This is a genomic window from Gordonia sp. CPCC 205515 (assembly GCF_048537925.1).
GTDB lineage: Bacteria > Actinomycetota > Actinomycetes > Mycobacteriales > Mycobacteriaceae > Gordonia.
Genome location: NZ_JBCLVJ010000010.1, coordinates 229,437 through 344,779, shown reverse-complemented (window position 1 = coordinate 344,779; position 115,343 = coordinate 229,437). Strand labels below are relative to the sequence as shown.

The window sequence follows — 115,343 nt, the reverse complement described above, 5'->3', positions numbered from 1 at the left end:
GACCTTCGCGGCTTGGCCCGCCCCGGCGCCACCACAGTGAATCACCTTGCCCGCCATCGGTTCCAGCGTGGAACGTGCGGCGGCGAACGCTTCCTCGTCTCCGCCGACCATGAACGCGAGCGTGCCGGCGACCGCGCCCTTGACGCCACCGGAGACGGGAGCGTCGATCTGCGCGAAGCCGTGCTCGGTGGCCTGCGCGTGGATTGCGCGGGCGTCTTCGACGGAGATGGTGGAGCTGTCGATGAACAGCGCGCCGGTCGGGGTGGCGGGCAGGATCTCGGCGTACAGGTTCTTCACGATGCCGCCGTTGGGCAGCATGCTGATCACGACCTCGGCGGCGGACACCGCCTCCACCGCGGTCGGGAAGGTGTCGACGCCGTTCTCCTGCGCGGTCTTGACCGCTTCGGGCACCGGGTCGAAGCCGTGGACGGTGTGGCCGGCTTTCACCAGGTTCGCGGCCATCGGGCCACCCATGTTGCCCAGCCCCAGAAAGGCGATCGTCGTCATTGTCGAATCTCCTGTTGTCTCATCGCTAGTTCTCGCGGTGACGGGCGGCGATGGATCTGCCGAGCACCACCCGCATGATCTCGTTGGTCCCCTCCAGGATGCGGTGCACCCGGAGGTCGCGCACGATTTTCTCGATTCCGTACTCGGACAGATACCCATAGCCGCCGTGCAGCTGCAGCGCCTGGTCGGCGACGGTGTAGCAGCCGTCGGTGACGTACCGCTTGGCCATGGCGCACAGCTCCACCTTGTCCGGCGCGTCGGCGTCGAGGGCGGACGCCGCATGCCAGAGCATCAGCCGCGAGGTCTGCAGCGCGGTGGCCATGTCGGCGAGGGTGAAGCGAATCGTCGACTCGTCGATCAGGGCCGCACCGAACGCCTTCCGCGATGCGACGTAGCTCGCCGCCTTGTCGAACGCGGCCTGGGCACCGCCCAGCGACGACGCCGCGATGTTTATACGGCCGCCGTTGAGGCCGTTCATCGCGATCCCGAACCCGATACCCTCTTGCGCACCGAGCAGACTCGTCGCCGGCACCCGCACCTCGTCGAGGATGACCTGTGCGGTCGGCTGGGCGTGCCAGCCCATCTTGTGTTCCTGCGCGCCGAACGACAGTCCGGGTGAATCCTTTTCGACGAGAAATGTCGAGATGCCCTTGGGTCCCGAGCCGCCGGTGCGCGCCATGATCACGTACAGGTCGCTGGAGCCGGCACCGGAGATGAACTGCTTGACCCCGGTGAGGACGTAGTCGTCGCCGACGCGTTCGGCGCGGGTCGACAGCGCCGCCGCATCCGAGCCGGCACCCGGCTCGGTGAGGCAGTAACTCGCGATCGTCTCCATGCTCGCCAGCCGTGGAATCCACTGGGCGCGTTGCTCATCGGTGCCGTACTTGTCGACCATCCAGGCGCACATGTTGTGGATCGACAGGAACGCGGCGACAGCCGGATCGGCGTAGGCGAGCTGCTCGAAGATCCGCACCCCGTCCAATCGCCGCAGACCGGTGCCACCAGCATCCTCCGAGCAGTAGATGGCGCCCATCCCCAACTCGGCCGCCTCACGCAGTTCGTCGACGGGGAAGTGGTTCGACTCATCCCATTCGAGGGCGAATGGCGCGAGTCGTTTCGCGGCGAAACTCGCTGCGGTCTCGACGATCACCTTCTCGTCACCGTCGAGACCGCTATCTGCGAACGTGGTCATACGTCCCACTCAGTCCATCGTCGGGATGACGAACTCGGCGCCATCCTTGATGCCCGACGGCCACCGCGAGGTGATCGTCTTGGTCTTGGTGTAGAACTGGATCGACGCTGGGCCGTGCTGGTTGAGGTCACCGAATCCGGAGCGCTTCCACCCACCAAAGGTGTAGTAGGCCACCGGAACCGGGATCGGCACGTTCACGCCGACCATGCCGACGTTGACGCGGGCGGTGAAGTCGCGGGCGGCGTCGCCGTCCTGGGTGAAGATCGCGACACCGTTGCCGTACTGGTGATCCGACGCCAGGGCGAGGGCCTCCTCGTAGTCGTGCGCGCGCACGATCTGCAGGACCGGGCCGAAGATCTCGTCGGTGTAGGACGTCATGTTCTTGGTGACATGGTCGAAAAGGGTTGGGCCGATGAAGAATCCCTTCGACAGGTCCTCATCGCCGAAGGTCTGCTCGTCGCTGGTGCGTTCGCGGCCGTCGATGACCAGCTCGGCACCTTCCTCGACGCCCTTGCCGATGTAGCCCTTGACCCGCTCGAGCGCGGCGGCGGTGACCAGCGGACCGTAGTCGGCCTTGGGGTCCAGGCTGTGGCCCACTCGCAGCGCATTGACCTTGTCGACGAGCTTGGCGCGCAACCGTTCTGCGGTCTGCTCCCCCACCGGCACGGCCACCGAGATGGCCATGCAGCGTTCGCCGGCACTGCCGTAGCCGGCGCCGATCAGCGCATCGACGGCCTGATCCAGGTTGGCGTCGGGCATGATGATCATGTGGTTCTTGGCGCCGCCGAAGCACTGCGAGCGCTTCCCGTTGGCCGCGGCCGTCGAATAGATGTACTGCGCGATGTCGGAACTGCCGACGAAACCGAGTGCCATCACATCCGGGTTGTTGAGCAGCGCGTCGACCGATTCCTTGTCGCCGTGCACGACCTGGAACACGCCGTCGGGCAGCCCGGCCTCGGTGAACAGTTCGGCGAGGCGCACCGGCACCGAGGGATCGCGCTCGCTGGGCTTGAGGATGAAGGCGTTGCCGCACGCGAGGGCGGGGCCGGCCTTCCACAGCGGGATCATCGCCGGGAAATTGAACGGGGTGATGCCGGCGACCACGCCGAGCGGCTGACGCACCGAGTGCACGTCGATGCCGCTGCCGGCACCTTCGGTGAACTCGCCCTTGAGCAGGTGCGGGATGCCGATGGCGAACTCGATGACCTCGATGCCGCGCTGGATGTCGCCCTTGGCGTCGGGATGGGTCTTGCCGTGCTCGAGGGAGAGCAGGGTGGCCAGTTCGTCGGCGTTCTGGTTGACGAGATCGACGAACCGCATGAGCACGCGGGCGCGGCGCTGCGGATTCCAGGCCGCCCACTCCTTCTGCGCTTCGACAGCGGTGGCGACCGCGGCGTCGACCTCGGCAGTGGTGGCCAGGGGCACCTTGGCAGCGACCTGGCCGGTGCTCGGGTTGAACACGTCGGCAAAGCGGCCGTCGGTGGCGGTCACGGCTGCGCCGTTGAGGTAGTGCTGGATGGACCGGACGTCAGAAGCAGACACGAGAGATCACCTGTTTTCGAGAGAGTCGGGGATATGGCCTCTGCACCAATAGTAGGACATCCAAGTAATTTTGCCCACCCCTCTTGACCTGCAGGTTTCTCTCGATTGGATGTAGGTGGACCGACTAGAGTACCCTCTCTCACCGAGTTGTATGGGTCGTGATACTCCAACGCGCGGCCACGAGAGGAGTCCTGTCATGTCGGTCGTCATCCTGTACGGCACGGAAACCGGAAACTGCGAGCTGGTCGCGGATGCCATCTCCGATGTGCTGGCGGTCGATCACGATCCGTCGATCTATGACATGAGCGAGTTCGCCGTCGAGGATCTCGATCCGGCCGACTTCCTGGTGGTCGTCTGCTCGACCTACGGCGAGGGTGAACTGCCGACCGGCGCCGAGCCGTTCGCCGAGGAACTCGATTCGGTCGACCCCGACCTGACCGGACTGCGCTTCGCCGTCTTCGGCCTCGGCGACTCCGTCTACGGCGAAACCTTCAACCGCGGTGGCGAGATCATGGCCGAGATGCTGACCAAGCGCGGCGCGACCCAGGTCGGCGAGCACGCCCGCCACGACAATTCGTCCACGGTCAAGCCGGCCAAGCAGGCATCCGAGTGGGCGCAGACGCTGGCCCCGATCATCGAACCGCTCACCACCAACTGATCCTCTCGCCCGGACCGGACCCGCTCACTCGCTGATCGGGTCCGGCGGCCCGTCGGGCCACACGATGTGCTCGGCGCGTTCGCCCGCGTGTTTGGCGAGTTCGAGCACTGCGCGCACCACCGCGCCCAGCACGACGCCGAGGAACAGCGCGGTCGGCACCGACACACTGATGTTCTCGCCGAGTAGTGCGATACCCAGCGCCATCGACGCGACCAACTCGGTGACCGTCAACGCCGGGAACGAGGTCTGGAGTTCACCCGCGCCGAAGCCGCGCTGCTGCGCGACGACGGCAAAGGTCGCGACCACACCGAACAGGTAGAGATCCGGCTGGACGAAGGTGCGCAGACCGCCCTCGACGAATTGGTTGACCACGGTCTTGACGAGCATCGCCGACATCCCGAAGAGGGTGCCGCCGACCACCCCGTAGAGCAGTGCCTTGTAGTGCCGGTTCGCGCGTTCGGCGATGATCACGCAGCACAGCAGGACCGCGACCACCGTGCCCACGATGATCAGCGTCAGCAGATTGTTCGGTCGCCGCGACGACGGTTCGGGTTGCGCGATGGACAGGAACAGCGTCACGCACACCACCAGCACCGCACCCCAGATCCATTCGATGCGCATGGGTCGGCGATGGTCGGCCCACGCCTCCAGCGGCAGCGCGAACAGCACCGCGAACGTCACCAGCGGCTGCACCAGCAGCAACGGCCCCAGCCCGAGCGCGGCCACCTGAAACGCGAAGCCGCACAATGCGACCACCGCACCCAGCCACCAGCCCTGACGGATCGCGCCGGACGCGTGCGAGGCGCGTTGCCGCATCACCGACCCGGTGGCGATCAGCAATGCCGCGATGAGCGCGAGCATTGCGGGGACCCAGGTGTGCACGCGGTCCAGGCTATCGACTGTCCGGGTCGTCGCCGATCAGACCGTGGTCAGTCGGTCAGCATGTCGCGCAATCCGGCGAGATTGGCGCGCATCCCGTTCTCCCACTCGGCCAGCCGCCGCGCGATGATCCGGCCTTCCTTCTCCGGCATGCGTTCGATGGCCGGCGTCAGGCCCGACGGCCCCGGTCCCATGCGGGCCCACTGCCGGACGGTGGCGCCCCCATCCTTGTCCGGGTCGACCTCGAAGCCCCATGTCGCGAACGGTTCGTCGAAGGCCACCTCGTAGACCCAGCGGGTGGGCGGCTCGCACTCGATGACCCGGCACTCGGTCTGCCAGTCGCCCAGCGCCGGGTGGTGGTTGTGGCCGCGGAATCGGGCGCCGACCTCGACGTGATCGGCGTCGTTGAGCCACTCGACCCGCTGCAACTCCGGCGAGAACCGGGTCGGCAGCGTGATGTCGGTGATCAGCGCCCAGATCGCTGCAGGATCGGCGGCGAACTTCTCGGACACCTCGACGGTCGGATGGTCGCGGTAACGCACATGGCCCCCTGGTGTTTGCGTGACGTTGCGGCGATGCACGTCACCGCCCGGATACGACTATGCCATCCTGCATAGGACTGGCGGTCGAGGTAGGGAGAACACGGTATGCAGATCGGTGCAATGGTCGAACCTCGACAGCCCGGGGCGGTCGAGTTCGCGCAGGAGGCCGAGCGGCTCGGCGTGTCGGCGCTGTGGGTGCCTGAGGTGTGGGGCTACGACGCGCTGACGGGCCTCGCCTATCTCGCCGCCCGCACCGAACGCATCGGTCTCGGCACGTTCGTGGTGCAGCTCGGGTCGCGGTCCCCGGCGCTGCTCGGCACCTCGGCGCTGAGCCTGCAGCAACTGTCGGGTGGTCGCTTCACCCTCGGCGTGGGGGTGTCCGGGCCGCGTGTGATGGAGGGTTTCCACGGCGTGCGGTTCCGCAAGCCGGTGCAGACCACGCGGGAGACCATCGAGATCATCCGCATCCTCGAGCGCGGCGACCGGCTCGACCATCCGGGCGAGATCTATCCCCTGCCGCTGCCCGACAGCGCCGGTGCCGCGCTGACCCCGCTGGTCGCGCCGGCGCGTGTGCCGGTGTACATCGCGGCGATGGGTCCGGCGAATCTGCGGTTGACCGGCGAGGTCGCCGACGGTTGGCTGGGCAACGCGTTCATTCCGGAGGCGGCCGACGTGTACTTCGCACCGATTCGCGAGGGGGCTGCCGCTGCGGGGCGCACGATGTCGGAGCTGACGCTCGTCGCACCTGTCGCGGTCGAGTTCACCGACGACCCCGACGAGGCCGCCCGCAGGCACGCCGACGGTTACGCCTTCACCATCGGCGCGATGGGGACCGGCGGACGCAACTTCTACAACGACGCCTTCACTCGGCTCGGATTCGGCGAGCAGGTGGCGCGGGTCGCCGAACTGTGGCAATCCGGCGACCGCGATGCCGCCCGTCAGGCGGTGCCGCTGGAACTGGGCAGTCACACCAACCTGCTGGGCACCGACGAGATGATCGTCGAGCGCCTGCGCCGCTACCGGGACGCAGGCATCACCCAGATGCTGGCCAAGGTCGACGGCTCCCTCGACGACCAGTTGGCGACGCTGGGAGCCCTGATGGCGGCGGTCGGACGGATGTGATCCGGCCGATGGATGACCCCGTGTTCGGTGTGGTGCCACGGGGCTGTCGGTGTGCCGTCGTACCGTGAGGTCATGTCCTACCGCGCGGAACTCGAACGGCTCGCCACTCTCGACGCCGACACCATCGACCGGGTGTGTGCCGCACCGCCATTGGCGGCCGACCTGATCGAAGGTGCCGTCGACGACTGCATCGACTTCGACGAGCGCGCCGACGAATACCTGCTCAGCGGTGACGCCGGTGCCGCCGCGTTCTGCCGGCAGGAGGCCGCCGCGTGGCGCGCCACCGTGGTGGTACTGCGGGCGATCGCCGCGGCACCGTCGGACGTCGTCGTGCGTGTCGAGGGTGTCGCGTGAGCCGCACCCTGGTCCTGTTGCGGCACGGCAAGTCGGGCTATCCGCCGGGGGTGAGCGACCATGAGCGGCCACTCGCCGACCGCGGCCGCCGCGAGGCCGCCCTGGCCGGCAGCTGGATGGCCGACGAGGGACTGACCATCGACGCGGTGCTCTGCTCGTCGGCGACCCGCACCCGAGAAACCCTCGAACGCACCGGCATCGACGCCCCCACCACTGTCCTCGACGAGATCTACGGCGGCTCGCCGTTCGAGATCCTCGAGGCGGTCCGCGTGTACGCGCCCGCCGACGCGGCGACCGTACTGGTGGTCGGGCACGAGCCCGGCATGCCGTCGACGGCGCTGACCCTCGACCCGGACGGGGAGATCGACCGCTTCCCCACCTCCGCCTACGCCGTGGTGCGGGTCGGGGTGGCGTGGGATCGAATCGGCCTCGACGACGACCCCGACACGCGGTTGGTGGGAGTACGGGTGCCGCGGGCCTGAGGGCGAGTAGCGCCGACGGGCCCTTCGAGGCTCGTCGCTAACGCTCCTCACACCTCAGGGAGCGAAGAGCTCGTCGCTAACGCTCCTCACACCTCAGGGAACGAAGGGCTCGTCGCTGACGCCCCCTTCGTGACCCGCGCTCGTTCCTCGCGAGCTCCTCAGGGCGGCGCCTCGGGGATCTACGTTTCCCGCCGGCTGAGGAGCGACGTGCGAGCCCGACGCGTCTCGAAGCCCCTCGTGACCGTCAGGAGTCCGCGGGAAAGTTGGCGTGGCGAACGACACTTGGCGTCACGGACGACTTCGGCTATCTTATGGATTGAGCTAATGCTCAATCCATCAATCCATATCGTGGGGGTGACAGTGGCAAGGACAACGAGAGTGCCGAACAGCACGGTGGGGGGCGCCGAGCGGCCGCTCTACGAGATCAAGGCCAACCTGTTCAAGGCACTGGCTCATCCCGCCCGGATTCGGGTGCTCGAAGTGCTCAGCGCCAACGGCGATCCGACCGCGGTCAGCGAACTACTGACCATCACCGAACTGGAGCCGACGCTCCTGTCCCAGCATCTCGCGGTGCTCAAGCGCCACCACGTGGTACGCAGCGAGCGGATCGGCAACGCGGTGTTCTACGAGCTCGCACACCCGAAGATCTCCGAACTCTTGGTGATCGCACGGACGTTTCTCATCGACACGCTGGGTGCGCAACGCGATCAGCTCGAGGTGATCGCGTCACTACCGCCGGTGACGAAGGCGTGAATGGGCCTGCGCCCCAACAGGTCGACACGTCCGGAGCGGGAGCCTACAGCGGCCTGATGGCGCGCGTGGCACGGCTGGTGCCGCGCCGCTCCGACTATGCGGGACTTGCCCATTCGTGGCGCGGCGACGTGTTGGCCGGCATCACCGTCGGTGTGGTGGCCCTGCCGCTGGCCCTTGCATTCGGCATCAGCTCCGGCGTCGGCGCAGCCGCCGGCCTGATCACCGCCGTCGTCGCCGGCCTGGTGGCGGCCATCTTCGGCGGCTCACATGTGCAGGTGTCCGGACCGACCGGTGCGATGGCGGTGATCCTGGCACCGATCGTCGCCGCGCATGGCCTCGGCAGCGTCGCCCTCGTCTCGGTGCTGGCCGGCCTGATCGTGGTGGTTGCAGGTGTCCTCGGGCTCGGTCGGGCGGTGACGTTCATCCCGTGGCCGGTCATCGAGGGCTTCACCCTCGGCATCGCCGTCATCATCTTCCTGCAGCAGGTACCCGCCGCGTTCGGCGCCGCCGCCCCCAAGGGCGAACGTACCCTGCCGGCCGCGATCCACGTTGTCACGCATGCCGATTGGTCGGTGGCGCTGCGGACGCTCGCCGTGGTGGCACTCGTCGCGGTCCTCATGGTGGGACTGCCCCGGATCAATCGCGCCATCCCCGAGTCGCTGACCGCCGTCGTCGTGGCCACTCTTGTCGTGCAATTCAGTCACCTGTCGGTGGCGCGGATCGGAGAACTGCCGTCGCACCTGCCGGCGCCGGTTCTGCCGCATGCGGATATGGCCGCGGTGCAGTCGCTGCTCGGTGCGGCGGTCGCCATCGCCGCGCTCGCCGCCATCGAATCGCTACTGTCGGCGCGGGTGGCCGCGACGATGTCGCCGACCGGCCCGTACGACCCGGATCGGGAACTGACCGGTCAGGGGCTCGCCTCGGTGGCGTCCGGACTATTCGGCGGCATGCCGGCCACCGGCGCGATCGCCCGCACTGCCGTCAATGTGCGCTCCGGCGCCCGTACTCGTGTGTCGGCAATCGTGCATGCGGTCTTCCTGCTGGCCGTCGTCTATCTCGCGACCGGCCCGGTGGCCCGAATCCCGTTGGCCGCGTTGGCCGGCGTGCTGATGGTGACCTGCTTCCGGATGATCTCGGCGTCGACGATCCGTAAGATCATGCGCTCCACCCGATCCGATGCGGTGATCTTCGTCATCACCGCGGCGATCACCGTCTGCTTCGACCTCGTCGAGGCAGTGCAGATCGGCATCGTGGTGGCTGCGTTCTTCGCGCTGCGGCAGGTGGCCGGCCGGTCGAGCGTGACCCGCGAGGAGCTGCCCGGCCCCGCACAACCCGGCGACGAGTACATCGCTCTGCTCCGGCTCGACGGCGCGATGTTCTTCGGTGCGGCCGAACGCATTTCGACGGCGATCGCGGCCGACGCCCACCATTCCGCGGCGTCGGTGGTGATCATCCGTATGTCGCATCTCGGCATGCTCGACGCCACCGGCGCGCATTCGCTCGCCGAGATCGTCACCGACCTCGAATCCCGTGGGGTCACAGTGATCATCAAGGGCGTGCAGGACGAACACACCAAACTCCTGTCCGGTGTGGGGGTCTTCGACTCGCTCCGGCACGAGAACCACCTGCTGAGCAGCCTCGACGATGCGATCGCGCACGCACGGAAACACGTTGCGCGCGAACCGCACTGACCCGCGCATTGATCCCGCTGCACTAACCCCTGAGGCGACTCAGCTCGGCCCGGGGTTCATGGCGTAGGCGCCGTCGAGGCCGACCACCATCTGCCACACCGCCTCGGCGCGCTCGGCATCGGCGACCGCGGGACGCACGAGGCCCAGAGCGAGGCGGCGCTGCGCATCGGTCGTCGCGACCCTGTTGTGCAACTCGACGGCCTGCACCGAGAAGTCGCGGACCAGGACGTCGAAGATCTGGTCCACCAGCGCCGGCTCGGTGGACTCGATCGCCGCCTGCTCGAGAATGAGCTGGGCGTAGACGACTCCGGTGAAGAGCTCCCCCAGCGACAGTTGGAAATCGGTGTCCTGCTGCTGTTCTGCCGTCGGCGGTGCGGTGCGGAGCAGCTCTGCCAGACCGTCGGCCAACTCGCAGAACAATGCCACGTTGGCGACGTCGCCGAACGGCTCGAAGGCGGCGTGCCAGTCGGCGAAGGTGATCGCGGAGAGCCCGCGGGTCGGGCCCTGGCGAAACAGGAACTCGTCGTCGGCCGGATCGTGGCGGACCGGGATCTCGGGGCGGTCCTGTGGCGAAAAGAGGTAGTTGGGCAGGAATTTCAGAATCAATGCGAGGTTGACGTGGACGGTGCCCTCGAGTTTGGCAGGCGCCGTGATGTCCTTGCCGACTTGGTTGAAGTAGGTGTCCTTCTCGAATCCGCGGGCGGCGATGACATCCCAGACATCGGCGACGACCTTCTCGGCCTCGGTGGTGACCTTCATCTTGGTGACCGGGTTGAACAGGAGGTAGCGGCGGTCGTCGGTGCTTGCCGAGCGGAAGTAGTCGATGGCCCGCGAGGAGAAGAGCTTCATGGCGCGCAGGCGGGCGTACGCGTCGGTGAGTGCCCTACGGACGTGCGGGAATTCGGTGACGCGTTTGCCGTAGAGGATGCGGTTGTGCGCGTGGGTGACCGCCTCGAACATGGCGTGCTCACACATGCCGAGGGAGGCGAAGCCGATGTTGAACTTGCCGATGTTGACGGTGTTGAGGGCCGCTTCAAAGGCCGACTGCCCGGTGTGCAGGATGTCCTCGGCGCGGACCGGGAAGTCCTCGAGCCGGAACTCGCTGACGTACATCTGCATGTTGACGGTGTTCTTGACCAGGTGGTAGGCAGAGTGGCCGCTGTCGGCGGCGAAGAAGACGTAGCCGTCGGGACCGTCGACGTCCGTGCGTCGGCCGAAGACCGACACCATGCCGGCGACATTGCCGTTGCCGATGTAGTACTTGCTGCCCGACGCGGTGAATCCGCCGGATCCGTCGGGGGTCAACAGCATGTCGGTGGAGTAGATGTCGGCGCCGTGCGTCTGCTCGGACAGACCGAAGGCGAAGACCCCGCCGTCGTCGAGCAGTTGTGCGGCACGGCGGCGGGCGGCGGCGTTGTCGCTCTGCCAGATCGGCCCGAGCCCGAGGATGGTGACCTGGAGCATGTACCAGTAGCTCAGGCCGTAGAAGGCGGTGATCTCGCTGAACGCGGCGATTCGGCTGGTGTCCCAGCGCTTGTCCGGATCACCCTCGGCGTCGGCGGTCGGGGTGAGGAGCGTCGCGAACAGCTTCTCGGTGCCGACGAACTCGAGGAAGTCCGCGCCCCAGGCGGCGGTGTTGTACTGCTCGAGGAGGGTGGTCTTGCCGCGTCGTTCGAACCAGTCGATGGTGGCGGTCAGCAGTCGCTGGGTCGCCGGATCGAACTGGGACAGGTCGGGATTGTTCGGGTTGAACAGACCCGTCGAGGTCGTGGCTTGTCCGCTCATTGAGCAACTCCTGTCGTGACGAATTGTGGCTGCACCCATGGGTCCGTGCGACCACGTTCCACTGTCTCATGGACGTTGAGAGCGCAGGACTGCATTCGACGATCCGCGGGTCAGGCGCCGGTGACGGGTGGCACCGCGACGCAGGGCACCGGTCGGCGGTGGTCGGGGTCGAGGGCGTTGAGGACCAGTGCGGCCGAACGGCGATTGGCGACGATCGACAGGTGGTCCGAGTGATCGATTGAACAGCCTTGCTGGACAACAATATTGGTGACCTGGGTGCCGGGTGGACCGGGCAACAGCCCGCTTGAGTAGGGCGTGACGATCTCGTCGTCGCGGGTGGTGATGTTGGTGTAGCGCACCCCCGGCAGGTACGGCGTGGGGGTGCGGACGGCGCGGTTGAAGTCGAGATCGACTGGCGGCGAGACGCAGTCGGCACACCGCGACGGTGTGAGCGGCGCGATACCCAGACGACGCTGCACCAGCGCGACCAGATCGCTGCGGGTGTCGTCCTCGTCGGGTCCCTGCCGCCAGTAGGGCGCGAGGGAGACATAGTGCGCGACCTTGCCACGTCCGCCGAGGTATTTCAGCCAGTACGTGGGGATTTCGGTGCCGAGCGAGTGCCCGACGATGTCGACCTGGGAGGCACCGGTGGCCACGAGGACCCGGTCGACGAACATCTTGATCTGCCAGGCGCCGTCCCGCTTGACACTCAGACCGCCCAGCGCGGACGCCGGCCAGATCGTCGACAGCGCCCCGTAGGTGGGCGCGTAGACGCAGTAGCCGGCGTTGGCCAGCACCGGCGCCAGTGTGGCCCAATTGGTTTGGCGACCACCACCACTGCCGTGCACCAGCACGACCGGGCGTGGATGCGCGGCCGAGGGCCGGCACCCGAAGTCGTTGGTACCCGGCAGCGAACCGCCGGGATTGCGCAACTCGGCGTCGATGCCGGCAAGGAAGTCATATGTCACCGGGTATCGGGTCGGTGGCTGCGCCAAGGCCGGCACGCCCACCGACAGGATCGCCACGACGATCATCGTGAGCAGCGCCGTCCATCCGCGGACCCGCGCCGTCATGAGTCCACCCCCACCGACTCCGGTTCGTCCTCGGTGACGAGATCCAAGCGGACCCCCAGTAACCGGACCGGACGGTCGAGTTCGAAGTCGTCGAGCAGGGCCGCGACGACGGGCGCGATCTCGTCGTAGGTGGTGGTGGGTGCGGCGAGTTTGCGCGACTTGGTGCGCGTGAAGAAGGTCGTGGTGCGGACGGTGACCGCCACCCGAAACACCACGCGTTGTTCGTCGAGAACCTGGTCGAGACCTTCGTGAGTGAGTTCCGCTGCTGCTGAATGCATCTCGTCGTGAGTGGTGAGGTCGACGGGAAAGGTTCGGGATTTGGAGTGCGATTTCGCCAGCCACGGTTCCTCGGTGATCGACGAGTCACCACCACCACGGCACAGGACGTAGAGCCAATTGCCTTGGTGCGGACCGAACCTGGTGATCAAGGTGTCGCGAGGGGTGGCGATCAGTTCGTTGACCGTGGCGATACCCAACTCCTCGAGTTTGCCTGCGGTCTTGGGTCCGACGCTCCACAGGTCGCGGCACGGTCGATCCCCCATCAACTCCAGCCAGTTGCGGCCATCGAGCCGAAAGACCTTGTCGCCGGTCGACTTCTTGGCGAATCCGGTCGCCATCTTGGCGCGCTGTTTGTTGTCGCTGATGCCGATCGAGCACGACAGGCCGTTACGGTCGGCGATGGCGGCCCGGATGTCGTGGGCGGCAGCGACAGCGGTCGCATCATCGACGGAACCTTCATCGGTGCCGGACAGCACTCCGATCCCCAGGTACGCCTCGTCCCATCCCCACACCTCGACCGGAAATCCGAAGCTGCGCAACACGGCCATCACCTCGCCGGAGGCGACGTCGTAGGCGGGCACGTCGAGCGGCAGATAGATCGCGTCGGGCAGTTTGCGGTACGCGGCGCGCAGCGGCATGCCCGCGCGCACCCCGACGTCGCGTGCCTCATAGGACGCGCAGGTCACCACCTTGCGCGCCTCGGTCGGGTCGCCGTTGCCGCCGACGATGACCGCGACGCCGTTCAGTTCGGGACTGCGCAGCCGTTCGACCGAGACCTGGAATTGGTCCAGGTCGACGTGCAGCAGCCACCGATATCGCTGGGGTTCGGCCACAAACCCCAGCGTACTGCGCAACCTGGGCTGTTCGGGCGCGGTGCTACGCGGGTCGGGTCGATCCGTGGTGGATCGACCCGACCCGACCCCGCACGACGCCCTCCCCCGGCGTCGGTGTCTGGGTGCGGCTCAGCGGACGGCCGAGCGGGCCGCGATCCGCACCGCGCGCGGATCCCAGCCGATGGCCCGGCAGGCCTCGCGCAGCGCATCGGGGTTGTAGTCGAGCAGCGTCGAAGGCGCTGCCTCGGCCGCCCCGAAAGCCGGCTGCGGTTCGTCGCGCACCGCGAAGAACGCGCTCGCCTTGCTGATGTAGAGCCGCAGCTGGTCGGCCACGACGCTATCCATGCCGGCGAGCGCACCGGCGAGGACGCTGCGCAGCAACGCGCGGTCGTCGTGGAGCGGGCGGGGCCGCAGGGTCAGCGAACGGGATGCGGTGCCACAGTCCGTGGGGTCGGTGAGCGCATGCACGGCGACGAAGGCGAAGGCGACCTGTACCGCGATTCGCCCGCTCGGGTCCGTCCGCCACCGGTCGTCGTCGACGATGTACTGCAGCGCGCGGACCGGCAGGCAGATCGGGATGTGCCGCAGTGATGTCGGCGCATAGGGAGTCTCGTCGAACTCCTCGACGATCATGCGTTTCATGACCCCCACCCGGTGCGCGTGTTTGCGCAGCAGCCCGGACAGGGCGATGGATGCGTCGAAGCGAAGTGAGAACTCGCCTGGGGCGTCGAGTAAGGCGTCGACGCCCGGGATGACGATCAGTTCGTCGACCTCGATCGCTTCGAGCAGCGCCAGGGGTCGACGAAATCTGTTGTCGTCCAGTCTGGTCAATCGTCGGATGGTGAGTGTGTCGGTCATCGGGCCCCCTCGTGTGCTCTCCTGGTGACCGTCATGCCCCCGCCCCGACACGGCGTATGACGTCAGGTGCGGCCGTCGGTGTGCACCGTCGGCCGCGGCAAAACCTAACTGCGAGATGAAACTGCTTGTCGGAGTGCCGTCTTCACACCGATCGGCGCGACGACGCCGATCGGTGGAGCCGATCCCGACCCCCTGTGCGAGGGTTACCGTGGAGTAACCTGCGCTTACGCTACCGTAAGGTATCGGCAGCGGCGTGTCCAGAGTTTTCTCAATACAAATCCGGTCGACGGTCCGCGAGGTACGGGTTACCCAGGCGCGAAACCTCAAGTAGCGCACGGTCAAGATCGACGACGAGAATCTCCGGTGCACGATCAGCAATCGCGAGGATCTCGCCGGTGGGCGCGACGACCTCACTGAGCCCACCGTAGGTCAACTCCCCCTCGACGCCGCAGTAATTGGCGTAGGCCACGAACACCTGGCTCTCCACCGCCCGAGCAGGCAGCAGAATACGTTGTACCGCATCGAACTCCACCATGTTAGCGGTCGGCACACAGATCACGTCGGCGTCGCGCACCGCCAGCGACCGCACGACCTCGGGGAACTCCACTTCGTAGCAGGTGGCCAACCCGAGGCGCCACCCGTCGAGGTCGACAACCGGCGGCGCGATGTCACCGGCCGCCACCATCGACCGGTCGAGGTCGCCGTAGAGGTGCGTCTTGTGGTGGGTCGCCACCGTCTCACCGGTGGCGTCGACGAGGCGGATCGCGTTGTAGACCACCCCGGAATCGTCGATTTCCGGACAGCCGTACAGGATCGCGAGGCGGTGCTCACGCGCGATGGCGGCGAGCCGCTGCGCGATGGGTCCGTCGACCGGGTCGGCGAGCCGGTGCGCACCGTCGGCGCCGATGTTGTACCCCGACACCATCATCTCCGGCGTGATCAGCAGCCGCGCCCCGAGTTCCGCGATCGACGCCGCGGCCGCCGCCAGTCGGGTCAGGTTGCCGGCCACATCATCGGGTTGGGATATGCACTGCATCAACGCAATTCGCAGTTTACTCAGGTCAGCGGTCATCGGATCACAGCCCGATGTCGAGGGGACCGAGGTCGGCGAAGCGGTCGCCGGGACCGGGGTTGCCGTCTGGACAGCGACCACCGAAGTGATGCAGGACGCCCCACACCGCGTTCAGCGCGGTCTGCACCGCGCCCTCCACCCAGGCGGGCATGAACGAGACGTCGTCCCCGGCGATGAAGATGCCGCGTTCGGAGTCGGGCAGTCGGTCCTGGCCGTGAAAGTGGCCGTACATCCGGGTGTTGTAACGATAGTGGCCGGGCAGTGCACCCTTGAACGCGCCGAGGAAGTGCGGCTCGGCCTCCCAGGAGACGGTCAGCGGGCGGCCGACGATGTGCTCGGCGATGTCCACGTCGGGATAGATCTTGCCCAATGCGGCCAGCGACAACGCAACTCGCTTCTCCACGGGGTGCGGCAACACCTTGAGCGCGTCGCTCATCCAGGTGTAGCTCAGGCAGATCACGCCGGGCCGGTCGTGTCCGTTGTCGAACAGGTAGGTGCCGCGGGTGAGTCGGTCGGTGAGCGTCATACTCATCACGTCGCGGCCGGTCACCGGGTCGCGGTCGGTCCAGAACGGGCGGTCGACCATGACGAAGGTCTTCGACGACTGCATGTAGCGGGTACGGTCGAGCGCCATCCACAGATCCTGACTGAACAGCGCTTCGTCGCAATCTATTTCGGTGGACAGCAGCCACGCCTGACAGGTGGCGACGACCGCGGGGAACTCCCGGGTGTCGCCCCACCGGTCCACCACCTCGATGCGGTTGGGACCCAGCCGGCGGACCGCCGCCACCCCGGCACGCGGCACCCCGCTGTGCAATGACGACAAGCTCGTACCCACCGGCCAGTGCCGAATCGTCGCGGGACTGTCTGACCAGAGGCGACGCGGAACCTGTTCGGCGCCACCGACAATCAGGTGCTGCTCGGTGTCGCAGTTGGTGACGACCACCCGCAAAATCTCCAGCATCGAATTGGCGAAGTCGGAATCCCAACCGCCGGTGCCGAATCCGACCTGACCGAAGAGTTCACGATGCCGGAACGAGAGCGAGCCGAACTCGTCGGAGGTGGCCAGGAAGTCGTAGAAGCTGCGGTCGTCCCAGTCGACCACGAGCTTGTTCCACAATTCCTTGAGCCGCACGGTGTCTCGGTCACGGATAGCGTCCTGCAGTCCGGAGAACCCGAACACCCGCTCCAGTGCGGTGTCCCAGGCGACGGCGATCTCCCGATAGATCGGCGGCAGGTCGTCGAGCGTTCGGGCGTAATGGGTTTCGCCGCCGAGATCGATGACGGTACTGCCGGACGCCTCGGTCAGCGGGTTCGGGAACGGCTGCGACCGCAGGCCGAAGGTGTCGACGTAGTGGAAGAAGGTCGACGACGACACCGGGAACCGCATCCCGCCGAGTTCGGCGACCTCCGGCTCGCCGGGCACAAAGTGCTCCGACCGCAGCCGTCCACCGATCCGCTCGGGCTCGTACACCACCGGCCGCAGCCCGATCTTCATCAGCTCGTAGGCGGCGACCATGCCGGCCATGCCGCCGCCGATGATCGCCACCTCGGCGCCGAGCGCGTCGTCGGGGAGACGTCCGATCCCGGCCGGGTGGGTGACCCAGTCGTCGTAGGCGAACGGGAAATCGGGTCCGTAGATCGTCACCGGGCGGTCGGTCTGCACAGTCAGAGCGTATTGCACCCCCGCCGGTCGAGTAGGCCGCGACGAAGGAGCGACCGTATCGAGACCCAACCGCCAGACGATCTCGATGCAGTCGCAAGCTCCTTTACTCAATCAACAGGGAAAACGATCGCGGACCGAAATCGTCCGTAATACCTACGATGCTCAATCACGTCAGACTTACACGAACAAACGAGAGGTGCACATCATGGACTGGACACTCGAGGTCGCGTTTCTGCCCGTCACCGACATCGACCGGGCTAAGGACTTCTACACCCGGGTCGGGTTCAATCCTGACCACGACTCGTCGCCCACCGACGACATCCGCTTCGTCCAGATGACCCCGCCCGGCTCGGGCTGCTCGATCGCGTTCGGGAAGGGCATCGTCGACGGCAGCACCCCGCCGAACGTCGGGACACTGATGCTCTGCGTCTCCGACATCCACGCCGCACGCCAACACCTCGTCGACGCGGGCATCGAGGTCAGCGACGTCGACATCCAGCAGTGGGGACACTTCGTCTACTTCGACGACCCGGACGGCAACCACTGGAACGTCCAGTATCTGCCCTATCGCGACGCGAAATGATCAGTGCGCGTTGACGCGCACGCTGTTGAGGATTTTGAGCATGGTGTCCCGGTACTCGGGGTCACCGGTCATCACCGCGAACGCGATCACCGTGGGTTCCCCGGCCCCTCCGGGGGCGTAGACGTGCCGCATGCCGACGCGGGTCTGGGTCTCGTCGCCGATCTCACCGGTCCGCTCGGCGAAGGTGGTCGATGCCTCGATGTCGCGCCAGTCGTCCGGCAGGATCCGCATCTGCTTGCCCACCTCGTCGATGTCAGCCGGCGTGCAGACCGCGCCGCAATGCTGGAAGCCGACGCGCCCGCCCGCGTGACTCTCCTTCGTGACGATGGTTCCCCCGCTGGTGTCGAGGGAGCTCTCCATACACGTGTAGCCGCCCGTGGTCTGCACCGTCGAGGTCGTGGAGAACATGCAGTCCCAGCCGTCGGGGAACGCGAATGCGAAGGGCATCCGTGTGGGGCCGATCTTGTACGGGTTGTCGGCGACACTGAAGTTGTTGCCCGCCACCGGGCCCGGCCCACCGTCGATTCCCGCGACGTTCGGCTCGGGCTCGGACGTCTCGGCGGGGACCGACTGCCGGGCCGAGGATGGTGAGGACTCGGCGACGCTCTGAGTGGGGATCAGATCCGACGCGGACTGCGTCATGGACGAGCCGGACCGGACGAGTAGCGCGACGATCCCGACGATCAGCAACACCACGACGGTGACGCCGACACCCAGGACGAGCAGCGCCGGCCGCGATCCACCCGACTCGCGACGATCCCATGCCGGCGGGCCGGCCGACCCCGGAACGGGCACGAAGTCATCGTGGTACTCACGTTTGTCGGCCACGGCTCCCCCTCTGCCACCAAACCACGACCGTACGACAGCGGCCCCCACGTCGTAAAACGTGGGGGCCGTGGGTCGTTCGGATGGCCGATGGTCAGTGCGCTTCTTCGGTTTCGTGCGAGTCGGTGAGCGTCAGCGCGCCCCACCCGGCGACGAGTCCGACGATGACGGCGAGCACCGCGTAGGTGATCGTCTCGCCGTGGAAGAACGACGACACCAGGTCCGAACTCCAGACGCCGGTCGGCAGGCTCACCGTCACCAGCGCGGCGATGAAGGTGCCGACGACGGCGGTGCCGATGCTCGTCCCGACCTCCTGCGCGGTGTCGTTGAGGGCGGTGCCGATCGAGGTGCGGTTCTCCGGCATCGCCGCGACCAGCGCGACCGCGCAGATGGTCATGACCGTCCGCAGGCCGATCGTCATGACGACCATGCACACCGCGATCGCCAGGTAGCCGTGGTTGACGCCCCAGGCGAGGCCGGCCAGCGAGCCGGCGAGCAGCACGGCACCGACGAGGCAGGCGATCCGGTGCCCGTACTTGCGGGCCAGGCCTTCCGACAGTGGGGTCGCCGCGATCATCGTGATGATCATCGGCAGGTTCGCGAGTCCGGCCTTCATCGGGCTCCAGCCGTAGGCGTACTGGAAGTGCAGGATGAGTCCGAACATCACGCCGGCCATCGCGATCGAGGTACCGATCTGGGCGACCGCGGCGCCGCGCACGGTGCCGGAGGTGAAGATCTTGAGATCCAGCATCGGCTGGGCAGCGCGGCGCTCGTGCCAGACAAAGGCGATCAGTGCGAGTACCGCACCCAGTGCGCATCCGACGGTCGCGATGGAGACCCAACCGTGCTCGATGCCACTGGTCAGCGTGTAGCACGCGAGACCGATGGTGGCGATGGACAGCACCGCACCGGGCAGGTCGAGGCGATCACCGGTCAGGTCCTCGGGGCGGTCGGCGGCGACGCCCATCCGCACGCCGATCCACGCGATGAGCGCGATCGGCGCGTTGACCACCAGCAGCCATTCCCAGCTGACGTGCGCCAGCGCGGTGCCGCCGAGCAGCGGTCCCAGGATGAAGCCGCTCATGCCGACGACGATCATGATCGTCATCGCCCGCATGCGGAGTTGCTCCGACTCGAAGAGACGGAAGACCAGCGAGTTGGTGATCGGGGCCATTGCGGCGGCCGCGATACCGAGTGTGGCGCGCAGGGCGATGAGCTCCCCGGCCGAGTGGACGAACACGACCAGCAGGCTGATCAGCCCGAATGCGGCGAGGCCCCAGAGCAGCACCCGACGGCGACCGAGGCGGTCGGCGGCCGAGCCCGCGGTGAGGAGCAGACCACCGAAGGTCAGTGAGTAGGCACCGGTCACCCATTGCAGGGCGGTGGTGCCGCTGCCCAGGTCGCGGCCGATGGTCGGCAGCGCGATGGTGAGCAGCGTGTTGTCGACCATCTCCACAAAGAAGGCCAGACACAGGGCAGCGAGCGGGATCCAGGCGGCCCGGAGCGACCCGTAGGTCCGGCTCGGGGCCGAGTCAATTGCCGAGTTCATCGCTGCACCTCCTTTCATAGAACGACGTTCGATTATCGAACATGGTTCGATACTAGAACGTCGTTCGATATGGCGCAATAGCTCGTCGGTGGAGTGTGATGGGATAGACGCATGGCACCACCCCGACGACGCGGCCCAGCCGCTCCGACCAAGCCTCAGGCGCCCGTCGAGCGGCCGGCCCGTGGTTCACGACGACGCGTCTCGCACTCCCTCGAGGCCGTCGTCGAAACGGCGGTGGCGATCCTCGACGAATCCGGCGAATCCGCGCTGACCTTCCGTGCCCTGGCCGCCCGACTCGGCGGCGGCGTCGGCAGCATCTACTGGTACGTGTCGAACAAGGACGAGTTGCTCAACCGGGCGACCGACTACGTGCTCGTGGATGTGCTCACCGATATCGAGAAGCTGGGCGACGACGCCGACCCGATCGACAACATCCGCGACATCGCCGAGGCACTGTTCGGAGCCATCGTCGAACGACCTTGGCTCGCAGCCTATTTCCTGCGCAACACAACCATCCAATCCAACGGACTGGTCTTCTACGAGCGCCTCGGTGAGCAGGTGATGCGACTGAACCTCTCCCCTCGCCGCACCTTCCACGCCGTGTCGGCGGTCCTCGGCTACGTCATCGGCGTCGCCGCGGACCTGGGCCAGGAACCGCCCGAAGAGGTCGTCGACGGTAGCGTCGCGGCCGCCGATTATCTGGGTGCGATCGCCGACGAGTGGCGGTCGCTGGATCCGACGGAGTTCCCGTTCATGCACTACATCGTCGAGGAGTTCGACGGGCACGAGGACATCGACCAGTTCCGGGCCGGGCTCGAGTTGCTGCTCGACGGCATCCGGCTCGAGGCGGGCGACAACGAAGAGGTGAGGTCGCATGCGACCTCACCTCGAAAACGCGACCTCAACTGAGTACGCGGGACCGAAATGAGGTCGCATGCGACCTCATTTCGGCGTCGACGGGCGCAACCAGCCGGGACAGTAAGACGAAACAACCCCCACACCCGAAGGCGTGGGGGTTGTTTGCTGTTCAGCGGGAGTGACTACCGGTAGTCGTTGGAGAACCCGTAGTCGTCCAGCGGCACCGCAGCACCGGCGGGGGCACCGAAGGTGCCGTCCGGGCTGTAGTAGGTGTCGTCGTAGGACGGCACGGCGTAGGCCGCGGCCCGCGCCTCTTCGGTCGGCTGAACCTGGATGTTGCGGTACCGGTTGATGCCGGTACCGGCCGGGATCAGCTTACCGATGATCACGTTCTCCTTGAGACCGATCAGCTTGTCGCTGCGGCTGTTGATGGCCGCATCGGTGAGCACGCGGGTGGTCTCCTGGAAGGAGGCCGCCGACAGCCACGACTCGGTCGCGAGCGATGCCTTGGTGATACCCATGAGCACCGGACGTCCGGCCGCGGGCTCGCCACCCTCGGCGACGACGCGACGGTTGGCGTTCTCGAACTCGGCACGCTCGGTGAGCGAACCGGGCAGGAACTCGGTGGCACCGGAGTCGATGATCGTCACGCGACGCAGCATCTGACGCACGATGGTCTCGATGTGCTTGTCGTGGATCGACACACCCTGGCTGCGGTAGACCTCCTGGACCTCGTTGACCAGGTGGACCTGGACCTGACGGGGACCCATCACGCGGAGCACCTCGTGCGGGTTGGCCGAGCCCTCCATGAGCTGCTGGCCGACCTCGACGTGGTCGTTGTCCGCGAGGAGACGCTCGCTGCCGTCGTCGTGCTTGAACACGCGCAGCCGCTGACGCTTCGAGATCTTGTCGTAGACAACCTCTTCGGAGCCATCGTCGGGGACGATGGTGATCTTGTAGAAGCGGTCGTCGTCCTCGAGACGCACCCGTCCGGAGACCTCCGCGATCGGCGCGACGCCCTTGGGCACACGCGCTTCGAAGAGCTCCTGGACACGCGGCAGACCACCGGTGATGTCGTCGCCGACACCACCCTGGTGGAACGTACGCATGGTCAGCTGGGTACCGGGCTCACCGATCGACTGGGCCGCGATGATACCGACGGCCTCGCCGATGTCGACGAGCTTGCCGGTCGCCATCGAGCGGCCGTAGCACATCGCGCACACACCGGTGCCGGTCGCGCAGGTCAGCACCGAACGCACCTTGACCTGCGTGATGCCGGCGGCGAGCAGTGCCTCGATCGCGGGGTCACCGAGATCGTGGCCGCGCTCGACGATGACGTTGCCGTTCTCGTCGAGGGCGTCGGTCGCCAGGGTGCGGGCGTAGGTGGAGGTCTCCACATGCGCGTCGCGGATCAGCGTGCCGTCGGACATCTTCTCGGCGATCGTGGTGGTGATGCCACGCTCGGTCGCGCAGTCGGTCTCGCGGACGATGACGTCCTGCGACACGTCGACCAGACGACGGGTCAGGTAACCCGAGTCAGCGGTACGAAGTGCGGTGTCCGCCAGGCCCTTTCGAGCACCGTGGGTGTTGATGAAGTACTCCGCCACGGTCAGGCCCTCACGGAAAGAGGACTTGATCGGACGCGGGATGAACTCACCCTTCGGGTTGGTCACCAGACCCTTCATGCCCGCCAGCGAACGGATCTGGGTCATGTTGCCCGCCGCACCCGACTTGACGATCATCGGGATCGGATTCTCATCCGGGTAGTGGGCTTCCATGGCCTGGCCGACCTCTTCGGTGGCCTGCTTCCAGATCTCGACCAGCGCATCGCGGCGCTCGTCCGGGGTGAGGGCACCACGCTGGAACTTGCGCTCCAGGCCGTCGGCCCGCTCCTCGTACTTGTCGAGGATCTCGGCCTTGGCCGGCGGCACCAGCACGTCGGCCATCGAGATGGTCACACCCGAACGGGTGGCCCAGTAGAAGCCGACGTCCTTGAGCTTGTCGACGGTCTGCGCGACCACGATCATCGGGTACCGCTCGGCGAGGTCGTTGATGATGACGGCCTGACGCTTCTTCGGCATCTGCTCGTTGACGAACGGATACTCGATCGGCAGCAGCTCGTTGAACATCACGCGACCCAGGGTGGTCTCCGCATCCCACGCCTGGCCGTACTTCCAGCCCTCGGGGAACTCGGCGGCCTCGATCTCGGCCGGCGGACGCTGATCGGTCAGCCGCACCTTGATCTTCGACTGCACGGTCAGTGCCCCACGGTCGACGGCCATGATGGCCTCGGCCGGCGTGGAGTAGACACCGCGCTCGACGTCATCGCCGGTGGCCGGGCTGTACTCGCCGACCGCGCCGTCCTTCAGCGTGGTCAGGTAGAACAGGCCGGTCACCATGTCCAGACGCGGCATGGCCAGCGGACGACCCGACGCGGGCGACAGGATGTTGTTCGACGACAGCATCAGGATGCGTGCCTCGGCCTGCGCCTCCGCACTCAGCGGGAGGTGCACGGCCATCTGGTCACCGTCGAAGTCGGCGTTGAACGCCTCACACACGAGCGGGTGCAGCTGGATGGCCTTGCCCTCGACGAGCTGCGGCTCGAATGCCTGGATACCCAAGCGGTGCAGCGTCGGAGCACGGTTGAGCAGCACCGGGTGCTCGGCGATGACCTCTTCGAGGACGTCCCACACGGCCGGGCGCTGACGCTCGACCATGCGCTTGGCGGACTTGATGTTCTGCGCCTGGTTCAGGTCGACCAGTCGCTTCATCACGAACGGCTTGAACAGTTCGAGCGCCATCAGCTTGGGCAGACCGCACTGGTGCAGCTTGAGCTGCGGGCCGACGACGATGACCGAACGGCCCGAGTAGTCGACGCGCTTGCCGAGCAGGTTCTGACGGAAACGACCCTGCTTGCCCTTGAGCAGATCGCTCAGCGACTTAAGCGGGCGGTTACCCGGTCCGGTGACCGGACGGCCGCGACGACCGTTGTCGAACAGGGCGTCGACCGACTCCTGCAGCATCCGCTTCTCGTTGTTGACGATGATCTCGGGGGCACCGAGGTCGATCAGTCGCTTGAGGCGGTTGTTGCGGTTGATGACACGACGGTAGAGGTCGTTGAGGTCGGAGGTCGCGAAGCGGCCACCGTCGAGCTGCACCATCGGACGCAGCTCCGGCGGGATCACCGGCACGGCGTCGAGCACCATGCCCAGCGGCGAGTTGCCGGACTGCTGGAACGCCGCGACGACCTTGAGTCGCTTGAGCGCACGCAGCTTCTTCTGGCCCTTGCCGCTGCGGATGGTCTCGCGCAGCGAGTCGGCCTCGGCGTCGATGTCGAAGTTCTCCAGGAGCTTCTTGATCGCCTCGGCACCCATCGCGCCGGTGAAGTACTCGCCGTAGCGCTCGTCGATCTGCCGGTAGAGCTTCTCGTCGATGATGAGTTCACCCGGCGACAGCTTGACGAACTTGTCCCAGATCTCTTCGAGCTCGTCGAGCGCACGCTGCGCGTGATCGCGCATACGACGCAGCTCACGGTCGGCACCGTCGCGCACCTTGCGGCGCACATCGGCCTTGGCACCCTCGGCCTCGAGCTCGGCGAGATCGGCCTCGAGCTTCTGCTGACGCTCGTTCAGGTCGACGTCGCGCTGGTCGGCGACGGTCTTCTTCTCGCGCTCCATCTCGGCCTCGAGGGTCGAGAGCTCGTTGTGGCGCAGCTCGTCGTCGACCGAGGTGATGACGTAGGCGGCGAAGTAGATGATCTTCTCGAGATCCTTCGGCGCCAGGTCGAGCAGGTAGCCGAGCCGGCTCGGCACACCCTTGAAGTACCAGATGTGGGTGACCGGGGCGGCCAGCTCGATGTGGCCCATCCGCTCACGACGCACCTTGGCGCGAGTGACCTCGACACCGCAGCGTTCGCAGATGATGCCCTTGAAGCGGACACGCTTGTACTTACCGCAGTAGCACTCCCAGTCGCGAGTAGGTCCGAAGATCTTCTCGCAGAACAGGCCGTCCTTCTCGGGCTTGAGCGTGCGGTAGTTGATGGTCTCCGGCTTCTTGACCTCACCGAATGACCACCGGTGGATATCGTCGGCGGTGGCTAGGCCGATCTTGAGTTCATCGAAGTAATTGACGTCGAGCACTTGTTACCTTTCGAGCTCTCTTGTCGTGGGCGCCGGAAGCGGTAGCGAGCGGGGCCCAGTCTTCTGGTGTCTGGTCGGTGAGGGTCAGTTGGCGAGGTCGTCGACCGTGGCCGACTCGTTGCGCGACAGGTTGATACCCAGGTTCGCGGCAGCCCGCTCGAGGTCCTCGTCGTCGGTGTCGCGCATCTCGATGGCAGCACCGTCGGACGACAGCACCTCCACGTTGAGGCACAGCGACTGGAGTTCCTTGAGGAGCACCTTGAACGACTCGGGGATACCCGGCTCCGGGATGTTCTCGCCCTTGACGATCGCCTCGTAGACCTTCACGCGGCCGACCACGTCGTCCGACTTGATGGTCAGCAGCTCCTGCAGGGTGTAGGCGGCGCCGTAGGCCTGCATGGCCCAGCACTCCATCTCACCGAAGCGCTGTCCACCGAACTGCGCCTTACCGCCGAGCGGCTGCTGTGTGATCATCGAGTACGGACCGGTCGAACGCGCGTGGATCTTGTCGTCGACCAGGTGGTGCAGCTTGATGATGTACATGTAGCCGACCGAGACCGGGTACGGGAACGGCTCGCCGGAACGACCGTCGAACAAGGTCGCCTTGCCGTCGCCATTGACCATGACCTCGCCGTCGCGGTTGGGCAGCGTCGAGGACAGCAGTCCGGTCAGCTCCTCTTCCCGCGCGCCGTCGAAGACCGGGGTCGCCGTGTTGGTGTCGGGCTCCGCCGAGTACATGTCCTCGGGCAGCTTCGACGCCCAGTCCGGGACACCGCTGGCCACGTTGATGTTCCAGCCGGTCTTGGCGATCCACCCGAGGTGGGTCTCCAGGATCTGGCCGATGTTCATACGACGCGGCACACCGTGGGTGTTCAGGATGATGTCGACCGGGGTGCCGTCCGGCAGGAACGGCATGTCCTCGGCAGGCAGGATCTTGCCGATGACGCCCTTGTTGCCGTGGCGGCCGGCCAGCTTGTCGCCGTCCTGGATCTTGCGCTTCTGGGCCACGTAGACGCGGACCAGCTCGTTGACACCGGGGGCGAGATCGTCGTCGTCGTCGCGGCTGAAGACGCGGACGCCGATGACCTTGCCGGTCTCACCGTGGGGCACCTTGAGGGAGGTGTCGCGAACTTCGCGGGCCTTCTCACCGAAGATCGCGCGGAGCAGACGCTCTTCCGGGGTCAGCTCGGTCTCGCCCTTCGGGGTGACCTTGCCGACCAGGATGTCGCCGTCGCGGACCTCGGCACCGATGCGGACGATGCCGCGCTCGTCGAGATCGGCGAGCACCTCGTCGGAGACGTTCGGGATGTCCCGGGTGATCTCCTCGGCACCGAGCTTGGTGTCGCGGGCGTCGATCTCGTGCTCCTCGATGTGGATCGAGGTGAGCACGTCCTCCTCCACGAGCCGCTGGCTCAAGATGATCGCGTCCTCGTAGTTGTGGCCCTCCCACGGCATGATCGCGACCAGGAGGTTCTTGCCGAGCGCCATCTCACCGTTCTCGGTGCAGGGGCCGTCGGCGAGGACCTGGCCGGTCTCCACGCGCTGACCCTCGTCCACGATGGGACGTTGGTTGGCGCAGGTGCCGTGGTTGGAACGCGCGAACTTGCGCATCCGGTAGGTATCGCGGGTGCCGTCGTCGGCCATCACGGTGATGTAGTCGGCGGACACTTCCTCGACCACACCGGTCTTGCCGGAGACGACCACGTCACCGGCGTCGACGGCGGCACGCAGCTCCATGCCGGTACCGACCAGCGGCGACTCGTTGCGCACCAGCGGCACGGCCTGACGCTGCATGTTCGCACCCATCAGGGCGCGGTTGGCGTCGTCGTGCTCGAGGAACGGGATCATCGCGGTCGCGACCGACACCATCTGACGCGGCGAGACGTCGAGGTACTCGACCTCGTTGGCGCCGACGAACTCGACCTCCGAGCCCTTCTTCCGGACCAGGACGCGGGTATCGGTGATGTGACCGGCACCGTCGTAGTTGGTGTTGGCCTGGCCGATGAGGTAGCGATCCTCCTCGTCGGCGGTCAGGTACTTGATGTCGTCGGTGACGACACCGTCGGTGACCTTGCGGTACGGGGTCTCGATGAAGCCGAACGGGTTGACCCGCGCGTACACCGAGAGCGAACCGATCAGACCGATGTTCGGACCCTCAGGGGTCTCGATCGGGCACATGCGGCCGTAGTGCGACGGGTGGACGTCACGGACCTCGAGGCCGGCGCGCTCACGCGACAGACCACCCGGGCCCAGCGCCGACAGACGACGCTTGTGGGTCAGACCCGACAGCGGGTTGTTCTGGTCCATGAACTGCGAGAGCTGCGACGTTCCGAAGAACTCCTTGATCGCCGCCACGACGGGACGGATGTTGATCAGGGTCTGCGGGGTGATCGCCTCGACGTCCTGGGTGGTCATGCGCTCACGCACGACACGCTCCATACGCGAGAGACCGACGCGGATCTGGTTCTGGATCAGCTCGCCGACGGTCCGCAGGCGACGGTTGCCGAAGTGGTCGATGTCGTCGACCTCGACGGGCACCTCGACGCCACCGGGGACGGTCATGTAGGTGATGGTGTGCGGGTCGGCCTCGTGCAGACGCACCAGGTACTCGACGGTCGCGACGATGTCTTCCCGGGTGAGGGTCGACTCACCGACCATCGGGTTGGCGGTCAGGCCGAGCTTCTTGTTGACCTTGTAGCGGCCGACGCGGGCCAGGTCGTAGCGCTTGTCCTTGAAGAACAGGTTCTCCAGGAGGTTCTCCGCGGACTCCTTGGTCGGCGGCTCACCCGGACGCAGCTTGCGGTAGACCTCGAGCAGCGCCTCGTCCTGGTTGGCGGTGGTGTCCTTCTCCAGGGTCGACATCATGATCTCGGAGAAGCCGAAACGCTCGGTGATCTCCTCGCCGGTCATGCCGAGCGCCTTGAGCAGCACGGTGACCGACTGGCGACGCTTGCGGTCGATGCGCACGCCGACGGTGTCGCGCTTGTCGACGTCGAACTCCAGCCATGCGCCACGACCCGGGATGACCTTGACGGTGTGCAGGGTCTTCTCGGTGGTCTTGTCGATGTTGGAGTCGAAGTAGACGCCGGGGCTACGGACCAGCTGGCTCACCACGACACGCTCGGTGCCGTTGATGATGAAGCTGCCCTTGTCGGTCATGATCGGGAAGTCGCCCATGAAAACGGTCTGCGACTTGATCTCACCGGTGTTGTTGTTGATGAACTCCGCGGTGACGAACAACGGCGCCGCGTAGGTCATGTCCTTGTCCTTGCACTCATCGACGGAGGCCTTGACCTCGTCGAAGTGCGGATCAGAGAACGAGAGCGACATCGAACCGGAGAAGTCCTCAATGGGGGACAGTTCGTGGAGGATGTCCTCGAGGCCGCCGGTCGGGTTGTCGTCACCGCGGGCGATGGCCTTGGCTCGCCACTCGGGAGACCCGACGAGCCACTCGAATGAATCGAGTTGCAGATCGAGGAGGCCTGGGACCTCCAGCGGCTCGCTGATCTTTGCAAAAGACGCGCGATGAGGCGCGCCCGGAATGGTTGAGGTGGACTGGCGGTCGAGTGCCAAGATGCGTCCTTCCAACACGAAGTGTTCTACCTAGCTCGGTGTGGCTTGATGGGCCGTTCGCTGGTGACACCTGAATCCGGAGATCACCCACGAGCACACACAAAGCAAAGGTGGCTTGAGGAAGGATCGGAAGATGGACAGGAGGCAGCCAGCGCAACGTCCAACTGTAGCAGAAAGTAGACGCACTTTGTCAAGTCACGTCTGAAACGATTTCGCGCTGGTGGCTGCCTTCGCGTCGATCGTTGGTCACAGACTGGCCCGCCGAGGCGGTTTCGTCAAGCGCTACGCGCGATTTTCTCTGATATTCGCGGTGCTGATGAAACCAAGTGGTCGGCCGGCCCGATTTATCGAGGTAGTTGGGCCCGCGAGGGCGTCAGAGGTCGAGGACCTCGGCGATGAGCCACTGATCCCCGTGCTTGACCATGTTCACCTGATAGCGCGGCGAGATCGACTGGGTGGCGATGCCGTTCTGCGAGCCCGACACGATCATCGTCGCGACGAGCTGGGCGGTCGCGCCGTCGTCGGAGCCCGACATGTTCTGCACCCCGAGCGCATCCATCCTGCAGTCGTTCTTCGCCTTGGCCTGCGTCAGCGCATCCTTCTGCGCCTTGATCAGCTCGTTGAACTGTTCGAGGGCCTTGCCGGTCAGCACGGTCTTGGTCTTGCCCGACCACGCGTCGAAGTTCTGCTCGGTGGTGGCGTCCGCGGAGTTGGCCTGACACAGCTTCGTCGACGCCTGCGACGTCAACTCGGTGGTGCCCGCCTGATCGATGAACGCCTTGTTCGGCCCGATCTTGGCACCCGGATGCAGGCCCGCGATCAGCGCGAACAGCGCCAGGACCGCGGCCACGCCGCCGAGCACGTAGAGCGTCGTGTTGCCGAAGCCGGACCAGGAACGGCCGGGTTTGCCGGCCGTGTCGATCTTCGACGCTCCCCCCGCAGCGGACTGGGCTGGCGCCTCGTTGCCCGGCCGCAGTGTCGACACCCGCGCCACCGGGCGTGTCTTGCCCGTCGGCTTCGTCATGTCGACGGCTGTCTCGCCCGTCTCAACCGTGTCCGTCTCAACCACATCGGTCTGGACCACGTCGGTCTCAACCGGATCGGTCTGGACGTCCGGCTGGATCACGTCCGTCGAGTGGGCATCGTTTCCAGTCGACTGGGCGCTATCGACAGAATCTCGGGCGCCGTCGACGGGATCGGGGGCGCTGTCGACGCGATCCTGGGCGCCGTCAACGCGATCGGGGGCGCTGTCAACGCGATCGGGGGCGCTGTCAACGCGATCCTGGGCGCTGTCGACGGGATCTTGGGCGCTGTCGACGGGATCGGGGGCGCCGTCGACGGGATCGGGGGCGCCGTCGACGGGGGCGCCGGGGTGGGGACGCCCCGCGACGCGGCGGGTGACGGGACGCGAGGATTTCCGACGCGGCGGTCGAGCGTTGGCGGCCATCAGTTCCCTCCCCCGGCGCTCGGCGCAGTGGACGACTCGGCGACCGACTGGTCGAAGCTCATCGCGTCGAGCGGTGCGATGTCCTCGGCCTTCCAGTCGTCGCCGACCTTGGTCATCGATACCGAGAAGCCCATCGTGCGGGTGACGCCGGCCTCGTTCTCCCGCTTCGACGTCGCGGCGACGAACACGAGCACCTTGGCCTTCTCGTCGTCGGCGTTGACCTCGGTCGGTGCGCTGCGCACGAGTCGTGAGGTCAGCGACGCGGCCTGCGGTCCGGCCTCGGTGATCATCGAGTTGAGGTTGGTAACGTCCTGCTGGCTGATCTGGTCCTTCGCCTTGCCGGTCAGCGATGCGTCGACGCGGCGCTTCCAGTCGGCGGTGTTCTTCGGGTCGACCGTGGTGACGTTGATGATCGCCTGCTCGGCCCCGGCGACCGCGCCATCGCGCGTCGACTGGATCGGCTTGTCCACGAAGTACGCCTGATACCCGCGGTAGCCGAACCAGACCGCGCACACCGCGGCCACGATCACGGCGAGAACCGCGAGCACGCTGGCAACCACGCGGCCGGTGGAACTGGCTGCGGAAGTGTTACTACTCGTCATCGGCCGTCACTGTATCGGTCGCCACTGAGAAGAACCCAAATCGTCAGATCACTCGAGATCACTTAGGACGCACTCCCAACAGGAAGGCCATCTGACGTGCGAGGGGATTCAGGTTCAACTTGTCCGGGTCCTTTTTCGGGGTGTTGTCCCACGGCTGCGGGTATGCCGGGTTCGCGAGTTCCGCGCGTTTCGCACCGCGCACACTCGTCGGGTTACCCACCGGCACCGTGCACTGCGCCTGCGTGTTGAACGGGAAGTCGTCGTAGTTGATGTCGAAGCTGGGGTTCTCCCGCTTCATCTTGCGGATCATCTCGTTCGTCGACTCGTAGCCGCGGGTACAGGCAGGCGGGTTGTTGGTCTCGAGCACGATGCCGAAGTGGATCTGTCCATCCCCCGGTGCCGGCGAAGCACTACCTGCCGAGAGCGCCGACAGCATCGCGAACGTCGCAGACGTGGCATATCCGGCCGGCTGGATGGTGCGCGCCACCTCGGCGAGTTGCCCGACGACCTTCGAGATGTCGCCGCCACTCTGATCAAGTAACGCCGAGATCTGGGTGGCCGACGCGGTACCGGTGGTCAGGAGCCGACGCAGATCCGGGTCCGACGACGCCAGCGTCGCGGTCACCACGTCCAGATTCCGCGACCAGGTCAGGATCTCGTCGGACTGCTCGGCCTGCGTGGAGAGCACGACGTCGGAGTTCTGCAGCAGCGAGATCGTCTGGCCGAGATTGTCGTACCCGGCTCGCGACAGCTTCGACAGCGAGTCGATCAGTCGGGTGAGGTTGTCGGCCTGTCCGTTGAACGCCTTACCCAGTTCGGTGACCACCGTGTTCAGGTCGTCGATCGGGATCGACGAGGTGAAGTCGATCGCCGACGACACCACGTCCTCCAGCGGCGGCGGCACCGATGTCTTGGTGATGACCGACCCGTTCGACAGGTACGGGCCCGCCGACGACGTCGGCTGCAGATCGACGAACTGCTCGCCGATCGCCGACCGGTTGGCGACCACCGCGGTGGCCGACGACGGGATCTGCGGCCCCGACGAGTTGAGGTCGAGCGCCACGTCGACGCCGGTCTTGGTCAGCGTCATCTTGCCGACCCGACCCACCGGCACACCCTGATAGGTGACCTCGGCGTTGGTGAAGATGCCGCCCGACGTGTCGTCGAACTGTGCGGTCACCGTGTACTGGTTCAAGCCGAACAGTTTGTCGAGGCGGGCGTACTTCGCGCCGACGTACACGATGGCGAGCACCCCGACGATGATGAACACGATCAGCTGGATACGCGCGGTCTTCGTCAACATCAGCGCGCTCCGATCATGCTCATGGGTCCGTCCAGGAACGTCTGCCCCGGCTTGGGCGGCGGCATCAGCGTGTACTGGCCTTGCTCGGGTTTGGTCGCCGAGGGTTTGGCCGTCGCCGACGCCGGTGCCCTGGTGCTGCCGGCGGCCGGATTCATCGGATATGTGCCACCCGACGGCGGCGTATTCGGCCCCGGCCGCGAGTTCGGCGCCGGCGGCAGCAGGGTGATGGTCGGCCAGCCGTAGCGCGGACCGTTGCTGCCGATGTACGGGTTCTGCGGGTCGACGGGCACGTATTTACGGGCCGGCGGCGAGTACCGCGGTGTCCCCTGCCCGACGCCGAGCGCCTCGAGCTGGTTGAGCACCCGCAGGTCCAGCGTCATGAACAGGTTCGTCGAATCACCATGCACCGCAGGCAGAATCCAGTCCGGGAACGGGATCGTCAGCATCAGCGGCGCGGCCGTGATCAGGTCCGGGGTGGCCTTGGCCAGCTGTGCCAGCACCGGACGCAGCGCCTTGAGGTCGGTGATCAGCGCGTCGCGGGACTTGGTGAGCACGTCGGTGCCGACCTGTCCCAGCGTGTCGAGCTTGGTCAGCAGGTCGACGAATTGCGGTCGCTGCTCTTCGAGCACCGCCACACCGGCCGGCAACTCCTTCAGGATGCGTTCGATCTGCGTCTTCTGATCCGCGGCGCGAGTGGACAACTTCGCCAGCCCGTCGATCGCGTTGATGATGTCGTCGCGCTGCCGGTTGAGCTGGGTGATCAGCTGCGACGAGTTCTCGAGCAGGCTCCGGACCACCGGGCAGTCGGTGCCCTTCGGCGCCACCTCGCATGGCTCGTCGGTCGATCCGGCGAGCGCCTTGTTCAACTCGGTGACGATCGGCTGGAGCTGGTTGAGTCCGCCGCCGTTGAGCAGCATCGACAGTGCGCCGAGGACCTGCTCGATGTCGGTGGCGGTGCGGGTGCGCGAGACCGGGATCGGTTCGGCTGGGTTCTGCCGCGGCAGGGACTGACTGTTCGGCGGTTCGGTCAGTGCGACGAACTTCTCGCCGAGCAGCGAGGTCTGCTGCACCGCGGCACCGGCCTTGTCGGACAGGTCGATCTCGTTCTGCACCTTGATCTTGACCTGCGCGAACCACTGCCCCTGCGGCACCTCGACCGACTCGACGCGGCCGACCGGGATGCCGTCCTTCTTGACCATCGACTGCGGCACCAGATCGAGGACGTCCTCGAACTGAATCTGGTACGTGCGTGCATTATCGCCGGTGTCGACGCCGCCGGGCAGCGGGATCGACTGGATGCCGTTGCTGCCACACCCGGCGACCGCCAGCACCGCGGCCACCATGCCACCCGCAAGCAAGACTCGAATCGACCTGCGGGACAGGAAGTTACCCATCGTCAGTTACCACCCGTCGGCGGTTGGGAGGGTTTCGGCGTCGGCGTCGGACCGACCTGCAGGTTCGGATCCGGGTTGCCCGGGTTGGTGCCCGGCGCCGGATACTTCTGCAGCTTGTTGTTGCTCATGATGCCGAACGGCAGCACCGGCAACACCGGTTCGAGCACACCCTGCTGGATCTGCTGGCCGATGTCCTCGCAACGGGTGATCAGCGGACTCAGCGTGGTGCTGAACTGCTTGGCCGCCGGATTACCCGGCAGCAACTTCCCGAGATCGAGCAGACGACACTGCGCACCGATCAGATCCTGCAGATCGGGGATCGTCAGGTGCATCGCGAGCGTGCCCGACTCCGCGTCGTAGGCGTTGATCAGGTTGTTGATGGTCACCGGCAGGACGGTCAGGATCTCCTTGAGGTGATTCTTGTTGTCCAGCAACGCCTGGGTCGTCGGCTGCAGGTCCTTGACGGTCTGCCCGATCTGGTCGCGGTTGTCCTCGACGAAGGTCGCGACGTCACCGAGCGCGAACGACAGTTTGTTCAGCGCGGTCGCCAGCTGGGTGCGTTCACCTGCCAAGAACTGGTTGAACGACGCCATCTGGGTGTTGAACTGCCGCACCTGCGCGTCGTTCTCCCGTAGTGCGCCGACGAACACGTTGAGGTTCTTGATGGTGTCGACGAGGTTACCGCGGGAGTCCGACAGGGTCGTCGCAGCCTTGGAGAGCTGCTCGATCGTCGTGCCGAGCTTCGCCCCGTTGCCGCGGAGGTTGTCAGCGCCGGTGGTGATGACATCGCTGACCGCGCCGTCGGCGTTGGCGCCCTCGGGTCCGAGTGCCGTCGACAGCTTCTGCACGCTCGCGTAGATCTGGTCGACCTCGACCGGAACCATCGTCTGGTCCTTCGAGAGCGTGATGTCGCGCGGCGCCTTGGGTCCACCGGAGTAAGCCGGGGTCAGCTGAACGTACCGGTCGGCGACGACGGACGGGATGATCTGCACGGCCCGCACGTCGGCGGGCAGGTCGATACCCCGGTCGACGGTCATCGTCACCTTGACGTTCTCGCCCTGCGGGGTGATCGAGTCGACCTTGCCGACCGCCACCCCGAGGACCCGCACGTCGGAGCCTTCGTAGATGCCGACGCTGCGCGCGAAGGTCGCAGTGATCTTGGTGGTGCCGACGAAGGAGAAGGCCCACCAGAGGGCTGCGGCCAGGATCAGCGCGAGGATCAGGCCGATCACCAGCAGCACGATGTGCCGCGGCGTGAACCAGCGGCCGGGGCCGGAGGTCTGGGTGAGGTCGGGTGCGGTGGTCATCCGCCGGCCTCCGTTCCGCCGATGTTGAGTTGCTTCTTCATGTTGGGCGGCCGAGTGGTGTTCTGCTGCGGCAGCGCCGGCGGCAGCAGGTTGGTCACCACGTTCTCGAACCAGCGGCCGTTACCGAGGACGTTGGCGTAGAGACGGTAGAACGGCGCCATGTAGGTGATGGTCTGACGCAGGTTCTCGTTCTGCTTGGTCAGCAGCGTCGTCACACCCTTGAGTGAGTCGAGCGCGGGCCCGATCTGCTCTTCGTTGTCGCGGACGATGCCGGTCAGCGCCGTCGAGAGGGTCGTCGTGCTGGCGAGCAGTTGCGAGATGCTCTGCTGGCGGTTGTTGAGTTCGTCGAGCAGCTGTCCCGCCCCGGCGATCAGCCGCACGAACTCCTGGTTGCGGTCGGCGAGGATCTTCGACGTCGTCTTGGTCGCGTCGAGGAGATGCTGGACCTCCTGGTCGCGGCTGGCGATCGTCGCCGAGAGCCGGGTGATGCCGTCGAGCGCCGGTCCCATGTCGCCCGCGGTGCCGGAGAACGCGTCGGACAGGGTCCGTAACGACGTGGCGAGCTGATCGGTGTTGAGGTCCTCGATCTGGGTGGAGGCGTCGGAGAACGCCTCGATGACGTCGTAGGGCGAGACGGTGTCGGTGAGTGGCACATCTGGGTCCGCGGGCTGGCTGCCACGCGGGTTGAGCGCCAGGTACTTCTGGCCGAGGATCGTCTTGATCTGGATCGACGCCTGCGTCTGGTCACCGATCCAGGTGTTGGTGACGCGGAACTTGACGTCCACGCGGTCGCCGTCGAGCTCGACCGCGTCGACCGCGCCGACCTTCACCCCGGCCACCCGTACCTCGGCGCCCGGCTTCAGTCCGGCGGCCTCGGTGAACTTCGCGGTGTAGCGCGCGGCGGCACCGATCAGCGGCAGCGAGGTCAGATAGAACGACGACACCGCCAACATCAAGATCACCAGGATGCCGATCGCACCGATGCTGACCGGACTCCGGCGGCCGGCGAACCGGCGGCTCGGATGTGCCGGTTTCGGCGGCGCCTGCTCCGACGCGTCGTCGCGCCGGGAATCGTTATCGTCAGCCACTGGTCAGCCACCCGGCCTTTCGTCTTTCCAGCAGCGGGTGGCCGCACTGGTGTAGAGCACGTGGTTGATGTCGGGTAGCGGGATCAGCGGCTGCGTCAGCAGCGTCGATTTGCCGTTACCGGCGACGACGTCGATGCCGCACAGATAGAACTGGAACCACGAACCGAACGACGCGGCCCGGCCGATCTTCTGCAGCTTGATCGGCAGGTTGGTCAGGATCTGCTCGACGTCCGCATCGCGGGCGTTGATCTGGTCGCTCACTGCCTTCAGCCCGGCGATGTCGCCTTGGATGGCCGGGCGGGTCGGACCGAGGATCGACGCAGTCACCGTCGTCAGCTTGGACACCGAGGTGATCGCCGAGCCCACCGATCCGCGTTGCGCGGCCAGCCCGGTCACCAGTTGTTCGGTGTTGTCGAGCAGCGAGGTGAACTGGTCGTCGTGCTTGTTGACGGTGTCGAGCACGGTGGACAGGTTGGTGATGAGTTCCCCGATCACCGCGTCGCGGTCGGCGATCGCGTTGGTCAGGTCGGCGGTGCTGCTGACCAGTTGCGAGACGGTACCGCTCTCCCCCTGGAAGACCTTGATGATCTCTTCGGACAGCGTGTTGACGTCCTCGGCGGAGAGCTGCCGGAACAGCGGCTTGAACCCGTTGAACAACTCGGTGAGGTTGACCGCCGGATGGGTGTCCGGGTCCTGCGGATTGGTGCCGAAGGTGTAGCCGGTGTTCACCGTCTTGGTCGGGTCGCCGGCACCGCGTTCGAGCGCCAGGTAGCGCAAACCGGTGAGGTTGCGGTAGCGGATGTAGAGCTGGGTGCCCTGCGGCAGCTGGTCGCGGTCGATGTTGAACTTGACCATCGCCTGACTGCGGTCATAGACCGCGACGTCGGTGACCTGCCCGACGCGCACACCCGCGATGCGGACGTCGTCGCCCTTGTTGAGCAGCGCGGCGTCGGAGAACACCGCCTGGTAGTCGCTTTCACCGTCGCCGCCCGCGTTGGCGATCGTCAGCGCGAGCAGGCTCGTCGCGACCACGGTGATGACCGCGAACGTGATGAGTTTGATCAGCGGTCCGGTGATGGATTTCATCGGATGGTGACCTGCGCTCCCTGTAGCGATGCGCCGCCGATCATGGCGACCCAGGTCGGCACCTTTTCCGGGTCGACGCCGGTCGGGGCGCCGTAGATGACCTTCAGCTGCTTCACGTAATCCGGATCGTCGAATGCGTTGGGCCGGATCGTGCCTGCCGGGGTCGCCGAGAACTGCGGTTGCGGCAGCGTCGGCATGGTCCGCGGACCGGGGTTGCGCGACGGCGGCTGATACGACCCGTCGGCCAAGCTGCCACCGGGGTACTGCGGGAAGGGACGGCCGTTGGTGGCCGGTTCGTAGCAGACCGCGGGCGGATCGGTGTCGAAGAGCCGCGGCTCGTCCTGGTTGGGCAGATAGCGACCGCGCGGGTTGGCGAACGAGAGGTTCACGTGCACGCCGGGGTTCTTGGTGCCCTCACCGACGATCACCCGCGATTCCGGGATCAGCGCCGCGAAGTTCTTGAACGTGCAGGTGAAGGTGGGTGACTGCTTGGCCAGACCCACCAGGTACGGCTCCGAGTCGACGGCGAGGTCGATGAGGTTGGTGCCGTTCTGCTGCAGGAACGCGGTCAGGTCGGTCGTGGCGACACCGACCGTCGAGATCAGGGTCCGCAGGTCGGCCTGCCGCTCGACGAGGGTGTTGCCGGTGACGCGCAGGTTGTCGAGGGCGTCGATGACGTCGGGCAGCGCCTGCGAGTAGGTCTGCGAGAAGCTGGCCAGTCCGCGCAGCGTGCCCTCGAGGGCGGGCATGTTGTCGGTGACCCGGCCGAAGATGGTGTTGAGCTCGTCGAAGGTGACGCCGAGCTGGTCGCCGCGACCCGACAGCGCCTGCGACAGCGACGTCAGGGTGACGTTGAGATCCTGCGGCGGGATCGCCTTCAGGACGGGCAGCAGGTCGTCGAACAGATCCTGCACCTCGCGAGCGTTGCCGCTCTGGTCGGTCTGGATGGTGTCGCCGGTCGACAGCGTCGGACCCGAGGTGTCCTCGGGGACCTGCAGCGCGACATAACGTTCACCGAACAGGGTCTTCGGCAGGATGCGGGCCGTCGTCGAGACCGGCAGCTGATCGGCCATGTCGGGACTCAGGCCCAGGGTGACCGCAACCGTGCCGTCGGGCGCGGGCGCCACATCCCGGACCTGCCCGACGATGACGCCACGAGCCTTGACGTCGGCGTTCTCGGGCAGCGCGTTGCCGGTGGAGTCGGTCTTGAGGGTCACGTCGGTGAAGCTGGTGAAGTCGTCGTTGAACTTCATCACGGTCACCGCCAGGAACAGCGCGACCACCAGGAAGAACGCCAGGCCGAGGAGCCGGCGGCGCAGGACCGTCATCGACTCAGCCCCCCACTCTGACAGTGGTGGTGGTCCCCCAGATCGCGAGGCCGAGGAAGAAGTCGAGGACGGCGATGAGAACGAGTGCGGCACGTACGGCGTGTCCCACGGCCACGCCGACACCGGCCGGTCCGCCGGACGCGTAGTAGCCGTAGTAGCAGTGCACCAGGATGATGACGAACGCGAAGACCAGCACCTTGCCGAACGACCACAGCACGTCGGCGGGTGGCAGGAACAGGTTGAAGTAGTGGTCGTAGGAGCCGCCCGACTGCCCGTTGAACACGGTGGTGATCACCCGGGAGGCGAGGTAGGCCGAGAGCAGTCCGAGGACGTACAGCGGGATGACGGCGATGAAGCCGGCGATCACACGGGTGCTGACCAGGAACGGGATCGACGGCACGGCCATCGATTCCAGGGCGTCGATCTCTTCGGAGATGCGCATGGCGCCGAGCTGGGCGGTGAAGCCACAGCCGACCGTCGCCGACAGCGCGAGCCCCGCGACCAGCGGCGCGACCTCTCGGGTGTTGACGTAGGCGGAGAGGAAGCCGGTCAGTGCCTGGGAGCCGATCTGGTCGAGCGCCGAATACCCCTGCAGTCCGACGACGACGCCGGTGAACCCGGACATCAAAATCATCACGCCGACCGTGCCGCCGATGACCGCGAGTCCGCCGGACCCGAAGGCGACCTCGGCGAGCAGCCGCAGCACCTCACGGGTGTAGTGCACGAGGGTCCGCGGAATCCAGCCGAGCGTACGTCCGTAGAAGGACATCTGTTCGCCGGCACCGTCGAGCACCTTGAGCGGTTTGCCCGCCCATTTGCGCACCTCGTACCAATAGTACTCGGGACGCGACTTCGCGATCGTCACTCCACCCTCGGACAAGCTAACTCCCCTTCGGCGGAACGATCTGCAGGTAGACCGCGGTGATGATCAGGTTGGCCAAGAACAGCAGCAGGAACGTGATGACGACGCTCTGGTTGACCGCGTCACCCACGCCCTTCGGCCCGCCCTTCGGGTTGAGGCCCTTGTAGGCGGCCACCACGCCGGCGAGCACACCGAAGATGGCGGCCTTGAACGTGGAGACGTAGAGGTCGGGTAGCTGGGCGAGCGCACCGAACGACGCCAGGTAGGCGCCCGGCGTGCCGCCCTGCACGACGACGTTGAAGAAGTAGCCACCACCGATGCCGACGACGGCGACCAGGCCGTTGAGCAGCATCGCGACCAGCACCATTGCCAGCACGCGTGGCACGACGAGCCGCTGGATGGGGTTGATGCCGAGCACCTCCATCGCGTCGATCTCCTCGCGGATGGTGCGGGAGCCGAGGTCGGCGGCGACCGCCGACCCGGCCGCACCGGCGATGAGGAGCGACGTGACCAGCGGTGATCCCTGCTGGATGACGACCAGAACGCTGGCCGCACCGGTGTACGACTCGGCGCCGAGTTGCTTGATCAGCGAGCCGGTCTGCAGGGAGACGATGGCGCCGAACGGGATCGCGATCAGTGCTGTCGGCAGGATCGTGACGCTCGCGATGAACCAGGCTTGTTGGATGAACTCCCGTAACTGGAACGGGCGCACAAACGACTGGCGTGCGACATCGACGAACAGCTGCACGATATTGCCGGTCTGGGCCAGTGCACCCGTTCCGGCCTGCGCGATCCGGTCAACGCCACGCGTGGTGGCACTGCTCATCCTCGGCGGCTCCGTGTGTCGTTGTATTGCTGCTGGCCGGACTGGATCGGCTGGGTGTCGCCGTCGGGCACTTCCCAGCTCTGAGTGGGTGTGTCACTGCCGGCGAAGTCGTCGGCGGGGGTGATGTTGTGCTGTTCGGCGTTCGACCACTCACCCTGTTGCTGGTCGGAGTAGTTCTGATCGTCGTAGTTCTGATCGTCCTGGCCGGGGACCGACCCGTTGTTGACCGCTTCCTGGGCTTCGGCGCGGATGCGGTCTTCCTCTTCCATGGACTCTCGGATTGCGCGCTGGGCGTTCTCCGGCAGGCTCGGCAGCAGTTCCAGGACACGTTCGCGATGCCGGGCGATGGCCTTGCGTTCGGGCATACCCGGGTTCGGCTGAACCTGCGGGATGATCTCGGAGAAGTCGTCCTTGGTACCACCACCGGAGATACCCGCGGCCTGCATCGCCGCCTCCTGCGCGGCAACGGCCTCGTCCTTCTCCTCCGACATACCGATCGGACCGAACCGGTCACCGGAGAGGAACTGCTTGACCACCGGCTGCTCGGACGTCAGCAGCTGCTCGCGCGGCCCGTACATGACCAGTTCCTTGCGGAAGAGCATGCCGATGTTATCGGGGATGGTCCGGGCGATGTTGATGTTGTGCGTCACGATCAGGATCGTCGCGTCGATCTGCGCGTTGATGTCGATCAGCAACTGGCTGATGTAGGCGGTACGCACCGGGTCCAGACCCGAGTCCGGCTCGTCGCACAGGATGATCTGCGGGTCGAGCACCAGGGCCCGCGCCAGACCGGCGCGCTTGCGCATACCGCCGGAGATCTCGCCCGGGAGTTTGTCCTCGGCACCGGCCAGACCGACCAGGTCGATCTTTTCCATCACGATGTCGCGGACCTCGTTCTCCTTCTTCTTCGTGTGCTCACGAAGCGGGAACGCGATGTTGTCGTACAGCGACATCGAGCCGAACAGCGCGCCGTCCTGGAACAGCACACCGAACAGCTTGCGGATCTCGTAGAGCTCCTTGGCCGAACACTGCGTGATGTCGGTGCCGTCGATGATCACCGACCCCTGCTCCGGATGCAGCAACCCGATCAGGGTCTTCAGGAACACCGACTTACCGGTACCCGACGGACCCAGCAGTGCAGACACTTCCCCCGCCGGCAACGTCAACGAGACGTCCCGCCAAATGTTCTGCGACCCGAACGACTTCGTCAGGTTCTCGACGCTGACCTCAACACCCACGGCATCCTCCCAGACATTCGCTGCCCCCCCTGCGGCGGTCGGTGCGACCACACACGAACTTGGCGACATTGTGGTTGGGGTCACTCTAACCGACCACCACCCACAACCACATACAGCGACGCCGTGGTTCTGGACGGTTGACCCGCTCCCCCGAGCTGCGGTCCCGCCAGAACCGGCTTACTCGCCGGTAACTTGTTCGCGCGGATGAGCGTATCCCATGCCACCGACAAAGCAAAGTGCACCCTCGATCACACCTCCCGGAGACACGACAATGGCCCGTGGGCTGTACCCACGGGCCATTGTGACGCGCAACTTCCCCGATCCCTGAGGTGCGCTAGCCGAGTCCCCCCGATCCCTGAGGTGCGAGGAGCGCTAGCGACGAGCCTCGAAGGGCTCGTAACCAGAAGCGTCTTACTTGACGGACACCGAAGCGCCGGCCTCTTCGAGCTTGGCCTTGGCAGCCTCAGCGGCTTCCTTGTCGACCTTCTCCAGGATCGGCTTCGGAGCACCCTCGACGAGGTCCTTGGCTTCCTTGAGGCCCAGGCCGGAGACGATCTCACGAACGACCTTGATGACCTGGATCTTCTTGTCGCCGGCACCCTCGAGCACGACGTCGAACTCGTCCTGCTCGGCAGCAGCCTCGGCGCCGGCAGCAGCCGGAGCACCGGCAGCGGCGACGGCGACCGGAGCGGCAGCGGTGACCTCGAAGACCTCTTCGAACTTCTTCACGAAATCGCTGAGCTCCAGCAGGGTCAGTTCCTTGAACTGATCGATGAGCTCGTCAGCGGTGAGCTTCGCCATGGTGGCGTCCTTCCTGTAGTCCCCTTGCGGGGGTAATCGTGCATCCCCGCAAGAGGGGATAGCTTGTGCGGCTTATTCGCCGGCTTCGTTCTTCTTTTCCTGCAGGGCCGCGGCGAGACGCGCCACCTGCGAGGCCGGCTGATTGAACAGACCGGCAGCCTTTGCCAAGTTGCCCTTCATGGCACCGGCGAGCTTGGCCAGCAAAACCTCACGGGTCTCCAGGTCGGCGATCTGTTCGATCTCGGACACGGACAGCGCGCGGCCGTCCATGTACCCGCCCTTGACCACGAGAGCTTTGTTGTCCTTGGCGAAGTTCTTGATCGCCTTCGCGGCCACCACCGGCTCGCCTTCGATGAAGGCAATCGCGGTAGGACCGGTGAACAGCTCGTCGAGCCCCTCCACGCCCGCCTCAACGGCGGCACGCTTCACCAGGGTGTTCTTGGCGACGGAGTAGGTTGCACCCTCACCGAGGGAACGTCGCAATTCGGAGATCTGCTTGACAGACAGGCCACGGTATTCCGTGACGACCGCTGCCGTGGAGCCCTTGAATTGCTCCGAGATCTCCGCAACTGCGGCGACCTTGTCGGACTTGGCCATACTTCGCCTCCTCTCTCATCACTGGAGTTGGTCGTATCCGACCACAACCGAGAGGAGCGAACGTCATCAGAAATGACAAACGCCCCGGCACACAGAAAGGCACGGGGCGTGAAGTGTCGCGCGGACGCGACCGATCAACCTCGTTCTCCCTGCGTGGGCCGCCTCCGCACACCGTCACCGGTATGGTGGAGGACCTTCGATCGGGATGACTCCCGACGACCGACGGTCTCTGGTCGAACCGATACGACACACGGTTGTGTGTCACACCGAGGAGTTAATGTACCGGACCGTGGGTGAGCAATCCAAATCGCGACCTGCAGCGATGATCGCGAACGACCGGGCGGCCGCCGCGGCGCGCGCAATCGTCGACCGGCATCTGCATCGGATGCTGTGGTTGCCGGGCACCCGGCTCGCGGCGGTGTCCTGGCCGTCACGACCGATCATCGGCCGGTTCGGCATGTGGCACTACTGGTGGCACGCGCATCTGGTCGACGTGCTCGTCGACGCCGGGATCAACCGTCCCGATACGGCCATCACCGACGTCGTCCGACGACTCCTCCGGGGCATCCACCTGCGCAATCTGGGCCGCTGGACGAACAGCTACTACGACGACATGGCGTGGCTCGGACTGGCCGTCGAGCGCGCCGACCGGCACCTGGGCCTCGAACACGCTCGGGCACAGCACGCGCTGACCGGTCAGATGCTCGACGCCTGGGTGCCACAGCTGGGTGGCGGCATTCCGTGGCGCAAGGCCGACCTGTTCTTCAACGCCCCGGCCAACGGTCCGGCGGCGATCCTGCTCGCCCGCACGGGACACGTCGAGCGGGCTGCGGCGATGGCCGACTGGCTCGACGCGACGCTGATCGACCCGACGTCGCACCTGGTCATCGACGGAGTCAAACCCCGGGCACCTGACGCGCCGGCCGAGCGGGTGACCGCGATCTACACCTACTGCCAGGGCGTTGTCTTGGGCACCGAACTCGAACTGCTGCGACGCACCGGAGAGGCGGTGCACGCCGAGCGCATCGACCGACTACTGACCGCGGTGGAGTCCCGGTTGTGTCCCGACGGCGTCGTCCCCGGCGCCGGCGGGGGCGATGGCGGCCTGTTCATGGGGGTGCTGGCCCGCTACCTGGCGTTGATCGCGACCGATCTGCCCGCCGGCGTCGACGGTTCCGATGACCTACGGCGTCGGGCGGCACGTCTGGTGGTCACGAGCGCACAGGCGGCGTGGGACACCCGGGCCGAGACCGCAGCGGGTCCGGTGTTCTCCGCAGACTGGCACGCGCCCGCTGCGACGCCCCGCGATTCCGGAGCAAAAGCGCAGTTCATCGGGGGTGCGGTGTCGTCCTCGGAGCTGCCCGAGCGGGATCTGTCGGTGCAGTTGTCGGGCTGGATGGTGCTGGAAGCGGCGGCTCGCATTGCGCTGGGGTTACGAGAGTATGTCCAAACCGAGCCCCCCTAGTTAGCAATCCGCAATCTGCGCTCAGCTATCGTCGTCAGGCGGGTGATGAACGCCACAAGGTGCGTTGCGTCACCCGCTCCGACACGACAGTGCCGGGTGACGAGTCGGCGTTGGTGCCCTCGCAAGTGCGGTGGTGCAGACGCCGGAGGCAGGGTGATGCACCGTGACGTACCAGTTGGACGCTACTGCAGGTGGGGCCGCACGACAGCCACGACGTGAGCGTGTTGCACGACCGATCTCCGCGCCGAAGTTCGGCGCGCTTCCCCTCGGGGATCCCACCGGCGGCGCCGACGCCATCCGCTGGCGTGAACAGGTCGACGGCAAGCAGCTGTATCCGCGCGTTTCCATCGACCGCGACGTCACCCTGACGATGAGCGACGGCGTGCGACTGCGGGCCACCGTGATCCGCCCCGCCAACCGGTTCGGTCAGACCGTCCTCACCCCCTACCCCACCGTCGTCAACATCAACCCGTACAACCGGGCGGCCATCGACTTCCTCGACCAGACCCTCCACGCCCCGGTGCTCGGCAAGGCGCTGGCGTCTGCGTCGCGATCGATCGACGGCACCGGAACCGCGCTCGAAGGTCTCACCACGCTGACCCAGACGCTGGCCGGCGGCGTATTCGACGTCTTCGGCATCAACCGCAACCTGGTGCGCAGCGGCTACACCCAGGTCATCGTCGACGTCCGCGGCACCGGCGCCAGCCAGGGCAAATGGCAGATTCTGGGCGGCCGGGAGCAGCAGGACTCGGTGGAGATCATCGAGTGGGTCGCCGAGCAGGAGTGGTGCAACGGCGCGGTCGGCCTGGCCGGCTGGTCGTACTCGGCGATCAACTCGCTACAGGCCGCCGACAAGCGCCCACCCGCACTCAAGGCGGTCTTCGCCGTCGAGGGCTGCGACGACATCGTCCGCGACATCTACATCACCGGCGGCATGCCGTCCGCGTTCATCCCGGCGTGGCTGTCGGTGGTCAACCTGCTCAAGTGGGTGCCCAATCCGGCCAACGTGGTCCGCGACGTCGCCAGCGGCGACGCCCTGCGCTGGATGGTGGACCGCGTCAAGTCGCCGGCCACCGAGATCCCGTCGCTGCTGTGGGGCTTCCTCACCGCCCGCGACGACCGCATCTTCGACGACCCCTACTTCGATGAGCGCGACCCGCTGGTCGACCAGATCGAGGTCCCGACATTCACCGTCGGCGCCTGGCACGACCTGTTCGGCCGCAGCGCCACCGGCGTCTACGAGCGGCTGCAGATGGAACCGGGCCGCAAGCAGATGGTCGTCGGCGACGGCTACCACTTCGACGTCGGCTCCGGGTACGGCGGCAAGTTCGCGCCGCCGCGACTCGACGTGCTCGAACGCGCCTGGTTCGACCGCTGGCTCAAGGGACATCGCAACGGTGTCGAGTACTACGGCCCGGTGACCATGCTGCAGCAGGGCGGTGCGTGGACGTCGGGGCCGAGTTTCCCGCGTCCCGGTGTGCACCCGCAGCGGCTCTACCTCAACGACGTGTCGTCGGGCAGCGCCGAGCACTGTGTACATGACGGCTCGCTGACCACCGAGCCGGTCGACAGGCTCTCGTCACTGGACGTCCGCGCCGACATCCGCGGTGCCATGTCGCGGGACATGACCCAGGTGACCGCCGGCGGCGCGATGGTCCTCGGCCGGGCCTTCACCAGTGATGCCCGTTTCCAGGAGCGCGGCGGCCTCTCGTTCACCACCGAGCCGGTCACCGAGTCCACCACCATCAGCGGCGCCATGAATCTGCGCCTCAACGTGGCGACCACCGCGCACGAGGCGATCTGGGCGGTCACCGTGAACGACGTCGCCCCCGACGGCACGTCGACGGTGCTCACCAACGGCGCGCTGTCGTCATCGAACCGGGCGCTGGACCCGTCGTCGTCGAAGTACGCGTCCGACGGCAGCCTGCTCTCGGCGCACCATTATCTGTCCCGCAAGCGCAAGCTGCCGGTCCCCGCCGACGAACCAGTGCGCATCGATGTCGACCTCGTCCCGACCGACGCCGTCCTCGAACCCGGTCACCGTCTACGCGTCGACGTCTATGCCGCCAGCTTCCCGCGGTACCTGACCGTGGTGCCCGACCTCATCAAGGCCCGCGGCCGTCGCCAGCGCCTGGTCCTCGACCCGCACCACCCCAGCTACCTCACCTTCTGCTCCGGCGGCGCCTGGTAATCACCCACAGCGTCGGCATTCCGCCGTACCCAGATAGCGCGCCCCAAAAGCGTTGACAGCGCCTCAAATTTCATTGACGGCGCCCGTCCATCCTCGAAAAATCGACGTCACCCCACAGCCACGGGCGCCGTCAATGAAATTTGGGGCGCTGTCAACGCAACTCCCGGCGTCAGCCGGCCTCACGCACCACCTCCCATGGTCCACCCCCAGCCGCATCCACGAGCACCTGCAGCGCATGCCCAATACCCGGCAGTGCGACAATCCACCCAACGACGGCCCACACCAGATTCAGGTGCGTGACCGCCATCCCGAACGCACGCACTCCGTCGTACCGAATCACCGATGACTCATACCGCATGCGCCGCAACGGCTTCCCATAGTCCTCGGCATCGAGCACCTCCAGCCCGATCGGACGCCGCTCGACGATCCACGCGGCCAGGTCACTGCACGGGTCGCACCCGCGGGCGAGGTACACCCGGCGAGGGACCTCCGATTCGATCGGCCGCCACCGCGGCCACCATGCACGCACCTGCTTCCGGTATGCCGCCCAGGAGTCACCGAATCGCGTTCCCAGCGAATCATTTTCGACGTACGCGGCGAGCCCCGACGAGAACGCCGCCGCCACCACCGCGGCCCCGGCCAACGCCGGCAGCCACAGCATCCACGCGAGCAACAGCAGAATCACCGTGCCGCACAACTGCATCGGGTTCGCGACGTACGCGTACGGCCCGGAGGTGACCAGCCGCGACGGCGGGTCCCACGGATACGGCGTGCCACCGTGTCGCGCGAACTCCATGACCGCCACCAATGCCACCAGCGCCACCAGACCGATCAGCTGCACGACGACGACGTCGACCGCCCCACCAACGCCAGACCACACCTGCGCGAAAGACCGCCCCGCCAACTCGATCGCCACCGCCGGAATCGCCACCAGCAACAACGCCGCAAACAGGACCACCTGCATCGCCACTCGGACCCGCAACCACCGTCGATCCGTCGTCATCCAGGCCAGCAGCATCCCCGGGATCAAACATGCACCGACGGCAAGCACCTCGCCGATCCACCACTGCGGCGCCAACCGCACTGCGGGCGCCAGCATCGGCATCACGAACAGATCGAGCACCACGAGTCCGATCACCGCATACAGGGTCGGCACCCACCGCGCCGCGAGTACCGGAACGAGCGACCACAGCACCGCCCAGCCGAGCACCACATCGACCGGCAACCCGAACAGTGTTGCCCCACTGGTCCCGAACGACCACCACCCGGCGGCGACGGCCACCGCATTCACCGTCGTCAATCCGATCAGATTCCACAGCAACGCCAGCACCGCGGCCCCGCGACGTCGCACATCGGGTACCGCCCACCACAGCAGCGCCGCGACGATCACCGGGACCATCACCACCAACGCACGGATGGCCGCGACGTCGAGCCACGATCCCAGCGTCGGCACCGCACTCACGAGTGCCCCGCATGGGACATCGAATCCCGCTGCGCACCAGACACATCCACGGTGCGAATCAGATAGTCGGCGGCCCGCGACGTGACCACACGCTCGATCGGATCGAAATACCATGCGGGCGAGAGCAACCGGGTGTATCCGAGTTCCCACCGCACCCGCGTGTGCCCGGCGTCCGCCGCTTCCCAACTGACTCGGATCTGCCGCCAGCGCAGCCACGTCGCGATGGGTGTCGTGTCGCCGACAGGTGTGAACGTGACCGACGTCGGGGTGCGGGCACTCACGGCCAGCGTCAGCGCGGACCCGACGGTGCCCCAATGATGTTGTGCCATCGGCCCATGTCGATGGTGCGCGCCGGAGAACCGGATCACCCGCTGCGCGCCGACCTCGAGGCCGCCACCGGAATCGGCGACCGGCGCCGGGAACCCGATCGCCAACACACCGCCCGGGGCAACGGAATCAAACCGCAAGGGCGCGGCCAGCGCAGCACCGACCCGGTCGGCGGGCAGGTCGACGACCCGACTCGCCGACACCGTCGCATCGCCGGGCACCGTCAGCCACGACGCGGTCCCCTCCAACGCCATCAGCACGAGCAGTGCGGGCAGGACGAACGCTGCAGGCCCGGGTTGTCGTCGCTCACGGGCTCGGGCCACCACGGTCACGCCGACATAGACGAACAGGTAGAAGATCGGCGCCGCGAGCAACACACAGCAGGCGCCTTCTCCGAGTACCGGGATGGACAGCAACAGCAGAATTGTCGTCACCTTGAGAGCCATGCCTGCCGGCTTGCGGGCGGGTGAACTCAGGGTCAGGATGACCGCCAACACGATGGGGATACCGACGTAGAGCGCCGCCGACTGCCCCAGACCGCTGTCCTTGAGGAAGTGATACAACCCAAATCCCACCCCGAACGCGACGATCGCACCGGCCACCGTCCACTGCGCCGACGTCGGCCGATACCGGCTCGGTTCGGCGTCGGCGGAATCGGCATCCGACGGCTGCTGTTCATCACTGCCCTCTGGCGGTTCGACCACGACGATTCACCCCGTCCACGCAGCACTCAGGGCTCGACGCCACTGTCGCTGAAGATGACACGATAAACCAGTTCCGCCTCCGGCCCCAGCACGAGACCGACCAGGTCGATCAGGCAGACGACGAACTCCCGCCCGTGCGCCGGCCCGCCGGGCTCGTCGAGGTGGTGTGCGAATTCGTGCAGAACCACCAGCTCACGCAACGCCCACCGACCCTCCCCCGACGACGGGATCGCGATCTCGGCCACCTCCCCGGCCCGTGACCGGTACTCCGCCGACCGATGCCCTTTCCGCTGCCGCACCACCACGGGTTCGACGGCCCGCGGAAACCGCGAATGCACCGACGCCATCGCGGTGACCCGGGAGAGGTAGTCGCGCACCGACTCCACCGACGCAAATCGCGCCTCCGGCGGCAGCGTCAGTTCCGTGCCCGCCAACTGCACCGTCCGGTTCCCCTCGGCGCGCTCGAACATGCCGAACACCAATCGTTCCGCCGCGTAGACACGGCTCCGAGCGGTGTCGCGTGGCGTCATGGCAACGTCGGCAGGTCGCGGGCATTACCATCTGACCGGCGACCGTCCCACGGGGATGTGACCGTGGGAAGGAGCTCGACCGGGTGAGCACACTGAACGACATCACGACTCGGGCTCGCGCGCGTGGCATGGCCATGGCCGACCGCGCCCTCGAACTGCCCGGCGCGCATCTGATGATGCGGGTGCTGCGTGACTTCCTCGTCAACGACGTCACCGATCGCGCGATGACCCTCGCCGCGCAGGCCTTCACCTCGATCCTGCCGATCGTCATGCTGCTGACCGCGCTGCCGCACAACACGTGGATGACCCGCGCCCTGACCGGACTGGGCATCAACCCCGCCGACAGCGACCTGATGTCGGCGCCGGCACCGGAATCGCTGACCATCTACGGCATCATCGGCGCGCTGATGACGATCGCCGGCGCGACGTCGCTGTCGCGGGCCCTGGGCCGCATGTACGTCACCATCTGGCACCTCACCAAGCTGCCGATGTCCGGCTGGTGGCGTTGGGTGGTGGTGATCTTCCTGGTGCCGGTCGCCGTCGCGGCGCAAGGCTTCGCCGCCCAGCTGCACGGGCTGAGCATCTTCGGTGTCAAGACCGGCGACTACGCCGCGCTGGGCGTGAGCCTCGAGGTCCTCGCCACCTTCGTCATCTGGACGACGCTGTGGGCGGTGCTGCCGCGGGTGCTCGTCTCGTCGCAGGTGCCGATGCGCCTGCTGTGGGTGTACGGCGGGGTCACCGGCATTCTCGTCACCGTCTACCTGGTGGGCAGCCGCATCTTCCTGCCGCACATCCTGCGCGAAACCACCCACCACTTCGGCACTCTCGGCATCGTGTTCGTCGCGATCAGCTGGCTGTTCTTCTACGCCTACGGCATCGTGGTGGTCACGATCGTCCTCTACACGTTGCTGACCCTGCAGAACCACGTCGGCGTGTGGATGCGGACGTACCTCGGCGTGACGCGGCCGCTGGCCGCCCCCGAATCGTGGGTGGTCAAGCACGATCCGGATGCACCTCCCCGCACCGCGGACACCGGTTGAGTACACGCAGTCACCCCTCCAGGGCACCGCGCGCCGCGCCGAACTCCCGATCCGCACCGATCTTGGCACGACGACCCGCCCGATCGCCGGCCCGCCGAGCCGCCTCGGAGTAGCCGGCCGACGCCGTCGTCGGCCGCCAGGTACCGCGTGCGGTGGACTCGGACTTGTAGTAGTCGGCGACCTCGATCTCCTTGTTGCGCAACACCAGCGCGGTCTCGCTGCGCCCGGCCGCCGACGCGGTGTCGTCGTCGGGCTGCGCGTTCAACACCTCTTCCCGCGCCGCCGTCCGCGCCTCGGCCAGCCGGGTCCCGATGCGTTCGGCGAACGCCGACTGGAAGTTGAGGCGCGCGGTGATCGGCGACAACGGCTTGGTCTCGACGACCTTCCTTGCCCGCCAACCGGATCCGCGGGTCACGACGCGGGAGAACTCCTCCCCCTTGTACGCCCCCGACCGCAGATAGGCATCGCTCGCGGCGACCATCTGCACCACCAACGACGAGTACAGCGCCGCACACGTGTCCATGTCCGACTCGAAGCCGTAGGCCAGCACGAACGTCGAGTTCCCCGCGACGTCGACGGTCACGTCGTTGGCCCGCGCGATCGCCGCGAACAGCTGTACGTACGTGCGCAGACCGCGTTTACCGGCCTCACCGATGGTGATCTGCCGCGAGATCGGCGTGGTGTTCTTCCGCGCCACCGGGTCGTGCGCGCGGGCCACCGCGAGGTCGATCGACGACGACGTCGCCAGCCGCTGCGCGGCCTGCATGAACGTCTCCGCCTCGTGCGGGTTGTCGGTGTTCTCCGCCTGCCGCAGCAGGGCCGAGATACGGGTGAGAAGTTTGTCGTCGCGCATGATTCTTAGACGTTACCCATCACCAACCGGTTCCCTCTCGCCCACGCATTCGGCGCAGGCGCACACGGATCACCGACGACGGATCAGTGCTTCTCGCAAGCGATGCCATCACCATCGCGATCGCGGCCGGTGTTCGAGTTGTACAAATCGCCGTCGACGGTGAAGTTGGTGACCGGTGTCCCCGACGTCGAATCGACGGCGCCGGAACGGCCGACGCCGTGCGGGTAATCGGCGTTGAGCGCCTTGCAGTTCGAGTACGAGGTCGCAGCCTGCGCCGGCGCGGCAACCACGAGCGGCAGCGCAGTCGCGGCACACACGGTCACCATCAAACCCAGAATCGTCATTCGCGAGCGTTGCACCACGGTCATCGTCTCCACTTCATCATTGCTCAAGCGCCCGCACGCACTGTTTTCGGCGGATTCGGCTCAGCTGCATCATGTTCTCACGCCGCACAGAATCATGAATCACCAGGTCATTATCAAACATCCCTTGACTTTCCAACCAGGAAAGTCAACGATGGACCTACCACTTTCCCACCCGGAAAGTAATCCCGACGAAGGGGCCCGCCATGGCCGACATCACTCCTGACCAGGCCCGCGACGCGCTGAGCCAGGTCGACCAAGCACGCCGTCAGGTCTCCGCGGAAGTGGGCCTGCCGCGCGCCTATTGGTGGGCAATGGCCGCCGGCTGGATCGCTTTGGGCGTCATCGGCGCCCTCGCGCCGGCCTGGGTCACCACCCTCGCGACGCTGGCCTTCGGAGCGGGTCACTCGACCGTGGCCGCCCGACTTCTCGACGGCCGACGCCCCAACCGGCGCCTGCAGGTCAGCCGGGCCACGGCCGATCGGCGCGTCCCGTTCATCGTGATCGGCATCCTGCTGGTGGCCGTCGCGCTCACCGTGGGACTCGCGCTCGCCCTCGACGCCGCCGGTGCGGCGCTACCGGGGATCTGGTCGTCGGTCGTCGTCGCGGCGATCCTCGGCCTCGGCGGCCCACACGTCTTCGCCGCGATCCGCCGATGGATCGGCGCATGACCGCCGCACGCTTCGACGAGCTGATCCATCCGAGCACCCGGCTGACCCTTGTCGCCACGCTCGCCGCCGCCGACTGGGTCGCGTTCGCCTATCTGAAAGACCATCTCGGACTGTCGGATTCGGCGCTGTCCAAACAGTTGGCCACATTGGAGGCGGCCGGCTATGTGAGCACCGACCGTCAACCGACCGGTCGCCGGAGAACGGTACGCGCCCGACTCACCCAGCCGGGCCGCGCCGCCTTCGACGGACACGTCGCGGCCCTGCAGGCGATCGTCAGTCAGACGAACAACACTGCACCGCAACCCAACTCATAGGCCGAACTTCGCCTGCATCCCCCGCAAGGTCTCCGCCGACGCCATCAGACCGGCCCGCTCGTCCGCGGACAGCGGGATCTCCAGCCGTCGACTGGCCCCGTTGCGGTCGACCAGCGACGGCAGCGACAGGCACACGTCCTCGAGCCCGGCGAATCCCTCCGCCACCGTGGAGACCGGCAGCACTCGGTGCTCGTCGTTGAAGACCGCCTCCACGATGCGGGTGGCGGCCAGACCGATGGCGTAGTTGGTGGCCCCCTTACCCTCGATAATCTTGTATGCGGCGTGCACCACCTCGTGGTGAATCTCGTTGCGCGCCTTCTCATCCAACGGATCATGGTCCGGCAGCGGCTGCCACTCGAGCAAGGGGATACCGCCGATGGACGCGGTGCTCCACAGCGGGATCTCGGTGTCGCCGTGTTCGCCGGCGATGTAGGCGTGCACGTTCTGCACCGCGATACCGGTGTATTGCGCGATCAGGAACCGCAGCCGCGACGAGTCCAGCACGGTGCCCGACCCGAAGAGCTGTGTGCTCGGCAGTCCGCTGTACTTCAGCGCCGCGTAGGTGACGATGTCGACCGGGTTGGTGACCATGATGTAGATGGCATTCGGCGCGACCTTCAGCACGCCCGGCATGATCTTCTGCGTCAAACCGATTGTCGCTTCGGCAAGTTCGAGCCGCGACTGCCCCGGCTTCTGCTTGGCGCCCGCGGTGAACACCACCACGTCGGCATCGCGGCACACCTCGATGTCGTCGCTGCCCAGGATGTCGGCGCGCGGAATGAACTCGAGGCCGTGCGACATGTCGAGCGCCTCGGCCTCGACCTTCGGCTTGTTGATGTCCATCATCGCGACGGTCCGCGCCACGCCACGGATCAGCGACGCGTAGGCCACCGCGGTGCCCACGGCCCCAGCCCCGATGATCGCCAGCTTGGTGTTGCGCCTGTCCATCGCCATCATCCATCACCTCGTGTCTCGGTCACACTGCGTACAGGTCGATACCAGTCTTATCGCCTTTGCCCGACCACGCGGCCGATCCGGGATAAACGACACTCAACGTTCACGTCGGACCCACCTCTGACGCGACGAAGCCCCCGACCATTGGTCGGGGGCTTCGAGATCTCGGTTCAGCCGATCAGGCCTGCGCCTCTTCGGTGAAGTTCCGGGTCACCGACGGGTCAACCGGGATACCCGGGCCGGTGGTGGTGGAAACGGTCACCTTCTTGACGTAGCGGCCCTTCGCGGCCGACGGCTTCGCGCGCATGATCTCGTCGAACGCGGCGCCGTAGTTCTCCGCCAGCTGCTTGGCGTCGAACGACGCCTTGCCGATGACGAAGTGCAGGTTGGCTGCCTTGTCGACGCGGAAGTTGATCTTGCCGCCCTTGATGTCGTTGACGGCCTTGGTGACGTCGGGGGTCACGGTGCCGGTCTTCGGGTTCGGCATCAGGCCACGCGGGCCGAGCACGCGCGCAATCCGACCGACCTTGGCCATCTGGTCCGGGGTGGCGATCGCGGCGTCGAAGTCGAGCCAGCCGCCCTGGATCTTCTCGATCAGATCCTCGGCGCCCACCTCGTCGGCGCCGGCGGCGGTGGCCTCGGCAGCCTTGTCGCCGGTGGCGAACACGATCACGCGGGCGGTCTTACCGGTGCCGTTGGGCAGGTTGACGGTGCCGCGGACCATCTGGTCGGCCTTGCGCGGGTCAACGCCCAGGCGAATGGCGACCTCGACGGTCGAATCGGTGTTCTTCGACGACGTGTCCTTCGCAAGCTGCGCAGCTTCCAGCGGGCTGTACAGCTTGTCACGATCGACCTTCTCCGCGGCTGCGCGGTAGGCCTTGCTCTTCTGAGTCATGCTCTGTTCTTTCTCCGTGATGATGATTCGGGTGTGTGGTCTGCAGGGCCGAGCCGGCCCTCCCACGGTGTCTCGCTGAGACTTACCTTCGCTGGTCGAGTAGCCCGAGGCGCTAGCCGAGGGCGTATCGAGACCACCGGGTAAGGGCGACTAGCCCTCGACGGTGATCCCCATCGACCGCGCAGTACCGGCGATGATCTTCGCGGCCTGGTCGATGTCGTTGGCGTTGAGGTCTTCCTGCTTGGTCTTGGCGATCTCACGGACCTGGTCCATGCTCACCTTGCCGACCTTCTTGACGTGCGGCTCGCCGGAGCCCTTCTGCAGACCGGCAGCCTTGAGCAGGAGCTTCGCAGCCGGCGGGGTCTTCAACTTGAAGTCGAAGGAGCGATCCTCGTAGACGAAGATCTCAACCGGGATGACGTTGCCGCGCTGCGACTCGGTCGCCGCGTTGTACGCCTTGCAGAACTCCATGATGTTCACGCCGTGCTGACCAAGCGCCGGACCCACGGGCGGAGCCGGGTTGGCCGCACCTGCCTGGATCTGGAGCTTGATGATGCCGGCGAGCTTTTTCTTCTTGGGAGGCATCTCTTGTTCCTTGTTTGTTCCTTGCAAATTCACGCCCGCTGGAGACGTGAAAGTTTTTGATGTGAGGTCGCGCTAGATCTTCTCGACCTGGTTGAAGTTCAACTCCACCGGCGTCTCGCGACCGAAGATCGACACCAGCACCTTGACCTTGCGCTGCTCGGCGTTGACCTCGCTGATCGACGCGGGCAACGTGGCGAACGGACCGTCCATGACCGTGACCGACTCGCCGACCTCGAAGTCGACCTCGATGACCGGCGCCGACGACGCAGCGGCGATCTCGGCGCCCTCGCCCGAGCCCTTCGCGGCGGCCGGCTTCTTGGCCTCCACGCGCGGCATCAGGAACTGCATCACCTCGTTGAGGGTCAGCGGCGACGGCTTCGACGTCATCCCGACGAACCCGGTGACACCCGGGGTGTTGCGCACTGCGCCCCACGACTCGTCGTTGAGGTCCATGCGGACCAGGATGTAGCCGGGCAGCACCTTGCGGTTGACCTTCTTCGGCTGGCCGTTCTTGATCTCGGTGACCTCTTCGGTCGGCACCTCGACCTGGAAGATGTAGTCGCCGACGTCCAGGTTCTGCACGCGGGTCTCGAGGTTGGCCTTCACCTTGTTCTCGTACCCGGCGTAGCTGTGGATCACGTACCACTCGCCCGGCGCGCGTCGCAGTTGCTTGCGCAGCTCTTCGGCGGGATCGAGTTCCTCGGCCTCCTCGGCCGGGAGTTCCTCGGCGGCGGCGTCGTCAGCGGCCTCGATCACCTCGGCGTCTTCAGCGGCCTCAACAGCGGCTTCGCCACCCTCGACGGCGGCTTCTTCGTCTTCGGCGGCCTCGAACTGGGCCTCGACGCCCGGATCGGTGGTCTCGTCCAGGGCGCCCTCATCGACGGCGGTGTCGGCCAGTGCGACGTCGACGTCGCCGGCCTCGATCTCGTTCTCCGGGGTGCTCACTGCAGCCCACGCTCCTCTGTCGGTTCGATCCTCACGGCTCTCGGCGTCGTGACCCGTGCGGGCCGACTCAGCCGAACGCCCAGAGAATCAGTTTGGCGAATCCCAGGTCGATGCCCGAGATGAAGGCGGTCATCACGATGACGAAGATCAGCACGACGATCGTGTAGGTGATCATCTCGCGCCTGGTCGGCCAGATGACCTTCTTCAGCTCGGCGACGACTTGCTTCAGGAAAGTCCAGATCCGCACGAACGGATTGCGACTCTCGCCGGCAGACGCCTTCTTGCGTTCCTTGACCGCGACCGAACCCTTGTCGGAATCCGCATCGCCGTCGGTGGTGGAGGCACTCGTCGACGAACGACGACCACGAGACGAGCGCTTGCCGGACGGGCGGAGTTCGGTGTCCTCCGCGTCGTCGGCGCGAACCTCGAGCTCCTCGCCGGCCTTTTCGGCCGCGGTGTCCTCCGCGGCGTCTTTGGCGGCCGAAGCCCGATCTCGCTTGCTCACTTTCGAGGTCCTCTCGTCAATGTGTGCCCTCTCCAGGGCAGGGGCGACAGGACTTGAACCTGCAACCTGCGGTTTTGGAGACCGCTGCTCTGCCAGTTGAGCTACGCCCCTTTGCGACCACCGGGGTGGTCACTGCCGTTTGACTCCCGACAAAACCAACGCGCCACCCTATGGGCAGCGCGCAAGTCAAGAATCAACCTGACACTTCAGTGTAGAACACGGGTGGTGCCGAACCCAAAACGGGTTTGCCGACGACCTCCTGCGCTCCCTCGACCATACGCGTCGCTCGCATCCGGCGGCACCCACGGCCGCCACGCTCGGCGCGGTTCGGCAACGAACACCGGGTGACTCGCCCAACCGCGCACGTAGCGCGGTCGCACGTCAATAATTGTCGTGCAACCGCGCTGTGCGCGCGCGTAGGCGGATAACCGCCGCCCTCACAGCGACCGCAGCAGAATTCCCACCGCCTCGTCGTAGCGATCCGGCCCCGCGGCCGCATAGTTCAGCCGCACGAACGGTCCCGTCGCCTCGGCGGGAAACCACTCACTACCGGGCGCGATCGACAGCCCCGCGGACAGCGCCCGGGCCGCGACGACGTCGGGATCGGTCGGATTCCCGTCGGCCGCATACGCCGGCAACGACGCCCACAGGTTGAGACCGCCCCGCGGCACCGATGTCACCTCGATCATCGGTGCACCCGCCGCCAGCGCGCCGACCAGCGCATCCCGCCTCCCCTGCAACGCCCGACCCAGCCGCGTGAGGTGGGTCCGCCAGGCCGGCCGGGACACCACGTCGAGCGCCACCGCCTGCAGCACCGGGGCGACGTAGAGGTCGGAGACGGTCAGTGCGTTCTCGATCCGCGCCCGGGCAGGACCACGCGCGATGAGCGCGGCCACCCGAACGCTCAGCGAGAGACTCTTGGTCAGCGACCGGATGTAGATGACGTGTCCATCGCGGTCGGTGCTGATCAGCGGAGCGGGCGCGGGTCCGTCCATCGCGAAGTCGTGCGCCCAGTCGTCCTCGACGACGAACGCCCGATGGTCGCGCGCCACCGCGAGCACCGCGTCGCGCTGCGTGGGACTCCACACGTCGCCGGTCGGGTTGGCGAACGTCGGTTGCGCGTAGGCGAGGCGGGCGCCGGAGGAGGCGAGGGCGTCGTCGAGGTCGGACGCACTGGGCGCACCGTCGGTGCGGGGCACCGGCACGATCACCAATCCCGCCTGCCGGGCCGCCGCGATGGCACCCCAGTAGGTCGGCGACTCCATCACGATCGCGTCGCCGGGTGTGGTGAGCGCGCGGAACGTCGCAGCCAGCGCCGCCTGTCCCCCGGAAGTGATGACCGCGTCGGTGTCGCGCCAGCCGTCGGCGCCGAGGTCGTCGACGAACCAGCGCCGCAGATCGGGCAGCCCGGCGGTCGGTGGCCGCGTGAAGGCGTCGTCGCGGCGGGCGATCCGCGCGAAACCACTTCGGACTTCCTTCAGCGGCATCAGCTCGGCCTCGGGGTAACCGCTGTGCATGGCGATGGAGTCGTGCGGGATCTGCCGCATGCTCGACCCGATCGTGGGCATGCCCGGCCGCTCCGGACCCAGCGCTGCGGTCTGCCACGACACGTCGACCGGAGCCACGGCAGCCTGCCGCTTCCGCACGAAAGTTCCAGCACCCGAACGGGTTTCCACTACCCCCTCGGCGACGAGCTGGGCCAACGCCCGCTGCACCGTCACCGGGCCGGCGCCGAACCGCTCGGCCAACGCACGCGTCGACGGCAGTTTCGTGCCCGCGTCGGCTGCGGCGGCCAGAGAACGCAGGTGACGCGCGATCCGCGTACTGCTATCGTCAGACATGAAAGAACATAGTAGCGCTATCGTTTCCTCCGCGTCACCGCTATCGACCAGCGGAGCGGCGTGGGGCCTGATCGGGGTCGCCGCCTTCTCCTTCACCATCCCGTTCACCCGCATCGCCGTCGGCGGCCTCGACCCGCTGTTCATCGGCTGCGGACGCGCAGTGATCGCCGCGCTGTTGGCAGCCGGCGCGCTGCTGATCGGCGGCGCCCGGATACCGACGCCGCGCGAGTGGCTGGGACTGATCCCGGTGGCGCTCGGTGTGGTCGCCGGGTTCCCGATCCTCACCTCGCTCGCGCTGCAGACCACCGACGCCGGGCACGCGGCCGTCGTCGTCGGACTGCTGCCCGCCGCAACCGCGGTCGCGGCGGTGACCATGGCGGGCGAACGCCCCACCCGACGATTCTGGGTGGGCGCGAGTTGCGGTGTGGCCGCCACCATCGGCTTCACCGTCGCCGCCCACGGCTCGATCGGCGGTGCCGGCGTCGCGGATCTGCTGCTGTTCGGCGCGGTCGGGCTCGGTGCCATCGGCTACGCCCAGGGCGGCCTGATGTCGCGGCGGCTCGGGTCCTGGCAGACCATCAGTTGGGCCTTGGTGCTGGCGTCGCCGGTGATGACCGCGATGACGGTGTGGCGCGTTGATGTCGCCCCGCCACACGCGACGATCGGACAGTGGTCCGCCTTCGCCTACCTGTCCGCGATCAGCATGTTCCTCGGCTTCTTCGCCTGGTACCGCGGCCTGGCCATCGGCCCGATGGCCACGGTCAGTCAGGTGCAGCTCGTGCAGCCCATCCTGTCGGTCCTCTGGTCGGTGCTGCTGCTCGGCGAACAACTCACCGCAGCCCTCGTCGTCGGCGGACTCGCGGTGATCGCCTGCGCGGCCTTCACCGTGCGCAGCCGGGTTACTGCGCCGGCTACGGGGATGGTTTCGACGGACGTCGACTCGGCTAGCGCCTCGTCGACTGCTCAACCATCGATCGGAAAGCGCCACCCAGCCGCTCGTTGAGCAGCCCGCGAGGCGCTACACCTGCAGTGCTTCCCAACCGCTCGTTGAGCAGCCCGCGAGGCTCTACACCTGCGGTGCTCCCCAACCGCTCGTTGAGCAGCCCGCGAGGCGCTAGCCGAGCGAGCGTGTCGAAACGGGCACTACCACCGCAGCTCCCGAGAGCGGCAATCTCAGTTGAACTGCACAACCGCCTGCGCACGCCCGAAGATCTTCCGATCGCCTTGCTTGGCGATGATCGCGATGGTGCCGCGTCGGGTCTCCGGGTCCAGCGACTTGACCTTGCCGGTGAAGTCGACGGCTGCGCTGTCGTCGATGGGCACGTACACCGGGCTGGTGAAGCGCACGTTGTACTCGCAGAACGCGGCCGGGTCGCCGATGAACTCGGAGATGAAGGTCGCGCCGAGACCCATCGTCTGCATGCCGTGGGCGACGACGTCGTCCATCCCGGCCGCCTTGACGACGTGGTCGGAGAAGTGGATCGGGTTCGGGTCGCCGGCGACACCGGCGTAGTTGGTCAGGTTGCCGCGGGTCAGCAGGAACCGCTTCGGGGCGAGTTCCTGGCCGACGGTCAGGGTGTCGAAGTCGACCGCGGCGTACGCGCCCGGGCTCTGGGTGGGGTCGGGCTCGTTCAGCCGATCAGGGTCGGCGAACACCGTCTTGCCGGCGACACCGGTCTTGTCGATCTTCATCATCACGTGATCGAGCGACGCCTCGAGCTCAGGATCGACCTCCATGCCGGGACGGGCGGCCAGCGACGTCCAGGTGGTCATCACCGGCTCGTGATGCTGATTCCAGATGACGTTCTTGGTGACCATCAGGTCGATCGTCTCGGGGCTGGTGATGTGGCGGAACGAGTCGAGCGACACGTCGCACACCAGCTGGTCGCCGACCTTCATCGGCTGGTGGTACACCAGGCGCTGATCGGTCTGCATGATCTGCCACAGGTCGTAGCCGGTGACGACGTCCTCGAAGAGTTTGCGCTGCGCGATGATGCCGAGCACCGAGACGTAGGTGGGTGCCGCGATGAGGGTCTCGTGCCCCATCTCGCGCGCCGCGTCCTCACTCCAGTGGGTCGGGTGCGCGTCCTGCACGGCCAGTGCGTGCTTGCGGACCTCTTCGCGACCGATCTCGTAGTAGTCGTCAACGGTGTACTTGAAGCCCACCATCTCCTGGGTGTGCGCGGCGATCTCTTCCGGAGTGAGCTTCGCCCCGGACTTGACGCCGCCGATCCGGGCCTGGATCTCTGCTTCGGTGATCTGTGTCATGCTCTTCGCTCCTTCGCCGCACCTCCGCGCGGACGCGGGTGCAGCTGTCTTAACGATTACGGGCTGTCTCGCGTTGTGCGAGACAGCCCGTGATCAAGATTATGAAATTGCGACGGAGCCGACGTGCGACTCGGTCACCGAGTCGTCAGCGCGATTCCTTATGCGCCTGGTGCTTGCCGCAGTTCGGGCAGAACTTCTTGATCTCGAGGCGATCGGGATCGTTGCGACGGTTCTTCTTGGTGATGTAGTTACGGTGCTTGCACACCTCGCACGCCAAGGTGATCTTGGGGCGGACATCTGTTGAGGAGGCCACTTCGCTGCCTTCTTTCGGTGGTACGTCGGGGGCGGTGCTCGCCCGTTCTAGCAGGTCGGCTCCAAGCTGGTCGGAACCGCTTTGTAGCGGTGGAGGGACTCGATCCCTCGACCTCACGATTATGAGTCGTGCGCTCTAACCAGCTGAGCTACACCGCCACGTTGGACTGGAGTCCAGCGAGCCCCCTAACGGAATCGAACCGTTGACCTTTTCCTTACCATGGAAACGCTCTACCGACTGAGCTAAGGGGGCGTGCCCGGGTCACCCACTCGCGTGGGCGGCTCGAGAGCCTTAACGAGACTACACACTAGAACCGGCGCCCACCAAATCGTCTTCCGACGACCGGTGGCGAGCGCCGAAACTCCAGCGATTCACCTCGTTGTGGCAGATGCAGGATTCGAACCTGCGTAGCTTTCGCGACGGATTTACAGTCCGCTCCCATTGGCCGCTCGGGCAATCTGCCGTGCCGTCCCGTTGGCCGTTTCCGACCGCAAGAACAACGCCGTGAAGAATACAACGACTACCTCGGGTCCACGCAAACCCGCAGGTCATCGTCGGTTCATCGCCAGGTCCGCGGCCCTCTCCGGACCGCACACCACCCGTCGCCCCTTCCCCGCGACCCACCCCGCGCCTGACGCCCAGCACGCGTCGACTCACCTGGAACGGCAAATCCGCCCTGCAAGTCCGCCCTCCAGAGCAGCGCCGACGACGATGCGTCGACGCCGCCTCCACCAGGGGCGGTTTCGGCGACAGGGCGGTTTTGCCGGGCGGTTCTCACGCCGCTCGTGTGGCGCGGTCTACCCTGTCTCCCATGGCTGATTCATCGTTCGACGTGGTGAGCAAGATCGACCGCCAGGAGGTCGACAACGCCCTCAACCAGGCCGCCAAGGAACTCTCCCAGCGCTACGACTTCCGCGGCACCAACACCGGCATCGACTGGTCCGGCGAGAAGACGATCGTGATCACCTCCGACGCCGAGGAACGTGCCCAGGCCGGCCTCGAGGTGTTCAAGGAGAAGCTGATCCGCCGCGACATCTCGCTCAAGGCGTTCGACGCCGGCGAGGTCCAGGCGTCGGGCAAGACCTACAAGATCTCCGGCAATCTCGTGCAGGGCATCGACTCCGACCACGCCAAGAAGATCTCCAAGAAGATCCGAGACGAGGGCCCCAAGGGCGTCAAGGCGCAGATCCAGGGCGACGAACTGCGCGTCTCCAGCAAGAAGCGCGACGACCTGCAGTCCGTCATCGCCCTGCTCAAGGGTGAGGACTTCGGGATCGCCCTGCAGTTCGTCAACTACCGGTAGCCGCGCCCCGCGACGCCGACAGCAACCGACTTCGCGCCCACAGCAACCACAGCAGCGCCCACAGCAACCAACTTCCCGCCGACAGCAACCACAATCGTGCCGACGGCAACCACAGCCGCGTCGACTGAGCACTCTCCCGTCGCAGGATGCCCCCGCTTGTCGCTGATTGTTCATGTCGCTGCGACCTGAGTGGTCCGGTCACGCACCGCTCAGTCAGATCCGGAGTCGCTCACCCCGGCGTTCCGCTGAACGTTTTCCGACGACTGCACCGCGTCAGGGAACTCGTCCGCCAACGAATCCGCCACCATCGCGTCAGTCACGACGTGCCCCGGCACCGACGGCAACAGAACGATCCCGTTGTCGTCGGCCGGATCAGATCCCGCCTGGGACATGACTAACTCCCCGAGTGCGGCCCCCGTCGTGCCATCTCCTGCAGCCGTGCGATGCGGTCCGCGGTCGGCGGATGGGTGGAGAACATCTTCGCCATGCCCCCGCCCCGGAACGGGTTGGCGATCATCAGATGCGACTGCGACTCGATCTGCGGGGTCGGGGCCAGGGGCGCCTGGTCGATGCCGCCGCTGATCTTGGCCAGCGCCGACGCCAGGGCCAGTGGATCACCCGACAATTCCGCACCCGACTCGTCGGCCTGGTACTCCCGCGACCGCGACACCGACATCTTGATCAGCGCCGCGGCAAACGGCGCGAGCAGCGAAATCAGCAGGACGCCGATCAGCCCGGGACCCTGCCCGTTGCGGTTGCCGCCCATGAAGAACGCCATGTTGGCCAGGCCGGTGATGACCGCGGCCATCGCGCCGGCGACCGACGAGATCAGGATGTCGCGGTTGTAGACGTGGGAGAGCTCATGCCCGAGCACCGCCCGCAGCTCTCGCTCGTCGAGCAGCCGCAGGATGCCGGCCGTGCAGCACACCGCGGCGTTCTTCGGGTTACGCCCGGTCGCAAAGGCATTCGGCGACTCGGTCGGGCTGATGTAGAGCGCAGGCATCGGCTGGCGGGCCGTCGTCGCGAGTTCGCGGACGATCCGGTATAGCGCCGGCGCCTGCACCTCGGTGACCGGCTGCGCGTGCATCGACCGCAGCGCCAGCTTGGCCGAGTTGAAGTAAACGTACGCGTTGGTACCGACAGCGAAGATCACCGAGAACCACAGGATCGTCGGGTTCCGGAACAACGAGCCGATGAACACGATGATCACCGACATCAGGATCATCAGACCCGCAGTCTTCAGGCCGTTGAAATGCATCAGTCCCTCGCTCCACGAAACACCGGCCCCGCCGGTCATCGGCGAGCCCTCTCACTTTCGCAAACGAACGGATGACCGGCAGAGTTTCCGGAGTTATCCCGTGCGGTCGATGGTGTAGCTCACCAACGACGACAGCGCGGTGTGCGCCGGCCCGTCGGGCAGCTCCGCGAGCACCCCACTCGCCTCGTCGGCGTAGGCCCGCAGCCGATCATGCGCCGCGGCCATCCCCGCCGACCCGTTCAGCAGTTCGATGGCCTCGGCCACCGCGGCGTCGTCGGTGACCGGCTTGGCCAGTCCGGTCTGCGGGTCGAGCAGCAGTTCGGAGAGCCGTCGCGAGGCGGGGTCATCGGAACGCAGCGCGTAGAGCACCGGCAGGGTGTGCACGCCCTCGCGCAGGTCGGTGCCCGGCGTCTTGCCCGAATCGCCGGAGGCGGAACTGATGTCGATGATGTCGTCGGACACCTGGAAGGCGGTGCCGATGATATCGCCGAGGTGTGACAGTCGTTCGATGTCGTCGGGCGTCGCACCCGAGGCCATCGCCCCGAATCGCCCGGCCGCGGCGATCAGCGACCCGGTCTTCTCCCACACCACCCGCAGGTAGTGGTCGATGGGGTCGGCGCCGCGCGAACCGATGGTTTCACGCATCTGCCCGGTGACGAGCTCTGCGAAGGTCTCCGCGATGATCCGCACCGCGTCCGGTCCCAGCGTCGACACGAGGCGTGAGGCGCGGGCGAACAGGAAGTCGCCGGACAGGATGGCGATGCTGTTGGTCCAGCGGGCATTCGCGCTGGGTGCGCCGCGACGCATCGGCGCCTCGTCCATCACGTCGTCGTGGTAGAGCGTCGCGAGGTGGATCATCTCGACGACGGTGGCCGAGGTGATGACGTCGGGGCTGTCGGCATTCGGCCCGAACCGCGACGCCAGGATCGCGAACATCGGGCGGAACCGTTTCCCGCCGGCCTTCGCCAAGTGGGTGGCGGCCTCGGTCATGATGTCGTCTCCCGACGACAACTCGGTCAGCAGCAGGTCCTCGACGCGCGCCAAGGACGCCCGCACGGTATCGGCGAACTCGTCGGTACCCAGGTCCAGCCCGGCGAATGTGGACTTCACGTGCTCTCGTGCCCCATCTCGTCTGCGGTCGCGACGGCCCCGACCGCAGTCGGGGCCTGCTGCAGACACTAGTCGCTCCACGGTCCCGACATACTGGTCGGGTGAGTAGCGACATTCCCACGCGGGCCGAGGTCCTCGTCGTCGGTGCCGGGCCGGGCGGATCGGCCGCGGCCGCGCACGCCGCCGCGGCCGGACACGACGTGGTGCTCGTCGACGCCGCGGCCTTCCCCCGCGACAAGACGTGCGGCGACGGCCTGACCCCCCGCGCGGTCGCCGAACTCGACGAACTGGGTCTCGGCGGCTACCTCGACGACCGCCCCCGCATCGACGGTCTCGCCCTGCACGGCTGGGGCGCGAGCCAACAGGTGCGGTGGCCGTCGGGCCGGTTCCCGACTTACGGCAGCGCCGTCACCCGAGTCGAACTCGACGAAGAGATCCGCGCCCTCGCCGTCTCCCGCGGAGCACGAATGCTGCAGGGCGCCAAGGCTGTTGATGTCACCATGGACGGTGACCGCATCGCGTCGGTCACCGTGGCCGTCCCCGGCGGGCCGCACGAGATCGCCGTGCGCGACGTCATCGTCGCCGACGGCGTGCGCTCCGGACTCGGCAAGCTCCTCGGCCGGGAATGGCACCGCGACACCGCCTATGGCGTCGCCGCCCGCGCCTACGTCGCGTCAGGTCGCGCCGACGACCACTGGATGGGCTCACACCTGGAACTGCGCGACCCCGACGGCGCACTGCTGCCCGGCTACGGCTGGGTCTTCCCGCTGGGCCGCGGCCAACTCAACGTCGGCGTTGGCGCCCTGGCCACCGCAAAACGACCGGCGCACATGGCCTTACGACCGATCCTCGAGCACTACGCACGGATGGTCGGCGACGACTGGCAGATCGACGGCACCCCGCAACGCCTCACCTCGGCGCTGCTGCCGATGGGCGGCGCGGTCAGCGGGGTCGCCGGCCGCAACTGGATGCTCATCGGCGACGCCGCCGCCTGCGTCAACCCGCTCAACGGGGAGGGCATCGACTACGCCCTGGAAACCGGTCGCCTCGCCGTCGAACTGCTCGACGACACCCGCCGCTCCCCCGACCACACCACCCGCTGGCGCGACCTCCTCATCGACCACTACGGCCTGGCCTTCTCCGCGGCGCGACGCCTCGCCGGCGTGCTCACCGTCCCGCAGGCCGTGCCCACGCTGGGCCGCCCCGGCATCCGGTCGGCACGGCTGATGTCACTGGTCGTGCGCGTGATGGGCAACCTGATCACCGCCGAGGACACCGACCTCGTCGCCCGTGCCTGGCGTACCGCCGGCCGCGGATCCGCACGATTGGATCACCGCCCACCTTTCCAATGAGACGAAAACGGTGATATGTTCCATCGCATGTCCGCCGTGCAGACCACTGCCACCCGCGCCAAGCATGCCGTGCAGAATCGCATCTCCGCGCGGTATGCGCTGCGCGGCGAGATGGCCACCCTCGACGCGGAGGCCGACGCACAGTTGATCGCGCAGAAGCTCGGCACGCTCGAGTTCCCCTGGGGCATCACCCAGGCGCTGAGTTTCGCGCTTTTCCGCACCTACGCGGTGCCGTCGATCGGCGAACTTCTCTATCACACAAGGCAATTCACCGAGCACACGCAGAAGCGCTACGACGACACGGTACTGCTGCTCGACGCCCCGGTCGCCCACGGCTTCGACACCCCGGCCGGCCGCGCCGGCATCCGCCGCATCAACCAGATGCACGCCATGTACGACATCGCAGGCGACGACATGCTCTACGTCCTGGCCACTTTCGTGGTCTGCCCGGTGGAGTGGGTCAATGCCTACGAATGGCGGCGGATGACCCCGCACGAGGTCACCGCGCTGACAAACTACTACCGCAAGCTCGGTAAACACATGGCCATCAAGGACATTCCGGAAACCTACGACGACTTCAAGGCGTTCTACGAGTCCTACGAGATCGCCAACTTCGACTTCCGCACGGAGTCACTCGCCGTCGCCGACGCCACCCTCGACCTGCTCGGCACCTTCCTGCCCTATCGTCTGCTGCCGCGCGCGGCGGTCCGTCGAATGTCGTTCGCGCTCATGGACGATCGGCTCTTGACTGCCTTCCACTATCCCAAGCCAACCGCCGTCGAACGCCTCCTCGTGCGTACCGGACTGAAGGCCCGCGGCCTGGCCATCCGCCTCGTCGCCTCCCCGCGCCGCGACCCCCTGTTTGCCCGCGACACCAAAGAAGTCCGCGGCTACCCCGACGGCTACCGCCTCGAGGACCTCGGCACCTTCGAACCCACACTCGCCCCCGGCTGCCCCTTCCGCGCTCCCGCCGAGGAGTCCGCCAGCTGAGCCGCTCCACCGCTGGTTGAGTAAGCCCGGCGACAAAGGAGCCGAGCGCATCGAAACCACCCATTCGATGACAACTGCGGCAATCAGCCGAGAACTACTTCACCCCCGAATGAACCGCCGCAATCCCCCCGGTGAGATTCTGCCACCGCACCTGCTCAAACCCCGCGTCCCGAATCAGATCCCCCAGCCCGAACTGATCCGGCCACGCCCGAATCGATTCCGCCAGATACACATACGCGGCCGGATTGCTCGACACCTTCGTCGCCACCGACGGCAGCGCCTTCATCAGGTACTCCATGTACACAGTGCGAAACGGCCGCAAAACCGGTGTCGAGAACTCACAAATAACCAGCCGCCCACCGGGTTTGAGCACCCGATACAACTCGGATAGCCCCTTGGGCACGTCCTGTACATTCCGCAGTCCGAAGGAAATCGTTGCCGCATCGAAGGATTCGTCCGCGAACGGCAACGCCAACGCATCGGCCGCCACCTTCGACACGTCGCGTCGGGCACCGGCCTTGAGCATGCCGAGGGAGAAGTCGGCGGCGATGCAGTGTGCGCCGGAGCGGGCGAGTTCCACCGTGGACACCGCGGTGCCGGCGGCCAGGTCGAGCACGATGTCTGACGGCTTCAGCGCCAGCGCCGCGCGGGTCTTCTTGCGCCACCCCCGGTCCTGCCCGAAGGAGAGCACCGTGTTGGTGATGTCGTAGCGCTTGGCCACGCCGTCGAACATGGCCGCGACCTCGGCGGGGTCCTTGTCGAGGGATGCCCGTTCCACATGTGCGTCGCCGGTTGTGCCTGCCATGGCGTTCACGCTACCGGTCAGCGTCGTCAAGCCCGAAGATCAGGGTGGCTTGGTTCGAGGGTCAGTTCTGGCGCGCCGACGAGGCCGACCCGAATGTTGGCTCCGACGATCAATTCCGCCTGGCCATCGGTATTCACCTCCCGTATTGTTCCGGATAGGAGACCCGGCCCGGGTGGTAATGCACCCGAACCGGACCTCACCGTTACCGTGCGCCCAGCGGAATGTGGCGATCACCCCGCCAGCGACACCACCTGCTCCCCCTCGATCACCGCCCAGTAGTGCCCCACCAACTGCTCATACACCGACGGCCACGTCCGCGACTGCACCGCCGCGAGCGCCGCCCGACCGAACTCGGCGCGCCGAACGCAGACCGGCATCCCGAAGCGCCGGGCCAAACAGGTCCGCACCAACGACTTTCACGCTACGGGTCAGTGTCGTCGAGCCCAGAGTTCAGGGTCACCCTCGGTGATCCATGGCAACCTCACGACGACGGTGCGATGTACTCGAACTGCAAAGCTGTCACTCTGGCGATGTGCTCGAAGTCACGGTCCGCCGCGAGCACCGTCGCATCGTTGACGATGGCATAACCGGCTATGAGGATTTCGATCGATCCAGCCGCGCGAACGAGCCCCGCATTCCACAGCTCTGCCTGAATGTCCAGCACGAGCGATTCGTCGGGCGCGTGCTCAAGCAGGAACCCGAGGGATATCTGTTCTCGGTAATGCACGTGCTCCTCATGTGTCCGAGCGCTGTGGCAGAACTCGAGGACCTGCGGTGGACAGGTAACGAATAGATCTGCCGGTGCTCGCTCGATGCGGCGCAGCCGTGCGGTGATGCCGGCATCTCCTGCGGCCAGTCTCGCCCAGACCGAGTTATCGACCAAGTAGTCGGTCACGCAGACTCGGAATCGCTCGGTGAGACGACAGGAGCGCCGAGCTCACTCTCGAGGTCGGTCAGCCCTGCGATCCCGTCGATCATTGCGGCCTTCTGTTTGGACGCGATAAGCCTGCGCAACGCGAGGTCGAGGACGGCCCTGTTGGATCGCTCGCCCGTGAGCAATCGGGCACGCTCAATCAGTTCCGGGTCCAGATCTACGCTGGTAATCGCCATTGCCATCCCTCGAGTCGACTATATATCCAGTTATATAGCCTCAGCAGCATGCCTGAAGCGCCGACGATCACGAGCACCGCTACCGATCGAGGAGACACCCTCTGCCCTCACCCCGCGAGCGACACCACCTGCTCCCCCTCGATCACCGCGCGGTAGTGCCCCACCAACTGCTCACACACCGATCCCCACGTCCGCGACCGCACCGCCGCGAGCGCCGCCCGACCGAACTCGGCGCGCAGGGCGTCGTCGCGCAGCACGTCCACCACCGCCGGCAGTCGATCGGCAAACTCCAAGGGCGGCAACAGATATCCGGTTCTACAGTGCGCCACCAGGTCCCGCGGGCCACCCGCATCGGGCCCGATCACCGGCACCCCACTGGCCATCGCCTCCTGGATGGTCTGGCAGAACGTCTCGTGCTCCCCGGCATGCGCAAAGACGTCGAAACTCGCGTAGGCGCGCGCCAATTCGGGCCCGCGCAACTCCCCGGTGAACACCGCACCCGGCATCAGCGACGCCAGCCGCGACCGCTCGGGTCCATCCCCCACGATCACCAGCTGCACCAACGTATCGCGTGCCAGCGACGCCAGCCGCTCGACGTGCTTCTCCGGCGCCAGCCGCCCCACGAACCCGACCACCAGCCGCCCGCCGGAAGCACCCCAAGCGGAACGCAGCGCGTCGGAACGCAACGACGGCGCGAACAGATCCACATCCACGCCGCGTCCCCACCGGTACAGTCGCGGAACACCATGTCCGGCAAGCATATTCATGGTGTCGCTGGACGGCGCGAGGGTGCGGTCGCACATGTCGTGCAGTCGTCGGGTGTAGCGCCACGCCAACCGCGAGGTGATCGCCAGGCCGTAGCTTTCGGCGAATCCCGCGACGTCGGTCTGGAACACCGCGACCGACGGGACGTCGAGGCGTCGGGCGGTCACCGCGCCGGCCGCGCCGACGACGAACGGCGACGCGAGGTGGACGACGTCGGGCTCGAAGTCGCGCACCGCCCGGTATAGCGACGGCATCGGCACCCCCACCGGCAGCGAGGTCACCTTGGGCACCTTCACCGACGGCACCAGGTGCACCGGAGTGTGTCGACCGACCAGCCGCGGCGCGGATTCCTCCCCGCGAGCGGTGTCGGGAGCGATCACCACGGCCGTGTGTCCCGTGCGTTCGAGATGGTCGACGACCCGCAGGACGGAGTTGACGACCCCGTTGATCTGCGGCAGGAAACTCTCGGCCACGATCGCGACGCGCATGCCGCCAGTGTCGGCGCGCCACCTGTCGCCCGAACCCAGAACACGTGACAAACGACCGAAACACCGGTGAACTCTGTCCCAACCCACACACTGGACGCGTGAACCTACTGTTGGCCAGCCGCTGGCTCGACGCCGTCCCCGGCTTCCTCCGGACGACGACCGCCACCGCACGCCCGCGAGTCGGCTTCATCGGCACCGCGTCGTCGCTCTACCCCGATCCCGCCTGGCTCGAGGTCGACCGCGAGGCGCTCCAAGGATTCGGCTGCGAACTGGTCGAACTCGACCCCACCAGCCCCGAGTTCGCCGCAGACCTCGATACCCTCGACGCCGTCTTCGTCAGCGGCGGCAACACCTTTCACCTGCTGCACGTGTTCCGCACCACCGGCGCCGAACAGGCACTGATCGAAAAGGTCCGCGCCGGCCTGCCCTACATCGGCGTCAGCGCGGGCGCCGCGATCACCGGCCCCGACATCGAACCCGTGTCCCTGATGGACGACGCCACCGAGACCGCACCACTGGATTCCACCGAGGCATGGGGACTCGTCGACGTCGTCGTCATCCCGCACGCCGACGGCATCGTCGGCGGCACGCAGGTCGTCGACGACACCCGCACCCGCTACGCCGACCGCTTCCCACTGCTGTTCATCACCGACGATCAGGCCGTGCTCGTCTCCGACGGCTCCCGCTCGGTGATCTCGTCCTGACCGTCGTCGGAGTTCCGCTGCAGCCGCCGCCGATTGATCTCGGCCAAAGTCAACATCACCACACCGACAAGAACCCACCCGACGACCGCCACCGATAGCCCGGGAATGATCGCGAGGGTCCAGTTGCGGCCGGTCGGGCGCGCGAGGTCGGGGTTGGTGGCGTCGTAGTCGACCTTGATCCGCTGCCCCTGGGTCAGCTCGGTCGGGTACAGGAGCCCGAGTCGCGGGCTGTGGAACTGGCCGTCGGCAGTCTGGAAGTTGACCGCGGCGTGCAGGGCGTCGGCGGAGACGACGTCGGCGGTCACGGTCGCCTTGTTGGCGTCGATCTGCGTGTCGTTGCGGTGACACCCCGCGATCATCACCAACCCCATCGTGGTAACGACCACCCCGATCACAAGCAGCACCAGCTGGGTGCGGCGAAAGACGGTCGGGTTCACAGGTGGAGCCTACCGAGGAGCGGCGCCCACCGTTCCGGTCGCACCCACCGTTCTGGGCGTGGCCGCAGCCTGCTCGCATCGCTCGACGCGAATCGTGACGAGCGCGCCGACGGCTTTGGCGTAGCGCCGAATCGTCGACATCGTCGGGTTGGTCCCACCGGTCTCGAATCTCGACACCTGGGCGGGATCGGCACCCATCCGTTCGGCGACGGTCGCGACAAATACACGACGATACTTACGTGCGGTGCGATGGAACCGAAACAATCGTACTTTCCGTAGTGAACGGGACGAGTTGAGGCTCCTGCCCCACAAAAGGGCAGGAGCCTCGCTGCTGCCGGCTCGGTCGCGGAGCTAGGACATCGGGCCAATGACGACGGCAGCGTTGTGTCCTCCCATCCCGAGAGAGGTCTTCAGCGTGAGCCCGTGTTCCATGGGCGCGCTTCCGTTGAGCACCGCCGGGAACGCGGGGTCGGCGACCTGGGGCGGTGCCGGCAGGCCGCCGTGCTGGTGACCCAAAAGCGTCGCCGCCAGTTCGACTGCCCCGGCGGCTGCTTGGCAGTGACCGGCGAGTGGTTTGACGGAGAACACTTCCGCATTCGGTGTGCGTGTGCGGGCGATGGCACCTTCGGCGGCGTCGCACTGTGCAGTGCCCGGGCCGTGGGCGTTGAGGTACCGGATGTCGGCGCCGCCGACACCGGCGGATGCGAGTGCGGCGTCAACGCACGCAGTGACCTGGGTCAGCGTCGGGTCGACGGAGGTGGCGTGAAAGGCGTCGTGCGACATCGATCCGCCCAGGACCCGCCCGTACCCGGCGGACGGCCGGTTGGTCATCGTGAATGCGACCGATGCCTCACCGAAACCGAAGCCACGGCTTCCCTGTTGGAAGGGCCGGCACGAATCGAGGAAATCGACATCGGTGATCGCGACTCCCAGTTGCACGAACATGCGCACCACCTCAGGAGTGGCCGAGAGATCGGTGGCCACCACGATGACGTCGTCGGCCATCCCGCTGTCGAGCCAGATCTTGGCGGTGATCACCGCGCCGATCCCTGAGGTGCACATCGCCGACACCGACATCGCCGGACCATGAAACCCGAACTCCTGCATGAGCAGCGACACCGGTGTCGACGGCGTGACCGACACATACTCACGGCCGGTGAACGAGGCCGCTGTGCCGGGGACGATCATCGGGAACATGTCCAGGTCGCCGAGGACGACGGCGCTGATCAGTCCGACTCGTGGACCCGGTGTCCACCCACGGGCCATTGCATCGTGGATGGCTTCCCGGGCAGACCATCGCATGGCTCGGGAGAATCGGGTTTTCCCGTCGGCGCTATCACCGTCGTCGGGGATGCGCGCCACCCATCCGGGATCGTCGAGGCTGGTACCGAAGCCGGGATGAAGTGACGCACACGACTTTCCCGATGTCAGTCCGGACCAGAGCCTGTCGCGACCCCACCCGTAGCCGGTCACCGCGCCAACACCCGAGATGGTCGTTGCACTGGTGTTCATTGCTGTACTCCTTTTGACGAGACTGCGGATGCAGTCGATTCATCTCCGACCGAAATGTCTGAGATGCTGGTAAAACGATGGCCCTCACAGAGAATCTTTGCGAGTGCGAATAACAGAATTGGCTTCCGCAACCACGCGGGGAGGGATAATTGAGGTGCCTTCCCGCGAGGGTGAGACCGGCAACAGAGGACTGCTTGCGACATGGACGAACCAGAGAGTGGGGAGGTTCCAGAAGCTGCGGTAGTACCTCAAGCAACCGCCTTGACCAGTCCGAATGACACCTCACTTGCCGAGCGGTACCGTCTTCTCGTCGAGCTGAGTCCCGATGCGATCGTCGTTCATCAGCAGGCGATCATTGTGTACGCAAACCCTGCGACGCTGAGGTTTGCGCGGGTCTCTGACCGCAGTGACGTCGTCGGTCGGGCAATCACCGATTTCGTTCATCCCGACCATGTGCCGATGATGGTGGACCGGATCATGAGTATGGGAGACCGTCCGGGCGCATCGACCGTGCCGGAAGAAACCATGATGGTCGATACCACCGGCGCGGTCCGCCTCATGGAAGTGACGTCAGTGCGAACCATGTGGGATGGCGAGCCCGCGTTCCAGGTGATTCTTCGAGACATGACGGCGGCGAAGGAGGCCGAGGCCGCCTTGCGCCGCCAAGCCGCGCTCCTCGATCATGTGAGCAACGCGGTGATCAGCATCGACCTCGACTTGCAGGTGCAGAGCTTCAACCCCGCCGCGGAACACCTCTACGGGCATGCTGCGCACAACGCGATCGGCGCGTCCGTGGCCGCTGCGATCGGCGCCGACATCGACCCGGCCGCCATCCTCGCGGTGGGCGGCACGATCGATGAGGTGCACCACCGCGCAGACGGCACGGCGTTCGTCGCGCACATCTCGGTCACCTCCACCGGTGACGGCTACCTGATCGTCGCTGAGGCCACTCGCCGTCCGCTGATCGAGCGACTCGGAAAAGTCCTGTCCTCACTGCACCAGGCGGTGCTCGTGGTCGGTGGCGCCGGCGTCATCGAACTGGCCAATCCGGCCGCCATCACTCTCCTGGGCCACGAGGCGGTACCCGGAGCAGCGGTACACACGGTGCCCATGACCTTCGCTGATCACCGCAACTCACCGATCCAGACGTGCTTGACCACCGGTAGGGAGATCCGCGACATCACCGCGACCGTGACCACACCCAGCGGCCCGCGGTGGCTGTCCTGTAGTTGCCGGCCCATCGACCTCGATGACTCCACCCCCTCAGCCCTGGTCTCCTTCACCGACGTCACCGACCGACACGAGGCCGCGACACGACTGGCCTGGGACGCCAGCCACGACTACCTGACCGGACTGCTCAACCGGGCGGGCCTGATCACAGCTCTCGACACGATGCTCGCCGCCCTGCACTCCGATGCGGTCTTCGCTGTCTTCTACATCGACCTCGACGGGTTCAGCCTGGTCAACAATTCACTGGGCCACGCCACCGGCGATCAGGTACTGCGCACCGTCGGCCAACGACTGCACCGGGCCCAACCCGCAGGATCAGTGGCCGGACGACTCGGCGGCGACGAGTTCGTTCTGGGCGTGCTTCTGCCGCCCGGCGATGTCGACACCACCGTCCACAGAATTGCCCACAGTCTGCGCGAGGCCATGGTCGGACCCGTCTGGATCAACGGCCGCACCGAGCCGCTGCGCAGCGTGGATATGAGCGTGGGCATCGCCACTGCAACCGATTCCGGATCGTCGAGCTACACCGCCGAAGAGCTGCTGCGTAACGCCGACATTGCGCTCTATCAGGCAAAAGGATCACCGACGGTCTCAGTCATGTTCGAACCGCGACACCTGTTGGAGCGGCAGCGCCGCCAGCAGATCGAGGAAGCACTACGGCGAGTGCTCGACGGGGAACATGACCCGCTGCAACTACACTACCAGCCGATCGTGGACAGCGCGACCGGACAGCTCGTCGGCCTCGAGGCGTTGGCGCGATGGTCACATCCGGATCTGGGAGTGGTGTCGCCGGGCGAGTTCATTCCGATCGCCGAGGAATCCAGCCTCATCGACGACGTCGACACCTTTGTCTTTCGTACAGCCACCACTCATATCGCCACACACCCGGAGTTGGCATCAACACTGTTGTGTATCAATGTATCTCGGCGGACTCTGCACGACGGTAAATTCCTCACCCGCATCGGAGAAGACCTCGCCATCGAGCCCGCGCGAGTTTGCTTGGAGATCACGGAGAGCGCCGTGATCCCCCGCGACGACACCTTCCAAGATGCGTTACAGAAGGTGCGGGCGGCGGGATTTCATGTCGCTCTCGATGACTTCGGCACCGGCACAGCATCCTTGAGCGAGCTCTCGCGGATGCCGGCAACCTTCGTCAAGGTTGCGGGCGCATTCATTGAAGCCCTTGATACGACGACGGCAGCCCACGACATTCTCAGCGCGATCGTGTCCATGGTCCACGCCGCCGGAATGCGAGTCATCGCCGAGGGCGTGGAAACCACCAACCAGGCAACCGCAGTCGGCGCCGCGGGCTGCGACTACGCGCAAGGCTTTCACTACGGCCGGCCCCAACCACTGCGCGACATCATCGTTTCCTTGCAGGCCACCGAAACTCAGCCCTCAGCCGACGCTTGACCCAGGGTCGATTGATTCACGGCAGACTGTCGCGGGGTGGGAGGTGGTCGTCATCTGATTCGTTGTCGTCGTTGGTGGTGACCACGCGTTCGCGTTCCTCACGCAGACGTGCTGCCCGACCCACCATGAGAGCGACGGTGATCGCAACGGTTGCCCAGACCGTCAGGAATAGCGCCACCCCGATCCACACCGTCACGGCGTTTACTGTGGCAAACAACCAATTCCGATGCAACCATGCAGGCACAACTCACCGGACACCACAAGACTCCCCCCGGGTGACAAATCCCGACATCACCTGTAGGTCACCCAGGCTGGATTACGGTGCCGTCGCAAAGTCCATTCCCCGACACGGCATCAGCTGCGCCGGTACGATTCTGAGTGCACAGTTCCCAAACTGCGGCATTTGAAGCCCCGGCCTCCCCCACCTCGTCGGCCGGGGCTTCTTGCGAGCCGACCATGTCGTCGAATAATGCAGTATTGGCCGGCCCCGGCGGTGTCGATGTCGAGGAGCCTCAGAACCGGGCTCTATACCGTCGCTCGGCAAACCGCAATGTGCGACCAGAACAGATGACCGCCCTACCCCACCCGCGCAGCAATCGCCGCATGCACCGCACGCAACCGCTCGCGATCGGTCGCCACCTCCACGACCTCAATCCCCTCAGCAGGCGCCGGCTCCGAAAGCACCGCCGACAGCTCACCCACCGTCACCCGACGATGCGGGAGATGGAAACCCGCGCACAACGACGCCAGGTCGGTGCGGTGCGGCGTCCCGAACACCCGCTCGTAGGCACCGGCGTACGGTCCGCTGTTGAATCGCGGGTCGCCCTGCTCGAGCAGCCCGAAGATGCCACCACCGTCGTCATTGGCCACCACAATGCGCAACGACGACGGCCGCGGCTCGCCCGGTCCGATGACCAGCCCGGTCGCATCGTGCAGGAACGTCAGGTCACCCATCAACGCGACCGTGCGCCCGGAGTCGACCGCCAGCGCAGCCCCGATCGCTGTCGAATTGGTGCCGTCGATCCCCGCGACCCCCCGATTCGACAGCACCCGCACCCCGTCGGTGACCCGTCCGGCCAGCGCGACGTCGCGGATCGGATTCGACGCCCCCACCACGAGTTGGTCGCCGGGTCGCATCGCCGCGCTCACCACGCGCGCGACGTGCAGGCCGGTCGGGGCGGCCGGGTCGTCGAGTTCGGCGTCGACCGCGCTCAGCACCCGCTGCTGCACGTCGGCGCATTCCTTGAGCCATTCCTCGCGCGGCTCGCCGACCGGCTCGGCGCGCGTGCCGGTGGCGTAGACGTTTCCGGACACGTCGGGCCAGCGCGGCCCGGTGGTCAGTGCGTAGACCTGCACCTCGGGGTCGGCCAGCAGCCGCGACACCCCGCGATGCAGGGTCGGGCGCCCACAGATGATCGCCTGCTGCGGTCGGATCGAGTTGAGCGCCAACGGATGCAGCGGCGTATGAGCATGTGGCGCAGTCGGTTCCGCCACCGTCGGGATGTTCGTGAGCGCCGGATGCACCCCGGCACCATGACCGGAGACGACGACAGTGTCGAGCGAGAGGTCGATGGGCAGCGGGATGTCGAGCTTGCCGACAGGCGCCTGCGTCCACGGCAGCCCGTCGGGACGGCCGGCAAAAACCCCGCTGTCGAGGTCATCGGATGCGGAGTCGGAAGCTTCGGGGACGAGGGGCTCGCGCAGCGGGATGTCGAACTGAACCGGCCCGGCATTGCCGGTGCGCGCACCACGGGCCGCGGCCAGCACACGCCCGACCGCCGAGCGCCACTGACTGTTGGTGTCGAGGTCCTGTTCGGCCAGGCCGAGGCTGATCGTCGCGCGCACCTGCGTGCCGAAGATGCCGAACTGTTCGACGGTCTGATTCGCGCCCGACCCCAGCAACTCGTACGGCCGGTTCGCGCTCACCACCACCAACGGCACCCGCGCATAGTTCGCCTCGAACACCGCCGGGCTCATGTTCGCGACCGCGGTCCCGCTGGTCATGATGATCGGCACCGGCTGCCGCGACGCCATCGCCAGCCCCAGCGCCAGATATCCCGCCGACCGCTCGTCGATCCGCACATGCAGCCGCAACCGCCCCGCCGAGTCCGCCGCATGCAGCGCAAACGCCAGCGGCGCGTTCCGGGAGCCGGGGCACAGCACCGCCTCGGACACACCGCCGCGGATCATCTCGTCGACGATGACCCGGGCCTGCAGGGTCGATGGGTTCATAGCGTCCACAGTAGAGCGGGCCCGTTTCGGCGGCTGAGCCCGTCCAAACCGCTCGCTGCCCCGCCCGTTGAGCGCGACGAGCAAGCGCAGCGAGCCCGACGCTGGTCGAAACGGGAACCCACATACACCCACTACCCTCACCCCATGGGCTTCTACGACGACCGCATTCTCCCCCGCGTCATCAACCTGACATGCGGCGCCAAAGCCCTCTTCCCCATCCGCCAGTGGGCCTGCGAAGGCCTGCACGGCGAGGTCGTCGAACTCGGCTTCGGGTCGGGCCTCAACGTCGGCGCCTACCCCGACACCGTGACCAGGGTGTCAGCCATCGAACCCTCCGACGGCGGCTGGCACCTCGCCGAAGACCGAATCAAGGAATCCACCATCCCGATCACGCGAGCCGGCCTCGACGGACAGCGACTCCCCTTCGACGACAACACCTTTGACTCCGCTCTGTCCACCTTCACCCTCTGCACCATCCCCGACCTGCAGGCCGCACTCCACGAGGTCCGACGAGTCGTCAAGGACGACGGCACCCTACATTTCCTCGAGCATGGCCTCGCTCCCGACGAAAAGGTCCGCCGCTGGCAGCACCGCCTCGATCCCCTCGAGCAACGCATCGCCGGGGGCTGCCGCCTCACCCGCGACATCCCCCGCGAGCTCACCGACGCCGGTCTCAGCATCACCGCCAACAAGCGGTTCTACGGCGCGTGGCCGAAGTCGTTCGGCGCGCTGAACGTGGGTGTGGCACAAATTCAGTGACGCGGCGCAAATCCGAGCGGCGCATCCAATGCGCAGTTCTGTTAAGCGGAATCGCAGCGGTACCGTTTCTGCATGGCAATAAACCTGCGACTCAGCCCACAGGCTCAAGGCGCCGTTCGCCGTGAGGCCGAGCGCACGGGACGGTCGCAGCAGGATGTTGTTCGCGAGGCCGTGGATCGGCATCTCGGCCTCGCGAAGCACCGATCTCCCCGAGAGCTCGAGGCCCTGATAGCCACCGGGACGGTCCGCCCGCCACGGGAACCAGCCCGCAGGGTCGCGACACGGCTGCAGCTCCCGCAGGGAATGGCCACTGCCGATCTTCTCGACCGGGCTAAGCCGAGCTGAGGGGAGCATCTACGTCGACAGCGGTCACCACTTCACGTCGGAACCCATCCACCCCGGGTTGAGCAGCTCGACGAGGAACTAGCTTGAGTCCCCCGCCGATGTTTGAGCCGCGACGACGAGCGCGGGTCGAAACCACCCACCGCAAGAGCCTCTGCGGCGCCCATTACCCTCGACCCAGTGCGTCGTTGGATCGTGTTGGCCCTCCTCACCGCGATCGCGACATATCTTCTCGAACTTCTCGATGTGGACGCTGCGGCGCTGTTCGCCGGACTGGTGGTCGCCGGGATTCTCGCCATCGTCGGCTTCGCCCCCAGCCGCAAGGTTGCCGAGACCACCGAAGCGACCGACGACGACCCGGATACCCCCGCGATCCCCCGCCCGATCATGCTCGCCGCGCAAGGGGTGCTCGGCGTCTACATCGGCACCATGGCCGACCCTGAAACGCTGTCCGGGCTGGGGTCGAGCTGGTTTCCGGTGCTGGTCATCGGCCTGGGCACCCTGGCGCTGTCGGTCGCCGGCGGCGCGTTTCTCGGACTACACAAACTCGTCGACCCGCTGACCGGATCGCTCGCGCTGGTGGCCGGCGGCGCCTCCGGCCTGGTGGTCCTGACCCGCGAACTCGGCGGCGACGAGCGAATGGTCGCGGTCATCCAGTACCTGCGGGTCGCGCTGGTCACGGTGACCATTCCCCTGGTGGCGTCGCTGGTGTTCGGGGCGTCGGCCTCTGCAGGCGACGTCGCCGCGCCGTCGACGACCCAACAGGGGTGGGGACTTCTGCTGCTGGCGGTGTGCATCGGGATCGGCATCCCCGTCGGACGACGCATCCACCTGCCCGCCGCAGGCCTGCTCGGCTCCATGGCGATCGCCACGGTCGCCGAACTGACCGGCCTGGCCGGTGACGCCGCCGTCTCGACGATCCTGCTCACCCTCGCCTACGCCATCATCGGCTGGCAGGCCGGACTCGGCTTCACCATGCAACGCCTCCGCGCGATCGGCCGGGTACTGCCCGCAGCGCTGGCCCTGATCCTGGCGATCGGCGTCGGCTGCGCGCTCCTCGGCGTCGCTCTCTCGGCGTGGACCGGCGAGTCGATGTTCGACTGCTACCTCGCCACCACCCCCGGCGGCATCTACGCGGTCCTCGCGGCGGCAACGGCCGCCGGTGGCAACGTCGCGTTCGTCGTGGCCGCACAGATCCTGCGGGTGCTGTTGATGCTGTTCGTGGCGCCATTCGCAGCCCGAGCGGCGGCGAAGCGGCTGGGGAATTAGGCCCCACCGCCGCTCGTTGACCAGCCCGCGGGGCGCCAGCCGAGCGAGCGTCCACACCCCCGCTCGCCGAGCAGCTCCGCGAGGCGCCAGCCGCCAGCGTCCTCACCCGCTCGTTGAGCAGCTCCGCGAGGCGCCAGCCGAGCGAGCGTGTCGAAACGAGGCGACCTGCCGCTAAAGTCGAACCCATGACTGGGGGAACCACACCAAGCACCGACCGCGAGTTCGACATCATCGTCTACGGCGCCACCGGCTTCGTCGGCGAGCTGACCGCCCGCTACCTCGCCGACCACGCACCGACCGGCACCAAGGTCGCGCTCGGCGGGCGGTCGGAGACCAAGCTCGCCGCCACCCGCAAACGCCTGCCGAAGACCGCCCACGACTGGCCGCTGGTCGTCGCGGACTCATCGTCGCCGGCCGCGCTCGACGCGATGGTCGCGCGCACCCGCGTCGTCTGCACCACGGTCGGACCCTACCTGCGTTATGGCGAAGCACTGGTGGTCGCCGCGGCCGCAGCGGGCACCGACTACGTCGACCTTACCGGCGAGGTCCCGTTCGTTCACTACTCCATCGCCAAGGCCCACGACACCGCCGTCGCCACCGGTGCCCGCGTCGTCCACTCGTGCGGATTCGATTCCGTCCCTTCCGATCTCGGCGTCTACACGCTCTACAAGAAGATCGCCGACGACGACGCCGGCACCCTCACCGACACGACGATGATCGTGAAGTCGTTCAAGGGCGGAGTCTCCGGCGGCACCGTGGATTCGATGCGGGTGATCGCCGAACAGTCCAAGGATGCCGAAACCCGTCGGCTGCTGATGAACCCGCAGGCGTTGTCCGGGACGCCCACCGACACCCCGCGCGCAAGCTTGTCCTCAGAACCCAGCGACATCTCGCCGGTCAGCGCCAAGAAGGTCGATCCGTCGCTGCGCGGAACGCTGGCCCCGTTCTTCATGGCGTCCTACAACACCCGAATCGTGCGGCGTAGCAACGCTTTGCTCGACGGCGCCTACGGCAAGGACTTCCACTACGGCGAGGCGATGGCGGTCGGCAGCACACCGGGCCTGTCCGCACTGATCGCCGGGGTCGTCACCGTCGGCACCGGAGTCGGTTTGGCCGCAATGAGTTTCGGCCCGACGCGCAAGCTCCTCGACCGGCTCCTGCCAAAGCCCGGCGAGGGCCCGAACGAAAAGACCCGCGAGAAGGGCTTTTTCGTCACCGAAACCTACACCACCACGAGCACCGGCCGCCGCTACCGTTCACAGATGCGGATGCAGGGCGACCCCGGCTACAAGGCGACCGCGGTCATGCTCGCCGAGAGCGCACTCTCCCTGGCGCTCGAACGGGACAAGTTGCCGGCGCGCACCGGTGTGCTCACCACGGCCGCGGCGATCGGCGACGTGCTGACCGAACGACTCCGTGCCGCGGGTACGACGCTGGAGGCCGTCGAGTTGCGCTGATCCCGTCCGCCCGTTGAGCCGACCCCGAGGCGCTAGCCGAGAGGTCGAGTCGAAGCGGGCACCCACACCTCCGAAGTCCTACGGCTGCCCCGGCTTCAACTTGATGAACAGCGCTTCCATCTCCGCGCACAACCGTTCGCCATCACTGAGCGTGCCCCTGATCGAGACCTTGCGACCGTCGACCTTCTCCGCCCAGGTGTGAAGCTGCAACGGTGTGTTGAGCGGCGTGATCGACCGGTAGTGCACGGTGAGATAGCCGGTGCGGCAGACCGCCTGGGTGGCCACCGCCGACGCAAAGCCCCCGAGGTCGTCGAACGCCACCGCGATCTGACCGCCATGGGCGGCGTTGTTGCCGCCGAGGTGGAAGTCGCGGAAGGTGACGGTGGCGATGACACCGTCGTCGTTGACCTCGTCGACTTCGTACGGCGGGAGGGTGATGTTTCCACGTGACGGCAGATCGATGCGCGTACCCGCCGGTGAATGCCACTCGTCGATACGAACCGCGGCGAGCTTCTCGTTGATCGCCTTGAGATCAGCGATGAGTTCGTCCGTCAGGTCGCCGGTGGGACATGCGTAGCGGGCATTGTCCATGAGGGTGCGGACCTGCTCGCTGAACTCGCCGTAGTGCGGACCGCCACGGTCGGTGGTGATGGCCGAGTGCGGGCGGAAGCCGCCTTCGTGGGGATCATCATCGGTAGTGGTGGAGGTATCGCGCACGGTCCCGTCGGTCATTGTGAGAGCCTAACGACCACGCTTCGAACTGCGGACGACCCGCCCGCAAATTGCGCAGAGAAACTCGATCAGCGTTGGTCGAAGTGCACGTGCTGCGGGGCTTCCATATCATCGCGCTGACGGATGACGAGCCCGACGCAGATGGCACCCACCAGCGAAATCGTGACCCACGTGGTGAGCACAATCGCCAATAGGATCCAACCCGACATGTTCTTACTGTGGCAAAGAAACCGGCATGTTGCAATGATCTTTGATATATGAAAGTCATGTCTGTGTTTCGCAAATGAGAGCCTGATCAGTCTCAGATTTACAGGTCGCTAGGCTGACATTCATGTGTGCTGCCGGCCCCAATGCTACTGCGAATCCCTTCGACCCGGACGCCTGGCGGACGGTCCCCGGGTTCGACTTCACCGATCTCACCTACCACCGCCACACCGGCGAGGGACGTGAATACGGCATCGTCCGTATAGCCTTCAACCGTCCCGAGGTCCGCAACGCCTTCCGCCCGCATACGGTCGACGAGCTGTACCGCGCCCTCGACCACGCTCGCCGCTCCCCCGACATCGGCACCGTTCTGCTGACCGGAAATGGCCCCAGCCCCAAGGACGGCGGTTGGGCCTTCTGCAGCGGCGGCGACCAACGTATCCGCGGCCGGTCGGGCTACCAGTACGCCACTAGTCACGACTCCGATGTCGCCGCGGCCGGTGTCGAGGGTGTCGACGACGCCCGAGTAGAGGCTGAGGGCGGCCGCCTACACATCCTCGAGGTCCAGCGGCTGATCCGCACCATGCCGAAGGTCGTCATATGCGTGGTGAACGGCTGGGCCGCCGGCGGCGGTCACTCCCTGCACTCCGTGTGCGATCTGACCCTCGCCTCCCGCGAGCACGCCCGCTTCAAACAGACCGACGCCGACGTCGGGTCCTTCGACGCTGGCTACGGCAGCGCCTACCTCGCCAAGCAGGTCGGACAGAAGTTCGCGCGCGAGATCTTCTTCCTCGGAGAGGCCTACGACGCCGAGACGATGCACCAGATGGGTGCCGTGAATCGTGTTGTCGCCCATGCCGACTTGGAAAAGACCGCCATCGAGTGGGGCCGTAAGATCAACGGCAAGTCACCCACGGCACAGCGCATGCTGAAGTTCGCCTTCAACCTCACCGACGACGGTCTGATGGGTCAGCAGGTCTTCGCTGGAGAAGCGACGCGGCTGGCATACATGACCGACGAAGCAGTTGAGGGACGGGATGCGTTCCTCGAGAAACGATCTCCAGACTGGGATTCATTTCCTTACTACTACTGACGGCCCAGCCCTGCACAGCAATCCGGGCTAGAGTCACGTCATGCTGGGCGATCCGTACGTGACACAGGCGGCGAGGTAAATGCCTTCACACACTGAACGATTCGTCAACGAGACGACGCACGCAGATGTTTGCGTAATCATCGTCACATATAACAGCGGGTCTGACATCGAAGCGTTGATCAGAGACCTACGCCATGAAGCGCAAGAAACCCGCATCAGAGTGGTCGTCGCCGACAACCAATCAGCAGACGGCACCCTGGAGATCGTGCGTCAGCACGACGATGTGATCGCCATCGACACCGGTGGGAACCTGGGATACGCGGGCGGGATCAACGCCGCACATAACGCGTGCGGCGACTGCGATTCGCTGTTGATTCTCAACCCCGACCTCCGAGTCCGTCCTGGCTCAGTTGCGGAAATGTTGGCAACGATGCAATCGGACTCATCGATCGGCGCGGTCGTCCCGTCGATTCTGGATTCCGACGGCAGCGTCTATCCGTCTCTTCGTTTCGAGCCCTCGGTGACCAGGATGTTCGGTGACGCTTTGTTCGGACGAAAGCTTTGGACAGCGCGACCATCAGCGCTCTCCGAGTTCGACTATCGACCAGCAAGCTACGAACGACCGCACAACGTTGATTGGGCGACTGGCGCTGCGCTCATGATCCCCGCCGACGTCGCAGACCGAGTCGGGCCGTGGAATGAGGAGTACTTCCTATACTCCGAAGAGATCGAGTATTTCCGCCGGATTCGCGAGCAGGGCAAGCGAATCAGGTACCAACCGGCAGCGTCGGTCGCTCATGAACTCGGCGGCTCCGGTACATCACCCGCCCTCGGAGATTTGCTGGCAGTCAACCGAGTTCGGTACTTCAGACATTTCCACAGCCGCTTGCATACATCCGTCTTCCGGATACTGGTCGCGCTCACTGAGTTCCTTCGAGCCTATGATCCAACGCACCGACGCAGGCTTGGCATTGTCCTCAATTGCCGCAGCTGGGAGCAGCTGCCCAAAGCCACTCGACGCATGACCAGTCAATTCATCTCGGGCTCAAGACAACGAGGCTCCGTCATCGTGCCCGCCTACAACGAGGCCGCCGTTATTGAGCAGACCCTGACCCCCTTGAGCCAGGCGGCCGTTGATGGCTACATCGAGTTAATCGTGGTCTGCAATGGGTGCACCGACGACACTGCAGAGCGCGCTCGACAAGTCCCAGGGACGGTCGTCGTCGAGATTCCCACCGGATCGAAACCCCTCGCACTGAACATCGGAGACGAGACCGCCACGCTCTGGCCGCGCCTATACCTCGACGCGGATATCGAGATCACTAGTCGCGCAGTACTTTCCGTCCTCGACCGGCTGGATCAGGGTGATGTCCTCGCCGCTCGGCCGTCCTTTCGATACGGTCTCGATGATGCCGACGCCGTTGTCCGAAGCTACTACCGCGCCCGCGCGCGAATGCCACTGCACCGTGACGCGCTCTGGTGGGCAGGTGTCTACGGTCTGAACAAGAAGGGCCACGACCGATTTGGTCCGTTCCCAGACGTCACCGGTGATGACAAGTTTGTCGACTCGCTGTTCTCCAGCGAGGAGAAGACCGTGGTTGACACCGACCCATCGGTGTGGACGACCCCCACCACAACCGCGGGTTTACTCACGGTCCTCACCCGGCATCACCGCGGCAATGCCGAACTGGCCGAGCGTAATCCGGCTATAGCACCGAAGACCGGGGGCGCCACAGCGTCTGCAGTCGTCAAGTCCGTCCGCGGTGCCCGATCAGCAGTCGACGCGGCTGTATATCTGGCACTCGCCACGATCGCGAGATACCGTGCCGCGCGCAGCACCAGCGCATGGGAACGCGACGACAGCAGCCGAACGGCACGCTGACGAGTGTCAGTCGCGGATTCGCCCACCTTCAAAGCCTTTATGCGCCAACAACGCCACGGCAATTCGTTCGATCCCGAATGCAACGCACACGGTGTGCGCGGGCTGACCGTCCGCGGTGATCGCGAAGAGGTCGCCGAAATGCGTGCCGGGCCTGTTTACCGACGCGATCGCAGTGGGATCTTGGCCCGGATGCACCTGATTGACGAACTCGACTTTCTGTTCGAGAGTTCGCTGCATCGCGGCGAGCATCAGTCGGGTTCTACCGAAGAACGGATCGTTCGCGAGTTCGGTCGTGACGTCCAGACCCAGTTCGGTGAACATCTGCGGGAGAGCGTCAGACCACCTATCCGCGAGTTCCGCGACCTCCGACTCGGTCCCGACCGCGACGTACTCACGCATCCGGAACGCCTGCATCCGCATCGGGTCTGCGGCCGGCTCATGACGGAAGCAACGCCCGGTCACCGTAAACATCCGTCGTGGCCGCACTTCGGAATCCGCCAGCATGGAATACAACGGGTGACATGCAGCGGAGATCATTGCCAATCCGGCATGTTCGAAGACATCAGCGGCATCGGCGGAACCGAGGGCGCGAGCCGATGCAGGAACATCGGGTAGGCAACTGACGAGTCCCGCGAGCTGAGGAAAAGCATCGAGATAATTCGACCGACGAAACTCCGCCTGCGGAACGATTGCCGGAAACTCGAACTTCTCAGGCGGCGAGGGACAGGCCCGTTGGGCGGTCCGATCAAGAGCGTCGGTCACCATCGTGACGACCTCTTCGAAGCCACTGCCGAATCCGTAGACACCGGGTTCGCTAGTCGGTACGAGCAACCCGTCGGCAATCAACCGGTCACGTAACTCGATAGCTACCGCGGTGTCATTAGCGTGGATAGGCGCCTGCATGCTCTCCCCTGATTCCATCCGTTTGCGCGAAGGGTGCCTGAGCACCCCTCCATTGCACACTGGCCGGTGCGGCGTTGTTGAGTACTCGCCGAACCTTACTCTCCCGTTTAGATCACATCACCGAACGCTACTTATTGTGCGCTATTCGAACGAATTGTCATCCCTCACAGAGCATCTCTGTGCTCGAGCAGCGTTGACCATCGATCCTTTGGAAGTCTCACAAAACGACCAACCACAGCATGGGGATACTGCTCGTCCGTCAGTCTCATGGGCCTTCGATTTTCGTTGCTGCAGCTAACGTTTTCGCCTGTTCAGATTAATTCCTCGACCAGCCGCCCGCTCGCATGTCCGACGCCCCCACTGGGTGCTATGGTTGGCGCTACCTGGCTCGGTCTGGATGTATGTAACGCTTCCGGACCCCTCTGCGAAAACCGGGTAATGGAAAACTGACCACCCGGGTAGCCGGCGATGGCCCAAGCATGGAGGACGGTATGCAGGCACAGGTCCGCGACGACGTCGTCAATTTCATAGTCACCAACTACTTGTTCGGGGATTCGAACCGACTCCCCGGCGACGACGAGTCACTGATGCTGGCCGGCGTGATCGATTCGACCGGGATTCTCGAACTGATCGAGTTCCTCGAGTCGAACTTCGACATTGCCATCTCCGAAGAAGAAACCGTCCCGCAGAACCTCGACACGATCTCCAACATGATCGTGTTTGTGGAGCAGAAAAAGGGCCCAGCGGAGCTGAGCGCCTGACCACCCAGTGGATCGGTGCACCCGATCACGCGCGCTCAACGTCTTTCCCCACACACAGGCATCACAGATGACTCCAGAGAAGATCTGGTTACTCAGCACCCGGCTTCATCGCCGCAGACGCTATCGACTCGCCAAACTTCTCAAACTCGTGAACGCAGTCGTGTACAGCACCGCATTGCCCCCTGAAGCCCAGGTGGCTTCCGATGTTTTTCTGTGGCATCACGGCCTCGCAGTTGTGATCCACCCTGACACGACGATCGGTAGACGTGTTCACATCGCCCACGGTGTGACTATCGCAGCGGGCGCGCCTGAGGCTGGTTCCGGTCTCGGCGTGGTCGTCGAAGACGGAGTAACAATCGGGGCGGGCGCCTGCATCATCCCTCGCGAAGGTTCTGGACTGATACTCGGGGCAGGTTGCACCATCGGCGCGAATGCGGTCGTTACCAAGGACGTCCCCGCGGGAGCCGTCGCGGTCGGACAGCCTGCGACGATCCGCGCGCGTGCGCCACGGCTGAAGGCTACCTCCGACGCCGCTGACATCAGCGCGGATCGGATGACTTGACATGAAGCTGACCAACCACTCCGCCCTTGTGGACCTTTCGTCCCGCATCCGAGATGAGCTGCAGCGGTGGCGCTGCCCTATCTACGAGGCACGCAACAAATCTCTGCATGCCAGAGCTGCCCTGTTGAACCGACGTCGTCAGCGGGCCGAGGTGGCCCGGCTGCGCGCCGCCCCACTCGACGGCCCCGCACACGCGCGGGTGCTGGTGGTCATCCCGACATATCGGCGTCCGGACCGCCTGAATACGGCTGTCGCAAGTGCACTCGCACAGAGCGTCGAGGATCTGGCGGTGATCGTGGTGGATGACGGCGGTGGACTGCCCGACAATCTCCCCGACGATCCCCGCCTGACGGCCGTTTCTCTGAGCTCGAACTCCGCGACACTTGGGCTGGTCCGCAATGTCGGTGTCGATCTCATCGATTCAGAGTTCATTGCCTTTCTCGACGACGACAACCAATGGACCACCGACCACCTTTCCACCGCAGTCGGAGCGCTCGATTCGGCCCCTGCTCTCGACGCGGTCTACACATCGCTCCGGAGGCTTCATCCCGATGGCACCTCGCTCGATGTGCTCGGAACCCCGTTCGACCGCAAGCTACTCCGCAGGCAACCGTTCGTAGATGCAAACAGCATCGTTGTGCGACGCAGCGCAAACCCTCGTTTCAGCCTTGTTCCCCGGACGAAGGAGACCCTGCCAAAGGAGGATTGGGAATACGTTTGGCGCCTGAGCCGCCGCTCCCAGATCCGGCACCTTCCTGCTGTCACCGTGAACTACACAGTCAATCCCGACAGTTATTACACCGATTGGCAAGGCCCAGGCGATCCGTTGGACGCTGACGACACTGGCCGTGACGTACCTAGCCCGGATCGGGTAGCCAGTTCCGCCGAACGCCGCGACCATCAGCCGAATGGCAACCCTCTGTAACGCACCAATCTCTCACCATGGTTCTGACTTTCACTACCGGCCCGATCGTAAGGAGTTGATCGTATGAATACGACCGATTACCTGCTGGAGAAGGGCAGCGCCGAGGACGTTGCGATTATCGACGGCGGGCGGCAGACCACCTACGCGGAACTCCGGACTGCGACAGCCACACTGGTCGCAGCTCTCGCGGAGCAGCGTCTGGATTCAGGCGCGCGCGTGGCCCTCATCGGCCCGAACTCGTTGTTCTGGGTGGCGGGTTACCTTGCCGTGATGAAACTCGGACTGGTCGTCGTGCCGTTCTCCGACAAGGCAACGCTCGACGACGTGAAACGTAACCTCGACATCGCTGATTGTCGTGCAGCTTTGGTCGATCGCCGGTCACAGCGGCGGTTTATTGGCGCTCTGGGCGGGATCGAGATCATCACCGATGACACACTCCACGCGCCGGTCAATTCCTACGCTACCGTGCCGCCAACCGACCCCGACGCCGACGCGGCGCTCATGTTCACCTCGGGGACCACTAATCTACCCAAGGCCGTTCGGATCACCCACGGCAATATTCAAGCCAACACCGATTCAATCATTGCCTACCTCGGTCTCACGCGGACCGACCGCGTCCTCGTGATTCTGCCGTTCTTTTACTGCTTCGGCGCCTCGCTCCTTCACACGCACCTCCGCCAAGGGGCGAGCATCGTGTTGTGTAACAGTTTTGCGTATCCGGAAACGGCCATTGAGATACTTTCCGGGCAAGAATGCACCGTCCTGGCGGGAGTGCCCTCGTCGTTTCAATTGTTGTTGCGCGCAACCACCTACACCAGCAGACCGCTCCCCTCACTGCGGATAGTCCAGCAAGCCGGAGGCAGACTGCCACCGGTGTTGATCAACGAACTCGTGTCCGCCCATCCCGAGGCACAGGTATTCGTGATGTACGGGCAGACCGAAGCAACCGCACGGTTGTCGTACCTTCCGCCCGACATGCTTACCGAGCGGATTGGGTCCATCGGCAAGGGCATCCCTGGCGTCGAGTTGCGCGTACTGCGCGAAGACATGACCCCGGTCTCGCCCGGCGAGAAGGGGGAGATCTACGCGACCGGTCGCAACATCAGCCCCGGTTACCTCGGAAATCCCGCCGACTCGTCCAATAAGTTCACCAAAAATGGCTTGCGCACAGGCGATCTGGCAGTCGTTGATGAAGACGGCTACATCTTTGTCGTCGACCGGATCGATGACTTCATCAAGTCCTGGGGTTATCGGGTGTCCAGCCAGGAGGTCGAGGCCGTGGCTCTTCAGATGACCGACCTGGTGTCTGCGGCAGCTGTTGGCGTCCCCGACGACGAAGCCGGTGAGGCGATCACCCTTTTCGCCACCACTCGGCCCGGATCAAACGTCAGCAGCGCTGACATCCTCGCTCATTGCCGCGCAATTCTGCCCAAGCACATGGTTCCGCGGACCATCGAAATCATCGACGTGATCCCCGTGAATGCAAACGGCAAGATCGCAAAGACACGGCTCCGCGATCTCGCCCGCAGCGAAGTACCCTCGGACTGACGCGGCCGCATCAATACTCACCTCGTGGAGACCCCATCATGAAGCTTTCATCACAACGCCGACCTAGCGGCCGCACGCTCATCCTCGCTGCGACCGGTTCCGTCATCGTCCTCGTCGCCGCAGTCGCAATTGCCTTCGAAAACGTCTGGCGTACCGACTCCACGACAATCAGCGGTAACGCGCCTGCAACGGCGACGCCGGCGGAACTGACGTCAGCCGCCAAGACCCGGGTGTTCTTCGGTCATCAGTCGATCGGCGAGAACATCTTGAGCGGCATACCAGCTGTCTACAGTCAGCAGGGCATTGCGGCACCGGCGATCATCGAGGGTGAGCCGAGCGATAGCCTCAGGGGCGGCTTCATCGCTCACACGCATATCGGCGAAAACGAGTACCCGCTCAAGAAGTTCGCCGACTTCGACAAAGCACTCCGCAGCGGCCTCGCAAACCAAGTCGATGTTGCTGTGATGAAGCTCTGCTACCTCGACATCACAACCGACACCGACATCGACGCGCTGTTCGCTGCCTATCGCGAAACCATGTCGGCCCTCCAGCGGGACTACCCGAACCTCCGCCTCATCCACACCACTGTCCCGGTGACGATGGAGGCGCCACTCAAGAAGAGGGTCAAGATCCGACTTGGTGGCAGCGAACGGCTTGGCCAAGCCGAGAACGTGGCGCGGGAGAAGTACAGCAACTTGATTCGAAATACGTACGGCGAGGATGTTTTCGATCTCGCCGCCATCGAGTCAACGGCCCCTGACGGCCAGCGCGAGGAGATGAAGTACATGGGTGGCACCTACTTCACGCTCTACCCGGAATACGCCTCCGATCTCGGCCACCTCAATGCAAAGGGCGCCGAAGTGGCCGCGACGGCGTTCCTTCAGAAGGTTGCCCAAGTCTCGCAGAAGCAGGCGGACGATGTGGCCTGATGCCGGGACCGACATCGTCGACGTCAACCGCATCGATTCGCTGATCGAACGTAGTGGTGACCGCTTCCTCAATCGCTGGTTCACGAGCGACGAAATAGCCTACTGCCGAACGAAAGCGGTACCCAGCAGGCACTTCGCTGCGAGATTCGCAGCGAAAGAGGCCGTGGCCAAGGTCCTCCCTTCCGGCTGGGATGGCCCGCTGGCCTGGCGTTCGATCGAGATCGTCAACAACGCCGACGGCGCGCCACGTGTACACCTCACAGGACTCCCGCGCGAACTCGCCGACAAAGCCCGCATCGAGCGGATCTCGATCTCACTCTCACACTGCGATGCTTATGCGACTGCAGTCGCCATCGCGGTCCGTAACGAAGAGCACGACAGTGCGTCGTGACCAGATCGAGCGCATCCTCGACGACTTCGATGCGCTCGGCCGGTCGGAGGACAATTCCTTTTCGCACGCAATGCATTTGGCCCTCATGATTGAGGATGTATTCGATATGCGATTGACCGAGTTCGAATTACTCACATTGCCGGATACCGATCGCTCTACCCTGATTGATCTGATCGAACGCACTTCGGGTCGTCGCGCCTGATGTGCGGCATCTGCGGAATCGTCACTGAGGACACGCCGCCCGACCTCGATCTCCTGAGGTCCATGATGAGCCTTCTCGGCCACCGCGGCCCCGACGGGAGCGGATACTTCCGCGACCGCTCGGCGGCACTCGGACATACCAGGCTGGCCATCATCGACACCGCCGGCGGCGCCCAACCACTCTGCAATGAGGATGGCACTCTGTGGATTTCGTTCAACGGCGAGATCTTCAACTACCTGGAACTCGCGGAGGAACTCCGCGCGCGCGGCCATCGGTTCGCCACAGCGAGTGATACCGAAGTGATCGTGCACGCGTGGGAGGAATGGGGTCCTGACTGCTTCTCACGGTTCAATGGCCAATGGGCCGTGGCACTCTGGGATCGTACGGCCGAACGGCTCATCCTGTCGCGAGATCGACTCGGGGTGCGCCCGCTCTACTACACGCGTGTTGGCCAAAGCCTGCTGTTCGCCTCCGAGATCAAGGCGTTGTTCGCGCACCCGACGGTGGATCGGTCCTTCGATAACGACGGACTCCGCCAGACGTTCACGTACTGGTCTACCGTCGCACCGCGGACGCCCTTCCGCGCAGTCGAGCAACTCGAACCCGGACACTACGCGGTACTCGACCGAAAAGGATTCCGGAAGGCGCCCTACTGGCAGGCTTCGTTTCCTGCCAGACATCAAGAGCCATCACAAGAGCTGGCAGAGAACACCACAGAACTCCGCGAGAGGATCGTTGAGGCCACCCGCCTACGGTTCTTGCGTAGCGATGTCCCCGTAGGCGCATATCTGTCCGGCGGGCTGGACTCGGCGGTCACCGCGGCAGTGATTGCCGAATATACCGAAGCACCGTTGGCCACATTCTCGCTGCGATTCGACGATGAGGAGTTCGACGAGGGTGGATATCAAGACTTGATGTCCACCCGGCTCGGCACCAAACATCAGGAAGTCGTGGTCCGACCGTCGGACATTGTCGACGTCTTTCCCGAGGTGGTGCGTCATACCGAGGCACCGATCGTGCGCGCCGGTCCTGCTCCCCTCTTCTTACTTTCGAAGTTGGTGTCCGACAACGGATACAAGGTCGTGGTTACCGGCGAGGGTGCCGACGAGGTGCTGGCCGGTTACGACATCTTCCGCGAAGCCCGAGTCCGATCGTTTTGGGCCCGGGATGCGGACTCGACCGTGCGTCAGCGCGCGTTGGATCTGCTCTATCCGTGGATGCAGAGATCTCCCACCAAGGCGCCTGCGTTTGCCCGGAGTTTCTTCGGACGCAACCTCGACCCGACCGATCCTGCCATGTCACACCGCCCGAGGTGGGAGGCGACATCGGCGATCGAAGTCTTGATGTCGCCGGACATGCGAGCTGTCATGTCGGCGTCAACCACCGATGACGTGATCGGACGCATGCCGCCGGAGAGCCGCGACTGGGATCCGTTGACCCGTGCGCAATGGCTTGAAATGACGACACTTCTCGCCGGCTATATTCTTTCCTCCCAGGGCGATCGGATGCTCATGGCAAACTCGGTGGAGGGTCGATTCCCGTTCCTCGACCGTAACGTCGTCGACTTCGCCAATGCCCTTCCGGCGCACCACAAACTATTCGGCCTCGAGGAGAAGTACCTTCTCAAGCGCGCCTTCGCCGACGTGATCCCCGATGAGATCCTTCATCGTCCGAAACAGCCTTATCGCGCGCCCGACGCCGCAAGCTTCTTTGCCGGCCCCGCGCCCGATTGGTTCGGTGACATCACCTCCGAGCGCTCGATTGCCGACGCCGGCGTCTTCGATCACGCCCGCGTATCAGCCCTGTTTGAGAAGTGCACGCGCTCAGCAGGACAACGGATGAGCAACACAGACAACATGCGAGTATCCGCTGTGGTGTCCACCCAGCTCGCATACTTCTGTCTGGTTGCCGCCCCTGAATGGGTCAGACCGCAACCACACCAGCTCCCGCCGGCCACGGTCGCGGTTGACCTCGTAACCGACGCAGATCCCACTATCAATGAGGAGTTCCTCGCATGACCGAACTGACACAGACCTTCGGCCCGAAAAGCCTGGAGATCGACGCCGAGGCAGAGGTAGCCCGGATCGTCGGCGCGCTCTCCGACTATCTGGCGCGAGTCAAGAGGAAGGGTGCGGTCGTCGCCCTGTCCGGCGGTATCGACTCCAGCGTCGTGGCTGCGCTCTGTGTCCGCGCGCTCGGTCCCGACAGGGTCTTCGGCCTTCATATGCCGGAACGGGAGTCATCTGACGACACCATCGATTTCAGCCGGATGGTGTCGGATTCACTCGGCATCGACTCCCAACTCGAGGAGATTTCTCCGATCCTCGAGGCGGCGGGCTGCTATCGACGACGCGACGACGCCATCCGCTTGGTGTGCCCCGAATACGGTCCCGACTACCGATCCAAGATCGTGTTGCCGAGCGTCGTTGACTCGGACTCGTTCCGGCTCCACTCAGTGGTGGTCGAGGCTCCTAACGGAACGCAGTCGACTCATCGCCTGACCGCCGAGGCATACCTGGGCATCGTCGCCGCGACCAACTTCAAGCAGCGTGTGCGAAAGATGCTCGAGTACTACCACGCGGACCGGCTGAACTACATCGTGACCGGAACCCCAAACCGCCTTGAATACGACCAGGGTTTCTTTGTCAAACTTGGCGACGGCTCAGCCGACCTGAAGCCCATTGCCCACCTGTACAAGTGCCAGGTGTACGCGCTTGCAGCCTATCTCGGTGTGCCGGAACCCATCCAGAATCGTCCGTCAACGACGGACACCTATTCGATGCCGCAGTCCCAGGAGGAGTTCTATTTCTCGCTTCCCCATCAGCGAATGGATCTGTGTCTGTACGGAAAAAACAACGACATCCCGGTCGGCCAAATCGCCGCTGCCGCGGAGCTATCGGAGGAGCAAGTCAGCCGCGTCTTCCGAGACATCGATCAGAAGCGAAAGACGACCGAATACCTCCATCTGCAACCGCAGTTGGTGACTGAGATCCCTGAGATCGGGCATTCCGGCTAACCGCGCGAGATCGGCCAGAATCCATGCACGAGCAACGCGAACCGATACAGATGCTGTGGTTCGGTAAACCCCTGTCCCGCATGGAACGTCTTTCAATTACATCGTTCCTGCGCAACGGCCATCGGGTTCACCTGTATTCGTACGATGACGACGTAGGAAATGTCCCGTCGGCACCGAACTTCTCGCCGCGGATTGTATCGTCCGGCGGGACGAGTTCCGCCGACTAATGAACTCGGGTGTGCGACCCGGCATATTCTTCGATATCTTTCGATATTCGCTGATGGTCCAGCGCGGAGGCTGGTGGGTCGACTGCGATGTCGTCTGCCTCCGTCCGTTTGAGTTCAACTCCGAGATCGTCTTCGGATGGCAGGACGCCACGACAATCAACGGTGCGGTTATGCGGCTCCCGCAGGGGCACAAGGCAGCACACCTTCTGCTGTCCAACTCGTTGCATCCGACCCGCTGGCAGAAAGGTGACCCCTGGAGGCGGCGGGCGAGAAAGGCACGGGATGCGGTTACCGGCTACCGCAGTCCAGCAACTGCGAAATGGGGCATGACAGGGCCGATGGCGCTGACTGTGACCGCACGCAAACTCGACCTGCTCGACTACGCGTTGCCGACACGCGCTTTCTACCCGGTCCATTGGCGGGATGCCGAGCAACTCTTCGCGACACCCCGTCCGACGACGCTGCCATCCGACTCATTCGCCGTTCACCTGTGGAACGAAATGCTCAGTGCGCACACCGGCGAGTATGCCGCGGAGAGCATCGTCGGCGGTTATCTCAGACAGTTCGGTGTCGACTAAACCCGGAGGGTGATCAGTCCTCGAGCAACTCCTGGAACTCAGGTATGCGATGGGCGAGTTCCTCAACATCGTTGTCCCACCAGCGCTCGGCGAGCAACTCCGCGATCCTCTCGTCTGAGAATCGCTTTTTGATCAGCCGGGCGGGATTGCCCAGGACGACACCGTAGTCAGGCACATCCTTGCTCACCACAGCTCCGGCACCGATCACCGCTCCATGCCCAATTCGATTCACTTCAGGCAGCACCACCGCGTTGGCCCCGATCCAGACATCGCTACCGATCTCCAGCGGATTCAGTTCGTCGCCGATCCAGTCATCACACAGACCGAACATCGGGTTATGGAACACTGCGCTGGTCGATTTCAGGCGCAACGCATGATTACCGTTCACAGTCCGCACGCCGGGACCGAACGAGCAGTACCGCCCGATCGTCGTTTTTGGGTCGATCATCCAAGGCGTGAAACACGATCCCATCGAATACATCCCGATCTCCACATCCCAGTACTTGCGGAAGATCACGCGGAGCGTCGGCGACTTGTATTCAGAACCCTCCAAGCGTCGGAGCAACCACAGCACCAGAGGGCGGAGGCGTCGAATCCTGTACGCACTCACCAGGACCCGGCGCGCAAGCCCCTGCGGGACAAGTTCCGCCTCGGCGGTCCGCACAGGTGAGACATCCTCGGCGCCAATCGAAGCTTGATCCGTCACGGCAATACTGCTCTTTCGTCGGTGTCGGTCAATGTGGATGTGAACGCCGGACCGGACCATCGCATTCGTGCAGAGTCCTGGTTGGTGATCAGCTCACTGTGTCGCGGTCGAGGTAGGCCACCGCAGCAAGTGGAGCACACGGTAACACTCGCGACGTTGGTCAACAAGCAATAGACACGTTGGCCGGTGTCGTCCATCCGAACGAATCCTCGGATGTCGATTTGCGCTATCCCAGGCACTATCAGGCGATCCACCTCGAAATCCGGCATTTGGTGCGAACCGGGAGGCGGGATCCAACGCCACGGCCACCGCCAATCTCGGTAGACTCCACGCGTGACCCGTCGAGCTTTGCGCATTGCTCTAGTCGGGATCAACTATGCGCCCGAACCAACCGGTATCGCTCCCTACACCACTCGCCTCGCCGCCGGATTGGCCGACCGTGGACATCAGGTCCAAGTCCTCACCGGAGTGCCACACTACCCACGCTGGCAACGTATTTCGAGATCGCGCATTCGCGCGAACGAAAGCACCAATGGTGTAGCAATCAGGCGACTCAACCATCATGTGCCGAAACACTCATCCGTTCTCGGACGTATGTTGATGGAGTTGACCTTCGGGTTGCAGGTGGTGACGACCCGCTGGAACAGGCCCGACGTGGTCATTTGCGTCAGCCCGCCACTGATCGCATCTGCAGCCACCATGGCGCGTGCACGCCTGACACCAAGCCGCCCCGCCATCGGTATCCTGGTTCACGATCTGTACGGCCGCGGCGTTTCAGAGACCGGGATCATGAACCGACGATCAGCGAACCTGATGCAATGGGTCGAATCCTCGACCCTACGAATGGCCGATCAAATTGCAGTCATTCACAACGGATTCTCGGGAACGCTGGTCGACCAGTTGGGTATCGATCCCCGACAGATCCGAGAGATTCGGAACTGGTCGCACGTACACGAACCCGATCCCGCGGCGAGTCTGAAATTCCGTCGCCGTCATGGCTGGCTGCCCGAGGAAGTCGTTGTACTCCACGCCGGCAATATGGGCCACAAACAGGGCCTCGAGAATGTAGTCGCGGCAGCGCGCATTGCCGGCGAACGTGGTGAGCGGACGCGCTTCGTTCTTCTCGGTGACGGAAATCAGCGCGCCCGACTCCAAGCAGCCGGGGAAGGCCTCTCCAATCTCGAGTTCCTACCACCGGTAGACGAGGACGATTTCCCCGCCGCACTCGGCGCCGCAGATGTCTTGCTGGTGAACGAGCTGCCTGGAGTAGGACAGATGGCAGTGCCAAGCAAACTCACATCGTATTTCCGTGCCAACAGGCCTGTATTGGCTGCCACCGACGCCACAAGCTTCACCGCACGAGAGATCAACGCCTCTGGGGGCGGAGTCATCGTGCCGGCTGACGAACCCGAAGGGCTCATCCGCGAGGCTCTGCGATTGGCCGCGGATCCCGCTCTGGCGCAACGCCTAGGTGCTGCCGGCCGACGGTACTCCGAGCAGATCCTCTCGGAGACCGCCGCGCTCGATCTCTATGAACAGTGGATAGTGGATCTCGTAGACACACGGCAACAGGAGTGGGAACGATCACCAAGCGAGCACTGATTACCGGCATCACGGGTCAAGACGGTTCTTACCTCGCCGAGCTTCTCCTCGGCAAAGGATACGAGGTTCACGGCATTATCAGGCGTGCCTCCACTTTCAATACCCGCCGGATAGACCACCTATACGTCGACCCGCATGAACGCGGCGCCCGACTGTTCATGCATTACGGCGACGTGGTCGACGGCTCTCGGCTATCCACCCTGCTGGCAGAGATCGGACCTGATGAGATCTATCATCTCGCTTCGCAATCGCATGTGCGCGTGAGTTTTGACGAACCCGAGTACACGGCGGAAACCGCGGGTCTGGGAACACTCCGTATGCTCGAGGCGATCCGACGGACCGGACTGTCGTGTCGCTTCTATCAAGCGGCCACCTCCGAGATGTTCGGCGCATCGCCACCTCCACAGAATGAGAACACCGCCTTCCACCCGCGGTCACCGTATGGGGTCGCTAAGGTCTTCGCTTATTGGACTGCGCGCAACCACCGCGAGGCGTACGGAACCTACGCCGTCAACGGGATCTTGTTCAACCACGAATCACCCAGGCGCGGAGAGACTTTCGTGACGCGGAAGATCACCCGCGCGGTCGCCCGCATTCACGCAGGACTCGACGAGCACCTATGGATGGGAAACATCGACGCAGTTCGTGACTGGGGATACGCCCCCGAATATGTAGAGGGCATGTGGCGCATGCTCCAGGCCGACGAAGCCGCGGACTACGTTCTGGCTACTGGCACCGGCTATTCGGTGCGAGATTTCTTGTCGATGGCATTCGCCCATGTCGATCTCGACTGGCAACAGTACGTCAGATTCGACGACCGGTATTTGCGGCCCGCGGAGGTGGATTCGGTCATCGGTGATGCATCAAGAGCGCGCACCGAACTCGGCTGGAATGCGACGGTGCAGGTCCCTCAACTCGTGCAGATCATGGTCGACGCCGACATGCTTGCCGTGGAACGCGGCGACCTGGGCGTCATCGACAAGCCAGCACTGCCGGGTTGGACTTCGACATCCCGGGAGCTCCGCAATTGACCACGTCGGTCGCTCAACCAACGAACCACCACGACTCGCGTTAGGCTCCACACAATGTCACCCACCAGACGCGAGTTCATGAAGTGGACCACCCTGACGGTCTTGGGGGGGACAACAATAGCGCTCGCGGGGTGTGGCGATTCTGCTGCGCCCAATGATCAAGAGCCTGCCGGTAGCAAACCCGGTGAACTCTTCCAGATCGGATTGTATTCCTGGAACGAGATCGTTGACTTACCACGGCAGGTGAACGAGCTCGGCCTGACACACTATCGCATTGGCGGCGTGATGTCGGACCGCGTGATGACATTTTGCGCAGAGAACAACATCGATGTCCTGCTGAACTTCACTCCCGAGGTCGGCCGTGCGTCCGCCGCGTCGGACGCCGCGTTCATCGCCGCATATCTGAAGCAGATCGATCGAACCATGGACCGCTTCGGCCCCGGCGGTTCATTCTGGACTCAAAATCCCACCCTTCCATCCCACCCGATCCAGACCGTCGAGATCTGCAACGAACCCAATTTCGGCTATGGTTTCGTGGGCACCAAGCAACAGGTCGCCGACCTCTACGCTCAGGTGCTGTTCGCCAGTTATGACCACATAAAGTCACGGTGGCCGACGGTCACGGTGGTCGGCTTCGCGGCCGGCGGCGCATCTGCTGCCGCCCCGGGATTTCTCGAGTTGACGTTGGCGAAACTCCAGTCCGCCAATCGGCTGGACAGCTTCGACGTCGTGGCGGTGCACATCTATAGCGACAACGTGCCACCGGAACAGCTTGTGAAGGAGACCTGGGGAACCTGGGTGGCGGGCGAATCCCTGGAGGAATGTGTTGAGGTACTCCTCAAGTTCGGTGTCCACAAGCCGATCTGGGTGACTGAGGCCGGGTACCAGATCTCGCAGGCGCAAGGCGGCAAGTTCCCGCCCGATCGAGCTGCAGCACATGGGAACGGGACCGTCACTTTGGAACAGCAGGCGGCGTACACAGTTCGATTGAATATGGCGGCGATCCGCGCTGGCATGGCGCGGATGTACCACATGTTTATGGTCGACACCGATAATTACAACGGCGGATGGTTCGACTCATCGCCCCAGCACGGAGCCCGGCCGGTCGCGATTGCGATGCGACATCTCAATGAGTCGATTGGACAAGCCACTTCGATGGAGATCATTCTCGATGGCCGCTCGGATTCACCGCCGGGTCCCTTCGCATACAAGTTTCATACTCCGGACACCGTCGTCACGGTCGCCTGGAGCCAGATTCCCCAAGAACTAAAATTGCCGCTTAGTGGTGGCCAACAGACAGTGGTCACAGACATGTACGGCAAGGCGATCGCGACCGTGAACGGTGACTCGTACGAGACTCGGTTGACTCCGAATCCTCTTCTGCTGACCACCAAAACGACCTGACTGGTCATCAGTCGAGCGCGGATGCAGCTCATTCTTGCTTGTCGTCGATATTCGCCGTCTCTTCCTCGACTCCGGTGTTCGAAGCCCTGCCCGACAGCCGCTTCGACATGTCGATCAACTCACGAAGCAGCTCACCATGCACAAACCGCAAGATCAGGCCCCCGACCGCCAGCGAGACGACGAGTCCCGCTCCGAGTGTGATCAGCTCGTGGCCGGGGATCGCGATTGCAACAGCCAGGTAGGATGCCACGATCCACAAGGCGATATGCACGGCAGGCAGTAGCGGTGTCACCTGGTCGGCGAACCTCGTACCCAGCAGATGCCGCCGAATAAACCACTCGACCGGGACCAGCACTACCGTGGCCGCCGTATAGCCGATCGCGACGCCGAGCGGCCCGAATGGTAGGCCAGACACGATGCCAATTGTCGTCACGATCGTCGTGATCCAGGCGAATCGCAGGTTCATCCTGTCATGGCCGAGTCCGAGCACAAGCGGCGTCGTCGTCGACTGATAAATCGCCTGCAGCGCACCGGCGACGGCGAGCACCTGAATGATCGGTATCGCCGGGCTCCAGTCTTCTCCGAAGAGCACCAATACGAGCTGCGGCGCCGCTGCTGCGACAAGTGCCATGCCTGGTAAAGCCAAGGCCGCCACAACCCGTGTAGTGCGCGCGACCTCCGCGCTGAGCGCGTCGAGGCTATCCACAAGCCGAGAGAACACCGGGAACAGCACTGTCGAGACAGTGCTGAGTGCTAGTTGCACCGGCAGCAACAGAAGTCTGTACGCCAAGCCGTAATATGCGAGTGCTTCAGGTCCCTGGAACTTACCGACCAACAGATTGTCGATGTTGCGTGACACGGAGTTCAGTAGTACGCCCGCGGCAAAGGCGCGCAGAGAGAAGCCAGCGATTTCCCTTACGCCTCGCAGGTGAAGATTGGGCAGAATACCGGCACCGAAGGCCACATATGCAAGCACCATCACGACATCGGTGGCCACGATCTGCACAACCAATGACCAGTAGCCGCCACCGCCGATCGCAACGACGAGGCCGAGGGCACCGCCACACAGCGCTGAACACACGTCCACAAACGCGATCGCGCGAAAGTTCATGTGCCGGATGAGCATCGCCCGAGGAGTCACTCCCGCGGATCGAATAAGCAGACACGGCGCAAAGATGATCAGAACAAGAGTGAGTTCTGGTGTATTCATGAACGACGCCCACAGCGGGGCGATCGCCATCGTCAACGCCATTAGCGCACCGCCAACGGCGAGATTCACCGAAACCACCGCGCCGGGCAGCCTCGGTTCCACTGTCTTGCGCTGGATGAGTGCGCTGGAAAAACCTTGATCCAGGAGAAGACTGACCAGCCCGATGTACACAAGGGCTTGCGCGACGATGCCGAAGTCTTCGGGCCCGATGAGGCGCGCCAAGATGATGGTGAAGATGGTCCGGGTAGCTTCGCGACCAACCACCGATATCGTGCTCCACCGCATCCCGGCGGAAAGACTCGTGTCAGCCATGCCGCCCCTTGAAGGTTGGCGCATCTCCCTCAGCCGGCAGTCCGGCGCGAGTCGCTCCCCCGACGCGAGCTTCATCGGTATTGGCGAGGAACCACTCGTAGGTGTTCCTGAGCCCGGACTCGAGCGATGTCCGCGCGTGCCAGCCCAACGAATCGAGACGCCTGGTATCCAAGCGTTTCCGCGGTGTACCATCCGGTTTACTGGTGTCCCAACGGATCTCGCCCGTGTATCCCACTATGCGAGCGACGATCCGCGCCAACTCTTCGATGGAAACCTCAGCACCGGTGCCGACATTGATCGCCACGCGGTCATCGTAGTTATCCAGCAAGAAATGGCACGCATCAGCAAGGTCGTCCGCGTACAGAAACTCACGTCGGGGGCGCCCACTGCCCCAACAGGTGACCGAGCGATCTCCGGCTACCAATGCTCGGTGGAACCGTTGAATCATCGCCGGCACCACGTGCCCCGCCGCCGGGTCGAAGTTGTCTCCCGGACCGAACACATTGGTCGGCATCGCCGAAATGTAGGGAAGACTCAGCTGACGACGAATGCCGGTGATTTGCGTGATTCCGGCGATCTTGGCCACTGCGTAGGCCTGGTTCGTCGCTTCCAGCGGGCCACTGAGGAGTGCTTCTTCGACGATTGGCTGCTCAGCGTCCCTAGGGTAGACACAGCTCGACCCGAGAAACAGCAGTCGTCGCACACCGTTGCTGACCGCACTGTCGATGAGATTGAGTTGAATACGGAGATTGTCGGAAAGGAAATCGACCGGCTTGGAGTCATTGGCGACGATCCCACCGACCAGCGCCGCCGCGCACACCACAACCTCTGGGCGCGTCTCGGCAAAGAATCGCGCCGTAGCAGTCGAATCACGAAGGTCTAGTTCGTCGGAACTCCGTCCAATCAGTTCAGTGAATCCACGGCTCCGAAAGTGACGCCACAGGGCCGATCCCACCAAGCCCCGATGGCCTGCAATGTACAACCGGGTGTCCGGCGATAAAGGGTGATTCACGGGCTCCGCACTCGCTTGACTGGCCTGGATCGACGAATCCCGTCGATCCGACTTCCGCGTGAGACTACTGCACTGCTCCGCGACTGCCGTTGTAGGCCGACCCGCGGCCACGCATTCACGCATCAGCGGGAACGGTCAGCCGGGTCTGCGCGACATGACCGAGGAATGTGGGAATGCCGAGGACGTATCGGCCTGCGAGTCGGCGGGGCTCGAGGTACAGCCGAAACGCCCACTCCATCCCTGCGCTACGCATCAGCCGCGGCGCGCGATTCACCTTGTCGCCGAGAAAATCCAGAATCGCACCACCGTTAACGATCAGGACCGGGTGACTCAACTCGTCACGCAAGGCAATCGCAACGCTCTCTTGTTTCGGCATACCCATGGCGAGAACGATCAGATCAGGCTGCGTACGAGCAGCAATGTCGACATAAGTGCCGGGCTCCGCATACCCGTCCCTGCAAGCGATCACCTTGGCGCCAGTCGCTTCGATTTTCGCGCGGGCCCGATCAAGCCATGGCGATCTTGTCCCAAATAGGGCAACTTCTCGCCCTCGATATTCACCGATGATTCGGGGAATCAGGTCGGTACCGTTCATATTCAGACCCGCTTGCCTACCAAACGCGCGCATAGCAATCTCAACGCCGATGCCATCACGCAGCAGTAGATCTGAACTGGCAAGACTCGCAAACACTTCCGGAGCTTTCCAGACCAAATTGGCCGCATGGGCATTGACAAAGGAAACCACGTAGGGCTGTCTCGGCCGAGTCAGGCTCGTGAGCAGATCCTCGTATTCGCGCTCGTTCTCCACGCATCGAATACGGCTATGTAGTTCGAGGAACTCGCGTGCACATCGTTGGTCACGACGCGCACGCCAAACCGTCAGCACCAAATGACCTCCCTCCGAAGTCGTAAGTCGCCAATTTGCCGGAAATGAGACGCATCCGAATGATTCACGCGTTCTCGTCGGCAGAACCGATTGGTCCGACCAGCGGGAGCTCCGCGGGCTTCCCCTCGACGGCACGCAACAGTCTCCGCGCCACCGCTTCCCAGGTGAACATTTCAGAACGGCGAAGGGCGGCCGAACCCATCTCGGCTGCCGTCTCCGGGTCCGCCAACCTACGCATGGCGGTATAGAGTGCCTCATCGTCGGTCGGATCGACGATCAGTCCACCGTCCCCGATGAGAAAGTCCGATCCCCCCTGGCTCGTTCCGATACTGGGTAGTCCGTTAGCTGCGGCCTCGACGTAGGCGATCCCCACAGCTTCCGATATCGATGGCATGACAAAACAGGTGGATTCCGCGAAGAGCTGACTGAGGTGCTCGCGTTCTTTTGAAACGTCCAGTCGGAGCACACCGTGTGTCCGCACCCCCGGCTCATTTAACGCCGGGTGACCGCCGACGAGATCAAGTGTCGCAGTCGGTACCTCGGCCCGCAAACGCGAAAACGCGCGCAACACACCTACACCGTTCTTGCGTTCCCAATCCAGTCCGACGAATAAAAACCGCGGAGTTTTCCAGTCCCGCCCGCCCGAACAAACCGTCTGGTGGTTTCGACCGACACCGACGACGTGAACCTTTTGCGGATCGATTCCATAGTCGGTTACGACCGACTCCGCCGCCCAACGACTCATCACGCAACACGCAACGGCAGTCTCGTATGCACGGCGTTGTCGCTCAACACGAACGTTGAAGGTCTTCTGAGACAGCAAGTCCCAGCCGGAATAAGGGTGAGTCCGAGTCTGCCGAACGGTCATGTCTTCGAGCGTCACTATCGGCACTTGGGTCAGCAACTCGAAACCCGTCCCGATCTGAATCAGCCCATCCAGATGGCCCGCTTGCCGTAATCTGCGGCGCGCCGTAATCGATTGCAGCGCGGTCACCGGTCTCGATGCGCGGGCCGCTTCTCTCGATGCAAACATCGCCGAGCGGAAATCTCGACTCGGCCGCAGATAGGCTAGAGCTACAACCGCCACGGCAAGTTTGCGAACCAACGGGTGTGGCTCCACGTTGATCGCAATCGGCGTGGCACCAGCATCACTCAGCCCCTCGATGACGCCCGATGGTGTGCCAGACCAAGTCGTCGGGTGATTCGGATCGCCGGGGCATGCCACACCGACTCGCCTCATGCACGGAAGTGTACGGCTCGGCAGGTCCACGCGCGATACTCCATCTGCGTTCATTCGGCCACACCCCTGCCGTTTCCGGATACGAAACGCGAAGTGGAAGTCGCGGACCGCCGCGACATCATGCGACCTGTGAGCGCAGATCCAGCTGACACCGAAAGGGGGCCCACAATAAGCCGAAGACAACGAATAGAAGCGTCGAAGCCTGAGCGAAAGCGAACAAGTCAAACGTAAAACTCGATGCCGCAATCCCGACAACGATCCCTCCCAGCATGTAGGCCTGTTCTCTCTCTTGTTGCGACGTGGCCCGACGCAATGATGCCGAAATACCGAAGAAGGCGCCGCACATCACCAGCGACATCGCCGCGAGACCCATCAACCCGCCCTGAACGATCGCCTGCATCCATTCGTTGTCCAAGAAGCCGATTGCTTCGGGCGGGGACCCGCCAAGTCCCAGCCCGAACAGTGGGTGTTCGCGGAGCAGATCTCCCACGGCCGCGTAGTCTGCGGTGCGTCCCTTGATGCTGTTGTCCTCGGCCGACCCCGTGATCGTCTGCCACAAAGCCGTGGTGATGTGCGGGAACGAGGCAGTGTACGCGCCGATGGCAGTTGCCGCGATGAGTATCGCCGGCAGTATCACGCGTACTCGAAAGGCAAGCATGTACACCATCATTGCCGCGATCACCGCGATGATGCCGGTCCGCGAAACAGACGCGGGCAGGGCGAGCAATGCCAGAATGCACCCCCCCACCGCCAGAATCCGAGCGGATCGCCGCGTCGAATATCGGGAGAGATAGATCGTCAACGGAATGCAGGATGCCGCCAACACAGAGAACTCGATCGGATGCGAGGACGTGCCGCGCACTCGTGTGGCTCCATCTCGTTGGCTGAGCGTGAGGTCGTCGGTGTTCAGCACAAAGCCAGGCGGCTGGAAAAGATACCTTAAATCGACCGTCGACACGCCCTGGAGAAAGCCGACAAGACAGGCGAAGCTCAGACCGGCCGCCAGTGAACCCAGTACGATCATGCGAACCCGTTGAGTTCGGACTCGGGCAATTACATAAAGTCCTACACCCACATACGAAGTCAGCGTGATCATCGCTCGGGTGCGACTTGTCGCAACGGTGTAATCACCACCCGAAAGCAATCCCACGCCGTACAGCAACAACCATAGAAACCAGTACGCCAGCAGGATGAGTGCGCCGGGATTCAGCGATGGTCGGTGCGTCGGTGCTCTCCGGTAGACCAAGAAGCCCAGAACAACCAGGCCAAACATGATCATCGAGATCATGCGTGGGAGCGCGCCGTTGCTCTTCAGCGGTCCGGCAAGCACCACGTAGGACGGCACTGCCGGCAACACGAAACACAGGCACATCAAGAGCCACGGCGTCGGTTCCCGCCTGGATTCATCAGCACCCGACGTCGTGTCACCGGAAGCCGCCGCAACGGCCGGACCGGCGGCGCTCACTTCGGTTGTTCACCTTCGACGCCGCGGACCGATGACCGTGAGCCGACTACCGCGACTTCATCGGAATCTGCAGGAACCTCACCAACCGCCTCGTTCTGGGTCGCTAATGCCGATTCAGGCTCACTCGGTGCGGCATCGGACGACGTTTCGGCGACCGCGGCACGTGCGGTACGGCGTTGGCGTCGTCGCATCAAGATCACATCGGCGACGACCGCCGCAACAATCGAAATGCCCAAACCTGCAACAACGATTGTCATCGTCGACCTTGTCCGCGACGGCATCGCCGGCGCCGGCGTGCTAGGCGCCGACACCACAAAAGGTTGAACCATCGTGCTTGGTGAGACTCGCGCGTCGCGTTGCAGGTTCTCGAGTGCAACACCGTATTCGGCGGTTGCCAACTGCAATGTTCGCAACGACGTCTGTGGGTCGGGCGTGGACGTGTCGATGAGCACGAGCGGAATCTGCTGCGTCGCCTCCGGCACGGGGAACATGCGCGCGCTGAATGCCGCGTTCCCACCACCGGCGACGACCTTATTCGCGACGGTCGGCTGTCCAAGCGACAGGGCTGCCATGTTTGCGACAAACGGCGCCCCGCCGATGTCGAGCAGGCCGTTGCGTGGCACGGCTTGACCAGGGAGCGCCGCGTCGACTCGAGTTGTGGGTGGCGCGATACCTATGAGGGTCTGCGAGTAGTAGACCGGTTTGACCGATGAGTAGACGTTGTACGCATAGAAAAACGTCAGCGCCAAGATCGGCAGCATGACGTACCACCGCCGGAAGCATGCCCGGGCCACATCGAACAAGTCCACGCGGGTGTTCCCTTCGTTCTCTTAAGTGGACCTGGCGAGCCCGACGCTCGCCGCGATCCGTTCACGGCACCGACGGCGCCTTGTGCTCACGGTCCCCTTCAGGACTGTCCTCGTCTTCGGTGCTGTCGCTTCCGTGTGTTGCGTCGTTACCGGGAGGTGATTGCTTGGCGGTCGGGTCGTCCCTATCTTGGACGACCATCACTATGCCCACCAATCGGGCTCCGGTCGCCCGCAGTCGTCCCGCGGCTTCTCGGAGGGCACTTCGCCGAGTTTGCACGGTAGCCGCCACAAATACCGACTCCGCGTACTCGGCCACCGCGGTCGCAATCGACCCCGACCCGGCTGACGGCACGGTGATTATCACACGGTCGTACTGAGAACGCAGCCGGCCAATCAGGTGTGCACCCTCTTCCGCCAGCACCAGCTCCGGGCTTGTCATCCAGTCGACCGACACTTGGTCGACACCGCCCTCTCCTCCGCTCGAACCACTCGCCGAACCCGACGTGTCGACGATTACCGATCGTTCCCGTCTCAGCGCCCATGCCCCGGCCAGATGTAGGGCGATCGCATCGACATCGGCGCCGCCGACCTCGACTAGCGCAACCACATGCGGATCGCTCTCGGACTCGGCCCGTAATCCTGCGCGCAAGACTTGGTAGTCCTCGGCATGAGTGGTCGAATCTCCGCTTCCCGTCCTAACCTTGCCCAGAACTCGCAGCCCAGAAGCAGTCGCCGCACGATCGGCGGTGCGTACAAGCGGATCGGTTGTCGCTCGCAGCCAGACTGCCACGAGCCCCGCCAGCAACCCGATCGCCAGCGCGAGCGTTGCGAGACCGACGCGTTGACCGATGGCCGAATCGGGGGTGGTTGCAGGGTTTACCACCACCACGTTCACCTTCTGGCCGTCCTCGCCGGTCGGGGTCTCCAGAGTTTTGGTGTAAGCGATGAATTCCTCGGCGTAGGTCGTCGCAATCGCGGTGGCCTCGTCCGCCGACGAAGCGGTGACCTTTATGTCGATAATCGAGGTATTCGGGGGTACCCGGACGGCACTCACTTGGGTGGCGAGATCATGGGCGGTCTCATCCAAGCGCATCTTGTCTACGACACGCTGAGCGACCGCGTTCGTCGTCAACAACGCGATATAGGAATTGACGCGTCCGGTCACGACATCGTCATTCTGGTAGGCGGCGGCAGTCGTTGTTCCCGAGATCGACACCATCACTTGGACCGTCGACGTGTATCGCGCCGGCATGAGGATCACTGCCACGAGGCCGGCAGCGAACACAATGCCGACAGTGACGGCAAAGACTTTCCAGGATCGCCGCAGCGCGGAGGCGAATGCGCGTGCTGTCAACTCACACCCTCGTTCGTGTCGGGCCCGCTGTGCCATCTGTCACGTTTGCGGTCATCGACGCACCCACCATGCGCTCGTGGGCTCCACGATGCCGATCATTCTCGTCGGATATCTCACCGGTGGAGAGTGCACGGACGACAACTGCGATGCATGCGCACAACAGTCCCACGATCGCGCTGCCGAGTACCAGATAGACCACCGGGACACCCCAGACCAGACGGCGGGCCTCGTGGGGTGGGCTGACGACCACTATGTCGGCACGCGGCACAAGACTTCCCGGTACCTTCTCCAGATCTCGCACCGTATCGCCGAATTCGTCAAGAAACACCGTCGCGATTCGTTGAGCATCGGATGCCGACGAAGCGGTCACCGTGACATCGAAAAGAGCAGTACCGGGACGCGCAGCACCGGAGATGTGGTTCGCGAGTTCGACAGCAGATCCGCCCAGCCCCAGGTCGTCAACGACTTTCTGAGCGACCCCTGTGCTGCTCGCCAACTCCGCATAGTTGTGTGCTCGACGTTGCGCGTACGAATCGCCACCATCGACAACCTTGCTCACGTCACCTGGCGTACGGACGAAAACTGTTGCCGTCGTGGAGAACTCCGGAGGCTTGAGCAACAGGAAACAAGTAATTGCGGCAAGTGCGATAACGATTCCCCACACCAGCCAACGCCACCGGTTGCCGAGGAGACGCACGTAGTCGGTCACCACATCGTTCATGTCGCCTGCGCCAGCCCGCGTGAGGTGAACTCGGCGACAAGCGCATCGGCCAGAACCTTCTCCCCTTGACTATTCGGATGTTCGCCATCTGGGCCCAAGAGCTCATCGACGTCACCAGTGATCCGCGCGATCGGGTCGATCAGCGTCACGTCTGCATCGGCTACAGCGATCGCGTTCGCGATGAACAGATCACCTAGTCCGAGATCACTGGTGGGGTCATAGAGATATCGTGGACGGACGAACACGAGCTTGGCTTCCGGCCAGGTTCGCCTCGCCGACACGATCGTCGCAACCATGACGTTGAAGACATCGAGTTTGTTCTTCGGAAAGCTGTCGTTTCGCCCGCCGTCGAGGATCACCACGTCCGGCCGGTATTGCAAGCCAAGCCCCGGAATTCGTTCGATAAATGAGGTCGACTCACCGATGTAGGGGTCGACGGTGAATCGATTGGCCGGACCACCGCTGATGTACCCCGTCCCCGGAACAGCAGACAACGAGCACTGCCAATGCATCTGCACGGCGGCCACGCAGCTGGGTGACAGTTCACTCAGGCCGTTGCCCGCGGTGTACGAATCACCGATGAACAATGCGTCCGCGATCGCATCCTGCGATGGACGGGGCGACGACATTTCGGTGTGCGGTGCGCCGATTGTGGGTGCGGCCGGGCGCATCGCCACCACCAGACCGATGGTCACGGCGACCAGCATCAGGACGATCGTGACGTCCGCGATTCGCCCCCTGCTCATCTGATCCCCTCGGTACGTAGCCATGCGGCAACCTTGTCTGCGATGACCGCCTGTCCGCGGTCATTTGGTCCACTGTAGTCCGATTTCATATCCGCAAAGTTCAACCACGGTGGATCGAGGGCATTCAAGAAGGGCACACCGGCAGATTCAGCCACTTGACGGACAGCATCGGCGACCCGGCGCACTGTTTCCGGTATCTGGGGCTCGTACCACGTCGGTCCCACGACGAGCGCGCGCTGCCCGTTCATGGCAATTTTGTTCAGGACGTCCCTGACTCCGACTGCGATGGCGTTGGAGTCAGAGTCGACGAACTCGTTGTCGGCCTGCTCGGTGGCGACCAAGACGACGGGGAAGCGTGTGGCAGCAGCCCGATCTGCCTGATACGTGTATGCGTGGCCACCCGCACCGTCGGCCGCAAAGCCGGCTCCGGGCTGTGCGAGGTTGGCCACCGGCAGTCCGGTGTGCCGAGCCAGCAGAGTGGGCCACACGACGCGATTGTCGGCACCAGCCGTGACCGAGCCGCCGATGACTGCCACGCCTGCCGGATCTGGCCGGTCATTTCCAGTGGATGCAAGCACTCCAAAGGTAATCGCGACCGCCGCGAGAATTACCAGCGCAATCAGCACGCCGCGGTCCAGCCGTCGGACTCTGGCGACGACCTGCGTCATCATCGGTCCACCAGCCGTGCGTAGATGTCATCAAGACGATCTGCGATCGCGGCCATCCCACACTCGGTGTGGACCGCCGCACGGCCACGCTGACCCATGTGGACACCCTTCGCGGGTTCAGCCAAGATCCCTCCAACTGCGGTCGCCAGCGAGTCCGCAGAGTGGTCGACGACGACACCGCACCCCACGCGTTCGACCAGCGGAGCCAGCCCGCAATCGTCGGTGACCACCACCGGGATCCCGACCGACATCGCTTCCAGCACGGCCATCGGGTACGGCTCGGCGACCGATGGCAGGACGAACACCCGCGCCTGCGACATGCGCTGTGGTATCTCGGTGTGGTCAAGCGGCCCCTCCCAGGTGATCCGGGTCTCATCGGCAATCGCCTCACCAACGGTGTCCGCCTCGCCGTTGTCGGGCCCGACCAGGGTGAACCGCGCATCCACTCCGGTGGCCAGCAAGCGGTGCGCCATGTCCACAAACACCAGAGGCCGCTTGCGCGCGTGCAGCCGGGAAGCGAACAAGACCTCCGGAGTGCCGCCGGGCGGGACCACCGGGCCGGTGTAATCGGGCACGCCGTTGGGCAAGGTCTGCAGGTTGACGCCTCGGCCGCCAACTTCCCGCACCTGGGCGCGTTCCAGATCGTCGAGACAGCACACCGCACCCGCACCGCGCAGCACCGGCCGGGTCATCACCGCGTCGACCGGTCGCGCGAGTGGATGCCTTGACGGGATGACCATCCCGTGGGTCTGCAATACGTACGGCACTCCCCTGAACCGAGCCGCCCATGCGACCGGCGCGACCACCAGGTCACGGCCGAAATGCACATGGACGACGTCGAATTCGCGACCGAACCGACGAAACCATCGCCACAGACCCGGCGCACCCACCCCTGCGAAACTCTTGACGGGAATCAAGCGATGCGCGTCGAACAGTTGCACGCGCACGCCGTCGACTTCTGTCGGGACCGGGTTGTAGCCCCAGGTTCCCGCGGCCAACAGCACGTCGTGCCCGCGACGGTCCAGTTCGGCGCATAGATTGAGCGCCACGCTGGCCGGACCGCCGTAGGCACCGTCGGGGCTCAACAAACCGACTACGTGAAGAACCCTCATCACGTGATGACGGTCGGTTTCGGCGGTCGCACCACCGCGCCCGGGGGCACATCCTTGGAGATCACCGACGTTGCGCCGATCACCGCGTTGGCACCGATGGTGACACCGCGCAGCACGGTGCTGCGGGCGCACACCCACGCACCGTTTTCTAGCCGGATCGGCCCGTTGTCGAACTCGAAGGTGGGCGAATGCCGGTCATGACTGCCGGTGCAGAGGTATACGTACTGGCTGACGCACACGTCGGACCCGATCACGATGTCGTCGAGGTTGTAGAGATCGGCGTCGGTCCCGATCCAGGAGTTGTCGCCGATGGTGAGATTCCACGGCCACTGCACACGCACCCGATGCCGGATGAGCACACCCTTACCAATCTCCGCACCGAACGCACGCAGGATGGCGCAGCGGACTCGGTTGGGACACCACACTCGAGTGAAGACCGTTGACGACACAGCGACCCAGAGCGCTTGCGCGAGAAATCCGCGACGCTTGTCATAGGGGCGACCGAGTCTTGACCCCAGCGACCGCACGGGCTCCTGCTGAGCCCCTGACCCTTGCTCTGGCAACGGCAACCCCCCACTTCCATCGAAGCCCGCTGTCCGCCGATAAGACTAACCACCATTCCGCCGCCTGCACACACAAAGCGCGGGCCGTTATGGTTTCTATGCGTAGCGACCCGAGGCGGTGATGTCATGACGAGTGCCGGACTCGCGGTGGCCGGCACTCGACGGCCCCTCGACTCCACGTTGCTTGTGCATGGAGTAGTTCTCCTGCTCGGAGCGTCATCGGCGGTGCAGATCGCAAATTTCACCGTCACCGCGCTCTCAATTGTCTGTCTGGCACTGGCACCGGCATTTCTCCTCATGACCCACCGCGGAGTCGAATTGCTACCGATCCTGCTCGGGGTCCTCGGGTGGATTTCATTCCTGGCGTCATGCCTGGTGAATCACGTCGGCGTGTTGTGGCCCAATGCTGTTGCCCCCGCAGCTTTCTCGTTGTATCTCATCGGCCTGTCGGTCATCACCCGCCGCGAGGTCGACATGATCGCCACGGCACTGGCGGGAATCGGTATCGGTACCACTCTTTTCTTCCTGACCCAGGGCATCGAGCTCAGCAACGAGGGTGGATTTCTCTTCTTGTGGAAGTACGGCATTGCGCACGGCGTCACCTTGGTGCTGCTGTACGTACTGATCAAAGCCCGCCCGGGCGGCATCGCGCCGGCCCTGCTGCTCGGTGGCCTCGGAGTGATCAGTCTCGGCCTGAACTTTCGTTCGCATGCGCTCGTCTGTCTGATCGCCGCCGTCCTGCTACTCACCGGCCACTTCCTCGGCGGCCGGATCAGTCGGGGCTGGCAGTTCATCGGAGTGGCGATTTTCGGTTTGGCGTTCTCGGTGCTGATGCCGATCGCAGCCCGTGCGGGACTGTTCGGTTCGGTGTTGCAGCGCAAGACCATCGAGCAGGAGGCGACGAATCTCCCGATGCTGCTCGCTGGGCGGACCGAACCGCCGATGACCTACACGGTGATCACTGAACGTCCCCTGCTCGGCTGGGGCAGCGCCTTCAACATCACCCCCGACGTATACGCGCAGGCTGAACACAATGCGGTCAGCATCGGCTTCAGCCCCACCTTCCCCTTTGAGCTCTACTGGAGACTCCCCGTCTTCGACTACTCCGCTATGCATTCCATCCTGTTCGGATCGTGGGCGGAGGGCGGGATCGTCGCATTCTTGTTGCCGGCCTGGCTACTCGTCGCCTGCGGAGCAATTGTGTGGAATCACGGCCGGTTCGGAATCTGGGCGCCCCTGGCGCTGGTCGTGAGCCTGCAAGGTATCTGGGATCTTCTCTACGCACCCTGGACGTACAACATGGTGCCCGAATACGCGTGCATCGCATTGCTTTTCGGTGCCGTGCACTTTCGCGGGAAAATGAGCCCAGAGTGAGACCCACGGTCACCGCCGTCATTCCGACTATTGGCCGGCCAACTTTGGAGGGCGCTGTCGATTCCGTTCTCGCACAGACTTTTCCGGTGTCGGAGGTGATCGTTGTCGCAGACCGGGAAGGAACCCTACCGCTGCCCCACGACGATCGGATTGTCGTGCTCCGTTCGAGAGGTGGCCAAGGTCCGGCACGGTGCCGCCAGCAAGGTATCGACGCTGCCCGAGGGTCGGTGATCGCGTTGCTCGACGACGACGACACCTGGTATCCGGAGAAGCTCGCACGGCAGTTAAGCGCGGTCCCACAGAATGTCGACGAATGGGTGGGATCGTCGCGAGTAAGCGTGCTGGGTCCGGGCGATAAGCAACGCGTCTGGCCGCGACAGCTCATCGGCCCGCGCGATTCGGTGGCCGAGTACCTGTTCCGCCTTCGTGATCCGCACGTCGGCGGGGCGCTGCTGCAAAGCTCCACGCTGTGCTTTCCCACCGAACTCGCGCGGCAGGTTCGATGGGACAGCGACCCCGACTCGGTACACGACGAAGCGGGATGGCTGCTCGCCGTTGCCCGTTCTGTGCCGGACGTGGTGTGGTGCCAGGTGCCCGACGTCCTGAGCACTTATGACGTGCAGGGCGTATCGCTGTCTCGGAGTAGGCAGGATCGCACCGCCGAGTACGTGGGCTGGGGCCTCGGTCACCTGACCGGGGAGTCACCACGCGTGCGCGGTGACTACCTGTGTACGAGCCCGGTCAGTGCCGCGGTGTCGGCCCAGTCACCGGCCGGGGTGCTCCGCGCACTAACTGCTGGCGTCCGCCACGGGAGGCCGGGCATCGCCGCATTGCTGTATGCCGTGATGAATTTGGGACGGGCCGCAGCCCGTCGGGCAACTGCGGCCGTGGGTCGATGACGCGACAGCCCGGCCGGCTTGCCCCGCAAGAGCGACGGGCGCTCCTGGCCGGACCCGTGTACCGGGTCATCGGCACCCCGGTGGTCGCCGCACTCGGCCTGGTCAACACGGCGATCATCGTGCGCGAGACCGGACCCGAGGTCTTCGGGCTGGTCGCTCTGATCGCCACCATCACCCTGCTCCTGCCGTTCGCCGACCTCGGGATCGGCGCGACCGTGCTCAGCGCAGGCGCACAACTGAGCCAGCCCGAGCTTCGGCAAAAATCCGTCGACGTGATCCGTCGCTCGTACCAAGTGCTGTTCGGAGTTGCCGCGGCCATCGCGGTCGCGTCTGTCGTCCTGATGGCCGTGGACGGTTGGCAGGTCCTTGTCGGTTTCAGCTCCGGGGGTCAGGATCGATGGGCCATCACCGTCGCAGCTCTGATCTGGGCGTTGACCATCCCCGCGGGACTCGGGTTGCGGATTCTGATCGGCATCGACAGGAACCCTCTCGCCACGCTGGTCATGATGAGCTGTCCAGCCTTCGGGCTCTTGCTGACACTGCTGCTGTGGTCGGTCGACGTCAGTGGCATCTGGTATTGCATCTCGGCGCTGGGTGGTCTGCTGGTCGGGCAACTCGTCGGCACCGTGCTGGCTTTGCGCTTGTCCGGACTCGGGCGAAGCGCATTTGGACGAGTGTCGCGGGAGGGTGCGAAGGAACGTCTTCTGGCCGGCAGCCTGTGGCTGTTCGTCGTGGGACTCGGGCTGCCGATCGGTCTGCAGTCCGGTCGTGTTCTGCTGGCTCATCTGTCGAATCCGGAGCAGTTGTCCAGCTATTCGCTG

General features: G+C 65.1%; 110 protein-coding genes and 4 tRNA genes (2 of these 114 cut by a window edge). 40 read left to right on the top strand and 74 right to left on the bottom strand.

What is annotated here, in order from left to right:
* The 3 genes in view from mmsB to AAFP30_RS16620 are tightly spaced (at most 25 nt apart) and all read right to left on the bottom strand, a layout consistent with a single transcriptional unit that may run on beyond the window.
* Positions 1 to 507 carry the 5' portion of a 3-hydroxyisobutyrate dehydrogenase gene (mmsB, locus tag AAFP30_RS16630; RefSeq protein ID WP_419231069.1) on the bottom strand. The gene continues 363 nt to the left of window position 1, outside the view, so the window shows 507 of its 870 coding nt (coding positions 1–507); its start codon is at positions 505 to 507; the stop codon falls past the left edge of the window.
* A 25-nt stretch (positions 508 to 532) separates the two neighbouring features.
* Complete coding sequence (locus tag AAFP30_RS16625; RefSeq protein WP_419231067.1) at positions 533 to 1,699, bottom strand: acyl-CoA dehydrogenase family protein; 1,167 nt, start codon at positions 1,697 to 1,699, stop codon at positions 533 to 535.
* A gap of 9 nt (positions 1,700 to 1,708) precedes the next feature.
* Complete coding sequence (locus tag AAFP30_RS16620; protein WP_419231066.1) at positions 1,709 to 3,241, bottom strand: CoA-acylating methylmalonate-semialdehyde dehydrogenase; 1,533 nt, start codon at positions 3,239 to 3,241, stop codon at positions 1,709 to 1,711.
* Between the two features lie 196 nt (positions 3,242 to 3,437).
* On the opposite strand from AAFP30_RS16620, the gene AAFP30_RS16615 reads away from it, so the two are divergent.
* Positions 3,438 to 3,899 carry a flavodoxin domain-containing protein gene (locus AAFP30_RS16615; RefSeq protein WP_419231065.1) on the top strand — a complete coding sequence of 154 codons (462 nt, stop codon included), beginning with the start codon at positions 3,438 to 3,440 and terminating at the stop codon, positions 3,897 to 3,899.
* A gap of 24 nt (positions 3,900 to 3,923) precedes the next feature.
* Here the strand turns inward: AAFP30_RS16615 and AAFP30_RS16610 are convergent, their stop codons facing one another.
* Together AAFP30_RS16610 and AAFP30_RS16605 are read right to left on the bottom strand one after the other, a co-directional pair.
* Positions 3,924 to 4,781: a DMT family transporter gene (locus tag AAFP30_RS16610; protein ID WP_419231063.1), complete on the bottom strand. Its 858-nt coding sequence runs from the start codon at positions 4,779 to 4,781 to the stop codon at positions 3,924 to 3,926.
* A 47-nt stretch (positions 4,782 to 4,828) separates the two neighbouring features.
* Entirely contained in the window at positions 4,829 to 5,320 is a 492-nt protein-coding gene (locus tag AAFP30_RS16605; protein ID WP_419231062.1) for an SRPBCC family protein, read from the bottom strand.
* 105 nt (positions 5,321 to 5,425) lie between these two features.
* On the opposite strand from AAFP30_RS16605, the gene AAFP30_RS16600 reads away from it, so the two are divergent.
* From AAFP30_RS16600 to AAFP30_RS16580, 5 genes are all read left to right on the top strand, one after another.
* A complete protein-coding gene (locus AAFP30_RS16600; RefSeq protein ID WP_419231060.1) occupies positions 5,426 to 6,442 on the top strand; it encodes an LLM class flavin-dependent oxidoreductase in 1,017 nt (338 codons plus the stop codon).
* Between the two features lie 72 nt (positions 6,443 to 6,514).
* Positions 6,515 to 6,796: a hypothetical protein gene (locus AAFP30_RS16595; RefSeq protein ID WP_419231059.1), complete on the top strand. Its 282-nt coding sequence runs from the start codon at positions 6,515 to 6,517 to the stop codon at positions 6,794 to 6,796.
* Entirely contained in the window at positions 6,793 to 7,278 is a 486-nt protein-coding gene (locus AAFP30_RS16590) for a SixA phosphatase family protein (RefSeq protein WP_419231058.1), read from the top strand. The genes AAFP30_RS16595 and AAFP30_RS16590 overlap by 4 nt, the downstream gene beginning before the upstream one ends.
* A gap of 378 nt (positions 7,279 to 7,656) precedes the next feature.
* The gene (locus AAFP30_RS16585) at positions 7,657 to 8,031 is read left to right on the top strand and encodes an ArsR/SmtB family transcription factor (RefSeq protein ID WP_419231057.1); all 375 of its coding nucleotides are present in this window, start codon (positions 7,657 to 7,659) and stop codon (positions 8,029 to 8,031) included.
* Positions 8,032 to 8,087: 56 nt separating this feature from the next.
* Complete coding sequence (locus tag AAFP30_RS16580) at positions 8,088 to 9,722, top strand: SulP family inorganic anion transporter (protein ID WP_419231056.1); 1,635 nt, start codon at positions 8,088 to 8,090, stop codon at positions 9,720 to 9,722.
* Between the two features lie 39 nt (positions 9,723 to 9,761).
* On the opposite strand, the gene AAFP30_RS16575 is transcribed toward AAFP30_RS16580, so the two are convergent.
* From AAFP30_RS16575 to AAFP30_RS16550, 6 genes are all read right to left on the bottom strand, one after another.
* The gene (locus AAFP30_RS16575) at positions 9,762 to 11,507 is read right to left on the bottom strand and encodes an acyl-CoA dehydrogenase family protein (RefSeq protein ID WP_419231055.1); all 1,746 of its coding nucleotides are present in this window, start codon (positions 11,505 to 11,507) and stop codon (positions 9,762 to 9,764) included.
* Positions 11,508 to 11,617: 110 nt separating this feature from the next.
* Entirely contained in the window at positions 11,618 to 12,541 is a 924-nt protein-coding gene (locus AAFP30_RS16570) for an esterase/lipase family protein (protein ID WP_419231253.1), read from the bottom strand.
* Positions 12,542 to 12,576: 35 nt separating this feature from the next.
* On the bottom strand, positions 12,577 to 13,692 hold the full coding sequence (locus AAFP30_RS16565) for a DNA polymerase IV (RefSeq protein ID WP_419231054.1): 1,116 nt from the start codon (positions 13,690 to 13,692) through the stop codon (positions 12,577 to 12,579).
* Between the two features lie 129 nt (positions 13,693 to 13,821).
* Entirely contained in the window at positions 13,822 to 14,550 is a 729-nt protein-coding gene (locus tag AAFP30_RS16560) for a hypothetical protein (RefSeq protein WP_419231053.1), read from the bottom strand.
* Between the two features lie 268 nt (positions 14,551 to 14,818).
* Positions 14,819 to 15,622: a carbon-nitrogen hydrolase family protein gene (locus tag AAFP30_RS16555; protein ID WP_419231052.1), complete on the bottom strand. Its 804-nt coding sequence runs from the start codon at positions 15,620 to 15,622 to the stop codon at positions 14,819 to 14,821.
* Between the two features lie 4 nt (positions 15,623 to 15,626).
* Positions 15,627 to 17,288, bottom strand: a complete 1,662-nt coding sequence (locus AAFP30_RS16550) for a flavin monoamine oxidase family protein (RefSeq protein WP_419231051.1) — start codon at positions 17,286 to 17,288, stop codon at positions 15,627 to 15,629.
* A gap of 205 nt (positions 17,289 to 17,493) precedes the next feature.
* Between AAFP30_RS16550 and AAFP30_RS16545 the strand changes: the two genes are divergently transcribed.
* On the top strand, positions 17,494 to 17,871 hold the full coding sequence (locus tag AAFP30_RS16545; protein ID WP_419231050.1) for a VOC family protein: 378 nt from the start codon (positions 17,494 to 17,496) through the stop codon (positions 17,869 to 17,871).
* Here AAFP30_RS16545 and AAFP30_RS16540 read toward each other — a convergent pair whose 3' ends face one another.
* Together AAFP30_RS16540 and AAFP30_RS16535 are read right to left on the bottom strand one after the other, a co-directional pair.
* The gene (locus AAFP30_RS16540) at positions 17,872 to 18,699 is read right to left on the bottom strand and encodes a hypothetical protein (RefSeq protein WP_419231049.1); all 828 of its coding nucleotides are present in this window, start codon (positions 18,697 to 18,699) and stop codon (positions 17,872 to 17,874) included.
* A gap of 91 nt (positions 18,700 to 18,790) precedes the next feature.
* Positions 18,791 to 20,245 (bottom strand): MFS transporter, encoded by a 1,455-nt coding sequence (locus AAFP30_RS16535; protein WP_419231048.1) that lies wholly within the window; start codon positions 20,243 to 20,245, stop codon positions 18,791 to 18,793.
* A gap of 111 nt (positions 20,246 to 20,356) precedes the next feature.
* Between AAFP30_RS16535 and AAFP30_RS16530 the strand changes: the two genes are divergently transcribed.
* On the top strand, positions 20,357 to 21,154 hold the full coding sequence (locus tag AAFP30_RS16530) for a TetR/AcrR family transcriptional regulator (RefSeq protein ID WP_419231047.1): 798 nt from the start codon (positions 20,357 to 20,359) through the stop codon (positions 21,152 to 21,154).
* Between the two features lie 131 nt (positions 21,155 to 21,285).
* On the opposite strand, the gene AAFP30_RS16525 is transcribed toward AAFP30_RS16530, so the two are convergent.
* The 15 genes from AAFP30_RS16525 to rplJ all read right to left on the bottom strand — a co-directional run bounded on the left by AAFP30_RS16525 (position 21,286) and on the right by rplJ (position 42,694).
* Positions 21,286 to 25,242, bottom strand: coding sequence for a DNA-directed RNA polymerase subunit beta' (locus AAFP30_RS16525; RefSeq protein ID WP_419231046.1), 3,957 nt, complete (start codon positions 25,240 to 25,242; stop codon positions 21,286 to 21,288).
* 84 nt (positions 25,243 to 25,326) lie between these two features.
* On the bottom strand, positions 25,327 to 28,815 hold the full coding sequence (locus AAFP30_RS16520; RefSeq protein ID WP_419231045.1) for a DNA-directed RNA polymerase subunit beta: 3,489 nt from the start codon (positions 28,813 to 28,815) through the stop codon (positions 25,327 to 25,329).
* A gap of 373 nt (positions 28,816 to 29,188) precedes the next feature.
* Complete coding sequence (locus AAFP30_RS16515) at positions 29,189 to 30,262, bottom strand: hypothetical protein (RefSeq protein ID WP_419231044.1); 1,074 nt, start codon at positions 30,260 to 30,262, stop codon at positions 29,189 to 29,191.
* A complete protein-coding gene (locus AAFP30_RS16510) occupies positions 30,262 to 30,864 on the bottom strand; it encodes a hypothetical protein (protein WP_419231043.1) in 603 nt (200 codons plus the stop codon). The genes AAFP30_RS16515 and AAFP30_RS16510 overlap by 1 nt, the downstream gene beginning before the upstream one ends.
* Positions 30,865 to 30,922: 58 nt before the next feature.
* Positions 30,923 to 32,167: an MCE family protein gene (locus AAFP30_RS16505; protein WP_419231042.1), complete on the bottom strand. Its 1,245-nt coding sequence runs from the start codon at positions 32,165 to 32,167 to the stop codon at positions 30,923 to 30,925.
* Positions 32,167 to 33,510 (bottom strand): MCE family protein, encoded by a 1,344-nt coding sequence (locus AAFP30_RS16500; RefSeq protein WP_419231252.1) that lies wholly within the window; start codon positions 33,508 to 33,510, stop codon positions 32,167 to 32,169. The genes AAFP30_RS16505 and AAFP30_RS16500 overlap by 1 nt, the downstream gene beginning before the upstream one ends.
* Positions 33,511 to 33,563: 53 nt before the next feature.
* Positions 33,564 to 34,868, bottom strand: a complete 1,305-nt coding sequence (locus tag AAFP30_RS16495) for an MCE family protein (protein WP_419231041.1) — start codon at positions 34,866 to 34,868, stop codon at positions 33,564 to 33,566.
* Positions 34,865 to 35,956 carry an MCE family protein gene (locus tag AAFP30_RS16490; RefSeq protein WP_419231040.1) on the bottom strand — a complete coding sequence of 364 codons (1,092 nt, stop codon included), beginning with the start codon at positions 35,954 to 35,956 and terminating at the stop codon, positions 34,865 to 34,867. The genes AAFP30_RS16495 and AAFP30_RS16490 overlap by 4 nt, the downstream gene beginning before the upstream one ends.
* 3 nt (positions 35,957 to 35,959) lie before the next feature.
* On the bottom strand, positions 35,960 to 37,042 hold the full coding sequence (locus AAFP30_RS16485) for an MCE family protein (RefSeq protein ID WP_419231039.1): 1,083 nt from the start codon (positions 37,040 to 37,042) through the stop codon (positions 35,960 to 35,962).
* A complete protein-coding gene (locus tag AAFP30_RS16480; RefSeq protein ID WP_419231038.1) occupies positions 37,039 to 38,370 on the bottom strand; it encodes an MCE family protein in 1,332 nt (443 codons plus the stop codon). The genes AAFP30_RS16485 and AAFP30_RS16480 overlap by 4 nt, the downstream gene beginning before the upstream one ends.
* Before the next feature lie 4 nt (positions 38,371 to 38,374).
* Positions 38,375 to 39,250, bottom strand: coding sequence for an MlaE family ABC transporter permease (locus AAFP30_RS16475; RefSeq protein ID WP_419231037.1), 876 nt, complete (start codon positions 39,248 to 39,250; stop codon positions 38,375 to 38,377).
* Between the two features lies 1 nt (position 39,251).
* Entirely contained in the window at positions 39,252 to 40,058 is an 807-nt protein-coding gene (locus AAFP30_RS16470) for an MlaE family ABC transporter permease (RefSeq protein WP_419231036.1), read from the bottom strand.
* Positions 40,055 to 41,296: an ABC transporter ATP-binding protein gene (locus AAFP30_RS16465; RefSeq protein ID WP_419231035.1), complete on the bottom strand. Its 1,242-nt coding sequence runs from the start codon at positions 41,294 to 41,296 to the stop codon at positions 40,055 to 40,057. Before AAFP30_RS16465 ends, AAFP30_RS16470 begins: the two co-directional genes overlap by 4 nt.
* A gap of 411 nt (positions 41,297 to 41,707) precedes the next feature.
* Positions 41,708 to 42,097 carry a 50S ribosomal protein L7/L12 gene (rplL, locus tag AAFP30_RS16460; protein ID WP_419231034.1) on the bottom strand — a complete coding sequence of 130 codons (390 nt, stop codon included), beginning with the start codon at positions 42,095 to 42,097 and terminating at the stop codon, positions 41,708 to 41,710.
* A gap of 72 nt (positions 42,098 to 42,169) precedes the next feature.
* Entirely contained in the window at positions 42,170 to 42,694 is a 525-nt protein-coding gene (gene rplJ, locus AAFP30_RS16455; protein WP_419231033.1) for a 50S ribosomal protein L10, read from the bottom strand.
* A 289-nt stretch (positions 42,695 to 42,983) separates the two neighbouring features.
* Here rplJ and AAFP30_RS16450 point away from each other — a divergent pair, with 289 nt between their 5' ends.
* Together AAFP30_RS16450 and AAFP30_RS16445 are read left to right on the top strand one after the other, a co-directional pair.
* The gene (locus tag AAFP30_RS16450; RefSeq protein ID WP_419231032.1) at positions 42,984 to 44,159 is read left to right on the top strand and encodes a glycoside hydrolase family 76 protein; all 1,176 of its coding nucleotides are present in this window, start codon (positions 42,984 to 42,986) and stop codon (positions 44,157 to 44,159) included.
* Positions 44,160 to 44,322: 163 nt separating this feature from the next.
* Positions 44,323 to 46,350, top strand: a complete 2,028-nt coding sequence (locus tag AAFP30_RS16445) for a CocE/NonD family hydrolase (protein WP_419231031.1) — start codon at positions 44,323 to 44,325, stop codon at positions 46,348 to 46,350.
* A 169-nt stretch (positions 46,351 to 46,519) separates the two neighbouring features.
* On the opposite strand, the gene AAFP30_RS16440 is transcribed toward AAFP30_RS16445, so the two are convergent.
* The 3 genes from AAFP30_RS16440 to AAFP30_RS16430 are packed head-to-tail and all read right to left on the bottom strand — an operon-like array spanning position 46,520 to position 49,373.
* A complete protein-coding gene (locus AAFP30_RS16440) occupies positions 46,520 to 47,812 on the bottom strand; it encodes a methyltransferase family protein (protein ID WP_419231030.1) in 1,293 nt (430 codons plus the stop codon).
* Complete coding sequence (locus AAFP30_RS16435) at positions 47,809 to 48,843, bottom strand: hypothetical protein (RefSeq protein WP_419231029.1); 1,035 nt, start codon at positions 48,841 to 48,843, stop codon at positions 47,809 to 47,811. Before AAFP30_RS16435 ends, AAFP30_RS16440 begins: the two co-directional genes overlap by 4 nt.
* Positions 48,844 to 48,869: 26 nt before the next feature.
* Positions 48,870 to 49,373 carry a TIGR04338 family metallohydrolase gene (locus tag AAFP30_RS16430; RefSeq protein WP_419231028.1) on the bottom strand — a complete coding sequence of 168 codons (504 nt, stop codon included), beginning with the start codon at positions 49,371 to 49,373 and terminating at the stop codon, positions 48,870 to 48,872.
* Positions 49,374 to 49,456: 83 nt separating this feature from the next.
* Here AAFP30_RS16430 and AAFP30_RS16425 point away from each other — a divergent pair, with 83 nt between their 5' ends.
* Positions 49,457 to 50,413: a hypothetical protein gene (locus AAFP30_RS16425; protein ID WP_419231027.1), complete on the top strand. Its 957-nt coding sequence runs from the start codon at positions 49,457 to 49,459 to the stop codon at positions 50,411 to 50,413.
* A 10-nt stretch (positions 50,414 to 50,423) separates the two neighbouring features.
* Here the strand turns inward: AAFP30_RS16425 and AAFP30_RS16420 are convergent, their stop codons facing one another.
* The gene (locus AAFP30_RS16420; RefSeq protein ID WP_419231026.1) at positions 50,424 to 51,266 is read right to left on the bottom strand and encodes a DUF2786 domain-containing protein; all 843 of its coding nucleotides are present in this window, start codon (positions 51,264 to 51,266) and stop codon (positions 50,424 to 50,426) included.
* 83 nt (positions 51,267 to 51,349) lie between these two features.
* Entirely contained in the window at positions 51,350 to 51,634 is a 285-nt protein-coding gene (locus tag AAFP30_RS16415) for an excalibur calcium-binding domain-containing protein (protein WP_419231025.1), read from the bottom strand.
* Positions 51,635 to 51,834: 200 nt separating this feature from the next.
* Between AAFP30_RS16415 and AAFP30_RS16410 the strand changes: the two genes are divergently transcribed.
* Positions 51,835 to 52,299, top strand: a complete 465-nt coding sequence (locus tag AAFP30_RS16410; RefSeq protein ID WP_419231024.1) for a hypothetical protein — start codon at positions 51,835 to 51,837, stop codon at positions 52,297 to 52,299.
* A complete protein-coding gene (locus AAFP30_RS16405; protein ID WP_419231023.1) occupies positions 52,296 to 52,613 on the top strand; it encodes a transcriptional regulator in 318 nt (105 codons plus the stop codon). Before AAFP30_RS16410 ends, AAFP30_RS16405 begins: the two co-directional genes overlap by 4 nt.
* Here the strand turns inward: AAFP30_RS16405 and AAFP30_RS16400 are convergent.
* From AAFP30_RS16400 to AAFP30_RS16370, 7 genes are all read right to left on the bottom strand, one after another.
* Positions 52,608 to 53,561: an L-lactate dehydrogenase gene (locus AAFP30_RS16400; protein WP_419231022.1), complete on the bottom strand. Its 954-nt coding sequence runs from the start codon at positions 53,559 to 53,561 to the stop codon at positions 52,608 to 52,610. The two genes, AAFP30_RS16405 and AAFP30_RS16400, sit on opposite strands and share 6 nt — an antisense overlap.
* Before the next feature lie 184 nt (positions 53,562 to 53,745).
* Complete coding sequence (gene rplA, locus AAFP30_RS16395) at positions 53,746 to 54,462, bottom strand: 50S ribosomal protein L1 (RefSeq protein ID WP_419231021.1); 717 nt, start codon at positions 54,460 to 54,462, stop codon at positions 53,746 to 53,748.
* Between the two features lie 150 nt (positions 54,463 to 54,612).
* Entirely contained in the window at positions 54,613 to 55,047 is a 435-nt protein-coding gene (gene rplK / locus AAFP30_RS16390; RefSeq protein ID WP_419231020.1) for a 50S ribosomal protein L11, read from the bottom strand.
* Positions 55,048 to 55,119: 72 nt separating this feature from the next.
* On the bottom strand, positions 55,120 to 55,992 hold the full coding sequence (nusG, locus tag AAFP30_RS16385) for a transcription termination/antitermination protein NusG (protein WP_419231019.1): 873 nt from the start codon (positions 55,990 to 55,992) through the stop codon (positions 55,120 to 55,122).
* A 67-nt stretch (positions 55,993 to 56,059) separates the two neighbouring features.
* The gene (gene secE / locus AAFP30_RS16380) at positions 56,060 to 56,497 is read right to left on the bottom strand and encodes a preprotein translocase subunit SecE (protein ID WP_419231017.1); all 438 of its coding nucleotides are present in this window, start codon (positions 56,495 to 56,497) and stop codon (positions 56,060 to 56,062) included.
* A 38-nt stretch (positions 56,498 to 56,535) separates the two neighbouring features.
* Positions 56,536 to 56,608, bottom strand: a tRNA-Trp gene (locus AAFP30_RS16375).
* A gap of 326 nt (positions 56,609 to 56,934) precedes the next feature.
* On the bottom strand, positions 56,935 to 58,338 hold the full coding sequence (locus tag AAFP30_RS16370) for a PLP-dependent aminotransferase family protein (protein WP_419231016.1): 1,404 nt from the start codon (positions 58,336 to 58,338) through the stop codon (positions 56,935 to 56,937).
* Between AAFP30_RS16370 and AAFP30_RS16365 the strand changes: the two genes are divergently transcribed.
* Positions 58,337 to 59,341: a DMT family transporter gene (locus AAFP30_RS16365; RefSeq protein ID WP_419231015.1), complete on the top strand. Its 1,005-nt coding sequence runs from the start codon at positions 58,337 to 58,339 to the stop codon at positions 59,339 to 59,341. The two genes, AAFP30_RS16370 and AAFP30_RS16365, sit on opposite strands and share 2 nt — an antisense overlap.
* Before the next feature lie 170 nt (positions 59,342 to 59,511).
* Here the strand turns inward: AAFP30_RS16365 and AAFP30_RS16360 are convergent, their stop codons facing one another.
* From AAFP30_RS16360 to AAFP30_RS16340, 5 genes are all read right to left on the bottom strand, one after another.
* Positions 59,512 to 60,606, bottom strand: a complete 1,095-nt coding sequence (locus AAFP30_RS16360; protein WP_419231013.1) for a fused (3R)-hydroxyacyl-ACP dehydratase subunits HadA/HadB — start codon at positions 60,604 to 60,606, stop codon at positions 59,512 to 59,514.
* A gap of 145 nt (positions 60,607 to 60,751) precedes the next feature.
* On the bottom strand, positions 60,752 to 60,919 hold the full coding sequence (gene rpmG / locus AAFP30_RS16355) for a 50S ribosomal protein L33 (RefSeq protein WP_003929651.1): 168 nt from the start codon (positions 60,917 to 60,919) through the stop codon (positions 60,752 to 60,754).
* 84 nt (positions 60,920 to 61,003) lie between these two features.
* Positions 61,004 to 61,077: transfer RNA gene (locus tag AAFP30_RS16350), tRNA-Met, on the bottom strand.
* Between the two features lie 21 nt (positions 61,078 to 61,098).
* Positions 61,099 to 61,171: transfer RNA gene (locus tag AAFP30_RS16345), tRNA-Thr, on the bottom strand.
* 130 nt (positions 61,172 to 61,301) lie between these two features.
* Positions 61,302 to 61,382 (bottom strand) — tRNA-Tyr (locus AAFP30_RS16340).
* 348 nt (positions 61,383 to 61,730) lie between these two features.
* Between AAFP30_RS16340 and AAFP30_RS16335 the strand changes: the two genes are divergently transcribed.
* Positions 61,731 to 62,222 carry a YajQ family cyclic di-GMP-binding protein gene (locus AAFP30_RS16335; RefSeq protein ID WP_419231012.1) on the top strand — a complete coding sequence of 164 codons (492 nt, stop codon included), beginning with the start codon at positions 61,731 to 61,733 and terminating at the stop codon, positions 62,220 to 62,222.
* 209 nt (positions 62,223 to 62,431) lie between these two features.
* Here AAFP30_RS16335 and AAFP30_RS16330 read toward each other — a convergent pair whose 3' ends face one another.
* The 3 genes from AAFP30_RS16330 to AAFP30_RS16320 all read right to left on the bottom strand — a co-directional run bounded on the left by AAFP30_RS16330 (position 62,432) and on the right by AAFP30_RS16320 (position 64,590).
* Positions 62,432 to 62,614: a hypothetical protein gene (locus tag AAFP30_RS16330; protein ID WP_419231010.1), complete on the bottom strand. Its 183-nt coding sequence runs from the start codon at positions 62,612 to 62,614 to the stop codon at positions 62,432 to 62,434.
* A gap of 2 nt (positions 62,615 to 62,616) precedes the next feature.
* The gene (gene htpX, locus AAFP30_RS16325) at positions 62,617 to 63,480 is read right to left on the bottom strand and encodes a zinc metalloprotease HtpX (protein WP_419231251.1); all 864 of its coding nucleotides are present in this window, start codon (positions 63,478 to 63,480) and stop codon (positions 62,617 to 62,619) included.
* 93 nt (positions 63,481 to 63,573) lie between these two features.
* Complete coding sequence (locus AAFP30_RS16320; protein ID WP_419231009.1) at positions 63,574 to 64,590, bottom strand: polyprenyl synthetase family protein; 1,017 nt, start codon at positions 64,588 to 64,590, stop codon at positions 63,574 to 63,576.
* A 101-nt stretch (positions 64,591 to 64,691) separates the two neighbouring features.
* On the opposite strand from AAFP30_RS16320, the gene AAFP30_RS16315 reads away from it, so the two are divergent.
* Both AAFP30_RS16315 and AAFP30_RS16310 read left to right on the top strand, forming a co-directional pair.
* Positions 64,692 to 65,942, top strand: coding sequence for a geranylgeranyl reductase family protein (locus tag AAFP30_RS16315; protein ID WP_419231008.1), 1,251 nt, complete (start codon positions 64,692 to 64,694; stop codon positions 65,940 to 65,942).
* 27 nt (positions 65,943 to 65,969) lie between these two features.
* Positions 65,970 to 66,932, top strand: a complete 963-nt coding sequence (locus AAFP30_RS16310; RefSeq protein WP_419231007.1) for an oxygenase MpaB family protein — start codon at positions 65,970 to 65,972, stop codon at positions 66,930 to 66,932.
* A gap of 94 nt (positions 66,933 to 67,026) precedes the next feature.
* Here AAFP30_RS16310 and AAFP30_RS16305 read toward each other — a convergent pair whose 3' ends face one another.
* The 5 genes from AAFP30_RS16305 to AAFP30_RS16285 all read right to left on the bottom strand — a co-directional run bounded on the left by AAFP30_RS16305 (position 67,027) and on the right by AAFP30_RS16285 (position 70,100).
* The gene (locus AAFP30_RS16305; RefSeq protein WP_419231006.1) at positions 67,027 to 67,737 is read right to left on the bottom strand and encodes a demethylmenaquinone methyltransferase; all 711 of its coding nucleotides are present in this window, start codon (positions 67,735 to 67,737) and stop codon (positions 67,027 to 67,029) included.
* 230 nt (positions 67,738 to 67,967) lie between these two features.
* Positions 67,968 to 68,147, bottom strand: a complete 180-nt coding sequence (locus AAFP30_RS16300; protein ID WP_419231005.1) for a hypothetical protein — start codon at positions 68,145 to 68,147, stop codon at positions 67,968 to 67,970.
* Positions 68,148 to 68,218: 71 nt separating this feature from the next.
* Positions 68,219 to 68,632: a PIN domain-containing protein gene (locus tag AAFP30_RS16295; RefSeq protein WP_419231004.1), complete on the bottom strand. Its 414-nt coding sequence runs from the start codon at positions 68,630 to 68,632 to the stop codon at positions 68,219 to 68,221.
* Positions 68,629 to 68,847 carry a type II toxin-antitoxin system VapB family antitoxin gene (locus AAFP30_RS16290; RefSeq protein WP_419231003.1) on the bottom strand — a complete coding sequence of 73 codons (219 nt, stop codon included), beginning with the start codon at positions 68,845 to 68,847 and terminating at the stop codon, positions 68,629 to 68,631. Before AAFP30_RS16290 ends, AAFP30_RS16295 begins: the two co-directional genes overlap by 4 nt.
* A gap of 107 nt (positions 68,848 to 68,954) precedes the next feature.
* Positions 68,955 to 70,100 carry a glycosyltransferase family 4 protein gene (locus AAFP30_RS16285; protein ID WP_419231001.1) on the bottom strand — a complete coding sequence of 382 codons (1,146 nt, stop codon included), beginning with the start codon at positions 70,098 to 70,100 and terminating at the stop codon, positions 68,955 to 68,957.
* 98 nt (positions 70,101 to 70,198) lie between these two features.
* Here AAFP30_RS16285 and AAFP30_RS16280 point away from each other — a divergent pair, with 98 nt between their 5' ends.
* Complete coding sequence (locus AAFP30_RS16280) at positions 70,199 to 70,804, top strand: Type 1 glutamine amidotransferase-like domain-containing protein (protein WP_419231000.1); 606 nt, start codon at positions 70,199 to 70,201, stop codon at positions 70,802 to 70,804.
* Here AAFP30_RS16280 and AAFP30_RS16275 read toward each other — a convergent pair.
* The 3 genes from AAFP30_RS16275 to AAFP30_RS16265 all read right to left on the bottom strand — a co-directional run bounded on the left by AAFP30_RS16275 (position 70,756) and on the right by AAFP30_RS16265 (position 72,753).
* Positions 70,756 to 71,241 carry a hypothetical protein gene (locus AAFP30_RS16275; protein WP_419230999.1) on the bottom strand — a complete coding sequence of 162 codons (486 nt, stop codon included), beginning with the start codon at positions 71,239 to 71,241 and terminating at the stop codon, positions 70,756 to 70,758. The two genes, AAFP30_RS16280 and AAFP30_RS16275, sit on opposite strands and share 49 nt — an antisense overlap.
* Before the next feature lie 9 nt (positions 71,242 to 71,250).
* Complete coding sequence (locus AAFP30_RS16270) at positions 71,251 to 71,505, bottom strand: helix-turn-helix domain-containing protein (protein WP_419230998.1); 255 nt, start codon at positions 71,503 to 71,505, stop codon at positions 71,251 to 71,253.
* An 87-nt stretch (positions 71,506 to 71,592) separates the two neighbouring features.
* Complete coding sequence (locus AAFP30_RS16265) at positions 71,593 to 72,753, bottom strand: beta-ketoacyl synthase N-terminal-like domain-containing protein (protein ID WP_419230997.1); 1,161 nt, start codon at positions 72,751 to 72,753, stop codon at positions 71,593 to 71,595.
* Between the two features lie 261 nt (positions 72,754 to 73,014).
* Between AAFP30_RS16265 and AAFP30_RS16260 the strand changes: the two genes are divergently transcribed.
* Complete coding sequence (locus AAFP30_RS16260) at positions 73,015 to 75,396, top strand: EAL and GGDEF domain-containing protein (RefSeq protein WP_419230996.1); 2,382 nt, start codon at positions 73,015 to 73,017, stop codon at positions 75,394 to 75,396.
* Positions 75,397 to 75,412: 16 nt separating this feature from the next.
* Here the strand turns inward: AAFP30_RS16260 and AAFP30_RS16255 are convergent, their stop codons facing one another.
* Together AAFP30_RS16255 and menD are read right to left on the bottom strand one after the other, a co-directional pair.
* Positions 75,413 to 75,592, bottom strand: coding sequence for a hypothetical protein (locus tag AAFP30_RS16255; RefSeq protein ID WP_419230995.1), 180 nt, complete (start codon positions 75,590 to 75,592; stop codon positions 75,413 to 75,415).
* Positions 75,593 to 75,972: 380 nt separating this feature from the next.
* Positions 75,973 to 77,628 carry a 2-succinyl-5-enolpyruvyl-6-hydroxy-3-cyclohexene-1-carboxylic-acid synthase gene (menD, locus tag AAFP30_RS16250; protein ID WP_419230994.1) on the bottom strand — a complete coding sequence of 552 codons (1,656 nt, stop codon included), beginning with the start codon at positions 77,626 to 77,628 and terminating at the stop codon, positions 75,973 to 75,975.
* 144 nt (positions 77,629 to 77,772) lie between these two features.
* On the opposite strand from menD, the gene AAFP30_RS16245 reads away from it, so the two are divergent.
* The 3 genes from AAFP30_RS16245 to AAFP30_RS16235 all read left to right on the top strand — a co-directional run bounded on the left by AAFP30_RS16245 (position 77,773) and on the right by AAFP30_RS16235 (position 81,455).
* The gene (locus AAFP30_RS16245) at positions 77,773 to 78,387 is read left to right on the top strand and encodes a class I SAM-dependent methyltransferase (protein ID WP_419230993.1); all 615 of its coding nucleotides are present in this window, start codon (positions 77,773 to 77,775) and stop codon (positions 78,385 to 78,387) included.
* Between the two features lie 522 nt (positions 78,388 to 78,909).
* Complete coding sequence (locus AAFP30_RS16240) at positions 78,910 to 79,998, top strand: AbrB family transcriptional regulator (protein WP_419230992.1); 1,089 nt, start codon at positions 78,910 to 78,912, stop codon at positions 79,996 to 79,998.
* A 185-nt stretch (positions 79,999 to 80,183) separates the two neighbouring features.
* A complete protein-coding gene (locus AAFP30_RS16235; RefSeq protein WP_419230991.1) occupies positions 80,184 to 81,455 on the top strand; it encodes a saccharopine dehydrogenase family protein in 1,272 nt (423 codons plus the stop codon).
* A 78-nt stretch (positions 81,456 to 81,533) separates the two neighbouring features.
* Here the strand turns inward: AAFP30_RS16235 and AAFP30_RS16230 are convergent, their stop codons facing one another.
* Together AAFP30_RS16230 and AAFP30_RS16225 are read right to left on the bottom strand one after the other, a co-directional pair.
* Positions 81,534 to 82,187: a PaaI family thioesterase gene (locus AAFP30_RS16230; protein WP_419230990.1), complete on the bottom strand. Its 654-nt coding sequence runs from the start codon at positions 82,185 to 82,187 to the stop codon at positions 81,534 to 81,536.
* 68 nt (positions 82,188 to 82,255) lie between these two features.
* Positions 82,256 to 82,396 carry a hypothetical protein gene (locus AAFP30_RS16225; protein WP_419230989.1) on the bottom strand — a complete coding sequence of 47 codons (141 nt, stop codon included), beginning with the start codon at positions 82,394 to 82,396 and terminating at the stop codon, positions 82,256 to 82,258.
* Between the two features lie 122 nt (positions 82,397 to 82,518).
* On the opposite strand from AAFP30_RS16225, the gene AAFP30_RS16220 reads away from it, so the two are divergent.
* Both AAFP30_RS16220 and AAFP30_RS16215 read left to right on the top strand, forming a co-directional pair.
* Entirely contained in the window at positions 82,519 to 83,484 is a 966-nt protein-coding gene (locus tag AAFP30_RS16220) for a 1,4-dihydroxy-2-naphthoyl-CoA synthase (protein WP_419230988.1), read from the top strand.
* Positions 83,485 to 83,563: 79 nt separating this feature from the next.
* A complete protein-coding gene (locus tag AAFP30_RS16215; protein WP_419230986.1) occupies positions 83,564 to 85,366 on the top strand; it encodes a glycosyltransferase family 2 protein in 1,803 nt (600 codons plus the stop codon).
* 6 nt (positions 85,367 to 85,372) lie between these two features.
* Here the strand turns inward: AAFP30_RS16215 and AAFP30_RS16210 are convergent, their stop codons facing one another.
* The gene (locus tag AAFP30_RS16210) at positions 85,373 to 85,903 is read right to left on the bottom strand and encodes an aminoacyl--tRNA ligase-related protein (RefSeq protein WP_419230985.1); all 531 of its coding nucleotides are present in this window, start codon (positions 85,901 to 85,903) and stop codon (positions 85,373 to 85,375) included.
* An 857-nt stretch (positions 85,904 to 86,760) separates the two neighbouring features.
* Between AAFP30_RS16210 and AAFP30_RS16205 the strand changes: the two genes are divergently transcribed.
* The 10 genes from AAFP30_RS16205 to AAFP30_RS16160 all read left to right on the top strand — a co-directional run bounded on the left by AAFP30_RS16205 (position 86,761) and on the right by AAFP30_RS16160 (position 95,408).
* Positions 86,761 to 87,030 (top strand): hypothetical protein, encoded by a 270-nt coding sequence (locus AAFP30_RS16205; RefSeq protein ID WP_419230984.1) that lies wholly within the window; start codon positions 86,761 to 86,763, stop codon positions 87,028 to 87,030.
* Positions 87,031 to 87,097: 67 nt separating this feature from the next.
* Positions 87,098 to 87,592 carry a hypothetical protein gene (locus AAFP30_RS16200; protein ID WP_419230983.1) on the top strand — a complete coding sequence of 165 codons (495 nt, stop codon included), beginning with the start codon at positions 87,098 to 87,100 and terminating at the stop codon, positions 87,590 to 87,592.
* Between the two features lies 1 nt (position 87,593).
* On the top strand, positions 87,594 to 88,517 hold the full coding sequence (locus tag AAFP30_RS16195; RefSeq protein ID WP_419230982.1) for a glycosyltransferase family 2 protein: 924 nt from the start codon (positions 87,594 to 87,596) through the stop codon (positions 88,515 to 88,517).
* A gap of 63 nt (positions 88,518 to 88,580) precedes the next feature.
* Positions 88,581 to 90,065: a class I adenylate-forming enzyme family protein gene (locus AAFP30_RS16190; RefSeq protein ID WP_419230981.1), complete on the top strand. Its 1,485-nt coding sequence runs from the start codon at positions 88,581 to 88,583 to the stop codon at positions 90,063 to 90,065.
* A 38-nt stretch (positions 90,066 to 90,103) separates the two neighbouring features.
* Positions 90,104 to 90,994, top strand: coding sequence for a hypothetical protein (locus AAFP30_RS16185; RefSeq protein ID WP_419230980.1), 891 nt, complete (start codon positions 90,104 to 90,106; stop codon positions 90,992 to 90,994).
* Positions 90,984 to 91,385, top strand: coding sequence for a holo-ACP synthase (gene acpS / locus AAFP30_RS16180; protein WP_419230979.1), 402 nt, complete (start codon positions 90,984 to 90,986; stop codon positions 91,383 to 91,385). The genes AAFP30_RS16185 and acpS overlap by 11 nt, the downstream gene beginning before the upstream one ends.
* The gene (locus tag AAFP30_RS16175) at positions 91,375 to 91,587 is read left to right on the top strand and encodes a hypothetical protein (protein ID WP_419230978.1); all 213 of its coding nucleotides are present in this window, start codon (positions 91,375 to 91,377) and stop codon (positions 91,585 to 91,587) included. Before acpS ends, AAFP30_RS16175 begins: the two co-directional genes overlap by 11 nt.
* Positions 91,587 to 93,605 (top strand): asparagine synthase (glutamine-hydrolyzing), encoded by a 2,019-nt coding sequence (gene asnB / locus AAFP30_RS16170; RefSeq protein WP_419230977.1) that lies wholly within the window; start codon positions 91,587 to 91,589, stop codon positions 93,603 to 93,605. Before AAFP30_RS16175 ends, asnB begins: the two co-directional genes overlap by 1 nt.
* Positions 93,602 to 94,603: an NAD(+) synthase gene (gene nadE / locus AAFP30_RS16165; RefSeq protein WP_419230976.1), complete on the top strand. Its 1,002-nt coding sequence runs from the start codon at positions 93,602 to 93,604 to the stop codon at positions 94,601 to 94,603. Before asnB ends, nadE begins: the two co-directional genes overlap by 4 nt.
* Positions 94,604 to 94,829: 226 nt before the next feature.
* A complete protein-coding gene (locus AAFP30_RS16160; protein WP_419230975.1) occupies positions 94,830 to 95,408 on the top strand; it encodes a hypothetical protein in 579 nt (192 codons plus the stop codon).
* A gap of 13 nt (positions 95,409 to 95,421) precedes the next feature.
* Here the strand turns inward: AAFP30_RS16160 and AAFP30_RS16155 are convergent, their stop codons facing one another.
* Positions 95,422 to 96,114 carry a CatB-related O-acetyltransferase gene (locus AAFP30_RS16155; protein WP_419230974.1) on the bottom strand — a complete coding sequence of 231 codons (693 nt, stop codon included), beginning with the start codon at positions 96,112 to 96,114 and terminating at the stop codon, positions 95,422 to 95,424.
* 333 nt (positions 96,115 to 96,447) lie between these two features.
* Here AAFP30_RS16155 and AAFP30_RS16150 point away from each other — a divergent pair, with 333 nt between their 5' ends.
* The 3 genes from AAFP30_RS16150 (at position 96,448) to AAFP30_RS16140 (ending at position 100,151) form a co-directional block, all read left to right on the top strand.
* Complete coding sequence (locus AAFP30_RS16150) at positions 96,448 to 97,716, top strand: glycosyltransferase family 4 protein (RefSeq protein WP_419230973.1); 1,269 nt, start codon at positions 96,448 to 96,450, stop codon at positions 97,714 to 97,716.
* A complete protein-coding gene (gene gmd / locus AAFP30_RS16145) occupies positions 97,698 to 98,747 on the top strand; it encodes a GDP-mannose 4,6-dehydratase (protein ID WP_419231250.1) in 1,050 nt (349 codons plus the stop codon). Before AAFP30_RS16150 ends, gmd begins: the two co-directional genes overlap by 19 nt.
* 78 nt (positions 98,748 to 98,825) lie before the next feature.
* Complete coding sequence (locus AAFP30_RS16140; protein WP_419230972.1) at positions 98,826 to 100,151, top strand: hypothetical protein; 1,326 nt, start codon at positions 98,826 to 98,828, stop codon at positions 100,149 to 100,151.
* Between the two features lie 28 nt (positions 100,152 to 100,179).
* Here the strand turns inward: AAFP30_RS16140 and AAFP30_RS16135 are convergent, their stop codons facing one another.
* From AAFP30_RS16135 to AAFP30_RS16080, 12 genes are all read right to left on the bottom strand, one after another.
* A complete protein-coding gene (locus AAFP30_RS16135; RefSeq protein WP_419230971.1) occupies positions 100,180 to 101,673 on the bottom strand; it encodes a lipopolysaccharide biosynthesis protein in 1,494 nt (497 codons plus the stop codon).
* Positions 101,666 to 102,685: a GDP-L-fucose synthase family protein gene (locus AAFP30_RS16130; protein WP_419230970.1), complete on the bottom strand. Its 1,020-nt coding sequence runs from the start codon at positions 102,683 to 102,685 to the stop codon at positions 101,666 to 101,668. Before AAFP30_RS16130 ends, AAFP30_RS16135 begins: the two co-directional genes overlap by 8 nt.
* Positions 102,686 to 102,800: 115 nt before the next feature.
* Entirely contained in the window at positions 102,801 to 103,493 is a 693-nt protein-coding gene (locus AAFP30_RS16125) for a WecB/TagA/CpsF family glycosyltransferase (protein ID WP_419230969.1), read from the bottom strand.
* A 142-nt stretch (positions 103,494 to 103,635) separates the two neighbouring features.
* Positions 103,636 to 104,811, bottom strand: coding sequence for a glycosyltransferase family 4 protein (locus AAFP30_RS16120; protein ID WP_419230968.1), 1,176 nt, complete (start codon positions 104,809 to 104,811; stop codon positions 103,636 to 103,638).
* A 118-nt stretch (positions 104,812 to 104,929) separates the two neighbouring features.
* Entirely contained in the window at positions 104,930 to 106,276 is a 1,347-nt protein-coding gene (locus AAFP30_RS16115) for an O-antigen ligase family protein (protein ID WP_419230967.1), read from the bottom strand.
* The gene (locus AAFP30_RS16110; protein WP_419230966.1) at positions 106,273 to 107,037 is read right to left on the bottom strand and encodes a hypothetical protein; all 765 of its coding nucleotides are present in this window, start codon (positions 107,035 to 107,037) and stop codon (positions 106,273 to 106,275) included. Before AAFP30_RS16110 ends, AAFP30_RS16115 begins: the two co-directional genes overlap by 4 nt.
* A gap of 109 nt (positions 107,038 to 107,146) precedes the next feature.
* A complete protein-coding gene (locus AAFP30_RS16105; RefSeq protein ID WP_419230965.1) occupies positions 107,147 to 108,439 on the bottom strand; it encodes a Wzz/FepE/Etk N-terminal domain-containing protein in 1,293 nt (430 codons plus the stop codon).
* Position 108,440: 1 nt separating this feature from the next.
* On the bottom strand, positions 108,441 to 109,160 hold the full coding sequence (locus AAFP30_RS16100) for a YveK family protein (RefSeq protein ID WP_419230964.1): 720 nt from the start codon (positions 109,158 to 109,160) through the stop codon (positions 108,441 to 108,443).
* Positions 109,157 to 109,867: an SGNH/GDSL hydrolase family protein gene (locus AAFP30_RS16095; protein ID WP_419230963.1), complete on the bottom strand. Its 711-nt coding sequence runs from the start codon at positions 109,865 to 109,867 to the stop codon at positions 109,157 to 109,159. The genes AAFP30_RS16100 and AAFP30_RS16095 overlap by 4 nt, the downstream gene beginning before the upstream one ends.
* 35 nt (positions 109,868 to 109,902) lie before the next feature.
* Positions 109,903 to 110,577, bottom strand: a complete 675-nt coding sequence (locus AAFP30_RS16090) for an SGNH/GDSL hydrolase family protein (protein ID WP_419230962.1) — start codon at positions 110,575 to 110,577, stop codon at positions 109,903 to 109,905.
* Complete coding sequence (locus tag AAFP30_RS16085) at positions 110,574 to 111,659, bottom strand: glycosyltransferase (protein ID WP_419230961.1); 1,086 nt, start codon at positions 111,657 to 111,659, stop codon at positions 110,574 to 110,576. Before AAFP30_RS16085 ends, AAFP30_RS16090 begins: the two co-directional genes overlap by 4 nt.
* Positions 111,660 to 111,685: 26 nt before the next feature.
* Positions 111,686 to 112,213: a WcaF family extracellular polysaccharide biosynthesis acetyltransferase gene (locus AAFP30_RS16080; protein ID WP_419230960.1), complete on the bottom strand. Its 528-nt coding sequence runs from the start codon at positions 112,211 to 112,213 to the stop codon at positions 111,686 to 111,688.
* Positions 112,214 to 112,375: 162 nt separating this feature from the next.
* On the opposite strand from AAFP30_RS16080, the gene AAFP30_RS16075 reads away from it, so the two are divergent.
* The 3 genes in view from AAFP30_RS16075 to AAFP30_RS16065 are tightly spaced (each overlapping or abutting the next) and all read left to right on the top strand, a layout consistent with a single transcriptional unit that may run on beyond the window.
* Positions 112,376 to 113,623 (top strand): hypothetical protein, encoded by a 1,248-nt coding sequence (locus tag AAFP30_RS16075; protein ID WP_419230959.1) that lies wholly within the window; start codon positions 112,376 to 112,378, stop codon positions 113,621 to 113,623.
* Positions 113,566 to 114,522, top strand: coding sequence for a glycosyltransferase family 2 protein (locus tag AAFP30_RS16070; protein ID WP_419230958.1), 957 nt, complete (start codon positions 113,566 to 113,568; stop codon positions 114,520 to 114,522). The genes AAFP30_RS16075 and AAFP30_RS16070 overlap by 58 nt, the downstream gene beginning before the upstream one ends.
* Positions 114,519 to 115,343 carry the 5' portion of a lipopolysaccharide biosynthesis protein gene (locus tag AAFP30_RS16065; RefSeq protein WP_419230957.1) on the top strand. The gene runs 501 nt beyond the window's last position, so only the first 825 of its 1,326 coding nucleotides appear in the window; the start codon lies at positions 114,519 to 114,521; the stop codon falls past the right edge of the window. Before AAFP30_RS16070 ends, AAFP30_RS16065 begins: the two co-directional genes overlap by 4 nt.

Coding starts and splice junctions, on each gene's coding strand:
- AAFP30_RS16160 (WP_419230975.1), top strand. CDS start 94,830: ATGAACTCGGGTGTGCGACCCGGCATATTCTTCGATATCTTTCGATAT.
- rplL (WP_419231034.1), bottom strand. CDS start 42,097: ATGGCGAAGCTCACCGCTGACGAGCTCATCGATCAGTTCAAGGAACTG.
- AAFP30_RS16545 (WP_419231050.1), top strand. CDS start 17,494: ATGGACTGGACACTCGAGGTCGCGTTTCTGCCCGTCACCGACATCGAC.
- AAFP30_RS16495 (WP_419231041.1), bottom strand. CDS start 34,868: ATGACCACCGCACCCGACCTCACCCAGACCTCCGGCCCCGGCCGCTGG.
- AAFP30_RS16430 (WP_419231028.1), bottom strand. CDS start 49,373: ATGACGCCACGCGACACCGCTCGGAGCCGTGTCTACGCGGCGGAACGA.
- AAFP30_RS16140 (WP_419230972.1), top strand. CDS start 98,826: ATGAAGTGGACCACCCTGACGGTCTTGGGGGGGACAACAATAGCGCTC.
- AAFP30_RS16400 (WP_419231022.1), bottom strand. CDS start 53,561: ATGGACAGGCGCAACACCAAGCTGGCGATCATCGGGGCTGGGGCCGTG.
- menD (WP_419230994.1), bottom strand. CDS start 77,628: ATGAACCCATCGACCCTGCAGGCCCGGGTCATCGTCGACGAGATGATC.
- AAFP30_RS16335 (WP_419231012.1), top strand. CDS start 61,731: ATGGCTGATTCATCGTTCGACGTGGTGAGCAAGATCGACCGCCAGGAG.
- AAFP30_RS16190 (WP_419230981.1), top strand. CDS start 88,581: ATGAATACGACCGATTACCTGCTGGAGAAGGGCAGCGCCGAGGACGTT.
- AAFP30_RS16330 (WP_419231010.1), bottom strand. CDS start 62,614: ATGTCCCAGGCGGGATCTGATCCGGCCGACGACAACGGGATCGTTCTG.
- AAFP30_RS16200 (WP_419230983.1), top strand. CDS start 87,098: ATGACTCCAGAGAAGATCTGGTTACTCAGCACCCGGCTTCATCGCCGC.
- AAFP30_RS16360 (WP_419231013.1), bottom strand. CDS start 60,606: ATGACACAGATCACCGAAGCAGAGATCCAGGCCCGGATCGGCGGCGTC.
- AAFP30_RS16220 (WP_419230988.1), top strand. CDS start 82,519: ATGTGTGCTGCCGGCCCCAATGCTACTGCGAATCCCTTCGACCCGGAC.
- AAFP30_RS16265 (WP_419230997.1), bottom strand. CDS start 72,753: ATGAACACCAGTGCAACGACCATCTCGGGTGTTGGCGCGGTGACCGGC.
- rplK (WP_419231020.1), bottom strand. CDS start 55,047: ATGCCTCCCAAGAAGAAAAAGCTCGCCGGCATCATCAAGCTCCAGATC.
- AAFP30_RS16530 (WP_419231047.1), top strand. CDS start 20,357: ATGGCACCACCCCGACGACGCGGCCCAGCCGCTCCGACCAAGCCTCAG.
- AAFP30_RS16470 (WP_419231036.1), bottom strand. CDS start 40,058: ATGAGCAGTGCCACCACGCGTGGCGTTGACCGGATCGCGCAGGCCGGA.
- AAFP30_RS16575 (WP_419231055.1), bottom strand. CDS start 11,507: ATGAGCGGACAAGCCACGACCTCGACGGGTCTGTTCAACCCGAACAAT.
- rplA (WP_419231021.1), bottom strand. CDS start 54,462: ATGACTCAGAAGAGCAAGGCCTACCGCGCAGCCGCGGAGAAGGTCGAT.
- AAFP30_RS16500 (WP_419231252.1), bottom strand. CDS start 33,510: ATGGTGGCCGCGGTGCTGGCGGTCGCCGGGTGTGGCAGCAACGGCATC.
- AAFP30_RS16595 (WP_419231059.1), top strand. CDS start 6,515: ATGTCCTACCGCGCGGAACTCGAACGGCTCGCCACTCTCGACGCCGAC.
- AAFP30_RS16535 (WP_419231048.1), bottom strand. CDS start 20,245: ATGAACTCGGCAATTGACTCGGCCCCGAGCCGGACCTACGGGTCGCTC.
- AAFP30_RS16410 (WP_419231024.1), top strand. CDS start 51,835: ATGGCCGACATCACTCCTGACCAGGCCCGCGACGCGCTGAGCCAGGTC.
- AAFP30_RS16210 (WP_419230985.1), bottom strand. CDS start 85,903: ATGATCTCCGCTGCATGTCACCCGTTGTATTCCATGCTGGCGGATTCC.
- AAFP30_RS16075 (WP_419230959.1), top strand. CDS start 112,376: ATGACGAGTGCCGGACTCGCGGTGGCCGGCACTCGACGGCCCCTCGAC.
- AAFP30_RS16515 (WP_419231044.1), bottom strand. CDS start 30,262: ATGGCCGCCAACGCTCGACCGCCGCGTCGGAAATCCTCGCGTCCCGTC.
- nadE (WP_419230976.1), top strand. CDS start 93,602: ATGACCGAACTGACACAGACCTTCGGCCCGAAAAGCCTGGAGATCGAC.
- AAFP30_RS16110 (WP_419230966.1), bottom strand. CDS start 107,037: ATGCTGCCGATCTTGGCGCTGACGTTTTTCTATGCGTACAACGTCTAC.
- AAFP30_RS16290 (WP_419231003.1), bottom strand. CDS start 68,847: ATGGCGATTACCAGCGTAGATCTGGACCCGGAACTGATTGAGCGTGCC.
- AAFP30_RS16600 (WP_419231060.1), top strand. CDS start 5,426: ATGCAGATCGGTGCAATGGTCGAACCTCGACAGCCCGGGGCGGTCGAG.
- AAFP30_RS16245 (WP_419230993.1), top strand. CDS start 77,773: ATGGGCTTCTACGACGACCGCATTCTCCCCCGCGTCATCAACCTGACA.
- AAFP30_RS16090 (WP_419230962.1), bottom strand. CDS start 110,577: ATGATGACGCAGGTCGTCGCCAGAGTCCGACGGCTGGACCGCGGCGTG.
- AAFP30_RS16365 (WP_419231015.1), top strand. CDS start 58,337: ATGAAAGAACATAGTAGCGCTATCGTTTCCTCCGCGTCACCGCTATCG.
- AAFP30_RS16580 (WP_419231056.1), top strand. CDS start 8,088: ATGGCGCGCGTGGCACGGCTGGTGCCGCGCCGCTCCGACTATGCGGGA.
- AAFP30_RS16405 (WP_419231023.1), top strand. CDS start 52,296: ATGACCGCCGCACGCTTCGACGAGCTGATCCATCCGAGCACCCGGCTG.
- AAFP30_RS16505 (WP_419231042.1), bottom strand. CDS start 32,167: ATGTTGACGAAGACCGCGCGTATCCAGCTGATCGTGTTCATCATCGTC.
- AAFP30_RS16135 (WP_419230971.1), bottom strand. CDS start 101,673: ATGGCTGACACGAGTCTTTCCGCCGGGATGCGGTGGAGCACGATATCG.
- AAFP30_RS16120 (WP_419230968.1), bottom strand. CDS start 104,811: ATGAGGCGAGTCGGTGTGGCATGCCCCGGCGATCCGAATCACCCGACG.
- AAFP30_RS16560 (WP_419231053.1), bottom strand. CDS start 14,550: ATGACCGACACACTCACCATCCGACGATTGACCAGACTGGACGACAAC.
- AAFP30_RS16420 (WP_419231026.1), bottom strand. CDS start 51,266: ATGCGCGACGACAAACTTCTCACCCGTATCTCGGCCCTGCTGCGGCAG.
- AAFP30_RS16230 (WP_419230990.1), bottom strand. CDS start 82,187: ATGACCGACGGGACCGTGCGCGATACCTCCACCACTACCGATGATGAT.
- AAFP30_RS16480 (WP_419231038.1), bottom strand. CDS start 38,370: ATGACGGTCCTGCGCCGCCGGCTCCTCGGCCTGGCGTTCTTCCTGGTG.
- AAFP30_RS16285 (WP_419231001.1), bottom strand. CDS start 70,100: ATGCGCGTCGCGATCGTGGCCGAGAGTTTCCTGCCGCAGATCAACGGG.
- AAFP30_RS16310 (WP_419231007.1), top strand. CDS start 65,970: ATGTCCGCCGTGCAGACCACTGCCACCCGCGCCAAGCATGCCGTGCAG.
- AAFP30_RS16195 (WP_419230982.1), top strand. CDS start 87,594: ATGAAGCTGACCAACCACTCCGCCCTTGTGGACCTTTCGTCCCGCATC.
- AAFP30_RS16625 (WP_419231067.1), bottom strand. CDS start 1,699: ATGACCACGTTCGCAGATAGCGGTCTCGACGGTGACGAGAAGGTGATC.
- AAFP30_RS16415 (WP_419231025.1), bottom strand. CDS start 51,634: ATGACCGTGGTGCAACGCTCGCGAATGACGATTCTGGGTTTGATGGTG.
- AAFP30_RS16555 (WP_419231052.1), bottom strand. CDS start 15,622: ATGACCGCTGACCTGAGTAAACTGCGAATTGCGTTGATGCAGTGCATA.
- AAFP30_RS16510 (WP_419231043.1), bottom strand. CDS start 30,864: ATGACGAGTAGTAACACTTCCGCAGCCAGTTCCACCGGCCGCGTGGTT.
- asnB (WP_419230977.1), top strand. CDS start 91,587: ATGTGCGGCATCTGCGGAATCGTCACTGAGGACACGCCGCCCGACCTC.
- AAFP30_RS16215 (WP_419230986.1), top strand. CDS start 83,564: ATGCCTTCACACACTGAACGATTCGTCAACGAGACGACGCACGCAGAT.
- htpX (WP_419231251.1), bottom strand. CDS start 63,480: ATGCATTTCAACGGCCTGAAGACTGCGGGTCTGATGATCCTGATGTCG.
- AAFP30_RS16100 (WP_419230964.1), bottom strand. CDS start 109,160: ATGAACGATGTGGTGACCGACTACGTGCGTCTCCTCGGCAACCGGTGG.
- AAFP30_RS16615 (WP_419231065.1), top strand. CDS start 3,438: ATGTCGGTCGTCATCCTGTACGGCACGGAAACCGGAAACTGCGAGCTG.
- AAFP30_RS16225 (WP_419230989.1), bottom strand. CDS start 82,396: ATGTCGGGTTGGATCCTATTGGCGATTGTGCTCACCACGTGGGTCACG.
- rplJ (WP_419231033.1), bottom strand. CDS start 42,694: ATGGCCAAGTCCGACAAGGTCGCCGCAGTTGCGGAGATCTCGGAGCAA.
- AAFP30_RS16185 (WP_419230980.1), top strand. CDS start 90,104: ATGAAGCTTTCATCACAACGCCGACCTAGCGGCCGCACGCTCATCCTC.
- acpS (WP_419230979.1), top strand. CDS start 90,984: ATGTGGCCTGATGCCGGGACCGACATCGTCGACGTCAACCGCATCGAT.
- AAFP30_RS16095 (WP_419230963.1), bottom strand. CDS start 109,867: ATGCTGGTCGCCGTGACCATCGGTCTGGTGGTGGCGATGCGCCCGGCC.
- AAFP30_RS16370 (WP_419231016.1), bottom strand. CDS start 58,338: ATGTCTGACGATAGCAGTACGCGGATCGCGCGTCACCTGCGTTCTCTG.
- AAFP30_RS16235 (WP_419230991.1), top strand. CDS start 80,184: ATGACTGGGGGAACCACACCAAGCACCGACCGCGAGTTCGACATCATC.
- AAFP30_RS16305 (WP_419231006.1), bottom strand. CDS start 67,737: ATGGCAGGCACAACCGGCGACGCACATGTGGAACGGGCATCCCTCGAC.
- AAFP30_RS16485 (WP_419231039.1), bottom strand. CDS start 37,042: ATGAAATCCATCACCGGACCGCTGATCAAACTCATCACGTTCGCGGTC.
- AAFP30_RS16570 (WP_419231253.1), bottom strand. CDS start 12,541: ATGATCGTCGTGGCGATCCTGTCGGTGGGCGTGCCGGCCTTGGCGCAG.
- AAFP30_RS16205 (WP_419230984.1), top strand. CDS start 86,761: ATGCAGGCACAGGTCCGCGACGACGTCGTCAATTTCATAGTCACCAAC.